The organism is Vibrio sp. K4, from assembly GCF_051122595.1.
Classification (GTDB): domain Bacteria; phylum Pseudomonadota; class Gammaproteobacteria; order Enterobacterales; family Vibrionaceae; genus Vibrio; species Vibrio owensii.
In genome coordinates this window covers 574996-690338 of the sequence record NZ_CP178578.1, presented here as the reverse complement: position 1 = coordinate 690338, position 115343 = coordinate 574996, and the positions used below count along the sequence as shown (strand labels likewise).

At 46.6% G+C, this 115343-nt stretch carries 94 protein-coding genes (1 of these 94 running past the window's edge); 46 read left to right on the top strand and 48 right to left on the bottom strand.

All coding sequences use genetic code 11. The features are described 5' to 3' along the window. Positions 1-318: 318 nt before the first annotated feature. Complete coding sequence (locus ACLIIY_RS20600; protein WP_409377883.1) at positions 319-1524, bottom strand: tetratricopeptide repeat protein; 1206 nt, start codon at positions 1522-1524, stop codon at positions 319-321. A gap of 516 nt (positions 1525-2040) precedes the next feature. On the opposite strand from ACLIIY_RS20600, the gene pulA reads away from it, so the two are divergent. Continuing rightward, positions 2041-6030, top strand: coding sequence for a pullulanase-type alpha-1,6-glucosidase (gene pulA, locus ACLIIY_RS20595; protein ID WP_434529278.1), 3990 nt, complete (start codon positions 2041-2043; stop codon positions 6028-6030). A 141-nt stretch (positions 6031-6171) separates the two neighbouring features. Here the strand turns inward: pulA and ACLIIY_RS20590 are convergent, their stop codons facing one another. The 5 genes from ACLIIY_RS20590 to ACLIIY_RS20570 all read right to left on the bottom strand — a co-directional run bounded on the left by ACLIIY_RS20590 (position 6172) and on the right by ACLIIY_RS20570 (position 12871). Continuing rightward, positions 6172-7791: an endonuclease gene (locus ACLIIY_RS20590; RefSeq protein WP_434529277.1), complete on the bottom strand. Its 1620-nt coding sequence runs from the start codon at positions 7789-7791 to the stop codon at positions 6172-6174. A gap of 343 nt (positions 7792-8134) precedes the next feature. Then, positions 8135-9757, bottom strand: coding sequence for an alpha-amylase family glycosyl hydrolase (locus ACLIIY_RS20585; protein ID WP_434529276.1), 1623 nt, complete (start codon positions 9755-9757; stop codon positions 8135-8137). Between the two features lie 89 nt (positions 9758-9846). Beyond that, positions 9847-10353: a hypothetical protein gene (locus tag ACLIIY_RS20580; RefSeq protein WP_020195601.1), complete on the bottom strand. Its 507-nt coding sequence runs from the start codon at positions 10351-10353 to the stop codon at positions 9847-9849. Between the two features lie 328 nt (positions 10354-10681). Further along, the gene (locus ACLIIY_RS20575; RefSeq protein ID WP_009706534.1) at positions 10682-11491 is read right to left on the bottom strand and encodes a MalM family protein; all 810 of its coding nucleotides are present in this window, start codon (positions 11489-11491) and stop codon (positions 10682-10684) included. Between the two features lie 102 nt (positions 11492-11593). Then, positions 11594-12871 carry a maltoporin gene (locus ACLIIY_RS20570; RefSeq protein WP_009706535.1) on the bottom strand — a complete coding sequence of 426 codons (1278 nt, stop codon included), beginning with the start codon at positions 12869-12871 and terminating at the stop codon, positions 11594-11596. A gap of 445 nt (positions 12872-13316) precedes the next feature. Here ACLIIY_RS20570 and glgX point away from each other — a divergent pair, with 445 nt between their 5' ends. The 8 genes from glgX to cfa all read left to right on the top strand — a co-directional run bounded on the left by glgX (position 13317) and on the right by cfa (position 22483). Then, positions 13317-15275 (top strand): glycogen debranching protein GlgX, encoded by a 1959-nt coding sequence (glgX, locus tag ACLIIY_RS20565; protein WP_009706536.1) that lies wholly within the window; start codon positions 13317-13319, stop codon positions 15273-15275. A gap of 264 nt (positions 15276-15539) precedes the next feature. Beyond that, positions 15540-17261: a sensor domain-containing diguanylate cyclase gene (locus ACLIIY_RS20560; RefSeq protein WP_434529508.1), complete on the top strand. Its 1722-nt coding sequence runs from the start codon at positions 15540-15542 to the stop codon at positions 17259-17261. Between the two features lie 254 nt (positions 17262-17515). Beyond that, positions 17516-17674, top strand: a complete 159-nt coding sequence (locus ACLIIY_RS20555; RefSeq protein WP_009706538.1) for a hypothetical protein — start codon at positions 17516-17518, stop codon at positions 17672-17674. Further along, a complete protein-coding gene (gene cobA, locus ACLIIY_RS20550) occupies positions 17671-18462 on the top strand; it encodes a uroporphyrinogen-III C-methyltransferase (protein ID WP_354385307.1) in 792 nt (263 codons plus the stop codon). Before ACLIIY_RS20555 ends, cobA begins: the two co-directional genes overlap by 4 nt. Positions 18463-18487: 25 nt before the next feature. Further along, complete coding sequence (gene asrA / locus ACLIIY_RS20545) at positions 18488-19516, top strand: anaerobic sulfite reductase subunit AsrA (RefSeq protein ID WP_434529275.1); 1029 nt, start codon at positions 18488-18490, stop codon at positions 19514-19516. After that, a complete protein-coding gene (gene asrB, locus ACLIIY_RS20540; protein ID WP_009706541.1) occupies positions 19516-20316 on the top strand; it encodes an anaerobic sulfite reductase subunit AsrB in 801 nt (266 codons plus the stop codon). The genes asrA and asrB overlap by 1 nt, the downstream gene beginning before the upstream one ends. A 12-nt stretch (positions 20317-20328) precedes the next feature. Then, positions 20329-21330 carry a sulfite reductase subunit C gene (gene asrC / locus ACLIIY_RS20535; protein ID WP_434529274.1) on the top strand — a complete coding sequence of 334 codons (1002 nt, stop codon included), beginning with the start codon at positions 20329-20331 and terminating at the stop codon, positions 21328-21330. Between the two features lie 7 nt (positions 21331-21337). Next, positions 21338-22483 (top strand): cyclopropane fatty acyl phospholipid synthase, encoded by a 1146-nt coding sequence (gene cfa, locus ACLIIY_RS20530; RefSeq protein ID WP_020195597.1) that lies wholly within the window; start codon positions 21338-21340, stop codon positions 22481-22483. 344 nt (positions 22484-22827) lie between these two features. On the opposite strand, the gene ACLIIY_RS20525 is transcribed toward cfa, so the two are convergent. Then, the gene (locus tag ACLIIY_RS20525) at positions 22828-23001 is read right to left on the bottom strand and encodes a hypothetical protein (RefSeq protein ID WP_009706544.1); all 174 of its coding nucleotides are present in this window, start codon (positions 22999-23001) and stop codon (positions 22828-22830) included. Positions 23002-23541: 540 nt separating this feature from the next. On the opposite strand from ACLIIY_RS20525, the gene ACLIIY_RS20520 reads away from it, so the two are divergent. Continuing rightward, positions 23542-23778, top strand: coding sequence for a hypothetical protein (locus tag ACLIIY_RS20520; RefSeq protein WP_005449600.1), 237 nt, complete (start codon positions 23542-23544; stop codon positions 23776-23778). A 125-nt stretch (positions 23779-23903) separates the two neighbouring features. On the opposite strand, the gene ACLIIY_RS20515 is transcribed toward ACLIIY_RS20520, so the two are convergent. After that, complete coding sequence (locus ACLIIY_RS20515) at positions 23904-24890, bottom strand: LacI family DNA-binding transcriptional regulator (protein ID WP_009706545.1); 987 nt, start codon at positions 24888-24890, stop codon at positions 23904-23906. 262 nt (positions 24891-25152) lie between these two features. Here ACLIIY_RS20515 and ACLIIY_RS20510 point away from each other — a divergent pair, with 262 nt between their 5' ends. After that, the gene (locus ACLIIY_RS20510) at positions 25153-26592 is read left to right on the top strand and encodes a sucrose-specific PTS transporter subunit IIBC (RefSeq protein WP_434529273.1); all 1440 of its coding nucleotides are present in this window, start codon (positions 25153-25155) and stop codon (positions 26590-26592) included. Between the two features lie 164 nt (positions 26593-26756). Here ACLIIY_RS20510 and ACLIIY_RS20505 read toward each other — a convergent pair whose 3' ends face one another. Further along, on the bottom strand, positions 26757-28127 hold the full coding sequence (locus ACLIIY_RS20505) for an L-serine ammonia-lyase (protein WP_005383410.1): 1371 nt from the start codon (positions 28125-28127) through the stop codon (positions 26757-26759). An 11-nt stretch (positions 28128-28138) separates the two neighbouring features. After that, on the bottom strand, positions 28139-29680 hold the full coding sequence (locus ACLIIY_RS20500) for a sodium:solute symporter (protein ID WP_434529272.1): 1542 nt from the start codon (positions 29678-29680) through the stop codon (positions 28139-28141). A 338-nt stretch (positions 29681-30018) separates the two neighbouring features. On the opposite strand from ACLIIY_RS20500, the gene ACLIIY_RS20495 reads away from it, so the two are divergent. From ACLIIY_RS20495 to ACLIIY_RS20460, 8 genes are all read left to right on the top strand, one after another. Beyond that, positions 30019-31314, top strand: coding sequence for an MFS transporter (locus ACLIIY_RS20495; RefSeq protein WP_020195592.1), 1296 nt, complete (start codon positions 30019-30021; stop codon positions 31312-31314). Between the two features lie 101 nt (positions 31315-31415). Continuing rightward, positions 31416-32432, top strand: coding sequence for a nuclear transport factor 2 family protein (locus ACLIIY_RS20490; RefSeq protein WP_005374772.1), 1017 nt, complete (start codon positions 31416-31418; stop codon positions 32430-32432). 177 nt (positions 32433-32609) lie between these two features. Next, positions 32610-33695 carry a porin gene (locus ACLIIY_RS20485; RefSeq protein WP_434529271.1) on the top strand — a complete coding sequence of 362 codons (1086 nt, stop codon included), beginning with the start codon at positions 32610-32612 and terminating at the stop codon, positions 33693-33695. A gap of 257 nt (positions 33696-33952) precedes the next feature. Then, entirely contained in the window at positions 33953-34960 is a 1008-nt protein-coding gene (locus ACLIIY_RS20480) for a LacI family DNA-binding transcriptional regulator (protein ID WP_009701770.1), read from the top strand. Between the two features lie 192 nt (positions 34961-35152). After that, positions 35153-35782 (top strand): recombinase family protein, encoded by a 630-nt coding sequence (locus tag ACLIIY_RS20475; protein WP_434529270.1) that lies wholly within the window; start codon positions 35153-35155, stop codon positions 35780-35782. Then, positions 35779-36963, top strand: a complete 1185-nt coding sequence (locus ACLIIY_RS20470) for a multidrug effflux MFS transporter (protein ID WP_434529269.1) — start codon at positions 35779-35781, stop codon at positions 36961-36963. Before ACLIIY_RS20475 ends, ACLIIY_RS20470 begins: the two co-directional genes overlap by 4 nt. A gap of 41 nt (positions 36964-37004) precedes the next feature. Then, on the top strand, positions 37005-38159 hold the full coding sequence (locus ACLIIY_RS20465; protein ID WP_434529268.1) for a winged helix-turn-helix domain-containing protein: 1155 nt from the start codon (positions 37005-37007) through the stop codon (positions 38157-38159). Further along, the gene (locus ACLIIY_RS20460) at positions 38159-38311 is read left to right on the top strand and encodes a hypothetical protein (protein WP_434529267.1); all 153 of its coding nucleotides are present in this window, start codon (positions 38159-38161) and stop codon (positions 38309-38311) included. The genes ACLIIY_RS20465 and ACLIIY_RS20460 overlap by 1 nt, the downstream gene beginning before the upstream one ends. Here ACLIIY_RS20460 and ACLIIY_RS20455 read toward each other — a convergent pair. The 3 genes from ACLIIY_RS20455 to ACLIIY_RS20445 all read right to left on the bottom strand — a co-directional run bounded on the left by ACLIIY_RS20455 (position 38308) and on the right by ACLIIY_RS20445 (position 41955). Beyond that, positions 38308-38742 carry an EamA family transporter gene (locus ACLIIY_RS20455; protein ID WP_434529266.1) on the bottom strand — a complete coding sequence of 145 codons (435 nt, stop codon included), beginning with the start codon at positions 38740-38742 and terminating at the stop codon, positions 38308-38310. The two genes, ACLIIY_RS20460 and ACLIIY_RS20455, sit on opposite strands and share 4 nt — an antisense overlap. Positions 38743-38859: 117 nt before the next feature. Next, positions 38860-40878 (bottom strand): TonB-dependent receptor domain-containing protein, encoded by a 2019-nt coding sequence (locus tag ACLIIY_RS20450; RefSeq protein ID WP_434529265.1) that lies wholly within the window; start codon positions 40876-40878, stop codon positions 38860-38862. 135 nt (positions 40879-41013) lie between these two features. Further along, the gene (locus ACLIIY_RS20445; RefSeq protein ID WP_005434330.1) at positions 41014-41955 is read right to left on the bottom strand and encodes a LysR family transcriptional regulator; all 942 of its coding nucleotides are present in this window, start codon (positions 41953-41955) and stop codon (positions 41014-41016) included. A gap of 203 nt (positions 41956-42158) precedes the next feature. Here ACLIIY_RS20445 and ACLIIY_RS20440 point away from each other — a divergent pair, with 203 nt between their 5' ends. The 5 genes from ACLIIY_RS20440 (at position 42159) to ACLIIY_RS20420 (ending at position 46589) form a co-directional block, all read left to right on the top strand. Further along, positions 42159-43079, top strand: coding sequence for a siderophore ABC transporter substrate-binding protein (locus ACLIIY_RS20440; RefSeq protein ID WP_434529264.1), 921 nt, complete (start codon positions 42159-42161; stop codon positions 43077-43079). Positions 43080-43170: 91 nt separating this feature from the next. Further along, positions 43171-44127 (top strand): ABC transporter permease, encoded by a 957-nt coding sequence (locus tag ACLIIY_RS20435; protein WP_434529263.1) that lies wholly within the window; start codon positions 43171-43173, stop codon positions 44125-44127. Next, positions 44120-45070 carry an iron chelate uptake ABC transporter family permease subunit gene (locus tag ACLIIY_RS20430; protein WP_434529262.1) on the top strand — a complete coding sequence of 317 codons (951 nt, stop codon included), beginning with the start codon at positions 44120-44122 and terminating at the stop codon, positions 45068-45070. Before ACLIIY_RS20435 ends, ACLIIY_RS20430 begins: the two co-directional genes overlap by 8 nt. 11 nt (positions 45071-45081) lie before the next feature. Continuing rightward, positions 45082-45843: an iron ABC transporter ATP-binding protein gene (locus ACLIIY_RS20425; protein WP_005434322.1), complete on the top strand. Its 762-nt coding sequence runs from the start codon at positions 45082-45084 to the stop codon at positions 45841-45843. 143 nt (positions 45844-45986) lie between these two features. Continuing rightward, a complete protein-coding gene (locus tag ACLIIY_RS20420; RefSeq protein ID WP_042605150.1) occupies positions 45987-46589 on the top strand; it encodes a TetR/AcrR family transcriptional regulator in 603 nt (200 codons plus the stop codon). Between the two features lie 105 nt (positions 46590-46694). Here the strand turns inward: ACLIIY_RS20420 and ACLIIY_RS20415 are convergent, their stop codons facing one another. The 3 genes from ACLIIY_RS20415 to ACLIIY_RS20405 all read right to left on the bottom strand — a co-directional run bounded on the left by ACLIIY_RS20415 (position 46695) and on the right by ACLIIY_RS20405 (position 51226). Further along, positions 46695-48227 (bottom strand): MFS transporter, encoded by a 1533-nt coding sequence (locus ACLIIY_RS20415; protein WP_434529261.1) that lies wholly within the window; start codon positions 48225-48227, stop codon positions 46695-46697. A 5-nt stretch (positions 48228-48232) separates the two neighbouring features. After that, complete coding sequence (locus ACLIIY_RS20410; RefSeq protein WP_434529260.1) at positions 48233-49246, bottom strand: HlyD family secretion protein; 1014 nt, start codon at positions 49244-49246, stop codon at positions 48233-48235. Positions 49247-49492: 246 nt separating this feature from the next. Further along, positions 49493-51226: a hypothetical protein gene (locus ACLIIY_RS20405; RefSeq protein ID WP_434529259.1), complete on the bottom strand. Its 1734-nt coding sequence runs from the start codon at positions 51224-51226 to the stop codon at positions 49493-49495. A 445-nt stretch (positions 51227-51671) separates the two neighbouring features. Between ACLIIY_RS20405 and ACLIIY_RS20400 the strand changes: the two genes are divergently transcribed. Together ACLIIY_RS20400 and ACLIIY_RS20395 are read left to right on the top strand one after the other, a co-directional pair. Beyond that, positions 51672-52619: a peptidoglycan DD-metalloendopeptidase family protein gene (locus ACLIIY_RS20400; RefSeq protein WP_434529258.1), complete on the top strand. Its 948-nt coding sequence runs from the start codon at positions 51672-51674 to the stop codon at positions 52617-52619. Next, entirely contained in the window at positions 52529-52960 is a 432-nt protein-coding gene (locus ACLIIY_RS20395; protein WP_080642206.1) for a bactofilin family protein, read from the top strand. Before ACLIIY_RS20400 ends, ACLIIY_RS20395 begins: the two co-directional genes overlap by 91 nt. A gap of 67 nt (positions 52961-53027) precedes the next feature. On the opposite strand, the gene ACLIIY_RS20390 is transcribed toward ACLIIY_RS20395, so the two are convergent. From ACLIIY_RS20390 to ACLIIY_RS20375, 4 genes are all read right to left on the bottom strand, one after another. Next, positions 53028-54152 (bottom strand): carbohydrate porin, encoded by a 1125-nt coding sequence (locus ACLIIY_RS20390; protein WP_434529257.1) that lies wholly within the window; start codon positions 54150-54152, stop codon positions 53028-53030. Between the two features lie 171 nt (positions 54153-54323). Further along, entirely contained in the window at positions 54324-54962 is a 639-nt protein-coding gene (locus tag ACLIIY_RS20385) for a bifunctional 4-hydroxy-2-oxoglutarate aldolase/2-dehydro-3-deoxy-phosphogluconate aldolase (protein ID WP_264407548.1), read from the bottom strand. 16 nt (positions 54963-54978) lie between these two features. Beyond that, on the bottom strand, positions 54979-55944 hold the full coding sequence (locus ACLIIY_RS20380; protein WP_434529256.1) for a sugar kinase: 966 nt from the start codon (positions 55942-55944) through the stop codon (positions 54979-54981). Between the two features lie 75 nt (positions 55945-56019). Beyond that, complete coding sequence (locus ACLIIY_RS20375; protein WP_227742621.1) at positions 56020-57426, bottom strand: PTS transporter subunit EIIC; 1407 nt, start codon at positions 57424-57426, stop codon at positions 56020-56022. Positions 57427-57712: 286 nt separating this feature from the next. Between ACLIIY_RS20375 and ACLIIY_RS20370 the strand changes: the two genes are divergently transcribed. Continuing rightward, on the top strand, positions 57713-58912 hold the full coding sequence (locus ACLIIY_RS20370; RefSeq protein ID WP_434529255.1) for an enolase C-terminal domain-like protein: 1200 nt from the start codon (positions 57713-57715) through the stop codon (positions 58910-58912). A 52-nt stretch (positions 58913-58964) separates the two neighbouring features. Here ACLIIY_RS20370 and ACLIIY_RS20365 read toward each other — a convergent pair whose 3' ends face one another. The 11 genes from ACLIIY_RS20365 to ACLIIY_RS20315 form a co-directional block, all read right to left on the bottom strand. Continuing rightward, positions 58965-59681 carry a GntR family transcriptional regulator gene (locus ACLIIY_RS20365; protein WP_033004830.1) on the bottom strand — a complete coding sequence of 239 codons (717 nt, stop codon included), beginning with the start codon at positions 59679-59681 and terminating at the stop codon, positions 58965-58967. Positions 59682-59907: 226 nt separating this feature from the next. Further along, on the bottom strand, positions 59908-61830 hold the full coding sequence (locus ACLIIY_RS20360) for an alpha-amylase family protein (RefSeq protein ID WP_434529254.1): 1923 nt from the start codon (positions 61828-61830) through the stop codon (positions 59908-59910). Next, positions 61824-63305, bottom strand: a complete 1482-nt coding sequence (locus ACLIIY_RS20355; RefSeq protein WP_434529253.1) for a glycoside hydrolase family 32 protein — start codon at positions 63303-63305, stop codon at positions 61824-61826. Before ACLIIY_RS20355 ends, ACLIIY_RS20360 begins: the two co-directional genes overlap by 7 nt. Positions 63306-63548: 243 nt before the next feature. Beyond that, positions 63549-64553: an OmpG porin family protein gene (locus ACLIIY_RS20350; protein WP_005434293.1), complete on the bottom strand. Its 1005-nt coding sequence runs from the start codon at positions 64551-64553 to the stop codon at positions 63549-63551. Positions 64554-64747: 194 nt separating this feature from the next. Then, complete coding sequence (locus ACLIIY_RS20345) at positions 64748-65881, bottom strand: ABC transporter ATP-binding protein (RefSeq protein ID WP_005434288.1); 1134 nt, start codon at positions 65879-65881, stop codon at positions 64748-64750. A gap of 95 nt (positions 65882-65976) precedes the next feature. Next, complete coding sequence (gene pgmB, locus ACLIIY_RS20340; RefSeq protein WP_005434287.1) at positions 65977-66612, bottom strand: beta-phosphoglucomutase; 636 nt, start codon at positions 66610-66612, stop codon at positions 65977-65979. Then, positions 66605-68947: a glycoside hydrolase family 65 protein gene (locus ACLIIY_RS20335; protein ID WP_199452739.1), complete on the bottom strand. Its 2343-nt coding sequence runs from the start codon at positions 68945-68947 to the stop codon at positions 66605-66607. Before ACLIIY_RS20335 ends, pgmB begins: the two co-directional genes overlap by 8 nt. Positions 68948-68965: 18 nt before the next feature. Further along, positions 68966-70384 carry a carbohydrate ABC transporter permease gene (locus ACLIIY_RS20330; protein ID WP_434529252.1) on the bottom strand — a complete coding sequence of 473 codons (1419 nt, stop codon included), beginning with the start codon at positions 70382-70384 and terminating at the stop codon, positions 68966-68968. Then, the gene (locus tag ACLIIY_RS20325) at positions 70377-71471 is read right to left on the bottom strand and encodes a carbohydrate ABC transporter permease (RefSeq protein ID WP_005434283.1); all 1095 of its coding nucleotides are present in this window, start codon (positions 71469-71471) and stop codon (positions 70377-70379) included. Before ACLIIY_RS20325 ends, ACLIIY_RS20330 begins: the two co-directional genes overlap by 8 nt. An 11-nt stretch (positions 71472-71482) precedes the next feature. After that, positions 71483-72721 (bottom strand): extracellular solute-binding protein, encoded by a 1239-nt coding sequence (locus ACLIIY_RS20320; protein WP_045484224.1) that lies wholly within the window; start codon positions 72719-72721, stop codon positions 71483-71485. Positions 72722-73113: 392 nt separating this feature from the next. Next, positions 73114-74091: a LacI family DNA-binding transcriptional regulator gene (locus ACLIIY_RS20315; protein WP_434529251.1), complete on the bottom strand. Its 978-nt coding sequence runs from the start codon at positions 74089-74091 to the stop codon at positions 73114-73116. Positions 74092-74596: 505 nt separating this feature from the next. Here ACLIIY_RS20315 and ACLIIY_RS20310 point away from each other — a divergent pair. Continuing rightward, positions 74597-74983 carry a DUF2541 family protein gene (locus ACLIIY_RS20310; RefSeq protein ID WP_005434277.1) on the top strand — a complete coding sequence of 129 codons (387 nt, stop codon included), beginning with the start codon at positions 74597-74599 and terminating at the stop codon, positions 74981-74983. Between the two features lie 117 nt (positions 74984-75100). Here ACLIIY_RS20310 and ACLIIY_RS20305 read toward each other — a convergent pair whose 3' ends face one another. The 8 genes from ACLIIY_RS20305 to ACLIIY_RS20270 form a co-directional block, all read right to left on the bottom strand. Continuing rightward, positions 75101-76096: an OmpA family protein gene (locus ACLIIY_RS20305; protein ID WP_434529250.1), complete on the bottom strand. Its 996-nt coding sequence runs from the start codon at positions 76094-76096 to the stop codon at positions 75101-75103. Positions 76097-76106: 10 nt separating this feature from the next. Then, the gene (locus ACLIIY_RS20300; protein WP_032802806.1) at positions 76107-77147 is read right to left on the bottom strand and encodes an adhesin; all 1041 of its coding nucleotides are present in this window, start codon (positions 77145-77147) and stop codon (positions 76107-76109) included. After that, positions 77147-77905, bottom strand: a complete 759-nt coding sequence (locus tag ACLIIY_RS20295) for a fimbrial biogenesis chaperone (RefSeq protein WP_434529249.1) — start codon at positions 77903-77905, stop codon at positions 77147-77149. The genes ACLIIY_RS20300 and ACLIIY_RS20295 overlap by 1 nt, the downstream gene beginning before the upstream one ends. 17 nt (positions 77906-77922) lie before the next feature. Next, complete coding sequence (locus ACLIIY_RS20290) at positions 77923-80388, bottom strand: fimbria/pilus outer membrane usher protein (protein ID WP_434529248.1); 2466 nt, start codon at positions 80386-80388, stop codon at positions 77923-77925. 69 nt (positions 80389-80457) lie between these two features. Continuing rightward, positions 80458-80991, bottom strand: coding sequence for a fimbrial protein (locus tag ACLIIY_RS20285; RefSeq protein ID WP_009706582.1), 534 nt, complete (start codon positions 80989-80991; stop codon positions 80458-80460). Between the two features lie 336 nt (positions 80992-81327). After that, complete coding sequence (locus tag ACLIIY_RS20280; protein ID WP_230599402.1) at positions 81328-81993, bottom strand: helix-turn-helix domain-containing protein; 666 nt, start codon at positions 81991-81993, stop codon at positions 81328-81330. A gap of 460 nt (positions 81994-82453) precedes the next feature. After that, positions 82454-83254, bottom strand: a complete 801-nt coding sequence (locus ACLIIY_RS20275; RefSeq protein WP_009706584.1) for a tyrosine-type recombinase/integrase — start codon at positions 83252-83254, stop codon at positions 82454-82456. A gap of 533 nt (positions 83255-83787) precedes the next feature. After that, the gene (locus ACLIIY_RS20270) at positions 83788-84219 is read right to left on the bottom strand and encodes a Spy/CpxP family protein refolding chaperone (RefSeq protein ID WP_009706585.1); all 432 of its coding nucleotides are present in this window, start codon (positions 84217-84219) and stop codon (positions 83788-83790) included. A gap of 206 nt (positions 84220-84425) precedes the next feature. Here ACLIIY_RS20270 and ACLIIY_RS20265 point away from each other — a divergent pair, with 206 nt between their 5' ends. Beyond that, a complete protein-coding gene (locus ACLIIY_RS20265) occupies positions 84426-84752 on the top strand; it encodes a 2Fe-2S iron-sulfur cluster-binding protein (RefSeq protein WP_005434274.1) in 327 nt (108 codons plus the stop codon). 68 nt (positions 84753-84820) lie between these two features. Here the strand turns inward: ACLIIY_RS20265 and ACLIIY_RS20260 are convergent, their stop codons facing one another. After that, entirely contained in the window at positions 84821-87571 is a 2751-nt protein-coding gene (locus ACLIIY_RS20260; protein WP_434529247.1) for a M16 family metallopeptidase, read from the bottom strand. A gap of 317 nt (positions 87572-87888) precedes the next feature. Here ACLIIY_RS20260 and ACLIIY_RS20255 point away from each other — a divergent pair, with 317 nt between their 5' ends. Together ACLIIY_RS20255 and ACLIIY_RS20250 are read left to right on the top strand one after the other, a co-directional pair. Then, entirely contained in the window at positions 87889-89775 is a 1887-nt protein-coding gene (locus ACLIIY_RS20255) for a methyl-accepting chemotaxis protein (RefSeq protein WP_038894652.1), read from the top strand. A gap of 233 nt (positions 89776-90008) precedes the next feature. Then, positions 90009-90941, top strand: a complete 933-nt coding sequence (locus tag ACLIIY_RS20250) for a hypothetical protein (protein WP_434529246.1) — start codon at positions 90009-90011, stop codon at positions 90939-90941. 6 nt (positions 90942-90947) lie between these two features. Here ACLIIY_RS20250 and ACLIIY_RS20245 read toward each other — a convergent pair whose 3' ends face one another. Then, the gene (locus ACLIIY_RS20245) at positions 90948-91397 is read right to left on the bottom strand and encodes a DUF302 domain-containing protein (RefSeq protein WP_039973996.1); all 450 of its coding nucleotides are present in this window, start codon (positions 91395-91397) and stop codon (positions 90948-90950) included. Between the two features lie 218 nt (positions 91398-91615). Here ACLIIY_RS20245 and ACLIIY_RS20240 point away from each other — a divergent pair, with 218 nt between their 5' ends. The 3 genes from ACLIIY_RS20240 to ACLIIY_RS20230 all read left to right on the top strand — a co-directional run bounded on the left by ACLIIY_RS20240 (position 91616) and on the right by ACLIIY_RS20230 (position 97675). Continuing rightward, on the top strand, positions 91616-93607 hold the full coding sequence (locus tag ACLIIY_RS20240; protein ID WP_434529245.1) for a U32 family peptidase: 1992 nt from the start codon (positions 91616-91618) through the stop codon (positions 93605-93607). Positions 93608-93649: 42 nt separating this feature from the next. After that, positions 93650-94036, top strand: a complete 387-nt coding sequence (locus ACLIIY_RS20235) for a hypothetical protein (protein WP_434529244.1) — start codon at positions 93650-93652, stop codon at positions 94034-94036. Positions 94037-94555: 519 nt separating this feature from the next. Then, complete coding sequence (locus ACLIIY_RS20230; RefSeq protein ID WP_434529243.1) at positions 94556-97675, top strand: PKD domain-containing protein; 3120 nt, start codon at positions 94556-94558, stop codon at positions 97673-97675. Between the two features lie 158 nt (positions 97676-97833). Here the strand turns inward: ACLIIY_RS20230 and ACLIIY_RS20225 are convergent, their stop codons facing one another. The 4 genes from ACLIIY_RS20225 to ACLIIY_RS20210 all read right to left on the bottom strand — a co-directional run bounded on the left by ACLIIY_RS20225 (position 97834) and on the right by ACLIIY_RS20210 (position 100946). Further along, on the bottom strand, positions 97834-98799 hold the full coding sequence (locus tag ACLIIY_RS20225; protein WP_009706603.1) for an aldo/keto reductase: 966 nt from the start codon (positions 98797-98799) through the stop codon (positions 97834-97836). 178 nt (positions 98800-98977) lie between these two features. Continuing rightward, positions 98978-99280 carry a hypothetical protein gene (locus ACLIIY_RS20220; protein WP_434529242.1) on the bottom strand — a complete coding sequence of 101 codons (303 nt, stop codon included), beginning with the start codon at positions 99278-99280 and terminating at the stop codon, positions 98978-98980. A gap of 50 nt (positions 99281-99330) precedes the next feature. Then, the gene (locus tag ACLIIY_RS20215) at positions 99331-99999 is read right to left on the bottom strand and encodes an NAD(P)H-dependent oxidoreductase (RefSeq protein WP_171369824.1); all 669 of its coding nucleotides are present in this window, start codon (positions 99997-99999) and stop codon (positions 99331-99333) included. Then, the gene (locus ACLIIY_RS20210; protein ID WP_078610084.1) at positions 99999-100946 is read right to left on the bottom strand and encodes an ankyrin repeat domain-containing protein; all 948 of its coding nucleotides are present in this window, start codon (positions 100944-100946) and stop codon (positions 99999-100001) included. The genes ACLIIY_RS20215 and ACLIIY_RS20210 overlap by 1 nt, the downstream gene beginning before the upstream one ends. 105 nt (positions 100947-101051) lie before the next feature. On the opposite strand from ACLIIY_RS20210, the gene ACLIIY_RS20205 reads away from it, so the two are divergent. The 8 genes from ACLIIY_RS20205 (at position 101052) to ACLIIY_RS20170 (ending at position 109571) form a co-directional block, all read left to right on the top strand. Continuing rightward, positions 101052-101954: a LysR family transcriptional regulator gene (locus ACLIIY_RS20205; RefSeq protein ID WP_434529241.1), complete on the top strand. Its 903-nt coding sequence runs from the start codon at positions 101052-101054 to the stop codon at positions 101952-101954. A gap of 95 nt (positions 101955-102049) precedes the next feature. Next, positions 102050-102295 carry a DUF3297 family protein gene (locus ACLIIY_RS20200; RefSeq protein WP_005374689.1) on the top strand — a complete coding sequence of 82 codons (246 nt, stop codon included), beginning with the start codon at positions 102050-102052 and terminating at the stop codon, positions 102293-102295. 226 nt (positions 102296-102521) lie between these two features. Next, positions 102522-103232 carry an ABC transporter ATP-binding protein gene (locus ACLIIY_RS20195; protein WP_434529240.1) on the top strand — a complete coding sequence of 237 codons (711 nt, stop codon included), beginning with the start codon at positions 102522-102524 and terminating at the stop codon, positions 103230-103232. Beyond that, the gene (locus ACLIIY_RS20190) at positions 103219-105744 is read left to right on the top strand and encodes an FtsX-like permease family protein (protein ID WP_434529239.1); all 2526 of its coding nucleotides are present in this window, start codon (positions 103219-103221) and stop codon (positions 105742-105744) included. The genes ACLIIY_RS20195 and ACLIIY_RS20190 overlap by 14 nt, the downstream gene beginning before the upstream one ends. Continuing rightward, positions 105744-106865 (top strand): lipocalin-like domain-containing protein, encoded by a 1122-nt coding sequence (locus tag ACLIIY_RS20185; RefSeq protein ID WP_434529238.1) that lies wholly within the window; start codon positions 105744-105746, stop codon positions 106863-106865. Before ACLIIY_RS20190 ends, ACLIIY_RS20185 begins: the two co-directional genes overlap by 1 nt. Positions 106866-106947: 82 nt before the next feature. Next, positions 106948-107799, top strand: a complete 852-nt coding sequence (locus tag ACLIIY_RS20180; protein ID WP_434529237.1) for an AraC family transcriptional regulator — start codon at positions 106948-106950, stop codon at positions 107797-107799. Between the two features lie 86 nt (positions 107800-107885). Then, on the top strand, positions 107886-109238 hold the full coding sequence (locus ACLIIY_RS20175; RefSeq protein WP_434529236.1) for an MATE family efflux transporter: 1353 nt from the start codon (positions 107886-107888) through the stop codon (positions 109236-109238). Positions 109239-109304: 66 nt separating this feature from the next. Further along, positions 109305-109571, top strand: coding sequence for a DUF2999 family protein (locus ACLIIY_RS20170; protein ID WP_004746427.1), 267 nt, complete (start codon positions 109305-109307; stop codon positions 109569-109571). A 110-nt stretch (positions 109572-109681) separates the two neighbouring features. Here the strand turns inward: ACLIIY_RS20170 and ACLIIY_RS20165 are convergent, their stop codons facing one another. Together ACLIIY_RS20165 and ACLIIY_RS20160 are read right to left on the bottom strand one after the other, a co-directional pair. Next, entirely contained in the window at positions 109682-110269 is a 588-nt protein-coding gene (locus ACLIIY_RS20165; protein ID WP_434529235.1) for a GNAT family N-acetyltransferase, read from the bottom strand. A gap of 91 nt (positions 110270-110360) precedes the next feature. Continuing rightward, positions 110361-111224, bottom strand: coding sequence for a helix-turn-helix domain-containing protein (locus tag ACLIIY_RS20160; RefSeq protein ID WP_434529234.1), 864 nt, complete (start codon positions 111222-111224; stop codon positions 110361-110363). A gap of 184 nt (positions 111225-111408) precedes the next feature. Between ACLIIY_RS20160 and ACLIIY_RS20155 the strand changes: the two genes are divergently transcribed. Together ACLIIY_RS20155 and ACLIIY_RS20150 are read left to right on the top strand one after the other, a co-directional pair. Next, a complete protein-coding gene (locus ACLIIY_RS20155) occupies positions 111409-112308 on the top strand; it encodes an AraC family transcriptional regulator (protein ID WP_434529233.1) in 900 nt (299 codons plus the stop codon). Between the two features lie 298 nt (positions 112309-112606). Continuing rightward, positions 112607-113704 carry a YdcF family protein gene (locus ACLIIY_RS20150; protein ID WP_053350151.1) on the top strand — a complete coding sequence of 366 codons (1098 nt, stop codon included), beginning with the start codon at positions 112607-112609 and terminating at the stop codon, positions 113702-113704. Positions 113705-113783: 79 nt separating this feature from the next. Here ACLIIY_RS20150 and ACLIIY_RS20145 read toward each other — a convergent pair whose 3' ends face one another. Then, a complete protein-coding gene (locus tag ACLIIY_RS20145) occupies positions 113784-114206 on the bottom strand; it encodes an organic hydroperoxide resistance protein (RefSeq protein WP_064369558.1) in 423 nt (140 codons plus the stop codon). Positions 114207-114343: 137 nt separating this feature from the next. On the opposite strand from ACLIIY_RS20145, the gene ACLIIY_RS20140 reads away from it, so the two are divergent. After that, positions 114344-114802, top strand: a complete 459-nt coding sequence (locus ACLIIY_RS20140) for a MarR family winged helix-turn-helix transcriptional regulator (protein ID WP_005383518.1) — start codon at positions 114344-114346, stop codon at positions 114800-114802. 305 nt (positions 114803-115107) lie between these two features. Then, positions 115108-115343, top strand: the start of a protein-coding gene (gene ahpC, locus ACLIIY_RS20135) for an alkyl hydroperoxide reductase subunit C (RefSeq protein ID WP_005374632.1). 322 nt of this gene lie beyond the right edge of the window; only the first 236 of its 558 coding nucleotides appear in the window; the start codon lies at positions 115108-115110; the stop codon falls past the right edge of the window.

Genomic DNA, 115343 nt, shown 5'->3' with positions numbered 1-115343 from the left:
ACTAATTGAAACCAAAAATAGAAATTAAGATTTAGTAATATAAAACTTAATACCAAATATTAGTTAAAGTAATGAGTGCCATTAGAAAAACACAATTTAAGCTAACAAATTATTTTCATAGCTTTAGTACGAGCTAATCAATAATAACGGATTGGAGCTTAATTCATGTATTTGCAGCAAGGGGGGATTTCCCTCTATTTATCGATTTATATAGGAATAGATTGGTGGCAAGTAAAATTCTGTTGAAGCTTTGCATAAAGATCACTCAACAATTATGCAAACGATGGAATAAAGAAAAATTTGAGTGATAAAAAAGCCTCACGAATGAGGCTTGTTGAGATTCTGTGGCTGTAAAAAGTTTTGCGTAAAATCGAGCACTTCTTTGGAAGGTTGTTTCGGTGGAGGAGCAAACTCTTGTTGAACAGGCATCTCCGTTTCAAAGTTCAACTCTGGTGTGTCACCGAGGAGGCTTGCTTCATCATGATGTTCCTCATTGAGCAGCTCGTTTAGCTCCTCTTCACCAGGGAAGTAAACTTCACGTTTGTAGACCTTGTTCAATGCACGAATGATGGAATGCTTCTTCACAACACCAGACGCTAACTTTCTTTGTAGCGGCTTAGCAATTGATTGTAAGCCAACCACCACATCTACACCGATGTTGCTGGCAACCTCATCACGTACAACTCGCGCAGGCTCATAACCCATGTTCGCAGACAAGAACAACCAAACGTAAGCAATCGCGTTACCTGTTTTGCCCGTGTCTTTCCAAGCTTCACCGGCATGATACATGGCCTCTGCACTGCCACATTCTGCTGCTCGTTCTAACCAGTAGCAGCCTTTTACCATGCTCTTCTCAGTACCAATGCCATTGAGGTAACAAAGGCCAACTTGGATTTTGCCATCCGCACTGTCTTGTTCTGCGGCTTTCATAAACCAAAATAAGGCGTCAGCTCTCTGACCTGATGGATTTTCTGGTGACAGTTGCCACTCACCCATATAGAGCATGGCTGGAATGCAGCCTTCATCAGCAGCTTCTTCGATTAATTGGTGACCTTTGGGAATGTTTTTCTCTGTACCACGCCCAAATACGAGCGCTTTACCAGTGGCAAACTTTGCCTCTACATCCCCTTCTAAGCCCGCAATCGCCGTGCGCCAAAAGTTGGCTTGCTCTCTTAAGATCACGTCTTCACGCATGCGCTCTGCCAAACGAACGACACCGTACATGCCGGTAACGTTATCCAGTTTGGCGGCTTTATCGTACCAATACAGAGCTTGCTTGATGTTTTCTCGCTCTGCTTCTTTTGCTAAATAAAGAATGGTCGGCACATGACCCGTTTCCGCCTTAAACGCACGTTCTTTACGTTCTTGCTCTCGCGCTTTTTGCATCGCCTTGCGATACGCCGCCTCGCGCGCTTTCCTCTCTGCCTCGAGACGTTGCTTTCGCATCGACAACGAGATCATCCAAACAAATATCAGGATGAGTGAAAGGCCAGTTGCTGCAATAGCAATGCCCATACTACTCATAAACCGCCTCTTTTAAATCGGGCCCATAAGGATTTCCCCTTCGACAGGAAAATCTTGTAAATTCGAATTTGGGTGTCAATACGCTCACGCAATGAAGCGCACACCGTCTCTATTATATAACGACCGTGTAAGTAAAATCTGAAGTTTACAAGTCATGAATGACGTCTTTTTATTCAATATCAACCAAACTTATTTTTAGTCGATAAATATCTCCCTTATTTTTATAGAAATAAGTCACAGTTTTGGGGCTTAGACATTCTCATCCCCTATCATCCCCCCTTTCTCCTCCTATAAAAATTTACATCATTAGGCTGTGCTCGATATCTCACTATGCGACCGATTTATTATTTAATTTGTGAACAAAATCTACTGTGATAGAAAATTTTCACTTGTAAAAAACTTAACGGCCTGCTCTCACATTTTGCTGATAGTTCAGTGTATTAGCATCTAGTTGAACATTTCCTTTTCGGCATTTTGCCAATCTATTATCAATTCAATAACAATGGATTTGTAAACGTGGACAATAAAACATTTAAATTATCAGCGATCGCCAAAACCGTTCTGCCTTTGATTTCCGTAGCGGTTATCAGCGGTTGTGGCAGTGATAGCTCTAGCGATGACACAACGAACCCGGGCTCTGGCCTACACCCTGCGGGAGAGAACGAAGTTGTCATCTATTACAAACGTGACGTAGCATCAGCTTCAACAGCAAGCGACTACGAAGGTTGGGGTCTGCACCTTTGGAATGGTGAAGGCTGTACCAGTACTGACCTAGAAGCAATGGGTATTGCTGACGGTGGTACAGACTGGGCATCACCACTTCCATTCGATGGCATCAGCGACACTTACGGTGCGTACTACGTGCTTAAAGTTGATCCAGATGCGTCTGACCCACACAACTGTATGAACTTCATTCTGCACAAAGGCGATGAAAAAGCCTTTGGCAGCGCAAACTCTAAAGTGGAACTGACCAAGCTAGGTGAATCACAAGGTCTATTCGGCTTCCACGGCAGCAGTGAACTTTACTACGAGCCAATCGAAGAACGCCCTGTAGACATCGATGGCCAAAAAGCCCATTGGTTAGACGCTGAAACCATCGCTTGGGAAGCGGCAGGTAGTGCTGACTCAATGAAGCTTTACTACAGCTTGACCAATGACATCAAGATGGATGAAGACAAGCAAATCACTGGCGGTACAGCGGTTGAGCTGACAAAAGCTGGCGACTTGTCTGATGAACTAAAAGAGCGTTTCCGTCACCTTGCTAGTCTTCAAGCGGCGGGCATCGACGTGAATGCCGAGACACTACGTACGATTTTGAAATCACAAATCGTAATGGTTGCTTACAATGCCGATGGCGATGTGACTTCAGCAACAGAAGTACAAAAACCAGGCGTGCTTGATGCCGTATTTGCAGATGAAGATGCAGGTAATGCAATCAGTGAAGAGTTGGGCGCAATTGTTGAAGGTAGCGCGGCTACATTCAAACTTTGGGCACCAACAGCGCAAGACGTTGATCTAATCATCTACGATGCGAACTTTGCGGAAGAAGCGGCAGTTGCAATGACTGAGAACCCAGAAACAGGTATCTGGGAATCAGAAGCGCAAGGCAACGTACTGAACAAGTTCTACCGTTACCAAGTGAAGGTTTACCACCCGACGACTGGTGTTGTTGAAACTCGCCTTGTGACTGACCCTTACTCGCTAAGCTTGTCTCAAAACTCAATGTACTCACAAGTTGTCGATCTAGACAGCGCTGCGTTGAAACCAGCAGAGTGGGATAACTACGACCGCCCAACGGTTGCAAAAGATGAAGACCACGTTCTTTACGAATCACATCTTCGTGACTTCAGCTTTAGTGATACTAAAGGTACGCAATCTCTAAACGGTAAGTACCTAGCACTGACAGAAGCAGAGCGTGAGTCGGTTACTCACCTTCAAGCTCTGAAAGACGCAGGTCTAACCACGCTTCACATTCTGCCAGCGTTCGATATTGCAACGGTTGACGAAAACGCAGCAAACCGCGTTGATATCACCGATACCGTAGGCAAGCTATGTGGCATCAAACCAGCGGCTTCAATCTGTGAAACTGAAGACGACGCTAAAATCATTGAAGATGTACTAAACAGCTACGATCCAGCAACGGGTGCAGCACAAGCACTGATGAACGATCTACGCATGCTAGACAGCTTCAACTGGGGTTACGACCCATTCCACTACACTGTGCCAGAAGGCAGCTACGCGACCGATCCAAACGGTTCTAAACGTATCCTTGAATTCCGTGAAATGGTTCAAGCGACACACAAAATGGATCTGAAGCTGGTTATGGACGTGGTGTACAACCACACTAACGCATCGGGCGTAAACGAAAAATCTGTCCTAGATAAGATCGTCCCAGGATACTACCACCGTCTAAATGTGAACACGGGTGGCGTTGAGAACTCAACTTGTTGTGACAACACAGCAACTGAGAACTTGATGATGGGTAAACTGATGGTTGACTCATTGCTTGTGTGGGCGGATGACTACAAAGTTGACGGCTTCCGTTTTGACTTGATGGCACACCAACCAAAAGACTTGATGGAATACGCTCTGAAGCGCGTTAAAGAAGTCGATGAAAACACGCTATTCTACGGTGAAGGTTGGGACTTCGGTGAAGTAGCAAACAACGCTCGCTTCGACCAAGCAACACAAATCAACATGGCTGGCACTGGCATCGGTACCTTCTCTGACCGTCTACGTGACGCGGTTCGTGGTGGTAGCCCATTCGATGGCGGTGTGGACTCTGAAGGTAAGCACCCACTTCGCTTTAACCAAGGTTTTGGTAACGCAGGTTACCCGAACGAAGAAACGAAGACAGATGCAGAAGCGGTAAACGGTCGTCTACACAACCAAGACTTAGTACGTCTGGGTATGGCAGGTAACCTAGCAGAATTCGTTCTTCTAGACTTCGAAGGTGAAACTAAACTTGGTAAGAACGTAGACTACAACGGTGCACCAGCGGGTTACACTAAGATCCCTTCTGAGAACATCTCTTACGTATCTAAGCACGATAACCAAACGCTATGGGACAACAACGCATACAAGATCGCGACTGGCACTTCATCTGCTGACCGCGCACGTATGCAAACTGTGTCTCTATCTACGGTAATGCTTGGTCAAGGTATCCCGTTCATCCACATGGGTTCTGAGCTACTGCGTTCGAAATCAATGCAGCGTGACTCTTACGATTCAGGTGACTGGTTCAACCGCGTTTACTTCGATGGTAGCGACAACAACTGGAACGTCGGTCTACCTCGTGAAGACAAAGACGGCGCAAACTGGGAGCTGATCAAAACTATCGTTGCTGACAGCACTGCGATGCCAAACACTGACGATATCGAGCTAACTAAGCAACAATTCCTAGAACTACTGACTATTCGTAGCTCAAGCGAACTGTTCCGTTTAGATACTGCTCAAGAAGTCATGAACCGCGTTGACTTCCGCAACGTAGGCAAGGACCAAGTGGAAGGCTTGATCGTCATGTCTATTGATGACGGTGTATCAGCAGGTAAAGATCTCGACGCGAACTACGATGCAATCGTGGCTGTAGTGAACTCAACATCAGAAACGAAATCGTTCAAAGTTGAAGGTGCAACTGGCTTCGAACTGCATGAAGTTCAAAAAGACTCTGCAGATAGCCGTGTGAAAGGCGCAAGCTTCTCAGGCGAAACCTTTACGGTTCCAGCACTAACAACAGCGGTATTTGTTCAACCACAAAACGGCGCTCAAGGTGCAGGTCTACCAGTAAACACTGACAACAAAGACGTATCGAGCATTCCTCCTTACGGTGAAACCAAAGTTTATGTTCGTGGTGACATGAACGGTTGGAATCCATCAGAAGAATGGGAAATGTCATTCCTTGGCAACGGTATGTACTCGGTAACGGGTGTACTTGAAGCTGGTGATTACGGCTTTAAGTTTGCTGATGATAGCTGGGGTACACCAAACTTTGGCTGTGATTACGTAGAACAAGCTTCTGGATCTCTAGACTTGGGTACTGAAGGTAACTGTGCATTGTCCGTTACTGAAACAGGCAAATACACTTTCGTTCTAAATGCAATTCATGAGCAAAGCGATTCAGCTGACAAACCAGTTGTTTCTGTAACGAAAGCAGCAGACGCTCCAACGTTCGGTGAAACTTCACTGTTCCTACGCGGCACAATCACGACTTGGGATACTCCAGCTGAGACCTCAAGTGCGAAATTCACTTACGTTGCAGCAGATGTTTACTCGCTAGATATCGACCTAGCAGCAGGCAGCTACGAAATGAAGATCGCAAGTGCAGATTGGGCTGATGCAACCAACTTTGGTGGCGAAGGCAGTGTTGAGCTAGACACAGCCGTTACTATGGATGCAGGCGGTTCAAGTGCGAACCTTAAGATCACGATTGCAGAAGCAGGAAACTACAACTTCCACTTCAACGCAGCAGATAAAGCAGCACCAATCGTGACAGTGACTAAGAACTAAAAACAGTAGGCGCAATCATGTGCTAGCTTGGGGAGGGTAAAACCTCCCCTTTTTTGTGCCTGTAAAACGGCATTAAAAAAGCCGCTCGAACAGTGACGATGGCGGCTTTGTTGTTTCTAACGATTCGCTTTAGCTATGGGGTTAGTTTCCCCAAATGATCTCTACAAACTCAGGGTGATCCACAAACGGGTTGCGGTTACCTTGGAATTCAAACACCGCTTGGTTACGGCTGATCTCTTTCGCGCTGACTGGATCGTTTTTGTGCCAACGTTTCAACATGTTCATCATCCATGGTTCAAAGACGGTCGTTTTCGTGCCGTTCAATACCGCGTCAGAGTTGCTAGAGTTGCTTTCCCAGTTGCCAATGACGTTTTCATAGCGCGTCGCCATGTAGAAATACGCACGAGCAAAATCGCCTTTGAACTCATCAATAGGCTCAAATACCGTTCCTGAATAGCCCAAAGTAGAGCTTGCTGAACCAACTTTTGAGCCATTGCTAGATACGTAAGTGCTGTTACCCACTTCACCAAATGGCCAGTTACTGCGCTTCGCATTCACATAGCCATCAGTTGCAAACAGGTGGTGACCATCGGAGTTCATCGGTTCAACCTTGCCACCAAACCAGCTCTTAGGGAATGAGTGTTCACGGTTGTAGCAATCGCCTTCCGTTTTGTATTGGCCACATTGGTCTGTAACTTTGGTAAAGCTCACCGTATCGCTGCCAGATGGTTTTTCAGAATACATATCGAGAATGGAGCCATCTTTCTCGTAGTAGGTGTCTATGTCCGCGTCTTTCACTAAGGTCCAAATCGCTGAGTAGCCGCGTCCTGTGTGATCCTTGATGATGTTAAACAGCGCTGTTTTCAACTCAAAACCTGTTTTGCCTTCTGCGGCTTTATAGTACTCACCGACAACAGGCGGAGGCGTCGTTGAACCGCCAAGAGTAAAGCTTGTGGTTTGAGATTTCGTGAATTCACCACCAGACGCTAATGTGGTTTGGCCAAACATTAAGGCGTATGAGCCACTGCCGTTGCCGCAACAAATGCCATCACCATAACTGTCACTGATCGTAAACTGGTAATCGCCGTTCGCTAGGCACATGGTTTTTTCGTAAGTTTTCGAAGAGTCAAAACCTTGGCCTGAAAACAGAACTTGCGATTGGCTATCTTTCAGTTCCCAACTCGTTTCTGAGCCATAACTATCGGTGTTCAATGTCAGTAACACTTCGTTGTCATTACAGCTTTCTACTGGTGGCTGAGTGCCACCATTTTGGTTTGGCTGAAAGTTATCGACATAAACGACTTCAGAACCGTCAAAACCTGACTCATCATAAAAGCGTAACCCGACATTGATCGTTTTGTTTGATGATGCAGTGTAACTGTGCGTGAGTTGTTGCCACTGATTGGTTTGCTGAGGATTAGAGTAACTGTGGTATCCATCAACCACCAAACGCGCTTTAACATTACCTTCTGTATGATAAACCGCGACAGAAAATGGGTAGGTTTTCCCTTGCTCCACATTAATGGTTTGCAAAAAGTCGGTGTTGCTTTGGGTACCTGTATTTACGATAACTTGAGCCGCAAGACCACCAGATTGGTGCAGGTCACTGGTCGGTGAAACAGCAATACCGGAATCAATCACAGACCACTGCGTTGGTGCATTACCATTCCACTGTTCAAAGTCTCCATTCAAGACCTCAGCATAGGCGATCGGAGAGCAAATGAGAGGTAAGAGACAGAGGGGTTTCGTTATGGATTTCATTATAATTTTCCATTAGTTATATAAATCCCCAAAAAGATAAACATAACAATTACACATGAGTAAGTCATAAATCACAGTTTGACGTTGCATGAATGTGAATATTCTCATTATCGTGCAGCACATCTCACAAACTGCGTACTGTTTCTTTCACCTGTTCAACGGCAGTTGTGCGATAAAAAACAAAGAGATGCAACGAAACAAGGTGGGGCTCAAAGTGGAATATCGCTACCGATGACTAAAAAGAGCGGCATCTTAGACAAAGCGATAAAAAAAGCCAAGTGCGTTTCTATTGGGGTAGAAAACAACACTTGGCTTGGTATGGGTTATCTTGATTGAGAATGACTTATTGAGTGTTTGCCGTCACTTTGAAGAAGCGACCTTGTAATGATGGCATCGGGATCTGGTATTGCCCGTTATTTGGTGTGATTTGTTGGTTAGTGATTAAATCCACCAGCGCTTGATTACTACCGACTTGCGCTTCTGTCAGCACAATATTGCGGGCACTCTCAAAGGTATTCAAAGCAAATAAGACTTGGTCATCGCCAGATACTTTCAAGTCCACATAACTGCCATTGCTTGCTACCAAGTTAGTGCGACTGCCTTGATACAAAGCAGGATGTTCAGCACGCATCGTCATCAATGACTTAACATAGTTTTTAAGGTCAACTTGGTTAGCATCTAGGGTTGCCGTTACGCCTTCGATCTTGGCGCTGCTGCGAGCGACATGGTCATCACACACGCCACGAACCGCACACGTATTGTTGTCTTCTTTTGCGTCAAAACCGTCAACTTGGTCACCAATTTCATCTCCATAATAGAGTGTGATTGGTCCGGTGTAAGCCGCTTGGAATGCAAATGCGGCTTTGTGGCGTTGCCAGTATTCAGCATCGTTCACATCCGCTAATCCGCCTCGTTGCAACAAGTCACCAAAGCGAACTAAATCGTGATTGCCAATCATCAAGTTTGGTTGAGCATGAGACGGATATTGATTGTGTGTTTGGTAGCCATTATCTAACCAATCCACACCACGACCGCCGACACCGCTCTCATTGACAGCCAGTGTTTCCACCACGCGATAGCGCATTGGGAAATCAAATGCCGAGCACAGCGCAGGATCGTCAGCTGCGCCATATGCATCACTCGCGATTTCTGACTCGCCCTTCCAGATTTCAGCGACCATGTAACCCAGAGGATTCACTTGATCACCTTCTGCGTTGGTGTAAGTCACACTCTGTGAGGCTTCATCCACCGCTTTGCGGATTTGTGTCCATGCGTCGGTTGGGACTTGGTACGCTTGGTCTAAACGCCAACCATCAATTTTTAGCTCTTTGACCCAGTACGTCGCGACTTCTTTGTAGAAGTCCAAACTCGCCGGGTAGTCCACCGGATTGCTCGAACCAGAAGGTAATAAACCCGATGGAGACGGCTTAATCAACCCTTCTTTGTGATGACCAAACACGCCATCAAAGAAAACATACAAGCCGCGTTTGTGTGCTTCATCAACTAAGGTTCTCGCCGTTTCTAAATCGCCAAAGCGAGGATCAATCTTAAAATAGTCCGTAGCAAAGTAGCCCGTTGCATCCAAACGATCAGCCCAATGATCTTGTCCATCAATGGCTTCCGATTCAAAAACTGGCGTCAACCAAATCGCATTCATGCCCAAGTCTTGGATGTAATCGAGCGAATCAATAATCCCTTGAAGATCACCGTTATGATGACTGGTGCCGTAACCTGTGCCATGGCCGATACTCGAATCGCCATCAACAAAGCTCTCAACCATGATTTGATAGGTGCGAAGTTGGTTGCTTTGCTCCATTACATTCGCTTGGCAAGCATAACTTGCATCAGGAAGTGGCGTGCTGCCATTATCGCTTCCACCAGAGGAATTACACGCGGATAAAACACCAACCACACTCAAGGCTAAAAGCGATTGGCCAAATAGTTTTTTATATCGTACGTTGCGCATTAAACTCTCCCAAATAAAATTAACCCCAACATGTTTCCCATGCAGGGGTTAATAAATAAAAAATAAATTTTAAATAACTAAATGGAATATTATTGGCACTTATTAACCATTACGTGAAGTGGCTTACCTTTTCCTTCAAATTGAAGGCTCCAAACGTATTTTCCATCTTCTTTAATATCAACCGCAGTATCTGTGCCGTAACCACCAAATGTTAATGGTGTTAATTCACCGACATTCATTCGATTACCTTTCGCGGTAAATTGTGGGAACCACAACTCAGTCGCGTACTGCATTTTGAAAGAGCCTGCTTTTTCTTGCGTCACAACTTGATAGAAGTTATTGCCTTTGTAAGTGTATTTACGTTGAGGTACATGTTTCCAATCTGAATCAGCAAACGTACCGACAACAAACAGAGGTTTAGAAATTGGGCCTTTCGCCGTGCTATCTGGGTTGTCACAAGCCGCCATGAAAGCAACGACTTCGTCTTGAGACAGATTAACAATAGGTTCAGCAGCACCTTCTGGTTCTGCTGTCGATTGACAACCAGCAAGAGCAACAAGTAAGGCAGCAGCAAGTGAAGTTTTCATCATGTTCATTTTCACGTTAATTCCTTTTTAATATTCCAAAGTAAATACAAACTCACCAATCTGGATAAAGTTAATATTTAAAAAGAACAAAATACCAAACTAGCGATAAAGAATATTATTCTCTATCTTGCTGAGCCAGATTACTTTGAGAGGTTTAATTATTTCCTAATCGATGACGAGTAAGGTTAGGAACACACTTTAATTATTGATCTGTTAAATATGAAAAACAAAGTAAAACAAATAAATTTGTGAATAAGCTAACTATATGTAGGGGTGAGTTTTATCGTTCTAAATGCAATTAAAAAAGGCCAGCAATTTGCTGGCCTTTTTTATTCGTTTATTTGGTATTTACCGCTTTAACAAAGACTTCTTGTGCACCTTCAATGCCCAATTCTTTTGCTTCATCAAGCAATGTTAGCGCTTTAGGAATATCGTCCGCGGCAACCGCTGCCTTGATAGAGCTGTGGTAGTAGCTGGTTAAATCCGTACCTTGAGGAATGTTGTCGTTTTTCGCAACAATCTTAGTATTCACGATGTCGTTCGCGGATACTGAAAAGCGGAACTGGCCAAGTGGGCTGTGTTTCGCTTGAGGGTCTGCAATATCTGGCGGCTGAGTATGATTTGCCAGTGCGAAGGCTTTTGCAGGGTGAAGAACTTCAGAACTTCCTTTTAGATCAGCGGAAGTTGTGTAAACCAGTACATGCAAGTCATTACCTGTCATGTCTGGAATCACGTTCATTTCAAGTACGAATTTATCGTTATCCAACAGTTTTGCTGGCTCGTACTTAAACTTTGAGAAATCTGCTTGGTAAATAGTTTCACCAGCCGTGTTCATAACAACGACGTTAGGTGCGTAAAACTCTAGATTTTTGTTTACGAAGGTCTCTAGTTTGATATCGAGACTGCCACGATTGCCTGGTAATGCGAACGCTGCAATTGCACCTGCGCTATTACCATCTAGCAGCATCTGGCTTTTATCAGTCAAAGCGAACTCAGTAACCACAGGTACATCAACTGGTACCCATTGAATATCACCCGATTGCGTGATCACTTGTTGTTGACCTTTCGGGCTCATATCGACTTGTTCTACAGAAGTACATCCTGTAGCCAACATTCCCAACAGCACGGGAGCAAGCCATTTTTTCATTACCGTCTACCTCGACTCATTATTGTTTTTTGAAATAAATACAGCCAGATAAGTTTCTGGCTGTATCATTCTAGGACAATTTAGGACTTAGTGGCTAGATGATTACCACCAAGCTTCAGCTTGTACACCGAATTGGAATGTATCGTCTGAACGACCGCCGTCAAATGCGTTTGAGTTGTCGTCTTTATCTGCAGTTAGGTACGACGCGTAAACGCGGATTTCAGGACGAGCCCAGAAGCTAGAGCCAGCAGACCATGCTTGAGCAACAGTTAGTTTACCGAACTTGTTCTCTGCACCGTCGTTATCATCGATAGCGTAACCAGCTTCGAAGATAGTTTTGTGGTTGTCATCCCATTTGTACATTGGACGTACAACTACAGACATTGCTTCCCACTTGTCTTGGCCAGCCCACATGTCTTCACCAACACCGTATACTAACTGGTGACCCATTTCCCAGTTTTCACCCATACCGATTACACCCCAGTTGATTAGGCGGTAACCAGATGCGCCACTGTCAGCTTCTGCACCGTACCAGCTACCGTCGCCGTAGAATGCCATTGTTTTAGAGTAGCCTTCTGTACCGTACTGGAATACTGTTTTGTTGAAGCCTGAATCTAGACCTTGAGTCAATTCAGCAGTGAACATTACACCGTCTTCTGCATCTTTAGTGCTGTTTGGTGCATCGTCAGTTTCGTTAACTAGAGCGTAGTTTAGACCTAGTTCTAGAGAGCCGTTTTCCCATACTGGAAGACCAGCGTAACGTACGTCTAGAGTGTTAACGTTTGCATCGCCGCCATCGTTACCTGGGTCAGCGATATCGCCACGGTCGTTACGAACCCATGCAAAAGATACTTTACCTGGACCAGCTTCGATGCCTTCAACACCAGCGCCCGCGCCAGAGATGTTCCAGTAGTAGAAGTCAGAGATATGGATGTCGTGACGTTGGTAGTAACGCTTACCTGCCCATAGAGTTGCTTCAGGAGCAAAACCTAGAACGCCTTTAGCTTGAACGTTGAACTGACGTAGAGCGAATTGAGCGTCGTCAGTACAGCTTACTGCATCACCTGCGTCGTTTAGGCCACAGTTAGTTGCAGTGCTTTCCCAGTCGTTAGAACCGTTAGAAGTCATTGCAATCATAGAGTCTACGTAGAACGTTTTACCGTTGTTGTTGTAAACTTCTTTACCTAATTGGATTTCCCCGTAGATGTCGCCTTCGTTACCTAGACGACCAATTTTGTTCTTTTCGAACGTTAGTTGTTGGCCACCGTCAGCGCTTACGCCAACACCAGCACGCATGTAACCATGAAAGTCCACTGCGAAAGCAGAACCAGCAGCTAAAGTTGCAGCAACAGCAGCAGCAATTACACTTACTTTTTTCATTCTTAACTCCATTAAGGGTATTTATAATTCTGTCTTCCCTGCTCACTCTTTTAGATACATATAGGCAGTAAAAATGCACCTAAAGAAAGAGAGGTAAGATGGGAACAAGTCCCCGTTTGTTTCAACAGTCTGCAGATTACCCAAGGAGTACAAGGATGACTTCCTCCGCCCCAAACTAATTTAGGGGGGATGAGAAGGGATGAGAAAATATACCGAATGGTGTTTTTTCGAGTTAGATCACCAATCTAGGGAGGAATTAGTAAGTTTCTTCAGTTTATGGCCGCTACAAAGTGATAGCCATTTCATATTTTTGTCAAAAATAGGTCGTAGAAAGTAATTTAATTACAGTGATAATTTTCGATATAAGGTGGTTGACCTTAGTAAGACAAAGTTTTTTACTTATAGTTTCTTAAAGGTAGCAATAAAATTAAAAAAAGATTCGCTGATGACACAACTTCACTCTCGCCCATACCCACTCGGCGCAACCGTAAATAAAGAAGGTTGTAACTTCTCTATTCATGCTCCGAGTAGTAAAGACATTCAACTTGCGCTATTTGCGGAAGACGGTAGCTACAAGCTGCACGACTTACCAGGCGAATATGCAGGCATTCGCCATACTTTTATCCCTGACATAAAACCGGGGCAAAAGTATGGCTACGTGGTGACGCACAAAGACGAACCTTTGCTGATCTCCGATCCCTATGCAAAGTCGATTGATAAAGCCCTTCACTACCAGCCTCCATTTTCTCCTGCAAAAAGCTTCGATATGCCAAAGTGTGTCGTCATAGAAGACAACTTTGATTGGCAAGACACAGATCATCCTCGCATACCACGAGAAGAGATGGTGTTGTTTGAAACTCATGTTAAAGGGCTCACTCAGCAGAACCCTGAAGTTCCAAGCGATACAAAAGGCCGTTATTTAGGTTTGTCTTCACCTGAAATGTTGGCGTTCTACAAACAGCAAAACATCAACACGTTGCAATTGCTACCTGTCGCAGCGTGTATGCATGAACCGCATTTGCTTAAGATGGATAAAGTGAACTACTGGGGTTACAACCCATACTTGTTCATGGTGCCGGATCCTCGCTATGCAGAAAAAGACGCGGTAACCGAGCTCAAAACCACCATCCGCGAGCTGCATAAACACGGCATCGAAGTGATTCTTGATGTGGTTTACAACCACACGGCGGAAGGCGGTGAAGGCTCAACGATCTTCAACCTAAAAGCACTCGACTCACGTTTCTACATCAAACATGGTCAGAACTTCGCGAACTTCACTGGCTGTGGCAACACAGTCGACTTAACTTACCAGCCAGCACTGAATCTCGTTATGGATACGCTGCGATACTGGGTGAGCGAATTTAAAGTCGACGGCTTCCGTTTTGACTTGGCAGCAACGCTAGGTCGCCAAGGCGACGATTACAATCCAGAAGCGGCCTTCTTTAAAGCCGTCGCGCAAGATCCTATTCTTCGCGAAACCAAATTGATCGCTGAACCTTGGGATATCGGTCCTAACGGTTACCAAGTGGGTAACTTCCCATTTGGTTGGAACGAGTGTAACGATAAACTGCGCGACATCTCCCGCAGCTTCTGGCGCGGTGATCAAGGCTACCTAAAAGAATTTGCGACTCGTTTGATGGGCTCTCGTGATATCTACAGCGCAGCAAACTGGCCTTACAAACTCACGGTTAACTACATCACGTATCACGATGGTTTCACCCTGCAAGATTTGGTGTCTTACAAACAGAAGCACAATGAAGCGAACGGTGAAGAAAACCGCGACGGCCATGGCGATAACCGCTCTGAAAACTATGGCGTGGAAGGTGAAACCGAAAACTTGATGATCATCGCCACGCGTGAAAAACAAAAGCGCAACTTAATGGCGAGCTTGCTGTTTGCCTTTGGTATTCCTCATATCCTAACTGCGGATGTGTTGTCGCACACGCAAGGCGGTAACAACAATGCTTACTGTCAGGATAACGAAACCAGCTGGCTAGATTGGTCGAGCACAGAACGCAAACAGCACTTCAAAGTGTGGATGTCACAAATGGTCGCCAATCGCAATCAGTATATGGTGCCATTCATTCGAGCGTTCAGTGGTGAGAATCGCAATAACAACCGTATCTTCTGGCGTCGTATTGATGGCAGCTTGATGGAGCACGACGATTGGAACCGTTTAAGCTCTGTAGCACTGCATTTAGGCATCGGCAAGGAAGGACAAGAGTTGGTTTACCTGATCAACCAAACCAACGCACCTGCGCGATTTAAGCTACCAAATGAGCGTGGTCAAGAGTGGGTGACAGTGTGTGATACCAATGTGCGTAATCTAAATCCTGGTCATGCGGAAGGCGAAGTGTTGCTGTCTCCTACGTCGATGGCGATTCTGCATTATCAACCAGAGTAAGAACCTTACCTGACACAAGCGAAGCTTATTCCTACAAGAACTGACAAGCCCAGCCATGCGCTGGGTTTGTTTTATCAACGTTTCGGATACATAAACAGCAATCAGCTCAAATAGCACACCATACGCATTGATGCACAAGTGAAACTAATCTAATATTGCTAGCCAAATCACATTTATAATATATACAACGTTATTTGGCATATGGCTTTACCTAAATTCTTAATCCGCATTCTGCGGCCTTACCTGCTATTACTCGCAGGTTTCATGGTCTATCTGGCTTATGCTCAGTTAGTCGATTCCGAGTCGATGGTCTATCGGCAATCACAGACCAATATCATCACTGCAGAACGGTTGATCCACTCCCAAATCGAAGCGGCTTTCAGCAAATTCTATCTTCTAGAGACCGCATTAAAAGCAAGCAAACAAGACCTCAATGATCCTGACTTCCGGGAACTAAGCCAAGGCATCATCGACTATTCCCCGCAATACTCCAATATCCTCTATACCACATCAAACAACAGCGTCGCTTATGGCCTATCTGGTCAAATCAAACAAGCAGACACCAGCGCAATTCAATGGCATAAATTGGATACTGTCAGCGATAAATTCTCTATCTCTTCGCTGTACCAAAACCCGCAACAACGCTGGGTATTCGCCATCAAGCACGTCAATCCAAATCTAAAATACCAACTTTGGCTTGAGTTCGATCTTCTTCATACCACTCAGCAATTGCGTGGTCTAAAAACATTGAATAAAGGTTATGTGTTTGTCGTAGACAGAGATACAGAACGCTTGGTATTCCATCCAGATCCAAGCCGCATCGGTGATTACTCAGTAAGTTATCATGGCGGTATCAGCGATAAAGTTGCATCGGGCTTACTGTTCGGTAAACACGAATACTATTACCAAGATAACTTTAAGATTTCAGTCTTCGATGCAGACAACGGCTTAAACTGGGTGTTTGTCGCAGGTACAGACCGTGCCGATATCCTTAACAGCAGTTATCCGTTCACGCTAACGGCCGGTGTCATCGCCTCCCTGCTCGCGCTCGCCATCGGAATCAACTACCTCACTTACCAACTGCATTTGTCGTTAGCCCGCCTAAATGGCACAGAGAGCGTTGGTGAGTTCAAAACCCAACTCAAGCATGTCTTGGATCGCTTTTGCTACCACAGAGGCATACAGTTCTGTTTATACGACAGCTTGAATTACAGCTTTTACACCCTCGATTATCACGGCAATAAAAAGCTGGTGTTAACCGACGCGGAACTCGCGGCGCGTTTTTCTCATAGCGCTTTAACGTACAGAACGAAGAAGTACGGCGACGAGCTGACGAAAAAGCTCAAGATCAACAGTAACCACTACTGTATCCCATTGTTTGATGGACGAGAGCTGCTTGGCGTGACTTACGTCAGTTGCCGATTCCCAACCTACAAATGCGTGCTCAGTTTGATTCAAAACTACGCCCAAGTGGCGTTGGCAAACCTGAAATTACATGACCGTTTGCGCCATCAAGATCCAATGACGCAACTCGAAAACAAAGCGTGCTTAGCAGCAAAAGTGTCGAGAGAGCTTGATTCAGAGAACCGTTTTATCGCGATGGTCGATATTGATAACTTCAAATACATCAACGATAAATTCGGCCACCCAGTCGGTGATTTAGTCATCCAAAAAACAGCTGAAGTGATGCGTGATTGCTTCCCTAAACCAAAAGGGATTTGTTTAGCACGTTATGGTGGTGAAGAGTTTGCCATCGTGTTCCAAGCCAATGACGAGTTTGATGCCAAACATCAGCTTGATAACTTCCTAACGGCGTTGCAAAGAAGCCATCTCACATTGGGTTGTGGCGATGTGCGATTTACGGCAAGTGTTGGGTTTACGCCATTAGAAACCAGCTATCACCATGTAGTGGAGCAAGCTGACAAAGCACTTTATCAAGCAAAAAGATTGGGCAAGAATCGCGTCTGCCACCTCAAAGCAGCATAGCGAATTTCTTACGAAAGAAGACAAAGCCAGAGCAGATATCGCTCTGGCTTTTTTATTTCTATTACAGTCAGTTAAGTCACAAGATCTTACACGACACTTCTCTCTTTTCCCGTCTTTTAACCGACGCAAATTCTGCCCCCAAATACCCAACTGTTAATCAGTTCTGAACAGGTGTTTATTTTTCTTTGATTTAACTTAACGGCTCTCATCAATAACCTTAAATGCATCAGGGGATTGCACGAAGCCAATTGAAAATGAAAGAACTGGACGATTACGTAGAGCAGATAAATTTAGACCTGACTAGCGAGATGTTAGAAGAACTAGGTTGGGTCAGCGATAACGTCCATCAGGTTCTTTATTGGGTTATTGCCGCCATCCTATTCGTTGTATTGATTTGGGGTATTTTCTCATGAAGGCATCCAATCCATCTTATGGTCAGGTTTATTTGGTTGGAGCAGGCACAGGCGATGCGTCACTGCTTACCATTAAAGCATTTCGTCTGCTTAATCGCGTTGATGTCGTGCTTTATGACCATCTGGTTTCGGAAGAAGTCTTGGACGTCATCCCACGAAAAACCCTAAAGATCTGCGTGGGAAAACACTACGGGAAGTGTTCGCAAACGCAGGCAGAAATCAACGAAATGATGAAGGGCTACGCAATCACAGGTCTAACGGTATGTCGCTTAAAAGCGGGCGACCCGTTTGTATTTGGTCGAGGCGGTGAGGAAGCGACCTATTTAACACAGCAAGGCATCAACTATGAGGTTGTACCGGGTGTAACTGCGGCACTTGGATGCTGCGCCTACGCGGGGATACCGGTCACTCATAGACAAGTTTCGAGGGGTGTAACCTTGGTAACGGGACGAAACTGTAATGATGCTAGCGAACCGAATTGGAGCGCACTTGCCGCCATCGACCACACCCTTATTTTCTACATGGGGCTACATAAAGCAGAAGCGATCGCAGACAACCTCATTGCACACGGTCTCGCGCCAGATACACCTTGTGCCATCGTCAGCAATGGGACACGAGAAAATCAAAGCAAGATCGTCACTACCTTAGCCGGACTGTATGAAACCTGCAAAACGCAAAAACCACCACTGCCAGCAATCATAGTGGTGGGAGACGTGGTTTCCCTTTCGCATTCACTGGAATGGTTTGAGTCCACCGCCGAGCCCTGTTTAGAACGCACGATTCATTAGTTTTTGAAAATAACGAGATAGAACAATGCCTAAGTTTTTAACTACTCAGCAAATGGGTTCGGCGATCGAGGCGTTACGTCAGAGCTATAAGGTGATGGCGCCCGTCTATGAGGAATACGCAGGTCGTTTTGCCCATACCCCAAATTTAGATTACCAAGAATTGGAACGTTACGACCAACTGGAGTGGAAAGAGAAAAGCCATTTTTCACCCAAAGAAATCGTCTTTCCGATCACGGAAACTCTGTTTTGGTTTAACGCCGACGAGTTGCGAGAATCCAGTATCGATGCGCGCCCTGTGTTTCTGTTTCTCAGAGCTTGTGACATCAATGCGCTCAAAAGTCTTGATTACATGTTTTTAGAAAACGGCGGCCACAAAGACTTCTACTACAAACGTCTGCGCCAGAAACTCAAACTTGTACTGATTGAGTGCAGCGAAAGTTTCGAAAACTGCTTTTGTGTCTCTATGGGGACCAACAAAACCGATAACTTCGCCGCTTCAGTACAATTTAGTGACCACGGCGCCATTGTCACTATTAAAGATCCAGAGCTAGCGCCCTACTTTTCACAAGGCAAAGACGTTGAGCACAGTGTCAGCTTCGTCAAGTCCAATCCGGTCAAAGTCCGCACGCCAGATTCGGTTTGCGATGACCCAACGAAAATACGTGAAGTGTTACTTAGCCATCCGGTGTGGTCAGAATACGATTCACGCTGCATTGGTTGCGGTCGCTGTACTTCCTCATGCCCGACTTGTGCCTGCTTCAACGTGTTTGATGTGGTTTACAACCAAGAAGCCAAAGTGGGTGAACGTCGCCGCCAACACGCCAGTTGTATGATTGATGGCTTCTCGGATATGGCAGGCGGTCACAGCTTCCGTCATAAAACTGGAGAGCGCTTACGTTATCGCGCCTTACACAAGGTCAACGACTTTAAATCTCGCCAAGGCGAACACCATATGTGTGTTGGATGCGGACGCTGCGACGACCGATGCCCTCACTACATCTCATTTAGCAACATCATCAACAAGATGACATCGATTGTAGAGGAGGCGCTCTAATGTGCGATTGTGAAAACAAAATGCTGCCGCAAAGCTACCCGATTATTCATATCGAAAAGCACACAGAACTGGAATGGAATTTTCGCGTTGCGTGTGACTTTCCAGTGCATTACGGACAATTTGTCGAAGTGGGTTTATCCCTTGTGGGCGAAGCACCTATTTCAGTCTCCGATTACGGCTTAGGTTACGTCGACTTGCTGATACGTAATGTCGGCAAGGTAACCAGCGAGCTGTTTCAATTAAACGCCAGTGATCGCGTGATGATGCGCGGCGCAATGGGCAACGGCTACCCGATGGAAGCATACCAAGATAAACACCTCATTGTGGTCGCGGGCGGCACTGGCGTTGCTCCGGTTAAAGGGCTGATTAACTACTTTCACAACAACCCAAGTGATGTGAAGAAGATGTCTTTGATCCTCGGATTCAAAAACCAAGATGCCGTGTTGTACAAAAACGACTTGCTGAATTGGTCTTACTCCAATCACGTCATCACCACCTTGGATGACGGTGGCGACGAACACTTCTATGAAAGCGGCTTAGTCACCGAACACATCAGCAAGCTTGACCTCTCTGACAAAGAAAACATCCGTGTCATCGTAGTGGGTCCACCGATCATGATTAAGTTCGTCGTGCAGGACTTCTTATCCAGAGGCATTCAAGAAGACCAGATTTGGGTCGACTACGAACGCAGAATGGCTTGCTCAGTTGGTAAATGCGGTCACTGCCGAATTGGCGACAAATACGTGTGCTTGGATGGTCCGGTTTTCCGTTATGACCACGCCAGAACCATGATCGATTAGGAGGGAATCACAATGACGATGGACGTAGATATCATCAAAATGCGCGCCAATGGCGATTACCGCCTATCGAAAGTGCGTGGCGAGTGCATGATCAGCGTGCGCATTCCGGGTGGCATTATGCCCGCATACTTACTCGGTGCTGCGCAAGAGATCGCCGAAAAATGGGGCAATGGTGTCATTCACCTCACCACGCGACAAAAACTGGCGATGCCCGGTATTCGTTATGAAGACATTCCAGAGGTCAACAAAGCGCTGGAGCCATTCATCAAAGACATCACCGTCGATACGTGCGGCATTGATGTCGAAGACACACAAGCAGGTTATCAGTCGATTGGTGGGCGTAATATCGTCGCGTGTCAGGGCAGTCGAATCTGCCAGAAAGCCAATACCGATACCACTGGCTTGGCGCAGCGAATGGAGCGTCACGTTTACCCTAGCAAATACCATTTAAAAATGGTCATGGCAGGCTGTCCGAACGACTGTGCCAAAGCCAATATGGCGGATTTTGGCATCTTAGGTATCGCCAAGATTAATTTCGAAAGTCATCGCTGTATTGGTTGCGGCGCCTGCGTCAAAGCTTGTGCGCACCACGCAGTAGATTGCTTGTCACTCAAAGACGGTAAAGCGGTGAAGGAAGAAAGCAAATGCATTGGCTGCGGCGAATGTGTGCTTGCTTGTCCAACACTGGCCTGGCGTCGAGCTCCAAAACAATTCTATATGGTCAAACTGGGCGGTCGAACTTCGAAGAAGACCCCTCGCGTTGGCAAGATGTTCCTCAATTGGGTAACGGAAGACGTCCTACACCCTCTCATCGACAATCTGTTCGAATTTGAAAAAGAGATGTTGGGCGGTAAGCCGATTTACCTCCACATGGGACATCTGATTGATAAAGGCGGCTACTTGCGTTTTAGAGAGCGCGTCTTAGATGGCGTTAGCCTAAATCCGGAAGCCAAAGTCGCCGAACGTATGTATTGGGCAGAAGATGAATACGTAGCGAACATGCACGTGAAATAGGCATAGTATGAACAAACTAGAAGAGATGTTTAAAGAGGCGTTAGCCCCAGCAGGTATCACTATCAATGGTTCTAAACCGTGGGATATCCAAGTGTTTAACCCAAAAGTGTATGAGCTTGTGATGCAGTCAGGCTCCTTGGGTTTAGGGGAAGCGTACATGTCCAAGATGTGGGATTGCAGCCGCTTGGATCAGTTTTTTGAGCGCGTACTTTTAAACGATATTGAAGGCAAACTAGGACTGGCTGAAAAGCTCAAGTTCGCCTCTTCCGCTGCGAAGTTAAAACTGAAAAGCTGGGTTAACCCACAAAGCATTGAGCGCTGTAAATTCGATGTACCGCATCATTACGACATCGGCAATAAGCTTTATCAAAAGATGCTCGATTCACGCATGACCTACACCTGCGGGTATTGGAATCGAGCTGCAACGTTGGACGAAGCGCAAGAGCACAAGATGGATTTGATTTGTCGCAAGCTCGATCTGCAACCAGGGATGCGTATTCTCGATATTGGCTGTGGTTGGGGAAGCTTTATGATTTACGCAGCGAAGAAGTACGGCGTTATCTGCGATGGTCTGACTCTATCCAAAGAGCAGAAGAAGCTCGGCAGCAAACTGGCAATAGAAAACGGCGTAGTCGCGAACTTCATTTTGAAGGACTACCGCGAGTTCAAGCCCACCGTGCAATACGATCGCCTAGTGTCGATTGGTATGATCGAACACGTGGGACCGAAGAACTACGCGGAATACTTCGAGTGCGCAGAGCGCTTCATGAAAGACGATGGCGTGTTCTTGCTGCACACCATTGGTTCACACCACAGCACTACTGCATCGGACCCGTGGATCTCGAAATACATCTTCCCAAATGGTGTCATTCCATCGATGAAGAACCTCGCAGAGGCGATGGAAGATCGATTCAACATCGAAGATGTGCACAACTTCGGTGAAGACTACGACAAAACCCTGATGTGCTGGTTCTCCAACTTCCAACACTCGTGGAATCAAATCAAAGGCGATTACAGTGAAGATTTCTACCGCATGTGGAAATACTACTTACTCAGCTGTGCTGGCGCCTTTCGCTCACGAGATTTGAGTTTGTGGCAGCTCGCCCTAACTAAAATTGGTCGCCGCCGACCATTGACCGTACGTTCCATGTAAGCAATCTGCCTCCAGATTGTGTTTTGAGCACCTTCGTTTAGCTCCAAGCCAGAATGGGCGGTTTCATTCTGGCTTTTTTTATACCCAAGTGACTTCAATGTGAAAGATTCAAAACATCGTCATTAGCGAGAGGTTACTTGGGTATATATTACAAGAATTTACGCTTTCATTCGTAAATACAATTCAATATTTACTTAACTACACTTAATTGAACGAAAATATATTATCTAGAAAGAAGCAAAGAAAATAATTTTAGTTAACTTTTCATTTCTATTTTATTTAGGTCTTAAATAGATAATAAAAAAGCCGCTTACGCGACTTTTCGTAAAACAGAGTTTTGCTGATTAACCGCCTCGGCGACCACCCATGGCATAACACATATTGGGTTGCATCATGACAACCTTGCCATCAATCAGGCACGCCTCATACCTTGAAGAATCAGGCATATTGCGTTCACTGCTCGCAATAGACAAAGGCGCGATGAGCATAATCAGTACAGCCAATACAAACTTCTTCATATTACTCTCCTTCTATAATTACTCTAAAAACGTACTACTTGATATGTAAAATCCGCACGCAGTTATGATTTATTAGATATTGAATCTGAGGCTATTAAAAAGTAATTTAATCCAACTCTCAATAGTTATTTTTATTTTAGATGCAATAAATCAAACTTGGTAATTTATTTTTGTCTTTATAATAAACCTCAATAATATGAGTATCTAAGCTAACTCGATTTATTTGTATAACATTCGATTTCTGATAACAATTCAAAGCAGCTCTGAATCACCACTTCGCTCTCCTACCCCATCGAGAGCTTCTAACTTATCGTTTTACTTATTTAAGTCTCAAAAGGCATGACTAAAGCATCAGGTTTAATGACTTTCATCGCAATTACTCATACTTAGTAACGCCTATCGTTACTTTTAGTCTTCTTAACTGTGACTTGTTCAGCATTGATGGTCGTACTGTGCACGCTCAGGCAATCTTCGTCTCAACCAAGGCTCATACAGAAAACCAAAACCAGAGCCACAATAAAAATATTGAGAGTAACCATTATGAAAGCCATCAAATCAATCATCATCGCACTGCTATTCACGTCAACACTTTCTGGTTGCGTGTCTACACCAGGTCATTATCGCCTCGCCCCCAATGTTCGCCCAACCTTGATGAACGCGAACATCAACGTTCAACCACTGGTCAACACGGCGGTTTCTGTTGGCAAGGTGGTATTGCCTTACGCGATTTCCGCAGGGCATGCTTACGTAAATACGCCTTATTTCTTGCTGCGATAAGCCTAAAAGCTCACCTGTCGCGCTTCGAAAGAAACCCAAAAATAAAGCCGATGCGTCTTTTCCACATCGGCTTTACGTTCAATTTTAGCACCCCCTTCGGGAACGTTCTCTAAAATATTCTCACCTTAGCAACTTTCACGCTCAATGTTTTGGAAAGTAAGCACAACTTTACTCATCTCTTTTCCTCGACCTTCGATTCGTTCAATCAACATTTTTGCTGCGTTTTCGCCTGCTTTATCAAATGCATAGTTGAAGGTAGATAGGCTTGGAATACTAATGCTTGCCAGTTCATCGTTACCCACACCGAGTACGCGAACTTGCTCTCCCACTTTTACACCCATCTCACGAAGTGCTTTAACCGCACCTACGGCAATACGGTCGGTGGCACAGAAAAGCCCGTCCAAATGAGGATACGCTTCCATCTGTTCTTTTGCTTGCTGATAGCCAGATTCAATCGAAAAATCACCGCGCGCGTGGAACAATAAAGCTTGCTGATGAAAGTCCAAAGATTGCTTTAACCCTTGCGAGCGCTGTACATCAACAGCGATGTCTTCACCTTGCACACCAATAAAACCAATCTGCTTGCAACCCGCGGCGACTAAGCGATTACCAGCTTCAAAGCCAACCCGAACGTCATCGTGCACCACGCTTGGTACGTTATGCAGTGACCCATCTTGCCCTACCAATACGACAGGAACATTGGATTGTTGAATGGCCTTGTTCAGCGCGGCATCAAAGTGCGTAGCATAAAGGATAATGCCCTCAACTCGCTTCTGGTTGAAGATCTGAATGTACTCAATTTCTTTTTCGTACACTTGGTGAGTATTCGCTAACAGGACGTGTTTGCCTGCTTGCTCAATGATCGCGGTTAAACCATCCACACCCTGAGAAATCGCATGGGATGAAACACGAGGCACAATCACACCAATCAAATTGGTCTTTTGCGATTTTAGGTCTTTGGCGACTTGGTTGACGACATAGCCACACTCTTCCACCGCTTTGCGCACCTTGATTTTCGTCGCTTCTTTTACCCCGTATTCATTATTGATCACACGGGATACTGTAGATTTGGATACGCCAGCCAAACGCGCCACATCGTGCAAACTCGCCATATTGTCCCTATTCCATCTTTGTCATTGTTGATTATTGGGATTGTTTGCAGAAATCTGCCACTTCCCATGAAGGATTAACGTGATTTTACCCTCGTTAAGCGGATCATTGTCACCCAATATAACGATCGTTCTCACATAATTTGGCCTTATCTTTTGACCCGTTGCCATTAATCATCAAAAATCCGCTTTGCAAACGTTCCCAAAAATAACCAAAACAATATTTATTTCAATTAAAGACAAGTAATACCAATCGGGGTGTGCAATGAACTATCCAGTCATAGCAAAACAACTACTTGAGCATTTAGGCGGTAAAGAAAACATTCAAGCCCTTGCTCACTGCGCAACACGTTTACGTTTAGCGCTAAAAGACGAAGAAAAGGTCAACGAAGAAGCGATCGGCAACCTTGATGGCGTAAAAGGCCAATTCAAAGTTGCGGGTCAATACCAAATCATTTTCGGCTCTGGCATCGTAAACCAAGTTTACGCGGAGATGGCAAAGCAAACTGGCTTGGCTGAGATGTCGACCAACGATGTTGCTTCTGCCGGAGCGGATAAACAAAACCTAATTCAACGTGCAGTAAAAGGATTGTCGGATATTTTCGTTCCGATCATTCCAGCGATCGTTGCAGGTGGTTTGTTGATGGGTCTGTTCAATGTCTTAACGGCGCAGGGCCTATTAATTGAGGGGAAATCGATCATTGATGCCTACCCTGGGCTGACCGATTTAGCCAATATGATCAACACCTTCGCGAATGCACCATTTGTTTACCTTCCTGTTTTATTGGCGTTCTCAGCTTCAAAGAAGTTTGGCGGTAACCCATTCTTGGGCGCAGCGCTGGGTATGTTAATGGTTCACCCCGATCTGCTTAACGGCTGGGGTTTTGGTAGCGCCTCTGTATCCGGCACGGTACCGACTTGGAACATCATGGGTTTGGAAATCCAAAAGGTTGGCTACCAAGGTTCGGTACTGCCTGTTTTGGTTTCTGCATTCATTTTGGCTAAGGTTGAACTTGGTTTACGTAAAGTCATTCCATCTGTATTGGATAACTTGCTCACACCAATGCTGGCGATCTTCATTACGGGTTTCGTAACGTTTACCCTAGTTGGTCCGTTTACGCGTGACCTTGGCTTTATGCTGGGTGATGGTCTGAACTGGCTTTACGATTCAGCCGGTTTTGTGGGTGGCGCGCTATTTGGCTTTATCTACGCACCGTTCGTTATCACTGGCATGCATCACAGCTTTATCGCGATTGAAACCCAACTCTTGGCTGATATCGCAACCACTGGCGGTACCTTCATTTTCCCTATCGCGGCAATGTCGAACGTTGCACAAGGTGCTGCAGCACTGGCGGTTGGCTTTACTACTAAAGATACCAAGATGAAAGGCATCGCGGTGCCATCGGGGGTGACTGGTCTACTTGGGATCACGGAACCAGCCATGTTTGGTGTGAACTTGAAGCTACGCTACCCATTTATCGCTGCGATCATCGGTTCAGCGGTCGCGAGTGCATTCATCACGCTATTTAACGTTAAAGCGCAAGCACTAGGAGCTGCAGGTCTGCCAGGCATTATTTCTATCGCACCAGATAAGATTGGTTACTACATTGTCGGCATGGTTATCGCGTTCGCAACTGCTTTTGTTCTGACCGTTGTATTGGGCATGCGTGATAAAGCAAAACAAGCAAAGACAGCGACAGCATAAGAAGTTTTAACTCCTTGCCCATTCAACACAGTCTCATCTTGCTTGTTCGATATCGGGGGCTCAGTAGTATCGAGCAGTAAGGTGGGGTTGTGGGGCATCATCCCCCTGCCACTCGCTTTGAGTAGCAAGCCAGCCAGAAGGTTTCTGACTGGCTTTTTTTGTGCTTATTCGCAAGGCGGCGCTAGGTGAATCAAAGCCAATCCACCCAGTGACGTTTCGCGGTATTTCTTGTTCATGTCCTTGCCCGTTTGGTACATGGTTTCAATCACCTTATCCAACGAGATCAAACATTTACTGTTACGCTTTAATGCCATGCGAGAAGCATTGATCGCTTTCATTGCACCCATCGCATTACGCTCAATACACGGTACTTGCACTAAGCCACCGATTGGATCACAAGTCATGCCTAGCGAGTGCTCCATGGCAATCTCGGCCGCAATACAAATTTGTTCATTGCTGCCACCACGCAGCGCGGTCAAGCCAGCTGCCGCCATGGAAGAAGACACGCCAACTTCGCCCTGACAACCCACTTCGGCACCCGAGATAGACGCATTGGTTTTGTATAAGATGCCAATCGCACCGGATACAGCAAGGAAGTCTTTAAGCTGTTTAGTATCGAGCTCTTTGATGAAGCGATGGTAGTACATCAATACCGCCGGAATCACACCCGCCGCACCATTGGTTGGCGACGTTACTACTTGTCCACCAGCCGCATTTTCTTCACTCACAGCAAAAGCAAACAGGTTAATCCAATCCATGATTTCCATTGGATCGTTTTCGATTGCTGCATTTGCTTCAAGCTTCTTCAACAAGTTTGGCGCACGGCGGGTCACATTCAAGCCGCCATCCAAGATACCTTCTGTCTCGAAACCGCGCTCCATGCAACGCGTCATCACACGCCAGATCTGTTCTGCGCGTTGATTAATGGCTTCCATATCCTGAAACGCTTGTTCGTTTTTTAGAATCATGCCGCCGAGGCTCATGCCGTTCTTCTCTGCCTGTGCCAACATTTCGTCCGCACTGGAGAATGGAAACTCAACTTCTACGGGAGCAGTCGCACTGCCATTTTGCAGTTCATCCGCCGTTGCGATGAAACCACCACCGATAGAGTAGTAAGTTTCAAACCCAACCTGATTGCCGTGCGCATCTAACGCAGTAATCGTCATTCCATTCTCATGCAGAGGAAGGTTCTCTTCATGGAACAACATGTCCGTTTTGTAGTTGAATTCGATTTCATGACGGCCATCGACAGACATCATGCCCTCTTCAATCGCCTTGCGCATCGCTTTGTTCGCTGAAGCGATTTTGATGGTATCTGGTTTGTTACCCAACAGACCCAAAATCGTTGCACGGTCTGTATGGTGACCAATCCCCGTTAACGAAAGTGAACCGTATAAATCGACTTGAATACGAACCACTTTTGCCAAGTTCGATTCAATCAAACGAGTGAAGTGGTAGCCCGCGATCATTGGACCATTGGTGTGAGAGCTAGAAGGGCCCACACCAATCTTGTAAATATCAAAGATGGACAGCATAAACTTACCTATTACGACAATGCAGCATAAAGCCAATCAGGGAGAACCATACAAGCAGCGATGGTCGCCACAGCGAACACCAACAGCCCGTAATGGCTTGCGGTTGGCTTTGCAAAAAGATGTTTTTGATTATTGATAAAGATTTGTTGCTCGGCAGTCACAGCGCCCCAACGACGGCTCACTAACACACCAAACAAAAGGAAGACGAATGTACCAATTGGCGCGAACCACGGCCAAGCCACGTCGAGATACATCGCAGTAAACACCGCAATCACACTCATGATACTGCCAACGATCACACCTTTCTCATTGGCTTTCGCCCAGAATAAACCAAGCACGAATGAACCCAAACGAATACCAACGAAGATAGAAGTCAGACTAGCGATGGTTTTGAGTACCGATTCATTCGATACTGCCAGTAGAGCTGGCACTACCACCATGGCCGCAGCAAGCAAACTCATCTTTCTTGCGACTTTTTCGTAGTGCTCATCATCGGCACTCTTGCGAACGAAACGCTTGTAGATATCGAACGTCGCGACGGTCGCCATCGAGTTGTAGGTCGAGTCCAGCGTCGACATTGCGGCCGCCGCCAATGCGGAAATGATCAAACCAACCACAATAGGGTTAGTGTGGTTGAATACAAAATCCAAAATCACTTCGTTACTGTTTTCAAACGATTGATCTTGATAGAAAACACTCAAAAGAACACCGAGTACCGCGAAGAACAAGTACACGAAAAACGCACCGTAACCACACAACAGCATCGACTTCTGCGCCGTCTTTTCACATCTCGTCGCTAACGTACGTTGGATGATCAATTGGTTGGTGCCGTACACACTCAAATGCAAAAAGCTCACGGCAACCACGCCAGCCCAGAGTGTGGTATCCACGCCCAAATCAAAGTCTAAGTTGATGATATTCAAGTGATCACGAGAAAGGTAATCTGCCGCATTAATCTCTGCCATTAGAATGGCAAAGATAGCGATGCTGCCCGCAACCAATACTGCAGATTGCAACATATCGGTCCAGATAACCGTGGAAATCCCGCCCGCATAGGTATAGCAAGCGGTGAAAATACTAATGTAGATAATGGCTTCAGAAATACTGATAGGCAGAACTTGCACTAAGATCAGCGCCACGGCATACAAAATCACACCCGCTGAGATACATTGAACCACAATGAACACAATCGAGTTGATGGTTCTTGCATACACCCCAAAGCGGTGCTCAAGGTATTCATAAATTGAAGTCAGACCCAGCTTATAAAAGACTGGTACGAAGAAAATGACAGTGAAAAAGATAACGATGGGATAGTTAAGGTGAATACTCATCGCTTCCATGCCAGAGCTATAAACCCAACCAGGCATCCCTACAAACGTCATCGCACTAATGTAAGTCGCAAGTATCGAAACACCCGCCGTAAACCAGCCAAATTGCTTTCCACCCGTGGAAAAGTCGCCACCATTGCTGTAGCGCTTATTCACTAAATAGCTGATTAGTATGGTAATTGCTACATATAACGCAATCACCACAAAACTTGAGTACGTAACCATTTTAAGGTTTTCCTAATTCTGGGTAGCTAATTATTATGCCCAGATATTACTGTAAAAAGGCATTTTTAAACGACAATCCCACTGTAAGTGTGATTATTATCACCAATATAGGCGAAAATGTATTCAAAATCGCCAAAAACGCCGATTAGTGAGATCCTTGTCACTAAAACCTACAAAATGGGTACGCATTCATTTTAAAATTGATTTTGATCACGGATCTAATAACCTTAAAAAAACTATGATTCACCCCGACACGAAATCGAAGATGATCCAAATAAGATCGTGTTCATTAAGTTTGAATAGCAACAAATCCTAAGTGAAATAGAGGTTTATCGGTCATGAATGCCAAAAGACACATGAGCGAAGTTCCTATGATTCAAAGGGTAGCTGCCTATCTAGCGATACTGGTTGGTTACTTTTTCTATTGTTATAACTTTGTAATTATTGACTACGTACGCCCATACATCGTTGAAGCGTATGATGGTATTAGCCTGTCAGACACTGCCCAATTCTATACATGGCAGTCGGTTGGTGCACTTATCGGTGCATTGAGCTGTGCTTGGTTCGCAACAAAATTTGGTAAGAAATCCACTCTTATTACCATCACAGCCCTAAACGGTGGCGCAACGATCATCAATATGATGTTCACCGACTACACAACGTGGGCAGCAATGCGTTTCATCATTGGTTTGTCACTGGGTGGTTACTTCACCGTGGCAGTAAGCCTAATGATCGGCCTATTTACGCCAACGGTACGTGGTAAGTTGACGGCATTCGCGTCTTCTATGTTCTCTGTAGCACTGATGGTAATGGGTGCGTATGCAGCATTTATTGCAAGCATTGATGCACCATGGGAAAGCCTAATGCTTGTAGGTGGTATCCCACCACTGGCAGCAGCTGTTGTCATGATCTTTGTACTACCTAGCGACAGCAAAGTGATCGCTTACGGTGAAGAAGAGCAAGCAAAAGCAGAAGAATCAAATGCACCAGAGAAAAAAGGCTCTTGGGGCGAAATGCTAAGCAAGCCTTACCGTAAGATCACACTAACGTGTCTATTACTGGCTGGCCTTAACTTCTACGGTTTCCAATTCTTTGGTGGCTTCGTAACCACTTACCTACGTGATGTACGTATGTTCGACGGTGCAACCATCGGTCTCATCTTCTCTATCTCAGCATTTGGTTCACTGTTTGGTGCGTGGTTCTGGGGTTGGGTAGCTGACAAATTCGGTCGTAAGGTGAACGCATTTGGCTTCATCCTAGCGGGCATCATGGTTTCAATCTTCTTTGTTGCACCTGGCGACATGGTGATTGGCGGCCTAAACATGCTGGCTCTACTTGGTCTGATTTACAACTTCGGCCTGTCTTCTTCAGCGGTATGGGGTGGTTACTTCTCAGAACTGTTCCCAGCACACCTACGTAGCTACGGCGCGGCGCTATTCCACGGCGGTCGTATCCTGGGTATGTGGGCACCAATGGTACTTATCTTCATCCAAGAGCGTACCGACCTACAAACCGCAATGTGGGGGTCACCAATCGTATGGATCCTTGCTGGTCTTCTATGGCTATCACTGCCAGAGACACTAAAAGGCGGCGTGTTCGATAAGAGCAAAAAAGCCGAAGCAGCAAAAGCGTAACTGAATTTCAAAAACTCCGGCTGGCTCCCCGGCCGGATGAAAAAACTTAATTTCGAGTCCTGTTCCCAAAGCCGACTCGACAGCAAATAAGAGAGTTTATTATGTCTAAATATCAAGAAGCGAAACGCGTTGTACGTGAATACTTCAGCGCAATGGAAAACGCAACTCACGAGAACGTGGCAGAAGTACTAAAAGCACACACTTCAGAAGATTACCTATGGCGTGGTGTTTACCCATTCCGTGAGCAACAAGGCGCTCAAGCAGCGGCTGACGTTTTCTGGGCTCCTTTGATGAAATCAATGACTCGCATGCAGCGTCGTCAAGACATCTTCATCGGTGGTGAGAACGAAGTAACATCAGGTGAAATCTGGGTAATGAGCATGGGTCACTTCATGGGTCTATTCGACGCTGAATACCTAGGCATGCGCCCAACTGGCAAAATCATGAACATCCGTTACGCAGAATTTAACTGTGTTGAAAACGGCAAGATCACTAAGACTGGCCTATTCCTAGACCTTCTAGGTGCAATGGACCAAGCGGGTTGTTACCCACTACCACCATCAACAGGTAAGCACTTCGTATACCCTGGTCCTCGTAACCACGACGGTCTACTGTTCGAAGACGCAGCACCAGAAGAAGGCGTAGCAACACTAGCACTAGTGAACAAGATGGTTGATGACCTATCTGCACTAAACGACAGCGGCGCTATGGGTTGCCCACCAGAAGTTCTTGAGAAGAGCTGGTCTAAAGACATGATCTGGTACGGTCCATGTGGTATCGGTGCGTCTTACACAATTCCTCGTTACCAACAGCAGCACCAATTGCCGTTCCGTAACAACCTGAAAGACAAGAAGTTTAACGGCCACGTATGTCGTTTCGCAGAAGGTAACTTCTCTTGTTTCTTCGGCTGGCCAAACCTATCTAACACACCAATCGGTGGTTTCCTAGGTATGACAGGTGGTGAAGTACGCGCAGACATGCAAGTGGTTGACGTTTACTACCGTGACGGCGACAAGCTATCTGAGAACTGGGTACTGATCGACCTACCTTACTGGCTAAAACAGCAAGGTCTAGACGTGTTCGAGCGTACTCAACAGATCCTAAACCCTTCTCTATAAGAAGTCCTAGGGGCGGACTGTCAACCCGCCTTTATGTTGCCTGAATCCCCTCTCGGTTCAGGCGACATGCTCCCAACTCGTGCCTCAAGGATGGGGCACAACCTCAAGATAGAACCCTTATTCAAAACGGGCATGAACGCACGGTGGCTTTCTGCGCCCTGAATAATGAGATTGATGATGAAAAAGTCGACCCTTTCTGCAGTGATTTTAGCAGCGCTTACTTCTAGCTCAGCCTTTGCTGCACACACTTTTGTTAATGACGCTGGCGACAGCCTAACCATCGATGGCCGTTTCGATCTTCGCTACCAAGACCGTGGCGGTGATGACAACGGCGAATGGAACAGCGGCAGCTCACGTTTCGGTTTGAAAGGCCAAATGGGTCTGGATAACGGCTGGACTGGTTTCGGTCACGCTGAATGGGGCTACAACTCTGGCGCGAACGGCGACAACATTTACGACCGCTTGCTATACGCAGGTGTTGATCACGAAAAATACGGCAAGATTGCTGCGGGTACTAAGCAGTGGTCTACCTTCTACGACGTAGCATGGTACACCGATTTAGGTCGTGTATTCGGTACTCGAGGCTCAGGTGTTTACAACCTAGCTGACTGGGGTATCGCATCCGGTGCTGGTCGTGCAGAAAACTCAATCACGTACCGTAATTCAGTCAATGAAAAAGTGAGCTACGGCTTTACTTACCAAACCACGCGTGAAGATGTTGCTCTAGCAAGCAATGCGACAGCCTCACTGAAAAACGGCATGGGTGCGTCGATCACTTACAAACCGGTTGATGGCGTAACACTTGGTGCGGCTTACCATCAAAATGAAGTGGCGGATCTAGACGCAAGCGTAGTTGGCGTAGAAAACGGCGACAACATGCGTATCATGCTATTGGGCGCAAACTACAGCAACGGTGGCTTCTACGCAGGTGCGACTTTCCACGTTGGCGAAAACTGGGAAGCAGTGAGCCAAGGCGGTACGGACGTAATGTTCGATACCCTAGGTGGCGAAATCTACACTTACTACCACTTCGACAACGGCCTACGCCCAACGTTGAACTACAACTACATGGAAGATCGTGGTGACGAGACGCAAGGTTACGAGCGTAACTTGCTGATTCCTGGTCTTGAATACCACTTCCAGAAGAACAAATTCCTAGTTTGGACTGAATACCAGTTCGACCTAGGTAAAGATCAGTACGATGGCAGCAAATTCGAAAACCGTGATGATCAATTCGCGGCAGGTATTCGCTACTACTTCTGATAACCACGAGATAAGTTATTCCGGTTACGTAACTTATTCGATTTAGTGGAAATGGGAAATAAGAGCAAGCCTTACCTTTTTTGGGTAAGGCTTTTTTCGTATGCAAAACATGAAATGTGACTTGGGTACTACCCAAATTGCGCCACCAAAGACAATCTAACCCTTTATTTACTTAAATCTTGCTTATTTCTCTTTATGACTACGTACCTATTTGTGTTAACCTAGTCACAGTTAAACTGACTTATGAATCAACTCACATGAATCCTGCAAAACAAACCGTAACATCGAAGGACGTTGCCAAACTGGCTGGCGTTTCTCAATCTACTGTATCGCGTGTGTTTGTTCCGGGCAGCTCAGTATCTGAAAAGACCAAGCAAAAGGTCTTCGAAGCCGCGAAAGCCCTAAACTACCGTCCAAATGCTTTTGCACGTAGCTTGACCACCAACGAATCTAAGTTGATCGGTTTGGTATTCCCAGATGCGGACTACCCTATCCACATGAAAACACTTCAATTGATTTCAAGTGAATTGCAGAAGCAAGGCTACTCAGCGGTGTTGATTCCATGGCAAGTGGATGATGAAGACAACCATTCGATCCCGAATATCTTCCAATACCGTGTAGATGGTGTCATTGCCGCTTCCGCTACCTTCAACAAATCACTGTATGAAGAGTGTGAAGAATTCAATATCCCTATCGTTCAGTATGCACGCGTCGTAGAAGGCACTAAGAGCAGTTACGTTATCAGTGACAACTACGAAGCTGGCCAACAAGCGGCACAACTGCTGCACGAAAGCGGGGTGAAAAACGCGGTTTACCTGACGGGTGAAGTACCAACCTTTACCAACGACGAGCGTCAAAGTGGCTTCAGCGCTGAGTTTGAAGACTTAACGGGTAAAACACCACGCATCATTGAAGCAAGCTACGACTACGCAAGTTCACTGGATAAAGTACGTGCGATGCTGGCCGATAAGAATCGTCCAGAAGCCGTGTTCTGTGCGACCGACAACCTCGCAATGGCGGTAATGGACATTGCACGTATTGAGTGTGGTATTCGTATCCCTCAAGATCTGAAAGTCATCGGCTTCGACAACATTCCACAAACAGAATGGTTGAGCTACCAACTGACCACTTTCCGCCAAGACTTCCGTCGTTTAGCGCGTGAGTGTGTGAAAATTATCGTTGATCAAATCAACAATAAAAACAGCAGCTTGGTGAAGATGATGGTGCCAGTCAAATTGATAGAGCGCAGCACAACCAAAGCCTAATCCCAGAGAAGCCAACCCAAGCGGTTGGCTTTTTTATTCCCTCATTTCTTCTTTCTCTTGCCTCTCATCTTTTACTTCTACTTCTAAGATTTCGAGCCAATGGTTCATTTGGTGTTGTGGTTACTAATGAACCTCTGTATATTTATGGACCATTACAGTATGTGAACCAATTTCAAGAGACGCATTGCACCCATGGCTACCTTTCTCTATACGCGGCACTCGCCAAAAAACCGAGCTTACCCTGAGCAGCTCAACGCTTTGAAAGCCTTTGCTCCTGAAGCAACTCACCTTGAAGACAAGGTACGCGGCTGCACGCCACCAGCCGAGCGACAAGCCTTTCAACAGCTCTTAACTACGGTGCAAACCGGCGACACCGTTGTACTTTGGTGGCTAACCGCCTTTGGCCGAGACTTCAGCCAAGCCTTAAGCACGATTCAAACCCTGCTTAACAAAGGTGTCATCCTAAAAACCGTTTGTGAACCACTGACCTTTGAACCCGGTTCCGTACAAACGCAAACCCTGCTTTCGCTGCTTTCTGGCTACGGGCAAGTGCAAACTCAACATCGCTTGTTCGCCGCAGAACAAGGCCGAAAAGCGCTAAAAGACGACCCACAGATGTGGAAGCAGAAATTCCGAGGTCGCCCAGCAGACAAAGCGAAACATCAACACATTGCAACTTTGCTTCTGGAAGGCAATACGCTACAAAGCGTCGCAGAACAATGCGAAGTCAGCCTATCGACGGTCAAACGTGTGAAAGCCAAATTGAATGAGTTTGATGACGAAGGAAGCCTGCGCCGCCGTGGCGATGGTGAAAAATCATGAGTCGACCGATTGAATTTAAAACCATCTTGCTGGCGTGTCTCATCATCAGTGTTGGTCAGCTCAGTATGGGCTTGGTGTTCCCATCCTTGCCTTGGATCGCCAAAGATTTCGATATTTCCCTCGACCAAGCTCAGCTGTTGGTCAGTGTTTACTTACTTGGTTTTGGCCCGTCTCAGTTTATCTATGGCCCGGTATCCGATGCGTTAGGCCGTAAGAAGGTGCTGTTAGCTGGCTTGTTGATTGCCATGCTCGGTCTATTGATGATCATCTTGCTAAGCCATACTTTCACTGGCATGGTAGCAGGTCGTTTTCTGCAAGGCTTAGGTACAGGCTGTTGCGCGGTGTTAGCCCGAGCGTCTACTCGTGATCGCTTCAATGGCCCTGAGCTCCCTGTCGCTTTGTCCTACATTGCGATGGCTGCTTCTATCACACCATTAGTTGCTCCGGTTATTGGTGGTTTCATTAACGCCCACTTCGGCTGGACTATGGTGTTTATCTCGCTGTTGGGTTACGTATTGTTGGCTTGGACTGTGATCGTATTTCGCTTCCAAGAAACCATCACACAAACCTCTGCGTTGCCATCACCGAAAAAGATGCTGCTGCAATATCGTGACCTACTGACTTCTCGTTACTTTATGAGTTTTGCCAGCATCGGTTGGCTTAACTTCAGCTTGATGATCACCACTGTTTCGGTAATGCCTTTTATCATGCAAAACCAAATCGGCATGACATCCGATCAATACGCGATGTGGGCACTGATTCCGGCGTTCGGCATGATTTGCGGCACCAGTATCTGTAACCGTGTACGCCCAATCATCGGCACGAAGAAGATGCTATTAGTCACGCCAATCCTGCACGTCAGTTCCGCAGCGTGGCTGTTCTTCTGTCCTGTTGAGCCGCTGTACTTAATGCTTGGCCAACTGCTGATGATTTTAGGCAATGCTATCGCTCTACCTTGTGCTCAAGCCATGGTAATGCAACCCTATAAGAAACAAGCAGGTGCAGCTGCGGCGATGTCGGGCGGTGGCCAAATGGTGGTGTCATCGATTGTGAGTATGGCATTGGTGCAGCTCGGATTAAGCCAAGCATGGCATCTGTCATTGGTGATTGTGGTCTTCGCGACCATTACACTAACCAACGTTCTGCGAGGCTTTGCCACTGAGCAACCTTCAGAGCAATAGAGTCCGGGCAATAGAAAGTAACAAGGAAGACAAATAACGATATGAAATCACTCAATCTTGCACAAGCACAGAAATTGGCTTTGCTCTCTCAAGGGTTGCCGTTAACAAGCAACAAAGGCAGCGCCAAAGCAAAGACCTTAGCCGTTTTTGAACAACTGGGCTATGTGCAGATTGATACGATTTCTGTCGTTCAGCGCGCCCACCATCATACTTTATGGAGCCGAAACCCAAGCTACCAACTTGAGCACCTAGACCAACTGGTGGCAGAAAAGAAAGTCTTCGAATATTGGTCTCATGCGGCGGCGTACTTACCTATGTCGCAATACCGTCATAGCTTACCTCGCAAAGCGGCGATCAAATCTGATCAGCAGAAGCATTGGTACAAAAAAGACCACGACTTGATGGCGTCTATCTTGAAGAGAATTGAGCAAGAAGGCCCGTTGATGGCAAAGGATTTCGAATCCGCCAATCATAAGACCGACGGTTGGAACACTAAGCCAACCAAACGCGCCCTAGAGAACTTATACATGCAGGGCGATCTGATGATAAGCGAACGTCGCGGCTTCCAGAAAGTGTATGACCTGACCTCACATGTTCTGCCTCAATACGTTGATACATCGATGCCAACCGAGCAAGAACACGCGCGATTCTTAGTCCTCAACTATCTTAAATCTCATGGGTTCGGCACTTTGCCTGAAATGGTTTACCTACTGAAAGGGGTTAGGAAGCCGGTACAACAAGCTCTGTCCGAATTGGTCGATTTGGGTGAGATTGAAGCCATTAGCATCAACAATTCAGCTTACTATGCCTGTAGCGATGCGCTGAACTTGCTCGACAAACGGCTCAACCGCAAACGCGCTAAAATCCTTTCCCCATTTGATAACCTGCTTATCCAACGAAAACGTGCCAGTGCAATTTTCAACTTTGATTACTTGCTAGAGTGTTATGTTCCAGAGCCAAAACGCCAGTTCGGTTATTTTTGTTTGCCAATATTGTGGGATGGAAAGTTGGTCGCTCGCGCCGACTGCAAAGTGGATAAAACCAGTTCAACGCTGAACGTTCTTAACCTAGTCACCGAGCCTTCGCTCAAAGACAGAGAAGCGTTTTTCGTCGCTTTAGAAGAGGAACTACATGCTTTCGCGCAGTTTAATCAGTGCCAAGCGTTTGTGATTCAGAAAGTAGGGCAAAGAACGTAATGAAAAGAACAGTGTACGAAGAATCGAAGAGCAAAGTACTGAGAAACCACACTGTTATCTTGCAAGCCCGTGCACTCTGCATATCGATTCTGAATGACATCCGTCTCTCGCTATTCCAAAAGACGAAATACTTAGGTGATAGTGACCTTTAAGAACTTTGTAGGCTCACCAAAATCACGCCAACGGTGATCAAGCCAATCCCCATCCAGTTGATCATGCTGAGCTTCTCTCCCAGTAAAACCACACTGAATATGGCCACTAGCACCACGCTTAATTTGTCAATCGGCGCAACTTGAGAAGCTTGCCCCAATGACATTGCGCGGAAGTAACACAACCACGATGCACCTGTCGCCAAACCCGATAGCACCAGGAATACCATGCCTTTGGTCGAGAGCTCTCCAATGGCACTGAACTGCTTGGTCGCGTAAGCAATCAAACCAACCAAAACAAGAATCACGCAGGTACGAATAAAGGTCGCCAAGTCTGAGTTGATGTTCGCCACACCAAGTTTGGTCAACACTGCGGTCATCGCCGCAAATACCGCCGACATAAGCGCCCAAAATAACCAAGAAGTTTGAAGCATTGTCTTTTCCTATTCATCCCTAAAAGCAAAAAAGGCGTTACAGAGTGTACTGCAACGCCATGTCTCGCTTCGATTAAATTCGACTTAAATCCAATCTAATCAGTCTGTAACTAGAGCTTAAAAGTCTGCTGTCATACCAACGTAGTAAGTACGTGGCGCTTCAACATAGCCGATGTTTTCTAGCTCTCTTGATACGCTTTCATCGGTTAGGTTAGTGATACCAGCACGAATACGTAGTGCGTCATTCACATGGTAAACCGTACCTAAATCCATCGTGGTGTAAGCGTCTTGCGTTAGCTGAGAATCAATCTTACGGTCACCACGGTAGCGTGCGCTCGCAAACAGGTTCAAATCTTGAGTTGGGTACCAGTTTAGGCGTGCAAATGCAGAGTGCTTGTAACGCTCGTTCAGCTCTTCACCTGTCGACTTATCTTCGGTGTCTAAGTAAGTGTAGTTACCAGACATCGCCCATTGCTCATTGAACTGAATGCTACCGGTTAGCTCCACACCTTGAATAACGGCTTTCGATACGTTTTGGTAAGACTTGTACGGATTAGACAGTTCACGATCGATAGGGTCGCCATTGTCATCAATACAGCTCATCACTGCACTCGACCACGTACCGACTTCACAGAAGATGTCTGTCTGTTCGATTAGGTTTTCGATTTCGTTACGGAATACCGCACCTTCTAAGTTCCAGTTACGACCGCTGTATAGCGCCGAGAACTCGTAGTTCACGCTGGTTTCTGCTTCCAGCTCCTCGTTACCTACGATGTTACAGTTACCTTTACAGCTGCTCATCGAGAAGTCTGGGTGGTTTTGCGTCATGGTTGGTGCCTTAAACGCTTTACCCACACCACCTTTCAGTACCAAGTCGTCCGTTGTTTGGTGTACTAGGTACACACGCGGGCTGAACTCTTCGCCGTAGTGCTCGTGCTTATCCAAACGACCACCAATTGTCGCCATTAGCGTATCGGTCATTTCCCATTGGTCTTGGATAAATACCGCACCTTGGTAAGCTTCTGCTTTGTTACCCACGATGTGCTCTGGGTTGGTTAGCTCACTAGTTTGGTAGTCCACACCAAACGTCACGGTGTGGCTTTCACCTAGGTAAGTCGTAGCTGATGCTTCAAAAATTTGTGTCAGTTCTTCAATTGAATCAGCACCATCGTTTGCCGCTTCAATGTTCTCTACGTTTTCACGTGAGTAACGAACTTGCGTATCACCCCAAGACCAAAAACCGGTATGCGATAGCGCTTGGCTGTTACGTTTGACGCGAGACTCCGAGAACAAAACCGTAGTGCCACTTTCTGCTGCTGTATCACGCTCGTCGTCGCTGTAACCAAGGTCAAGATCGATAAATTGATTGTCCGCTAAGTGCCATGAAAGTGTACCGAACATCGCTAAACTGTCGCGATCTTCAAGTGCAGTAACCTCTTCACGATCGATGCCGCCTTTCTCGCCAGAGTATGGCTGCCATGCGTTGCGACTCGTTTGAGAAACAGAGAAACGAGCAAATAGTGTGTCTTCAATCAGAGCGCCAGACGTGGTTAGACCCACTGTGTACTCTTGACCACCATTACCATCATTTGGCGTCGTGTTGTCTAGGCTGAGTTGCGAGCTCCAATCGTTGCTTGGTGACTTAGTGATGATGTTGATCGTACCGCCCATACCGTCAGAGCCGTAAAGCGCCGACATAGGACCACGGATGATCTCAACACGCTCAATTGAATCCATTGGGATCGCAGAAAGATCGAAGTCGTTACCACGTACGATCGCACTTGCCGAACTCATGCGACGGCCATTTACCATGATCAGAGTGTATTTCGAATCCATACCACGAATCGAGATTTGCTGACGACCTGCACGTGTGCTGTCGAAGTCTGACTCCACGCTGGTTGCGTTAGACACGATGTCCGCCAGCGTGATGCCTGGATCGTTCTCGATGTCTTCAGCGGTGATCACCGACATAGAAGCTGGAGCGTCTTTCAGCTCCATCTGGGTACGAGTTGCTGTTACAACAAGCTGCTCATCGGTTTCGATTGGCGTTGTATCAGCAAAGACGGAAAAAGAGGTACATAGCGCACCGATCACCACTGCTAATGGTTTTGGCGCAAACGGAGTCGTCTTCGACATGGTAAAAACCTATAAATTTTAATGGAACTTATAATGATAATGGTTCGCATTAAATAGCCTTTATTTGACGAAGACAAGCAACCGAGCATTTGTAGGATTAATTACCACTATGTCAAAAATGAATAATAATATTCTTTACCATTCAGCCTCAGTTGAGCCATATATTTCCTTGAACAATGACTTAACCCAATTACACATAGGGTCGTTATGATAGCGCTTATGCCAGTATAAATAGACCGATTCACTATCCATTCGAATCGCTTTTGGTACGGTTTTGGTGATCAATTTCCTACCCTGGCAAGCGTCTTGTGCAAACGGCGTTGGTAAGTGGAAAATCACATCCGTTTGTTCAGCAATCGCTGGCGCAGCGTTGAAGTTTGAAAGCTGAACAGGAATCGATAATTGGCGCTTTTTATCCACCACACCAAGCTCAACAAAACGGTGATAAATCGATAGTGTTTTGCCACCTTGAAGTGAGATTTGACCGAAGTTGCAATCGAGCAGCATCTCCACCGTCAGTTCCTCAACATGGGCAAGTGGATGGGTTTCGCTCATCAGGAATCGATAGTCGCGATTGGCAATTTTCATGCGGTACAAATTCTGCTCAGAGCTAGGCGGCTCGGCGGTTGAGAGCACAAAATGCACATCCCCTGCGATCAGCGCATCAAAATGGCGTTTCGGGATGGAATCGATATCGACAATCATGTTCGGCGCTTCTTCACGGATGCGAGAAACAATCGGTGGCAGTAAAAAAATCACCTGCGGAACCAATCCGTAAAAACGGATCGTACCGTTGCTCTTTTCTGGCACAAATGACTGGCCGTACATCAACTTTTCTAGCCCAGTTAACACCGTGTTCAAATCTTGTTTGATCACTTCGGCTTTTGGGGTCAATTCATAGCCGTGTGCAGTACGTACTAACAGCTCATCGTTGAACAAGTTTCTGAGTTTCTGTAAAGAGCGGCTCACCGATGGTTGGCTCATATTGAGCGATACCGCGGTGTTGGAAACATGCTTCTCTTCAAGTAGGTGTTTGAGAATAAACAATAAGTTCAAGTCGACTTGAGCTAAATTCATTTTTTGAATACTCACTATTCCGCTAATTCTGTTGCTGCATATAGACTATCTGCTAATGTGTCTGCAATCAATAATCATTCTTATTTGATTTTAATCAAATAAGTTATACCGCTTTACGACTAATCTCGCGCTCTATTTTTTTAAAGCACTATTTGTTTTTAAGGCACTCTTGCGAGATTGCACTGCACCTTTTGGAAATCATTATGTTTGGTAAAACTTCTCTTCGCGTAGTAACGGGAGCTTTGCTGCTTGCATTGGCTCCTATGGGAGCAATGGCTAAAACCTACCAACACAGCTTGGGCACAGTAGACATTGATGACGTTCCACAACGCGTCGTTGTGTTGGGTTACGGCAGTTTAGACTACATTGATGCTTTGGGCGTAACACCCGTCGGCATGCCAAAGACGCTGCTGCCAAAGTCGCTAGAAAAATTCCAAATCGACTCGTTCGCAAACACGGGCAGCGTGAAAGAAGTGAACTTCGAGACGCTGTTCATGCTTAAGCCAGACTTAATCATCGCAGAAGGTCGCATGGCAGATATCTACAAAGATCTGAGCGACATCGCACCAACTTACATGTTCCGTATCGACACCACCGACTACTGGAAAACAACCCAAGAACACTGGCGCACGCTGGGTGACATCTTCGACAAAGAAGAGCAAGCAGAGCAGTTGATTGAAGACGTTCAAGAACAAATTAATCACCTGAACGCAAAAGTAGAAGCTCAGCCACCACGTACACTGACCGTCTCAAACAGCGGTAACAGCTTGGCTATGTTTGGCACCAACAGCCGTTTCTCATTTGTGTATGAAGAAGCAGGTTTTGCAACGTCGACTTCTGAGAACGTGAAATCTGTACCACGCACTCACGGTAACCTGATTTCATTCGAATACATTGCAGATGCGCAACCTGAGGTACTGCTTATCCTTGACCGCGAACAAGCCATCGGTCAGAGCAGTGGTAAAGCAAAACAGCTGTTCGACAACGATCTCGTGAAGTCCACACCAGCAGCGAAAAACAACCGCGTGCTGTTTATGGACCCAGCAGCTTGGTACTTAACCGCAGGTGGCTACCAATCGACGCAAACCATGATTAAACAGCTGAACCAAGTCATTGCTAACTAACAGATTCGGTTCAATCTCACTCTAATCGATGACCTTTCCCGCTTCACGGTGCGAAAGGTCATTGTTGTTTTTATCACCCTATAAATACACCATGAAATTACATCATATCTTGGCTTTTTTATTGCTCGTCGTACTCGCCTGCGCCTCTTTGCTGGTTGGGGTGGCGAACATTTCTCTCTCACAGATTTTGGCCGGTGACAGCCACAGTTTGAACATCTTGCTGGTTAGCCGATTACCCCGCTTGTTGGCCATCGTCTTAGCTGGCGCAGGCTTGAGTATCGCTGGTTTGATCATGCAGCAGATCGTACAAAACCGCTTTGCAGCCCCATCCACCACGGGTACGGTCGATTGGGCAATGTTTGGCTACATCGTCGCGCTTATTCTGTTTGCAGACATGAGCAGTTGGGTCCACCTGATCACCATCTTCGCGTTCTCTGTGATTGGTACGGTGATCTTCGTGCGCTTCTTACAACGTTTGAAGTTTAAGAACACCGTGCTCGTCCCGCTGATAGGCATCATGTACGGCAACGTGGTTTCTTCCATGACCACCTTTATTGCCTACAAATACGACCTAGTACAGACCCTTGGTTCATGGACGGTGGCTAACTTCGCTTCGGTATTGCGCGGTAACTACGAGTTCTTGTATCTCGCTCTGCCAGTCTCGGTTCTAGCTTACGCTTACGCCAATCGCTTTAGCGCGGCGAGTGTGGGCGAGAGCTTCGCGAAAAACATTGGTTTGAACTACCAACGCATTGTTTTGGTCGGTGTTATTCTTGTGGCTGTACTGTCGTCATCGGTGGTGATGATCGTTGGTATGATTCCGTTTCTTGGGCTTATCGTGCCAAACCTTGTGTCGCTGTTCATTGGTGACAACATGCGTCGCAACTTACCTTGGACCGCATACGCAGGCGTGATTTTGGTGCTTACTTGCGACATCCTCGGTCGTCTCATCATCTTCCCTTACGAGATTCCAATTTCGATGATCATCAGCATCTTGGGTGGCTCAATCTTCATTTACCTAGTTCTGAGAGACAAATCGAATGCGTGATTCTATGAAAGTAACGCTGCTGGCAATCGCGGCGGTTTTGATTTGTGCGGTGTTCATCGGCAAGGGCTTAACGCTAGATAACTATCAGTTCTTCTTGTCACGTCGCATCCCGAAAGTACTGGCGATTGTCTTGGCAGCGATGGCGATTGCATCGTCGTCACTGATTTTCCAGACCATCACCAACAACCGAATCCTCACCCCTTCGATTCTGGGTTTTGATTCCATGTACGTGATGATTCAAGTGCTGCTCGTAGTGATGTTTGGCGGCTTGAGTGCTTTGGTCATCAACAGCAAACTCAACTTCGTGTTGTCGACAGGCATCATGATTGTGTGTGCAATGACCTTATTCAGCTTCTACTTCCGTGGTCGTCAGCGCAACATCTTCACCTTGTTGTTGATTGGTATCGTACTGAGCAGCTTGTTCAACAGTGTCACTGGTTTCTTCACCATGATTACCGACCCAGATGAGTTCACCTTCATCCAAAGCTCTATGTTCGCCAGCTTTAACAACATCAACAGTGAATTGGTGTACTGGTGTGTGGTTCCGATGCTACTTTGTGGCGCGTACCTAATGCGTATTGCCCACAAATTAGACGTAATGTGGCTTGGTGTCGATAACGCGAAAAGCCTAGGTGTGGATACCCACAAACTGACCATGCAAGTCATGTTCATCATTACTTTGATGGTGTCTATCTCGACCGCATTGATTGGTCCAATCCTGTTCTTTGGTCTGATTGTTGTGGCTCTGGCTCGCCAAATCTTCACTAGCTATCAGCATCGCTTATTGATTGTGGCGAGCTCAGTACTGTCGGTTGTGCTGCTGTCCGGCGGTCAATGGGTGGTTGAAAACCTATTTGATTTCGACACCACCATCAGCGTTATTATCAACTTTATCGGCGGCGGCTACTTCTTGCTTCTGCTTATGAAAAACAAATTCGATTAAGGGTTTATCACATGATCCGTATTCAAGGTCTTAGCAAAAAATACAACGAAAAATACGTGGTAAAAAACGCCGATGCCCTTTTTCCACTTGGTAAAGTAACCAGCATTATTGGTCCGAACGGCGCGGGTAAAAGTACCCTGCTATCTATGGCGAGCCGACTAACAGAAAGCGATGCTGGTAGCGTCGTGATTGGTGATAAGCCGCTTGACCAATGGAACACCGAAGACTTAGCAAAGCGCCTATCAGTGCTGCGCCAGTCAAACAACATCAACATGCGCTTTACGGTGCGTGACTTGGTAGCGTTTGGTCGCTTCCCATACTCACAAGGTCGTCTGACAGAAGAAGATCACCGCATCATTGATGAATCAATGCAGCATCTGGAAATCGACCATTTGAAAGATCGCTTTATCGACCAACTGTCTGGCGGTCAGCGTCAAATGGCGTTTATTGCTATGGTGGTAGCGCAAGATACCGATTACATCTTCTTGGATGAGCCGCTGAATAACCTCGACATCAAACACTCCGTCGACATCATGAGTACGCTACGCAAGCTTGCGGAAATGAAGAACAAAGCCGTAGTGATCGTGATTCACGACATCAACTTTGCGTCTTGTTACTCTGACCACATCGTGGCGATGAAACTTGGTGAAGTCATCAAAGCGGGCTTGGTTGAAGAGGTGATTGATGCCGACGTGCTGAGCGATATCTATGAGATTCCATTTATCGTGCAAGAGATTAACGGCAACCGCATTTCGTTATACTACCGACGTTAACGTAACCAATCTGATTCCAAAGGCGGCCTCGTGTCGCCTTTTTTAATTTTGGTCAATGAAGAAGCGGTAAACGCGGAAAAGCGGTGTGTCTCGGCGGCAATAATGATACTGTACTGAACAGTTTTATTTAGGCTGATTTAGTTATGCGCGCATCTACTGAAAAGAAAAGAACTCGAATCATCGAAGTAGCGACCGAACTGTTTATTGAGCAGGGTTACAAGGATACGTCACTCGATCAAATCGTTGCAATTTGTGGTGGTTCAAAACAGACCCTTTATCGTTACTTTTCCAACAAAGAAGGGCTGTTTGTTGAAGTGCTCGCGCATAACACCAAGATCAGCCTAGAGTCCGTTTTCCAACTTGCCGATAAACAGGATGAACCTCTGAGAGAAACCTTAGAAGACTTCGCGAAGAAGTATCTACGCGGCATTTGCTCTAACCCAATCCTATCGCTTTATCGCATCATCTCTGCCGACTTCAACAAACATGACTCGGTTCCAAATCAGTTTTGGCAAACCGGACCGCAGCGTATTCACCAGTACTTAATTGAGTTTCTAAAAACCGACACCATCAGCCAGCAGCTTAACATCGACGATGCCGATTTAGCCTGCGGGCAGTTGCTCGCACTGATCAAAATGGATTACCAGAACATGGCTCTGATGGGCTTTGATTTCTTAAGCGATGAAGAATTGGATTCGCACACACAAAAAGCGGTGACGGCGTTCCTTAAACTTTATCAGCGATAAGAACCTCAAAACTAAAAAAAACAAAGGGAGCACATTGGCTCCCTTTGTTTTTTACGGCTTAGTTACCGAGTTGCTTGGCTGGCTATTTGTTCTGTTTACCTAACCTCAGTGCGCTTCTTGTTTTGCGGCTAGCTTCTTACCAATCAACAAGATTGGCGCAAGCGCAAAAATAGAGACAATAAACATCACCAACGAATTACTCAGCGCTAATGTCGTAGCTTGCTCTTTCACAACCGCACTAATTTGGCTCATCCCAAGTGCCGGATTAGGTAAGCGGCCATGAGTCAGAATCGCACTGCTCAATGCCTGTTCATACGCCGCAAACACATGGTTTGAACCGTCCAGAGTGCGACCGATTTCGCCCGATGCTTGCGCGCTGTGGCTTTGAATCACGCGAGAGAAAAACGCCCCGCCAATCACTCCGCCCATGGTTCGGAACAGATAGAAGTTAGCAATGCCTTCTAAGCGCTGTCCTACTTGGAAGTACATCAACACCGCAATCGTCACCGACACATTCAATAAGCCAACACCAAAACCGCGCAGCAACATTGGGATGGGTAGTGACTCTGTGCCAACAAAGCTTGGTAATTGGCTGAACTCGTGCACCGACAACAAAATCATCAGCACACCAAAAGGCACCACAGCATCCGCCAACGGGCGGAGGAAGTAATACACCAATACACTAACCAGCATGCCGACCAACATAGCGTAAAACGATGGCAACTGCGCATAGCCCGCATTGAGGCTGTTATAGTGCATCGCCATTTTTAGGAAGTTGGCAAACAGCACCGTACTTGCCATCACGGCAAAGCCCGCAAGAAAGGCGTTGTACATAAACACGTTAGTCTTTAACTTGCCGTGCAATTGCATCGACGCAGTATCCAAATGGCGCGTTTTCACCAACTGATACACCGCCAACAAAGCTAGTGCCGCAGCCACTGAAGAAGCCTGTACAAACCAGTCTGAATCCAACCAGTTGTAGTAGCTGCCACGCATCAGTAGGAACACCACCAAACTCATCGTTAACGCGAGTACAAGGTACACCGAACCTGAAGACTTTGGCTTAGTTTCAATCTCAATCGCCTGAGGTTTATACACGCCGATCATCACTAGAGCTGAAAAATACAACCAAGCCGAGGCAACATTCAGAAACGACCAATCAAACTCTTCAACAATCTCAGCCACCAACCACGGATAAGCGCCCATTGGTAACAGTGTTGAGAAGATCAGTGTCAGCGCAATAATCGCAGGCAACCAACGCTGCTCAAAGGTATTGAGTAGATAAAGGTTCACCACCACCAATAACATGCTCATGAAAAAGCCGCTTACTAACCAAGTCAGCGTAAACAACAAAGCATGCTGACCTACCCAATAGAGCGTAAGGTTTGTTCCTAAACCCACCAGAAATGCAGAGTGTAATGGCAATGACGTACCAAGCTTACGCACCAAGATAGGGGTAAACATAAACCCCAACACTTGAGTGATCATAAAGCCGATTTTCACTAACTCGACTTCATCTGCGGACAAACCGGATGTGGCTGCCATCTCGTGGGACAACTCAGTAAACATCACCGAATTGATCCCAAAAGCCGCAATGGCGAACAGCGCAAAAATCAGCAATGGTGAACGTGTTTTCATGGCGATTAACCTTGCGTTGCGGTCTCAATCGACACTTCAGCCGACAAGCCAGGGTAGATGCGCTGTTTCAGCTCTTGTGGAATATCCAACTCAATACGCACTGGCACACGCTGAACTACTTTCACAAAATTACCGGTCGCGTTTTGCGGTGGCAATAAACTAAACTGCGCGCCTGTTGCAGGGGTGATAGAAGATACACGACCATGCAACGGATGATCAGGGAACATGTCTAACACCACTTCTACATCTTGCCCTTGTGCGACGTTCTCTAGTTGAGTCTCTTTGAAGTTTGCCTCAATCCAAACGTAATCCGGCACCATCACAATCAAACCCATGCCCGGTTCAACAAACTTACCGACTTGCACTTGTCTGTCTGCCACATAACCATCAAATGGCGCTCGAACGATGGTTCGCTCAAGGGCGATATTCACCAATCTCAGGTTCGCTTCGGCTTGCTTACGTTGCGCGGTTAGCTGCATCTTTTCTGTTACTAGCGCTTCGAGCTGCTTCTGTTCAGCGGCTAGTGCTAGCTTGGCAGTTTCAAGATTGCTGCTCGCTTCAATAGAACGCGTTCTTTGCGCTTCAAATTGGTTCTTGCTCACCGACTGCTTTTGTACCAAGCGTGAAAGACGTTTGAACTCCGCCGCTTGATGTTCTGCGTTGGCACTTGCACTGTGAATGCCCTGCTTCGCCTGCTCAATCTTTACCAACTGCATTTCGGTTTTGGTTTGGTTTGCGGTCAGTGCAGCCTTTGCGACATCTAACGCTGACTTCGCAATTTCTTGGTTGGCAATGAAATCTTCATCATCAATCGAAAACAATGGCGCACCTTTGCTGACCCACTGGTTATCTTCGACAAAAAGTTGGCCTACCTGCCCACCGACTTCCGGAGAAATCGCCGTCACATCCGAGTGAACATAAGCGTTATCAGTGGTCACTGTATTCGGTTGGTATAACGCACAACCTGCAGCGACTAACGAACCAATAACAAGCGACAACGCAATGACTTTCTTCTTCATTTTTGAAACCCAACTTAATGATTTTTACAAACTGTACTGTACCGTACAGTTTTAGTAAAGATACATTTGATCATTGATAAGAAGAAAAGATCCATCCTACTGATTTTTATCGATCTTATTTGGTGGTCACTTTCGATTGAAAGAGAAGGAATTGAAGGGCTGTCGCGAGAAAAACAAAAAAGGCGACACCGAGGTCGCCTTTTGATTATGAAGAAATGCTTCGAGATTGAAGCCGGTGAGTCACGCTTATTGCTGCGCTACCGTCACTTGTGGTTTGGTTGAGCTTGTGTAATCGAAGTCAAACACAATGCCATCTTTGGTTACGTCCAAAGCCATACCACCGATAAGTTCACCTTGTAGGCTCATCTTCACGTCTTCCGGTACTGGCTCGCCAGACACTTCTGACGCTGTTTCAATTACTTCCAGTACGCGGTCTGAGTCCATAGTGAAGCTCAATAGACCATTGGCCGTTAGCGGTTGAGCCATGACTTTCTCACTTGCTGCCGCTGCAGCCTCACCACTGTAAAGCGTTAGGTGGCTGCCGTTTAGACGAGCAAATACATCCATTGGCTTACCTGCGTATGGTTCAAGCAGACCACCGATGTTCACTGGTTGGTTATCCGGTTGGATTTGAATCTGAGCCAGTTCAGGCATGAACATTTGTGCCGTTTGCAGCAGCATGTTTGGATCGTCTGCTGAGATAGAGAAGATCGCATCTAGCTGACCTAGCTCAGGTCCGTATTGGCCATTCATGTTCACATCAAGACCGAACATTTCCATGCTCAAACCTTTCAGGCCATTTGCCATACCCGCGCCCATGCTGATCGCCGGAGCTGGGTTTTGGCCACGCATGTCATTTTGCGCTTGCGCCAGGATTGAACACTGGTACTCAGGGGTTGTTAAATCTGTCCAGATCTTACCTATCGCCGGAGCCAACGTTGCAACGTCTAGGCCTAATGCCAAGCTAAACATGCTCTGCTCACCATTTGATTCCGCCAAGACACCGCGCACTGATTGCAATGCTTCAAGAATCACTTGGTTTTTCGATTCAACAACAAAGCCGCCGTTGATGCGAGCTTTATCGTCACCCGCGCTGTACTCGGCAAATGCGACCATTTGCGGCCAGTTTTCAGCGATTTGAGTGAACTCAGTATGACACGCAGGAGAACGCAGTTGCTCTAGCGTTGGGTCAGAGTCGGCCATCTTCAGTTGGCGCGCCATTCTGTTGCCATCAAGTGTCGTTAGACCTTTAATGATTTCGCGGATGTCGAAAATACCGAATGAGTTGTTGCTCGCACCGTATTTAGTTTGTACCGCTTCAAGACGGCCAGAATCTACAATACTGCTCTTCGGAGATTCAAGACCAAAAGCCAGTTTAAGTGGATTCTCAACACCAAGTTCAGGAATGTCGAAAGTTACGGTCAGGACGTTGTTAACCACTGCCACCGCCAGACCAATACCCAATTGTGGGTCTTGCGAATCCGTTAGCTCGTAGCGACGGAACTCAACCGTATCTAACTTAACAAGTTCGTGTTGAATGCCAACAAGTTGCTCTTGCTCATCCAAGGTTTTCCATAGTGCCGCAGGGTTCTCTAGTTGTACCTTGTAAACAGGAACAAGGCCTAGGGTGTACATAATTGGGCTCACCATATCGCCCGTACCTAAGAAGGCTTTTAAGCTTTCAGGAGAAGACGCCGCTGCCATGTACGCATCCAAGAAGTTAACTGCAAACTCTAAACCAGGAGTCAGATCTTCTTCTGCGAACAGTTCTCCCATTGGTGGCTGCTGCGACGTGCCGAATGCATTCATGTATTCGTAGTGATTAAAAGGTTCCGTTTGGTAGGTAATCAACAAGGTATCCGCTGGAACTTGGGAAAGTAGCGAGGTTGAAGATTCACCTTGGGCAAGGTTATTTTGGTACACATACGCGGCACCGCCTGCTGCTGCGACCACTGCAGTAGCTAATAATAGTTTTTTCACGACCAACTCCGTTGTCTTAGTTTTATTTCCTCAAACCAACAGATTGGTTTGAGTGAGCATTAAGCCCCGAATAAATGCTTGGGAAGGATGACAATTTTCGGCATTTATTCATCTGCAATGCCATGATAAACGGCCTAACAGAGTTATCAATTTGCTGAATGCCAATTTCTTAAGATATCCAACATTTATAAGATGAACCGTGAAGTGGGTTAAATTGCGCGACCACACTATTAGCAAGTCACTCAATAAAATTTCATAAATGCTATACCCTATCGGCCAAAATCCACGCAATATTAAATCCAATTACCGATTTTTCTCTATTGTCTGAAAACAGCTCACGACCTGACATTTTCGTCGATTCCTCCTCTAGAAGACGGTCGTACTTTTACTTAAAGTCAGAGCTATCAATAACGAATGTTGAACGTCTATCGCGCCATTAATCACCATGAAAGATCAGCTGACTATCTCTATTTCCAATATCAATGGCTCTAAGCATTGGTACTTCAGCAAAGCCATGCAGCGCAACTTTAAAACGGGCTTGGTGGCATTTATTTTGGGATTAACCGCAACCGCTATCTTGATCAATCATCTTTATTCTCAGGTCGATGACGCCGTACTTGAGCAAGCAAAGTTAACCGAGCAATCGCGCAGTATGGGTCAGGAGTTAAGTGAGCTAAAGGCTTTGAAATCAGAGCTTGAGAATGATCTCTCGGAGCGAGAAGAACGCGTTCAATTGGTCTCCGAGCGTTTGGGTGAATTGGAGAAAGTGCTCGGTGTCGCCAACGAATCCAACACTGAGAGTTTGGATGCGCGTTTTGATACTGCAGCTATCACGTCTAATGTTCGAATGGTAATGCTCAACCAGATCCCTAACGGCTCTCCAGTCGGTAAAGCACGGCTTTCATCGGGGTTTGGCAAGCGCGTTCATCCGGTTACCAAAAAAACAAAAATGCACCGTGGGCTAGATTTTGCGGTTAACACTGGTACCAAAGTTTATGCCTCTGCTGATGGCGTAATAGAGACCACACGCCGAAGTAGTAAAGGGTATGGAAACTTACTGCGTATACAGCATTCCTTTGGCTTTTCGAGCGCTTATGCCCACTTGAAAGAGTTCAAAGTCAAAACCGGTGAGTTCGTCAAAAAAGGCCAGCTCATCGCCATTTCTGGTAACACCGGGCTCTCTTCTGGTCCTCACCTTCATTATGAAGTGAGATTTATTGGAAGAGCCGTAAACCCAAGGCCATTCGTGGATTGGAACCTCAATAATTTTGAAGACATCTTTACCAAGGAGCGAAGAATACGATGGGAATCTTTAATCAAAACCGTGGAACAACGAGTGGCTCATCAGCTTCAACTCTCATCGCCAAAGGCTGTTCTGTTAGCGGAGAACTGAAAGTAGAAAGCGATATTCAGGTTGATGGCATCATCGAAGGCCAATTGCACGTCGAAGGCACATTGGTCGTCGCAGAGAGTGGCCGTGTTAAAGGCGACATCTACGCGAAACAACTGATCGTCAATGGCCTGCTTGATGGTAACTGCCATGCTGAACACATCCAAGTGCTAGCAAAAGGCCGTGTCAGTGGCAAAATTTGGAGTAACAACCTGAGTATCGAAGCTGGCGGCAAGTTCTTTGGAGAGGCCGCAGAACTACCAGAAAAAGAAGTGGTGACGCTGAAAGACAAGTCCACTGAAACCAATAAAACGGACAAGTCACAAGCTCGCAAAAGCGCGTAATTGATGATCTCAAAAAGGGCACTGACTGTGCCCTTTTGAGTTGTTGCTATGCTTGCGTTAGACCAAATTAGAATTCGTAGAACAGGCGAACACGCGCGCCGAAATCGTCTTCTTCTTTAAACGCTTCGCTCGGTGAGTTCGCGCTAAGATCGTTGGTAACGGTTGTAAAGTAAGAACCCAATAGCACTGAGAAGTTCTCAACCTCTAGTACGTCCGTGAACTCGTAAGAAGCGTAAAGCGTCGATACCTTCACATCGCCTTCTGCCCAGCCTTGAATCTCTTTGTTTTCGTATTCGTTCAGCGCGTAAACATAACCAATACCTAGCCCTTTCCACAGTGCGTTAACCCCTGTCGAGAAGTTGTTTTCGTCAACCGCATCTAGGTAAGCCACGTTTGCATTCACCGACCAATCACCGCTGGTCCAGTTACCTGTTAAGCCGTAACCAGTACGGTCGGAAATATCAACACCTTGGTCGGTCACCACCGCATCAGAAACGAGGTTGGTTTCCATCGAGGCTGCTAGGCTGAAATCACCCATTTGGTAAGCAACAACAGGGCGTACTAAGAAGGAGTCTTTGCTGCTTGTAATGGCTTGACCGTGGTATGTTCCGCCATCGGTACCTTCATGGAAAAGATCCGAACGGTCACCAATCATGGTGCTCAGTTCCAGATAAAGATTGCCGAAGCTTTGGCTGTACATCAGCTGACCATCAGAACCGCGGCCGCGCGCTTCTTTCATTTGATAGGTGTAAGCCGAGCCATCTGTGTAAAGCTCGTTAGAGGTATCACCTGAATACTCTAAGAACACATCCAAACCAACAGGGAACATGTCATACGCTTCGAAACGACCCGCTTTGATTGCCCAGCTGTCTTTCTTACCAAACTCAAAGTATGCGTCATCAAGGTTTACGTCACCTGTGCTTTCAAACAAAGGCTGAGCTTTCACGCCGACGTAGTGACCGTTGCTTGTGAATTTCTCACCTGCAAACTCGATCAGTACGCGGCCATCTTGGTTGAATTCTTGATCACCAGAATCGTTCGACTCACGATCTTGGTAGTTGAAGTTCAATTCAACGTCGCCGCCGATAGAAAAGTTACCTTCTTCGTTGTCGATAATGCTGATGCCCGCATTTGCCGATAGTGCCGTGCATACGCCGATGGCGCTCAGAGATAGTTTCAGTGCTTTGTTCATGTTAAACCCTATATGTATTAGATTTTATTGTGTAAAAGTGCTGATTTTGGAGACAGCAAGTCCCGCCCCTTCTTCTGAAAAAAGAAAGGCTTAGTCAGATTTATTGTTGTTATTTGAGTATCCCCTAACCGCCGTAAATCTCGCGGTTAGGGAAATTTGGAATATCGAGAATTAAGCAGATTGCTTCGCGACTAGCTCCACCGCTTCACGCGTTAGCTGAGCTAATTCTTCCCACTTGCCCGCTTCGATAAGTGTTTTGTCGACCATCCAAGTACCACCACATGCCAGCACTCGCGGTACGGCTAGGTAGTCTTTAATGTTCGAAGGATTGATACCGCCAGTTGGCATGATTTCCACATCACCATAAGGGGCCAACAGTGCTTTCACCATGTTGACGCCACCAGATGCTTCTGCCGGGAAGAACTTCAATGTGGTCAGTCCCATTTCTAACGCCGCTTCAACTGCACTTGGGTTGTTAACACCAGGTACGATATCAATACCAATCTCTTGGCAGGCGTTAACGGTGTTAGGGTTAAATCCCGGAGAAACCACAAAGGTTGCCCCCGCTTCTTTGGCTGCAATAGCTTGTTCACGATTGAGCACTGTGCCTGCACCAATCAGCATGTCTGGCTGCGCTTCACGCAATAGACGAATGGCCTCGACAGCGGCATCGGAGCGAAACGTAATTTCGGCTGCTGGCAGACCATTTTCTGCCAACACTTTGCCCAGTGGGATGATGTCTTCTGCGCGGTCAATGGCGATCACAGGTATCACTTTTAACGCTTTCAATTGAGCTTTTAAATTCGACATGTTGTTTCCTGTAAATCTATTTCTTGAACTGGGCAATAGCCGCATCGGTTGCCGCTTGTGGGATGATGGCGCCTTTGTGTTGAATAACGGTACCGGCGAGTGTATTACCATTCATACACGCTTGTTTGATGTTGCCGCCCGATAAGTAAGTCGCGAGGAAGCCACCGTTAAATGAATCGCCTGCTGAAGTGGTATCGATGACATTGTCTATGGGCATTGTTGCCACCGAGTAAGGCTCAAATGTATTTGAATCCGCGACTAAACAGCCTTCTGCACCGAGCTTGACCACCACATTTTTCACCCCTTGCTTCTGCAAGCGCGTGATTGTGTCGTGCGCTGTTACATCACCCCAAATAAGCTGCTCATCATCGAAAGTGACCAAAGCCAAATCAGTGGTTTTATACATGGCTTGATAGCATGTTTGAACTGTCTTCATTTGGTCTTGCGGCCAAAGTGCCGGGCGGAAGTTACTATCAAAAGCAACCTCTACGCCTGTAGCTCGCAAGCAACTCAAAAGCTCAAGCAGTTGGATACGATCATGCTCAGGCAGAATCGCTAAGCTAATACCGCTGACAAACACCATATCAACTTGCTTGAGCGATTCCGCCACACGTCCGAACTCAGCGTGTTGCAGTAAGTAGCGCGCTGCCGATTGATTGCGCCAGTAAAGGAAAGTGCGCTCGCCTTGGTCATCTAACTGAATTAGATATAGGCCCGGCGTACGCGTTTCGTCTCTCAAGACCAACTCCGTAGCCACACCTTCTTGTTGCCAACGCGCCACCATGCCGTCACTCAGTGGGTCTGTCCCCATGGCAGTGACGTATTGCACCTGCACTTGCGGTGATGCATCTAAGGCTTGGCTGCAACGGCTGAGGTAAACCGCTGCGTTAAGGGTGTCGCCACCAAACGTCTGCTGCATGTCGCCAAACGGCTTGCCGTTCAACTCGATCATGCATTCGCCAAGTATTGCGATTGTCTTCATAACAGTTCTTTTAAGCATGCTGAAGAGACCTGTCGTAAATGGACACGACAGGTCTACATAGAGAGAAGAAAGGGATTATTTATTATCGATGCGTACAAACATCATGGTCATTGCGAATGACAGCGTGAACACGCCAATCACACCCAATACCGCTTGAACAAAGTTCTGAGTACCACTTGCCAAGTAAGCTGGCAGGCTGAATACCGAAGATAGGATGTAGCTTGTTAGGTGAGTATCGATAGTCACTGAAATTGCGCCTACGATACCTGTTGCCAAGCTCGCCATGAATAGTGCTTTGGTGTACTTAGTCAGTACGCCGAATAGTGCTGGCTCTGTGATGCCAAGGATTGCGGTCACACCCGAGCTTACGGTTACTGAAGATTGCTCTTTGCTGGCGTATTTACGTTGCTTGTACCAAATCGCCATCGTCGCGCCTGCAATACCTAGGTTACCCAGACACATAATTGGCATCAGCAAATCTTTTCCGTACAGCGCGAAGTTGTTCAAGCTGATTGGCGTCATGCTGTGGTGAATACCGAATACAATGGTAATTGGACGTGTTAGACCAAACACGAACCCGGTCAGCGTTGGTGAGATCTCTAATAATGAGCTCACTACCCAACCTGCGCCGTTACTTAGCCACATCCCCGCAGGGGCAACAACAGAGAGCACAAGAGTCGATGTCACAGTGAAAGCAAGTAGCGGCGTGAATACTGGTTTGGCAGAAGCAGGAACTAACTTATCTACCATAGGGGTGATTTTAGACAGAACCCAAACCGCTAGAATCGCAGGTACGATCGCGCCGCCGTAGTTAAGCAGCTCAATTGGAATCACACCAAATACGTTCAATTCCGGTGCATTGCCAGCTTCAGAAAGAATGGTCGCTTTTTCCAGTAGTTTTGGCGACATCATAGCTGCAGCCACCGCTAACGCAATGTATTCGTTCACTTTAAACACTTTCGCCGCAGAGAAAGAAACCAGCATAGGTAAGAAGAAGAACACCGCGAGAGAAATCGAACGGAAGAAGAAAACGGTATCTGAGCTTTCTGAAATTACGTTGGTCGCAATTAAGCCCGATAGCAGCCCCATCAACATACCCGAACCAGCAATCGCAGGCACGACAGGGCCAAAAATGCCCGCTACCACGCGCATTGCGTTTTGGAATAGCTTGCCTTTCTCTTGCTCGATTTCTGCATCTTCTGGTGCAGCACTTGCCCCAGACAAGGCTAAGTACCATTTTTCAACGTCAACACCGATGATCACCTGCGTCTGACCTTGTCCAAGCACCACGCCTTTTACGCCTTGAATTGCTTCAAGTTTTGCTTTGTCGGCTTTCGATTCGTCCACCAGCTTGAAGCGCAAGCGGGTCATGCAGTGGGTAATGTTAGCAATGTTCTCGTTGCCGCCAAGTGCCGCGACTAATTCTTGTAGTTTCATGCTAAAGCTGTCTGCCTTACCTGACGACGCATCGCCAGTTGCCATGTTTGTTTGTGTCAATTGCATCATACTTTCCTATGTGCTTTGTCTGCTCATTCACTGCGCTCATCTTAGCTACTGGAGGTATTTATCCAATCGACAAATTAGTGATTAAACTCACATTAAAACGGCTAAAAATTAAATTTTCGGCTTTTTTCGCCAATTGGTTCGTTTTTCTTGCCGAATTCAAAACAGGAACGAACCAGTTAAATTTAAGCATAATTTACCGCTTGTAATTTGTATTTTTTCACGCTTATATAAAATAAATCCTGTTAACTAGAGATAGTTTGAAGTGAACAAAAATACCATATCAAATATTGAGTGCGTGATTACCAAGCCAGACAGACATAACCTGATTACTGTTATTGTAGAAACAGAATCGGGTGTAACGGGCTACGGTTGTGCGACATTCCAACAACGACCATTGGCAGTAAAAACCATGGTTGATGAATATCTTAGGCCATTATTAATTGGTAAAGATGCAAATAATATTGAAGATCTGTGGCAAATGATGATGGTCAATGCATATTGGCGCAATGGCCCAGTGATCAACAATGCTATTTCTGGTGTTGATATGGCACTTTGGGATATTAAGGCAAAAATAGCCAACATGCCGCTTCATCAATTATTTGGTGGTAAGTCTCGTGATGCGATTCAAGTATATACGCATGCCACCAGCGATACGATGGAAGGCTTGTATGAGCAAGTCGATAAATACTTAGAACAGGGTTATCAACATATTCGTTGTCAGTTAGGCTTTTATGGTGGTGTGCCAGAAAATATTCAAACGGCACAAAACCCAACCCAAGGCTCTTACTACGACCAAGACCAATATATTGAAAACACGGTAGAAATGTTCAAAAACCTACGTGAGAAATATGGCAAACAATTCCATATTCTTCATGATGTACACGAGCGTTTGTTCCCGAACCAAGCGATTCAATTCGCGAAGCAAATCGAGCAGTATAACCCGTTCTTTATTGAAGATATTTTGCCGCCAAGTCAGACAGAATGGTTGGATAATATTCGCAACCAATCGAGCGTATCTTTGGCTTTGGGTGAGTTGTTTAACAACCCTGAAGAGTGGAAAGCGTTGATCATCAATCGCCGTGTCGACTTCATCCGTTGCCACGTGTCGCAAATCGGTGGTATCACACCAGCACTGAAACTCGGTCACTTCTGTGAGAGCTTTGGCGTTCGTATTGCTTGGCACTGCCCACCAGATATGACGCCGATTGGCGCCGCAGTGAATACTCACTTAAATGTGCATCTGCATAACGCTGCGATTCAAGAACATGTAGAGTACAAAACCAATACGCAGCGCGTCTTCCCGAACGCAGCAGAGCCAATCAACGGTTACCTATACGCATCTGAAATTGCAGGTATCGGTGTGGAGATGGATCGCGAAGCGGCACAAGACTTCCCTGTTGAATACCGCCCACACGAATGGACGCAAAGTCGTTTACCAGACGGCAGTATTCATACGCCTTAATGCCTCGTTTGTCCTAGCGACGGCGTTAAATGCAGACCTAAAAAAACGACCGCTACTCGCGGTCGTTTTGATCTCGGTAATTAAGGCTCTCGGGATTAAACTTAGTGTGATAAGTACACTGGTAATTAATATCAATAATATCGCTCACCACAAAGACTTCACCTGTTTTTAAGAATCCTCGATTAGTAATATTCATCGCGGAACTATTACGTTTACAACCCAATAAATCCGCATCTTCTTTAGAAACATTAATTGCTTGATAAGTGGTTAAATAACTGTCGATTTCTAAACCTAAAGACAACACGTGTTTCTGTAATGAACTCTCAATAATCTCTTCGGTTATTTTAGGAAACATACTTACAGGTAGTTTTGTTTCCTCAATCTGTGTCACTTTACCCTGAATTAATCGCAGACGTTTAATATTCCAAAGATATTCACCTTCCTCGATAGAAAACATCTGCATTTCATGCGTAGTGGGTAGACGTTTATTCAGTTTTATTTTCTTGTATGAAATCTCACCAAATTTATTTTCAGTGACCGAATTATAGATGAGTGGCGAACCAATAATTGAGGTATTAACGAAATAACCTGAACCTACTTTGGATTTCACAATACCAATCGCTTCAAGTTTGGACAGCGCCTTTCGTACCGAAAAACGAGAAATATCATACTTTTCCGCCAATTCACGCTCAGATGGCAACTTCACATCGATGACGTTTTGGCAAATTTTACTGATGATATCTTGAACTAATTCTTCGTATTTCTTCATAAGCATTCAATTATTATCGACAATGGGTGATTTATACCATCTTTTACTTATCAATATAATCCAAATACCGAAACTTAGGAGCAAAATAGAGAATGCGCGCACCTTATTTTATTTCCGAGTGATTATTTACTTAGCATTCACTATAAGAGTGAAGATTACTTTGGCTCAAAAACGACAAAAGGGCACATTCCGTGCCCTTGTTTTTTGAGGTGATGAACCGTCGAAGTTACTTGGCTTTCAGCCAGACGACGTCGTATGCGCCCATGACCAGTTCGTTGCCCGTTTTCTCGTCTCCCGTTAGGATGTCTGCGACTTGGCGTGAGTCTAGAACGTCACAAATCGACATTGGGATACGTTGTTCATGCTCGCTGAAGTTGCACACTGCCAGCAGTTTATCGCCATTGTCATGTTGTCGGCAGTAAGCAAACAGGTGTGGGCGATAAGTTTCTAGGATCTCGGTTTTCGCCGCGCCAAATACTGGGCTTTGACGGCGCAAACTGACCATTTGCAGCAAGTCACTGTGAATACGATGCTGATAACTGCCTTTGGTTTCTGCCAATGCGACGGCTTCTGCGCTAATTTGAGGGCGGTTCACCCAGCGCGCATCTTCGCGTTTAAACTCATCATTCAAGTAGCTGTGATCGTTCAAGATACCTAGCTCATCGCCCTGATAAATCAGCGGAATACCACCGATACTCAAGTTGATGCTATTAAGCAGACGAATACGCTTCAATGCGTGCTCAATCGCTTGTGAGTCATCTGCTTCTATCGCTTTTTCTAGCCCAGCAAGAGAGGCTAAAGAGCCACATACTCGGCAATCACCCGTAGTTGGGTTTTCTTGGAATGGAACACCTTGAGAGAATGAACCGTCGAATTTGCCAGTGTAGAACTGGTTTAGGAAGCGGCGATGCTCATAACCATTAATGCCAAGCTGCTCAGCGACTGCATCATCAAACGTCCAGCCAATATCGTCGTGACAACGAATGTAGTTCACCCATGAACACTGGTCTGAAATCTCAAAGCTTTTCTTTAAAGATGCCGTCAGAAGCTTGGTTTCACGTGTTGCCAAGCTTTCCCACATCAGCGCCATCATCAGTGGGTTGTAGGACAACTGACACTCTTCTTTGTCGATGTACTGTGCTACCTCGTCAGGGTGCACAATCGCTTCAGATTTGAATAACACGGCAGGTGCTGCAATCTGCAAACAGGTATTGAAACACTGAATCAGAGTATGCGCCTTCGGCAAGCTTTCACATTGGGTCCATTTCTCTTTCCAAATAAACGCCAAGGCGTCCAAACGCAAACCTTCACAACCGATGTTAGCTAGAAACAGCATCTCGTCAGTAATCGCGTTAAATACTGCAGGATTTGAGTAATTAAGATCCCATTGGAAGCTGTTGAAGGTTGTCCAGACGTACTTCTCTACATCTTCTAAGAAAGTGAAGCTGCCACGACGAACGGTTGGGAAGATCTCGCGACAGGTTTGGTTGTACTCATCCACTTCTTTCTTATCGGTGAAGAAGTAGTAAAAATCTTCAAACTCAGGGTTGCCTTTACGTGCTTGCTCTGCCCAATGGTGTTCATCTGACGTGTGGTTGAACACGAAATCTAGCACTAGACTGATGCCTTCATCACTCAATGCCTCTGCTAACTGCGCCAGATCTTTCTCTGTGCCTAGCTTTGGATCGACCTTACGGTAATCCGACACGGCATAGCCGCCATCGCTGTCCCCTTCTGGTGCTTTGTAAAGCGGCATCAGATGCAGATAGTTAATCCCCAGAGACTTAAGGTACGGGATCTTCATTTGTAGCTTTTTCAAATCACCCGCAAACAGGTCCACATACACAGCCATACCGAGCATTTTTTCACTGCGGTACCAACTTGGATTACCGAGACGCTTTTCATCCAAGTTCTTCCATTTGCGTTTACGACCAGCAAAGGCTTTGGCAAGCACAACCACCAGCTTTTGTAGGTGCAAGAAGAAGTCATAACGCTCACCATAAAGCGAGTGCAGTTGCCCAACTAAAGATGGAAAATGCTGCGCCAGACGTTCAAGAAACACCTTCTCATCTTTCTTGGTTAGCTTTGGCAATTCAACCGAATCAAGAACTTGCTGCAGTGCTTGCTGGGTTTGTCGTTCGTTTAACATGTTTTCTCTCCTGCCAAGCTAGATACTTGAACGTTGCGCAATGCCAGCGAGCCACTATCCACGTTCAGGGCGACACTTGCTTGCGTCTCTTTGGCGTAAACAAGGTTGGTAAAGCTGAATTGGCCAGCATTGATCAACAACTCGACTGAGCCTTTGTCGATCAACACTTCGACTTGGAATTCATTCTCAATCGGTAAGGTCACGCGATAGTCGTGTGGGAAGTGTTCATCAATGCGTTCCGAGCCAAACTGACCACGACGTACAGAGCGCACTTCTATGCCTTGTTCGACACCAACAAACTCAAAGTAAGCTGGATTGTCTTGGTACACATTCAGGTGCAACGTTTGGCTATCTTGTAGCGTCACATCAGCGCTAAACTTCATGACTTCTTGCAAGCTGTAAAGGCTAATTGCTTGTTCGTCACTTGGCTCTGGCGTTTGCACATCAAGACTTAACGCCTGATTAAGCTCTCTCACAAAGCGTTGTCCAACACGTAACCCTGCTTTCCCTTCAAACAGGAACAGCTCACGAGGCATGGCCATCGAACTGCGAAACTCTTGGGTTGGTAACTCAAGCGAGTACTGATGATTACTCATCCATGTACTGACGATACGGCGGCCGTCTTCAGCAGGGATGTCAGAAAATGACTGAGTCGCGTAGTAATCACGACCGAAATCGAGCCACAATACAGTCTCTGGATGATTGTGATTGATGAAGGTTTCGCCATCAAAGTCACCAATGAAATACTGCGTACCTGCTCCGCCACAGTGAGCGCCTTCACCGATGCCAACCACCAAGACCCAACGCGTTTCTTGCGAGCCTTCGATAGGCTGTTCAAACAAGTCTGGACATTCCCACGGGCCTTCACTGTGCGCACCATGACGGTAGCCAAACTCGCTCACTAAACGCCAATCCAATAGGTTGGTCGAACGGTAGAACTCGATATGTTGACCGCAAGACACCACCATCACCCACGCTTGGCTTTGCTCATGCCAAATCACCTTGGGATCACGGAAATCCGGATTACCCCGTGCAGTAATGATCGGTGCACCGTTGGCGAACTTCTTCCACGTCATGCCATCTTGGCTATAAGCGAGAGACTGCTGTTGGATTGGATCTTCAACTTCAGTGCCATCAGCTAATGTCACTTTAGGTTGAATGAAAGACGTGTAGAACGCCAATAAGCCCGGTTTGCCAGCCTCAAATAAACCTGAGGTGTTATGCCAATCGACAATCGCACTGCCCGAGAAGCACATGCCAGATTCATCTGGATACAGTGCAGGCTCTAGCTCTTGCCAATCTATCAAGTTGGTACTGATTTTGTGTCCCCAGTGCATTGGTCCCCAAACCGTATCGCTTGGGTAATACTGGTAGAACTGGTGATAATGACCATTGAAGAACACCAATCCGTTTGGATCGTTCATCCAACCCGAATCCGGTGTCATGTGAAGGTATGGGCGGTATTTTTCTGTCATAGCAAATCTGATCGTTGTAAGTAAAACTTGGTTTGAGCGAACCAGCAGGAAGAAAAAAGGAGTCCCATAGAACTCCCGGACAAAGTCGTTGCTGCCAAAGCGCGTCCAAAACAAGGCTTACTCTAATTACCCAAGAAATCACTTACCCCTGTAGGACAAGTTATCGTCCAAAAGACAAGCTGAATGGGCACTTCATAAGCAAATAGCTTTCTCCTCTCCCCCAGAGGAGAAAGCTATTGGGGTTTAGAAGCTGTAGTTCACACCTAGGATGAACAGCGGGATGTAACCATCGAATGCATCACGCTCTGGGCCGCTTTCTAGGTCAAGTTTCTTGTAGCTTGCCTCACCGAACATGCGCCAGCTCTTTGACAGTGGGTAGTTCGCTGAGATACCGATTTTTGAGTAATCTTCAGTCCATAGGTGTGCGCTGTCTGAATTACGCTCTTTCTCGAATGAACCAAATTCACCCCATAGAGACGCCGACAGTTTGCCCCAGCTGTACCAGATACCTGGTTTGATGATCCACTCGGTTTCCGTTTCTGCGTAACCGTCTTTTGCGTTCCACTCACCGACTTGGTAACGGAAGTTTAGCCATGCGCCTGAGTTGTCAGAGATTTTGTAGCCAAAGCCCGGCTCCACTTCCCAGTATGGGAACTCACCTGTACCGCGTTTGTATTCCACGTGGTAAAGCGCGTAGCCGTGCATTTCTAAATTGTTGGTCAGTTGGTAAGAACCGAATACTTTTGCTTCTGGCGTGGTACGTTTATCAATACTTTCACCCGCCAGTTTTACACCCCAACCGATGTGACCTTTGTCGTGACCGTAGCTGCGGTTCACAAAGATCTCTTGAATTGCGTTCACGCCTTTATCGTATTTCGCGTGTTTTAGGTTGCCGTTGAACAGTTCTTCACGGCCAGAGTAGAAACCGAAGTCCCAACCCGGTAAATCATCATGGCGGAAGTTACCTTGCAGCAAAGTGTATTTCACTTTACCTTCGTTCACGCCGTCATCGCGGATCACACGTTCCACTTCCACGTTGGTGCCCAGTGTGCCGTGGAACTTCGCTTCTTCCTGCTTTGGCACGTCCAATGCGGTGAGCAGTTCAGCGGTTGAGTAATCCGCTTTCAGTTGTTCCACTTTTACAGCAAGCTCAGCGTCCTGCGTTTCTTTCTTCTCTTCTTCGGCAAAAGCGTATCCTGAAAGGGTCAAGCTAAAGAGGATGGAAGAAGCCACTACTGTTTTTTTCATGATGTTTACCTTATTATTTCGTCGTTACTGTCTGTCCCGCGCCAACGGGATAGTTTTTTTGATGCCTGCGCCAACAGGCATTAAGGTCACATTCAAAATTCATCCAGAACCCGAATTTTGAATGCAGTAATCCTAAGCCCGCCGCTGTAGCGGGCTTTTTTATTATTTTTAGAATGGTGTCGGCGTACGCCGAATTAGATAGCTTGTTTGACTTGCGGCGGAGGCGTAATCAAGTCGTTCAACGTCATGCCACGTTGGAACGCGTGCCCCTTGCTATCAAATAAGTGACATTTCTCAGCCGGAATGCGGATATTCAAACGCTGGCCGATTTCGACATGCACAGTACCTGGCACGCGAACCAATACTTCCTGACCACCGCGTACTAGCGTGGTGTAAAGCAGCGATTCTGTCCCTAGGCGTTCGAAGCCCTCAACAATCACACCCACACCTTCTTCATCAAGGTGGATGTCTTCAGGGCGGATACCGAGCGTCATCAATGCGCCTTGTGTTGCGCCTTTTGCGTTTACGTCCGCTTGGAAGGTGTAATCACCCACCTCTACCGTTGCTTTTTCATCACAAGCAGAAACCAGAGTCGCTGGCAGCAGGTTCATTTTTGGAGAGCCGATAAAGCCTGCTACGAACAGTGTTTGAGGGAAGTAGTACAGCTCCAGAGGCGAGCCAACTTGCTCTACAACACCTGCGCGAAGTACCACGATTTTGTCGGCTAGCGTCATGGCTTCAACCTGATCGTGGGTTACGTAAATCACGGTAGATTTGAGTTTTTTGTGGTATTCCGCTAACTGCAAACGCATACGAACACGTAGTGATGCATCTAGGTTAGATAGCGGCTCATCAAGTAGGAACAACTTCGGATTGCGAACAATCGCACGACCAATCGCCACACGCTGACGCTGACCACCCGATAGTTGACTTGGTTTTTGTTTCAGAAGGTTTGTCAGCTCTAGCATTTCCGCTACCTGACGTACTGCTGAATCAATATCGTCTTTGCTTTTCTTCGCCAGTTTTAGGCCAAAAGCGATGTTTTCGTAGACCGTCATATGCGGGTAAAGCGCATAAGATTGGAACACCATGCCAATCCCACGATCGGTTGGTGAAAGGTTATTAACCACCTCACCGTCTAAGCACATGTCCCCTGATGAAATCTCTTCCAAACCTGCGACCATACGCAGCATGGTTGACTTACCACAGCCTGATGGCCCAACGAATACCGTGAATTCACCGTCTTCAATGGTCAGGTTGGCATCCTTGATGATGTGTGCACCATCAGGATAAATTTTGTTGATGTTCTTCAGTTCTAAACGTGCCATTGTTCTACCTATAATTCTTTAAGAGTCTGGGCTTTAGGTGATTCGGGGGCAGCACGCCGATATCACGACTGCCCCACCACACTTCTTATTTTGGATTAACCTAGGATCTCGCCCAAGTTGATGCCTTTGGTGTCATCGAAGCGCCATGTCGCGTGACCAACACGGTCGTTAGGACCAATGCCTACTACGCGCATGCCTGCTTCTTTTGCTGCGTCTACCCCCGCTTCTGCATCTTCAACTACGATGCACTCGTCAGCGTTTACACCCACTTGGCCTGCTGCGTGGATGAACACGTCTGGCGCTGGCTTAGAGCGGTTGACAGACCAACCATCACCGATAGCATCAAACAGTGGCGTTAAGCCAAGACGGTGCAGGATAGGACGAGCATTCTTACTTGCTGACGCCAGTGCCACCTTGATGCCACGTGCGTTTAGCTCAAGCAGGAATTGCTCAATACCCGGTAGAACGTCTTTCGCAGAAATCGTGTTCAGCAGATCCACGTAGTAATCGTTCTTACGCTTCATTAGCTCAGCAAACTTCTCTTCGCTGATCTCTTTGCCGTTCAAGATGATGTTCAGCGACGCTTGACGAGATACGCCACGTAACTGCTCATTGATTTCACGGTCGAAGTAGTAACCTTCTTCGTTCGCCATACGTTGCCACGCTTGGTAGTGCAACTCAGCCGTATCCGTGATAACGCCATCTAGGTCGAAAATAAATGCCTTACACATTGAACGTCACCTCTGTTGAATCGATAACACGTGGCTCACCTGCAACTTCGATGTTTAGCACTTGGCCGTTGAACTCAGGGCGCTCGATGCGAACTTGCTCTTGGTCAACGGTCACTTCTAAACGCTCACCTTTCCAGTAGATTGGGAAGTTCAGGCTTTCCCATTGCTTAGGAAGGTTAGGGTTGATACGCAGGTTGCCACCTAGCATACGAACACCACCGAAGCCGTAAACCACACACTGCCACATGCCGCCGATAGACGCCGCGTGAATGCCGTGATCTGAGCTCTTCATGTTCTGACCGATGTCGATAGACGCGGCTTGTTGGAACAGGTCGTAAGACAGCTCTGGGTTGCCAACATCTGACGCTAATACCGAGTGTGTAGACAGACTTAGCGACGAATCGTGTAGCGTCTTCGGCTCGTAGTAGTTCCAGTTAGCCAGTTTGGTTTCTAGGTCGAACTTATCTTCTTGCTGTAGGAACAGCACCATGATATCCGCCTGCTTAGAAACCTGCATGTCGTTAACCTGTTCTAGGTTGTAGTCTTGGAACAGACCACCAACGAATGGCTGCTCTTTGTACTTAGTCAGGTCGATGATTTCTTTCTGTAGGTAAGTGTCATCCTGTGGGATTACCTTATCTTCAGCACGTGGCTTAGGTAGGTAGATATTGTCTACGCGGTCTAGCCACATTTGACGAGCTTCCACTAGGTTTAGCTTGTCAGACAATTTAGCCAGTAGCTCTGGGTTCGACGCTTCTAGATCCTCGTAGTAACGAATCGCTAGTTTGATGTTCTCTACCGCCATGTAGTTAGTGAACGCGTTGTTGTCGATGTGCTCTTTGTACTCATCAGGACCGATTACGTCACAGATACCCCACATGTTGCGGTCTTCTAGCCAATCTAGGCGGCTTGTCCAGAACGTTGCCGTGTCGAACATGATCTCGTAGCCCATGTCGTCCATAAACTTCTGATCGCCTGTGATTTGGTAGTACTGCCACAATGCGTAAGTGATGTCACACGTGATGTGCTGCTCGATAAAGCCAGACCAGATCTTCGTCGACTTACCAGTGATGATGTCTACTGCACCCCATACTGGCGTTACTTCTTCACCCGTTAGTGCCGATTCCCATGGGAACTGTGCACCAATGTAGCCGTTGTCTTTCGCTTTCTTACGAGCGCCATCTAGCGTCTTAAAGCGGTACTCAAGTAGGCTACGTGCCACTTCAGGCATGGTGTAGATGAAGAACGGAAGCATGAATACTTCTGTATCCCAGAACGAGTGACCTTTGTAGCCTTCGCCAGATAGACCTTTCGCACCGATACCGAAGCGAGAGTCGTGCATTGGCGTGAAGATATTCAACTGGTATTGAGCAAAACGGATCGCAAGTTGGTCGAAATCGCTACCACCGATAGTGATGTTCATGCCTGCCCAACGCTTGTCCCACTCTGCTGCGCTCTCTTCTAGAAGCTCATCAAAGCTGCGGTCAGCGTTATTTTTTAGGTTCGTCAGAGCGTGGTCACGAAGTGCTTGAAGCTCGTAACCTTCCACATCGAACTGCTTGTCGCGAGACGTATGAACCACACCGACTTTTTCTGTGCCGAACGTTTCGCCCGCTTTCAGATCGTAGTTGATGTTTACCCATACTTTACGACGGTCCATCGCAAGTGATGGGGCGATTTCTGTCTCTTGGCCGTCAACTAGGTAGCGGTGAGACGTTAGGAAAACAAAGTCTACTTTGCTCTCTGTTGTGTGTTGTAGAAGCTCGATAAAACGCTTGTCGTAGATACGCTTTTCGCCTTCGTGGAAGTGCTGAGCACCTGAGTTAGAAAGCTGCGCATCCACACCAGAGCGGATTTCGATTTTCGCATCGCTGTTCAGTGCTTTTACTTGAACGTCGAATGCCATTAGGTGAAGGTTTGCTTGCGAGAAGAAGCGACGGAAACGCATCTCAAAGCTCTTGCCTTCGTTGTTTGTCCATGTGAATTCACGGATTAGCTCACCGTTTTTCACGTTTAGGCGACGAGAGTAGTTGCTCACTTCACCTGTTTCTAGGTGGAAACGGCGACCATCGATGAAAATTTCAATCGAGCTCATGTCTGCAGAGTTTGGCAGCTCAGTTACTTCGTCTGCATCAAACTTGTTGTAAGTACCAGCAACGAAAAGGTTGCGAACTTGGCCCACGTATTTTTCTTCCGTTGCACTACGCGCACCCATGTAGCCATTACCTTGGCTCATTACCACTTCACATTTGCCTTGGAAAGCTGAGTCAAACGCCGTCTCTTCAACGATCCAGTTTTTTAGTTCGCCTTGACCAGCGTTGTAGTTCATAAACATCTTAAATATCCCCGAAATTTAACCTTTAACAGCGGAAGAAATGTCGTTACCCACGAAGTAACGTTGGAAAACCATAAATACAATCAGTACTGGGATTGTTGACAGGAAAGCCCCCGCCAAGATCAGGTTCCAGTCACCTGCTACGCCATAGGCGTTACGTAAACTCAATAGACCAACAGGAAGCGTGAACGCGTCAGCTGGGCTGTTAATCACCACAAGCGGCCAGAAGAAGTCGTTCCAAGCACCTTGGAAACCAAGGATGGTGACTGACAAGATGGCTGGCTTCGCCAGTGGCATGAATACCTTCCAAAGAATCACAGCAGGACTTGCGCCATCTACGATTGCTGCTTCTTCCAGTTCTTTCGGAATGTTCTCGAAGAACTGTTTCATGATCAGAACCTGACCCGAAGCAACGACCGCGGTGATGACCGCCCATGGTGTGTTCAATAAGCCGATATCTTTATAAATTAAGTAGTTAGAGATGAACGTTACTTGGCCCGGAATCATCATGCTGAACAACATGAAAGCAAACACAGCACGCGCACCAGTGAACTTCAATCGAGCTAAGGCATAACCCGCAGTACATGCAAAGAACAGGGTTAGAATCACCTTACCAATCGCAATGAAGAACGAGTTGATGGTCCAGCTCATAAATAAGCTCTTACCTGTATCTAGGCTTACCGACTCGGTGTACACGCGGACGTAAGACTTAAATACATAACCAATCAAACCCGGCGCTGCGTTATCCCATGCCGCAACACGGCCACGACGTTCCATCTTGCTTGGCGCTAGTGTGCTATCAATGAGCACTTGGCCGCGCGGCGCTTCTACCGTTAGTGGTAGCGTTGCAATCTCAGGACCTTGCCCTTGATACTTGATGGAAAATGCCCACGTTTGGCTGTGACCTTGCTTAGTAAGTTCACGACGACCACGCTTCTCTACAAACGTCACGTTGTCGTTGGTGTCTACTAGCACTGGCTCGCTGACTTGCGCGTAATCGGCAGCAAAGTCGGTCACGATAGCCGCAGCCATACCTGTACCTGGACGACGGCGTGGCACTTCAATCTCTGGCATTGCCAGCTCTTTGCCGTCTTCCACCGCGTAAGTTACGGTGAAGTTCACTTCTGCGCCCGGAGCAAAACCACCGAACATTGGCGCATCATTACCTTCTTTACCGAGTTGGTAAGCAGCACCCCAGTTGCTTGGCTGAACCTGTGCAAAGTTGAACTTAAATGGCTGCTCTAGTGGGTCATCTTTCAAACTCGCTAAGAAAGCCACCACGAACGTACCTAGCATGACAGTCGCAACCAGTAGCAAAGCACTGTAAACCCACGCCACTTTTGCCCAGCGACGGCGCGCTTGGAACTTGGAAATCTCTTCCATTGATGCCATAGGTTTCGCATCATCGTGATTCATGGTTGAAACGGGATTAGTCATCTGCTTTCTCCTTCACACCAAAGATTTTCTGCAGATAAACCACTGCCAACGTGATGAATGCCAATACCAATGCTGCTGCGCTTGCCATGCCGATTTGTGGCGTGCCACCCGGTGGGAAGGCGTTGTGGTAAACGTAGTAAGCCAGCGTAATACGTGATTCCAACGGAGCTGCCGAGCCAAGTAGTGCTACTTGGTCAAACATTTGTAGCGTACCGATAATCGAGAAGGTCACGACAACGAACGTCACCGGTGCTAACTGAGGAATCGTAATGTTCCAGTGTTGCTGCCACTTGTTCGCACCATCAATGTGCGCCGCTTCGTAAAGCTCCCCCGGAATGCCTTGCAAGCCCGCTAGGAACAACAGCATGAAGGTCGGGATAGTGGTGTAAATGTTCTGAATCACGATAGCCCAAAGTGTTAAAGGCATCGGCCCCACATTGTCTCGCGTGTTCAACCAGTTCACTTCCACGATTTGGTCTGTCACTTCGACCCAGCCCATTGCGCTGGCTACGAAAGTTGCCACACCCGCAACGATGAAAGAGAGAATGCCCCATGCTGGATCCAACCAACCTACCGGTAAGCCTTTCAAACGGTCTTTGGTTACCAACACAAACTGAGTAGCGATAGCGACAAGCACAAAGCAACTCAAGTGTGGGTAATGGTTCACCACATCGGTGACAAAGCCGTTGAGATAACCGTTCTTTTGGTAGAACCAAATGAAGATCAGTGTCACCGCGGCACTCGACAAAATACTTGGTAAGTAGAATGCGGTTCTAAAGAAACTTTTTGCGCGAATTTTAGAGTTCACCAAAATCGCTAAGCCAAGTGCTAGCACGGTTTGCACACAGGTCACGATCAACGAGAACCAAATGGTGTTTGCCAATGAAAGCAGGAATAAATCGTCAGTAAGCAGAGCTTTAAAGTTCGCTAAACCAACCCAGATTGCATCGCTGAACAAGTCGTACTCGGTAAAGCTGAAGTAAACCGTTCTGATCAATGCGTATAGAAAGAACACCACCAAAGTCAGTACAAATGGCCCAGCTAGGAGCCATCCGTAAACTTGTTGGCGTAAACGTAAAGAGTTCATCCCTCGCCCCGTTATTTCGCCATCAGTGCATCGTATTTAGCTTGCGCCATCTTGATCGCTTCTTTCTGCGTCATCTGACCAAGCAACACTGAATTCAATGCTTCATTAATCGGAGTCATCCATGCTGTGCCGTAGTTACCAAATGCGAATGGCTCTACATTTCCTTCAAGAGCACCTTCAAACACTTGTTTTGCCAATTCGTTTTCTGCTTTTTGCTGAGCAAAGAACTCTGACTTACCAAGCGCTTCACGGCTTGGCAGAGCAAGACCTGAATCCAACACCCATTCTTGTGCTTTTTGGCTAGTTAAGATCTCTACCGCTTTTTGCGTCGCTTCGATGTTCTTACCATCTGCATTTACGCCCCAAGCAACAGTAAACAGTAGGTTGCCACGTTCACCGCTTACTGGATCTTTTGGCATCAACGTTGTGCCATAAGGCAGGTTTGGCGCTTTATCGCGTAAGTAACCACTGATCCAGTTACCTTCTAGAGCGATTGCTGTTTCTTCCGTACCGAAACAGCCGCCGCCCCAACCTTGGCCAAGGTCAGTCGCCAAGATGCCGACTTTGTCTTCGGTAACTAAGCCAGTGTAGAAGTTAAATGCACGCTCGAAGTTCTCATCCAGAACGGTTTTGCCTTCAGCGTTGAATGGCGTCCAACCTGTTGCGAGCGCAAAGGGTGCAAAACGCGCGTAATCAGGCATAACGCAGATACCAGACACTTCATCTGCTAGCGCATCTTTCACATCCAGTAGTTTTTTACGTAAATCTTCCCAAGAATCTTGATTCGTTGGGTAAGCGACTTCAGCATCATCAAAAATGTCTTTGTTGTACTGCAGTGCAATTGTGTTGAAATCCTTAGCCACGCCGTACTGTTTACCTTCTAACGTAAACGCCGAGTTCAAGCTTGGGATCATGTTGGTCGCGACTTTTTCTAAGCTGCTGTTATTTGGAGAAACTTTGCCAGAGTTAACTAACGTGTTAGCGAATACAACGTCGATGTAGAAGGCGTCTGGTGCAGTGCCAGCTGAAAGAGAGTTGGTAATAAATTGAGAAAAATCGCCTTCAACTGCTTGATATTTAACAGTAAGACCTGCTTTATCAAAATCGTCAGTAAGTACCTCGTTCACCAATTTGTTCAGAACCACAACATCATTACCGCCCCAGCCGGCAATCGTGACTTCTGTATTTGCAACTGCGTTTGCAGATAGGCCAGCAGCTAGTAGGGATACTGCCAATATTGTTTTTTTCATCTCGCCCTCAAATCCCATTTCTTTCAAAATCTGAGGGTATTATGCGAAATTAACGTAAGCGCTTACGTTAAGATGATCACAAAAAACTCAGTTACGTATCAGAACGCACAAGAATGGTGATCTCGCTTACAAAAATGGTGCGTTTTTCGCTCGTAAATTCAGAAAAACGCCATAAAAGGCCGTTATGTAACGAAATGTGATTCGTAAGACCATCTCATTCTTACGAAAAATTTACGTAAAACAGATACAGAGATAACGATTAATAAAACTCGACTGGAGATAGGAAACGGAGAAACAAAGAAATGGGTAAGAAGAGGGTGAAAGCCGTAAACAAAAAGAGCATGGACTCAGCCATGCTCTTTGCTTTTGATTACCAATATGAGGAATGAGAGTTAGCTGGTTTTACCTAACTTCAGAGACACAGGAACAACGGAGCCAACAGGCTGTTCACGTAGCATGGCTTGCTCTAGCATGCTCGCAACACGCGCTGCGATCTTGTCCGTGTCTTGCTCAATAGTCGTGAGTTCACGTGAAATACCAGGTAAACCATCGTAACCCACCACAGAGAAGTCATCAGGTAGCGTGTAACCGCGGTCTTTTAGTGCCGCGATAACACCAAGTGCCGTTTCGTCACACTCACAAACAAAGCCTTGATAGCCCTCAAGCTGCTTTTTATCAATGTTCATGAAGTAGCGATAAGCCGCGATTTCACCCAGTGGTTCAGCACCCGTTCTAAGCTCTCGAACAGGAAGCGCATTGCTTGCCATCACTGACATGTAACCTTGATGACGGAACTGATAACCGTCGCCATAAGTCGTTGGCGTCACGAAGCAAATGTCTGTTAGCCCTTTATCTACAAGGTGTTGCGTGGCTTCACGGCCGCCATTGAAATCATCTGGAGCCACCCAAAAAGAGCCTTCACTCATGCCGATACAAACGTAAGGCAAGTCCATCTCTTTACAGGTTTCAATGCGTGGGTCGTTGTGTGTAATACCAAGTAAAATAGCGCCGCCAACCTGCTCTAAATCCACTTCACCAAAGCTTACTGGCAACAAGTTGCGTCCAGAATTACGGATGGAAGCAGACAAAGAAGGCCATAGCATACCGAGGTAACGAGAAGCGTAAAAATCGTGCGGACCAAGCGAAATTGCGATGGTATTTTTGTGACTACCAGTCAATTCACGTGCAGACGTGCTTGGTACATAACCCAACTCTTTGCATATATCGAGAATCTTTTTACGCGTTTTTTCGCTGATCCCCGGTTTATTATTTAGAGCTCGACTAACAGAAGCGATTGATACACCTGCAATTTTTGCAGCTTCGTGTATGGTCGCTTTCTTCAGTTCCGCATCAGTTTTTGGTGCACTCACGGCGCTCTCCTACGGCAAAACGTAAAATTTACGTTCATTATGTGAGTAAACAGAGAAAAAGCAAGCGAGAAATACGTAAAACGATAGCAAAGCGTAAACTTATGACTCATATGTCACACTTTGTATAAAACCAATAAGCACAAACACAGACAAGGCCCATTCTTTTATAAAAACATCGAATAATCTGACAGTTAGAATAGAAACAAGATGAATATCAGCACAACAGACTGATAACGAACGTCGACAAAGCACTCAGAAACTGGATGTTTTTCTCGCACTGTCAGCTCAGAAATTACGTAAATCGATTTACGTAAACCTTATTGGGCTATCTGCGGGCGATGAAAACCGTTAAATACCAGTCTCAGCCCCTTCCCTAATACAACTGATGCTTTCTTCGCCTAAAGTCAGCGAATTGTGAAACTTCATCCACATCAGAAAATATTGCTAGCTGTTTTTCATTTCTCTCGACTATGATTCGCGCTCCTGTGTTTTGGTGATTTTTTAAATGAGAATTTATACCGCTATTATCACGGCAGCATTGGCTGCAACAACACTTATCGCTCCTGCACACGCAGACGATAAATTCACTTTAGGTCGTACTATCTTGCTTGAGCACGGTAACCTAGCTGCAAAAATCCCAATGGTGATTTGCCGCAACACCAACGCGATCAAAGTGAAAGCAGAGAAAGACCTAGAACTAAGAAAGGTCGTTGTGCGATTCCAAAACGGTGACGAGAAAACCATTCGCTTCCACCGTGATCTAAAGAAAGACAAGATGACCGACTGGCGTTACTTCGGTTACCGTCGCTGTGTGAAAAACATCGAAGTATACGGTAACTCAGAAGGCTCTAAAGCGGGCGTACGCGTTTACGGTAAAGAGAAGAACGATTAATCGTTACTGATCTCGACATTCAAAAGGGATGAGAATTAACCTCCTTCCTAACGAATACAAAAATCCCTCGTCGATTGGCGAGGGATTTTTATTTTAATTCAGAAACAAAGAAGGCTCTTATTCTGGCGAAACCAATTCGGTTCCGTTGACCGTAATTTCGACTTTACGCGCGGCTTGCTCGCGATGCTCTTGTTCAATGACTGACGTCTCAAGACGAATGTTGTCCGCTTTCACGCCATGCAAAACTAAGAAATCTGCCACGACTTTTGCTCGCTCTTTCGCTAAGTGAGTATTGTACTCCAGATAAGCAGGCTTACTATCTGCCCCTCCTGTTACCACCACTTCATAGCTTTCCAACTCAGTTATTCGACTGGCTAACTTCATCAACTGAGCTTCCATCTGTGGGTTGAGCGCGGCATCGTCGTAGCTATAAACCGGACTGTTCTCCGCTAGAATTACGGTTTGCTCTTCCGGCGCATCTTCTATGTGCTCAATAGGTTGTGGCTCGTAACTGCTGCTCGACCACGGATGAAGCACCAGAGACAAGTTCACCTGACGCAGCTGTTTGGTGTCTTTTTTGTCGTAGTACTGATCGAGCACACTGACGTTAAACAGATTGTCGAATTGCAACGAGACGTCGATGTACTCACTTAAGGCATAGTAGCCACCCAACGACAGATACGGTGCCACGCCGCTTGTTTCCGTCGGTGAATCCAACTGTGGCTTGTCCATGTCGGCGTTGTAGATGTAGCCACCCACGCCAGCAAACAAACCACCATCGCGCCACAGTGACCATTTGTGTTTGGCGAGAATGTCCAAACCTTTCATGTCAAAACCATTGCCGTCCGATAAGCTGCGATAGCCTAACTCATAATCAAAAGGCTGCGTCGTGATACCTAAGCTGTACTTCAAGCTGGTGATGTCGTTGTCGTGCTTGTAAGGATCGTCTTTAAACTGAGCGAGTCCCCCTCCCACTTGAAAATACAACCCATTGGATACCAAAGTATCGATAACGCCTTTCTCGGGTTCGTCGACTTGCTGAGCCTCTTGTGCCAAAACTGGGGAGAGTGCAAAAACAGAAATCGCGAACAAAATCATTTGTTTGTAAATCACAAGCCTTCTCCTATAAGTAAGAAACGGTGTACACCACCATTCCCTCGAACTTCCCTTTCTTAATGTTGGCAGGGTCGAAAGGCACCAGTTTGGCGAAGTAACGGTCATAGCCGACTTGCTCTACTTCGTAACCATCACCGACAGGCTCATTAAGTTGCACTTCTTCACCACTCGGAGTGTAAAGCTTGATGCCGTAAGATTTGATTTCCGTGCCACTTTCGTCAAACACCGGGACGTAAGATCGGTTGTTCAGGTCTCGAACATTATCAAAATAACCACGCAGCTTAACGGATGGACAATCGGCTCCGTACTTTAAGTTGCGAACGATAATAGTGAGAGGGCGAGGCTCGGTTTGCACAATATCGTCCACACCAATGCGCCCGTAGTCGATGTTGTTGTTCTTGATCTCCAGCTCAACCAAACATTTAGAAGGCTTAAGAATGTCCATATTCTGAATCACGCTGCGGTAGTTCGCATACGCACCGTTGTAGCCCAACTCCCCATCTAACTGGAAAATATTAACCGGCGCGCTATATCCAGAGAAGTCCCCCGGCCCCGTAACAATGATGGGCTGGTATGTAATGGTTTTGGATGTTTTAGTGCGTGACTCACAAGCGTTGTTATCTTCACTAGCACTACATTGAGGGACTCTGAAGCCATCAACTGCGGTTTTTACGCCATAAATATCTCGGCCTTCATATCGAAACCCCACCTTAATACCGGGAATATTCGGGACGACGGTATCACCCGTTTTACCGGGCCAAAAGAACACTTGTTCGGGGAAATCCTTCAGGTGAGGGAAATTCGTCGCATCTTTATAGCAAGTAACATTCACCGTTTGAGACGGGCCACGCCATACCACTTGTCCATCAGGCGCATCAATGGGTACAGATGCAGAAGGGTCAATGTAGAAACTGCTTACACCGCCAGGACCACTACCACCAAAACTACCACCGGCTTCTGTGCTGTAGCAGGCTAACGCCCACGCATTGGGAGCAACTGAAAGCCCCGTAACGAGCAAACAAAGTGTTAGAAATAACGCTCTCATCATTACCCCTCACTTTCGTCTTTGGCAGTGCAAATGTTTTTTGAATTGCAGAAATAGGTGTTGCTCACCGTAGCACCATAATCATTGATGTGGCTTAACGTGTATCGGTCGCTTTTTTCTACTTTCAAGGTTCTGCTGGTGAACGGCGCCAGCATCACAGGGGTGAAACCTGTCGCGTCTTTCTTCGCTTTCCCCACCATCAACTCAGAGTAAGTCACGTAAAATGGCGAACCGTTTTCTACCAAGATCTTATTGCTGCCCGTGCGCTTAATTTTGGTTGCGCTCGCCACCGCTTTATCGACGCGCTTAATCTTGTTCAGACTGGAAGGTCGATAGAAAAATTTGATCACCGATTCAATCGCGATTTGGATAGAACCACTGGCAGTTTCTGCGACAGCATCATCGTGCTTGTCATGCTCCGAAGGCGGCACTTCGCGAACATGTAAGAAGTAAGCCGTTTCCCTGTCTTGCGGAAGCTGGGAAGCGGTTGGCAAAGATTTGATGCGCAACATGGCGTAATCTTTACTCTCGATTCTCAACACGGGTGGGACAACGATGAATTTGTCTTCTACATCCTTTCCATCCATGTCCGTCAACCAAGATTGCGCTAAGAATGGAATGTCAGCGGGGTTCTTTATTTTGACGGTCTCTACCTTTGAGTTACCTTCATAAACCACACGAGTTCGGTCTAAAGCCAATGCCGCATTCGCCGATGCCGAGACCATCAAACAACACATGACGGCTAGAATTGATTTTTTCATAACTTCTCAACTACTGATTAATTATCACAATGAACGGAACGGATGACTTCTTTACTGTTTAGAATTGAGTCATCAATGATTAAGTGGCAGCTTTGGTTATCCCCCCAGCTCACACTGATTTTTGAATCGAGATTGACGCCGACCAAATAAGCCGTCGAGTCTTGCCCAACAATGCCAATCTCTTGATTGAGTTCGTCGTCAAACACCAATGCACCAAACGGAATGTCTTGTTCGCTTTGCAAGCGCGCCATAAAGTTGCTGCCTTGGCGGGCCTTAATTTTTTGATAGCCGATCGCACCTTCGGTCAGCACCATGCTCTTAACGCTGCCGAGCACCTCAACATCATCAGGTAGTGATTTGTAATCGATGGTGTTGTAGCTCTTTTGGTAAGGCGTCACGCCATTGATCAGCGCCAAGCCAAATGCATTGGTCTCTTCGTTGTTGCTGCCGTTTATGGTGACGTCCGGTACATTCGAGTCGATAAGAATGCGCGACGTACCAGAGTTAAGTGCGCTGTAAGCCAAGCCATGTTTTGAAAGCAGCACCGTGCCCATCGCATTGGCGTTTACTTGGCTGTACGAGTTGGTTTTGTAGCTGCCACCCACAGACGTCGACATGAATGAGAAATCGCGATTGTAGTTGCCACTTACGCCGTTGGATTCACCCTCGTAAACATCGTAAGCAACGCGATAGTTAGAACCGTCATCGTTGTTGTATCCCGAGTAGGCGAGGTTTTGGGAGTAATCGCCACTGCGTGAGTTGGTTTGAACCGAGACAGTGTTGCTGCCACCGATAGGAATAGAGATCCCCAATGACCAGCCTTTTTCGTCAATGCTTGGCGAGTACTCATTAATGCCCGACTCGTAGTCGTAACTGATGTATGAATCGTTCGACTTGTACAGGTTCATCGTTAAGTAGAGGTCGATCCCGTTGATCTTCAACGGATGCGAAATATTGACGTCGTAACGAGAACTGTCGCGGCGATTGTCCCAATAGTTGTTTGAGGTGTAAGACACATACGCACTGGTCGAGCCAAAGCTCTGGGTTAGCGCAATGTACTTTTCATCTTTGCGGTTGTTGTTCGCGGCATAGACGATGGAAGAAGTACGGTCATCATAAGACTTCAAATACTCATCAAATTCGTAGTATTGCTCTTCCGAAAAACGGTAGCCTGCCACACGTAAACCCAAGCCAAAGTCGGTCAGCGTGTTGTTGTAAGTAAAGCCATAAGACAAACCAGAGGCATCCGTGTCGTCGCCTAATTTCGCCTGCGCAGAAGAAATATCGAATGAAGCCGCCCCGAAGTAATTCAGGTTGATGCCACTACCGAAAGTGTAAGATTGGTAATCTTCAGAGAGCAGCGTTGCAGAGAACAACGACAGGTAGTTGTTGACACCATAGGACGCTTCGGCGGAGAAAAACTCTGGCGTGTGCTCATAAGCATCACTGTCCGGTACGCCCGCAGAAACGCTATAACGCACATGATTAGGTCGAGTTAGGTACAGCACATCTGCACCGTTCACTTGGTAACGTTGAATCGTCCCGTCGGCTTGTTTGACCTCAACATCCAACGTACCTTGAGACGCTTGTGATAGGTCATCAATCAGATACGGCCCCGCATTCACATTCACTACTTTAAGTACGTTGCCTTGCTGGCGAATGGTGATCACCGCATTGGTATTGACCGTGCCAGAGACCACTGGCGAGTAACCACGCAAGTTAGATGGTAGCATTTGGTCATCGCTTTGCAGGCGAACACCCGTCATTTGGAACGAGTCGTACACGTCCGAGCCAAACTGGGTATTACCGAACGTCAGTTTCGATTTAATGCTGCGGATCGGCGCATAGCCATACAATGAAGTAAAGTCACCCGAGTAGTTGTTAGATGCTTGGTAATTTGCTCGAAAACGAAACGCTCCGGCATTTAACCCAACAATGCCGTAGGTGGATAGATCGTCATTCCAACCGTTTTCATCGTCTTGTTGGCTGGAAAAGTAGTTAACGTTGTAATCCAGATAGAGCGCGGCGATGCCATCGTCCCATAGACGATCAGGTACAAAACCATATTTGTACTCATTGGCGATGTATTCTTGAGGCGTCGTGATGTCTAAACGTGCTTTACCGAGATCGGACGTAACTTTGGTGTAGCCGACATCTTCAAACTGATAACACACACCACCATCAACTGAGATCGCGTTTTCTTTGTAGACTTTATAACCACGCTCGCTAAGAGGAAGGCTGTCCATTAATGCATCAGAAATGCAGGGTTTATTGTTATTAAATACAATATTTTCTTTGGTTAAGAACTCCCCATTAATATAAACCTCTAGCTCATATTTACCGTCTTCTACAAAGTTCGCATTCGAGAATTTGCTTAAATCGACACTATTTTTACTTCTTATAAAATAATCATTGAAGCTGGTCGCGTAAGAAAAAGAAGGAAAGGAAAGTACAATTATTAAACCGAGTAAATGACGACGCATTTTATCAACCAGTGTTTTTTATTAGAACGAGAGCTTTGGCTAAACAGCCAAAGCTCTCTCGGCAACTGCTTATGGGTACGTTACGCGTAGTAGCGCCCAAGATTCTGCAACACCCGCTGTAACAGGCGTTGCTGTTACGTCTACGTTTGCTTCATACGCGGCAGAGAAAGACGCGATGTTTGTGCCGTCTACGATTACGTTGCTTGCCGCTACGTCACCGTTGTCGATTGGGTTACCATCGTGAAGGATACGTACGCCAACGCCCGTTGCACCGCCTTCAACGCTGAATAGGTCACCAGTAGTGTCTGGGTTAGAATCGAATGTGAATTCTGCTTTTGTTGCTACAGTCGTATCACAATCCGTCAGCTTCACTTGGAAAGGCACTGGTGTAGAGCGGTCACCTTTTGCTTTAAAGATGTGCGTTGGCTGTTGACCAAGTTGGATTGTCTGATCGATGCTGTCTGGTGATAGGCCACATGCTGATTCTACGATTTCACCTTTGAAGTAAACGTTGGTCGTGTTTTCTGCCAAAGCAGGCGTTGCAGACATCAGACCAAAAAGAAAAGTAGCTGCGATTGATGAGCGAATGAATTTAGCTTTCATTTTTAAATCCCGTGTATTTTTAGCGAATAAATGCAGAAAAGAAGTGATGACTTCTTATCATTGCAATTTAGTTTTTAATAAATGTGTGGATGGAATAGTTTTATTTCCAACTCGATGTGTTTGTATCGTTTAACAAACGTTATGATTTTTGGTTAGCGTGAATGTTATTAAGTTCTAAACCATTAATTCTCCCTAAATTATTCGCTCCTTTTCATCAAGAAATAATGCATTCTTGTTATGAGCCTATATTTTTAATTACCTGTTCCTAATAAGATTTATCCAATTAAACGTTGACCCGAACTATAAAGTTATTATTGGGTGTACGATCCGTGAACATTACGCGCGATTTGAGTGGCTCCACGAACGAATCGTAAGCAGCTCACCCAATACATAATCGGCCCCCGCGGAATAAACACCGGTACTCGCTCCGACTTCTTCAAGTTGGAACACTCGTACTTGCTTAACGGTTTTCTTTTCTGGCGCAACCATTAAGAAAAGCCTTGCCCGACTGGCGTACAACAACTCAATCAATCGCTCAATGCTAGACAGCAAAGCCGAATAACTGAGACTCTCGGTATGCATGAGAATGAACGCATCACCTTCGACTCGGTAAGTCAAAGAAGCCAAGGCACTCCCACCAACGGACCATTGCTCCGTCGACTCTTTGCCATTGAGAAAGCGTTCATACTCTGTCAGTGAACAAAGCTGTCTTAAAAACTGACGACCACTGCCCTTTTCGTTCAAACGTCGCCACTTCCCTTTTCCTTCAGGAAGAGGGACAAGGCCAAAGTTGCCATGACGATAACGCTCGAACCTTTTGATCAATTGAGGCTTGGTCGGAAAGCAGCATGTCTTGAGTTCATCTACACTGTTTTCAAGCACTCTGAGAATCTGAACCATCCGCTCTGCTGTGGGTTGGACTTTCTCACTTTCCCACCGAGAGAGCGCATTAACATCGAGCCCAACAAACAAAGAGAAAGGGAAATGGCGTAACCGATCCACCAGCTCTCTTTGCGACCAACCTCTTCTCTTTCGTGCCTTTCGAAGGTGTTGAGAAAAGTTCGACTCCACCTTTACCTCCACATGCCTTAATTGACTTATGAATCAAACAGTTAAATAGGCATAACAAAGTTAAGCAATATGGGCATGCTCTGTCGGTTTGAATTTGAACAAGGGTAGAATATGCCCCGAATTGAGCGAGGTTATATTCCTGAAAAATAAAGGGAAACGCTTAAAATCGGCATTTTGATTCAATGGTAAAGAACAATTGCTCAATTTCAGAAAAAGGTGTGTAGCACGTAGTACCATTCCTACAGAAATGAGGGCAAAAGCGTGCAATCGACCCACTAACAGACGTCAAAAACTGCCTCTCATTGCGAGAGTTTGGGGCTTGAGATACAGAGATGCCTGAGGTCGCACTGGCTTCCTCAACCTATAAACGAAAAGGTCGTTGTGTTATTCGCTACGCGAAGAAATAGTCAAACAGCCGCAATTGCGCCCGCTTAGTATCTTCATCTGAAATACCGATATACCTTAGCGTTGTCGAAACAGACTGATGGCCGATAATGGTCGCTACTAGGCCAATGTCCATATCACTTGAATGGTAAAGGTGACGTGCGAATATTTTCCTTAGACTGTGACAGCCGATTTTGTACTGACGCAGCTCATCAATACATCGAGATAAGCACGAGAAGACACTCCAACAAGCCTGACGCGAGATAACGCCTCGCTGTCTTTTAGCTCGATTACTGGCTAGGGTAGAGCGCGAAAAAATCAGACCGTTATCTTTGTCTTGCCACATTCTTCGGCGCTTCTTCAATGCAGTTAAAGTTCGCGGACTAAGATAAGCGATACGCTTTTTCACCGGAGCGTTTTTCGTTGCTTCTTCCAAGCGTGCTTGGACGCTTTTCTTCCAACTACGAGGCACTAACCCCGCTACGTTTCGGTAATCACACACGTACACTGAGAGCAACTTGGTATGATCTCGTTTGTAGTAGTTGAGCAGTTCATTTTTGATGCTTTTTAATACTTTATGTCGCGCTCTTGCTTGTCGCGCCAGTGTTCCTTTACTCTCAATCACCACCACTTCACCCGATTCAAAATTAATGTTGTCGTAGCCCAGTTTGGTGATGTCGGTAATTCGTAATCCCGTTTCAATGCCTATTCGCCAAATTAGCCAATAGACTTCATCGTGGTGTCGCTTCAGGTATTTTTCTGCTTTCTTTAAAATACGCTTGTCGCTAATTGCCTGCACGGTACTCATGAACATACCTTCCATTACGTTATAATTATTAATATTAAATATAGCTCAAGCGGTAATAAGCATTTGAGTTAATATTACTTACTGTTATTAATCTCAATAGCCACGTTTATATTTGTTTCTATACCATTAATTTAATTGATGTATTAATTGAATAATTCCAATCAAGTGATTTATCAATCGCTTTAACTATATCAATTTGATTCAAGCCCCTCACAGTGATGATTTGATAAGTAAATTCATGTATTAATTCGATAATTTATCTAGATTCATAACTATATTGATTTTTTACTCAGAAAGATGGCGGTTTATTTGGTGATATGAACGGTATGAAATTGTTTTGTAGCGCATTTTTTGTGATCTACTTCTCATGACAGTTTTATTGAACCGACATCACACACGCTCTCGAAGTGTCTCTGAGTAAGTAATCACCAACGGAAAGCCAAACCTTTATGCGCAAACCAATGCAAACCAAACAAAAAAGGCTCCCAATTGGGAGCCTTGAACATTCTATAGGGAGTAAAAAGTGGTTTCGATTACTGCGCTTGTTGCTGCTTCATCGCTTCTAACTTTTTAAGTTGCTCCTGTTGACGCTTCTCTAGCGTCGACTTTTGCTCTGCGGTTAGAACATTGTAGATATCGTGCTGCGCTTTAAGTTGAGCCAGCTGTGTGTCTAGCTGTTTTGCATGCGCTTGTTGGATAAGCTGCTTGGCTTTTGCTTCATCAAAAGAAGACGCTTTCACTAACTTCTCGAACTGCTTCGCGCTTTCTTGTACCGCTTTAGGATCCTGCTGACCCGCTAGTTTGCTGCTTAAATTGATTTGAATCTCTTCAATCTTCGCTTGTTGATCAGCCGTAATGCTCTCTAAACCGAATGGTTTTGGCGCTGCAGGTTGAGTTGGTGCTGCTTCTGCAAATACATTTGCGCTGCTTAGTAGTAGAATCGTCGACAATAGGTAGCGTTTCATTGGGGGAACCTTCATTAACTTCAGTTTTGAGTTAGGTGAGACTCAATCGATACCACATGGTTTCCTGTACCTGACAAATATGAGACTTTCCGTCACAAAAATAAGCAAAGACTGATATGACAAAAACGACAAATAATTTCCAATTTCCTTCGTCTTTTTCTTTTGTCCGTCGTCTTAGTCATTATTTAACCCAAATTTAAGAGCCTATGTTTACCTTTAAACCTGCAATCATCGAGATTGATCACCACCAAATCACCCTTTCACCTGACGACCAAAACCTGGTTGAGGTGGCACGCAAGGTCAAAGTGAATATCGCCGCACCTTGTTTGAAGAACAAACGTAAACACGGTTGCTGTCATGTATGCAAAGTGGAAGTGGACGGTGAGCCTCGTTACGCTTGCAAGGTAAAACCTAAATCGGGGATGAAAGTCGTGGTGCGTCGCCCTGATCTTGATGCGGCAAGAAAAGAAGCCGTTAAAGCGTACAAGCAACAAATAAAGACAGGCGAAACCACACCTTGCCAGTGCGGTTAAAACGGGTAATCGAGTTTACCTTACCGCGCAAAAACAAAGGGCGACACGAATGTCGCCCTTTTTGATGATTATTGTTGCGGATTTAAAATGATGGTGGTGCGTTTGGCTTTGCTACCAAAGGCCTGTTTCGCTTTCGCCCTCACCTCTTCTAATGTGACGCTTTGCGCTGCTTTATCAACGTCCAGCAAGACATCAAGCCCGTAATCATGCACTAAGTAGCGAGTGTATGACCAACTGCGCTGTCCCGGATTGTCATCCATGTCTTTCATAGAAACCGCAAGTTGCTTGGCAGCCGTATCGACTTCTTTTTGCGTGATGTTTTTCGCTAGACCATCAAAGATTTTATCCAGCTGAGCGTCCATCTTGTCGACGTCTTTTGGATCGATTTGTGATTCAAAGAACCAATCAGAAACCTGTTCTCTATCTTGTGTAATTGGGTAGATGCCAGGGCTGTAGTCCAAGCTTGCTTCTTCACGTAATTGTGCGGTAACACGCGCAGCAGCGATGCGTTGCAGCATGTCTTCAACCACCGTGTCACGCGCCATTCTCGGTGACTCACGCTCATTGGTTAAACGCAGCAAATACAGCGAAGATGGCTCGTTACCTGCGGCCATGACCAAACGACTTTTCGCATTTGGATCAAACTCAATATGGTAATCCACGGGCGTGGCCGCTTTTAGATCAATCGATGCAACATACTTACGCAGCAATGGTGTGATCTGCTCAGGTTCGACATCGGCTACGATGATCATTTTGTAACCGTAGTTATGCTTGAACAAGGCTTCGTGCATCGCAAACACTTGATCCGGAGTGACGTTCTCTGCGCCATTGATGGACAAAAGGCGATGGCGACTGTTAGGCAAGTATGCGTTTTCATTTGCGGCCTTAATCCACTGACCCATTGGTGATTCAAAGAAAGCGCGTCGCTGCTGAACGTATTCACGTTTTACCGCTTCGAGTTGACGCTCATCGACTTTGATTTCCGTCGCCACGTTATACAGACCATTCATGGCACTGGCTAAATGTGCTTTGGGTGTGATGACCTCAATGCCGTGATTCGTCGGGCCAAGGATCGGGAAGAGTGAAATGTCGTTTTTGCGTAAGTAGCTGTCGAGTTCAGAACCTGAGAAATCCCCCAACCCACTGCGTGCCGCTGCCATGGTCGCCACTTCAAACGCAGGATAGAGTGATTTATCAAGTGCAGCCTTACCACCTTGGCTAGCCAAGTAAATGTAGGCTCGGTTCGCCGCTTTCTCATCTTTCTGGAACCAAACTTCGATGCCATTTGAGAGTGAGTAAACTTGGAAACCGCCTTTCTCTTCTCGAACGGCGGTGATGTCACCTTCTTTAGTTGGCTGAATAAAACCATCGGTTTTCGCGTACATCTCAAGCGGCTTTTCACCGGCTTGTGCGTAAGCTGCGCTTAACAACGCAAACTCACCTGCAAACTGTTCTTTGCTTTCCGTTCTACCTAACCCCACCACAAAATTCGCCGGTTCCGATAACAGGGCTTCCAGCTCATTGTTCGCGTGGTTAAGATCATTGGCAGCGACAAAGGTGACCAAGCTTTGTTCATACCCTTGTTTGGATTGCGATACTGAATCTCGCTCCAATTGATACACTCGCGCTTCTGCATAACCAGCAGGCTTTCGCTTCGCCCAATCGGCATCTAGGTTAGACAGTTCGCCATACCAACCCGACATCACACCATTCAGTTCCTCTTGAGTCACACCGTAATCACGCAGCGACGTCAGTGTATTCAAGAAGATTTGTTGGATGTTGTCACGGCGCTCAGGAGCAAAAGACACCCCTGCCGACATCATGCGATGATAGTTGGAGGAATAAGGTTGCGCATAAGCGTATTGGAACGATTCCGCCGCATCATTCAACACCGTGAGTAAGCGTTGTTGGATCAACTGGGCGCTCAGCTCATCTTGCCAAGCTTTGTGTTGTTGCTGCATGGTTTGTCGAGTAACAGAGTCCCGATCAATGACCAGGTGCAGGCTCGGTGATTCCATCTTACTGCTTGGTAAAATGCGATTAGCGTTATTCACTCGAATATCACGACGCTTTTCTACTACCGCATTAGAAACGCTTTCCCAATTAGAAAATTTGTTCTCAATGATCTTTGAGATAGATTCGACATCAACATTACCTGTGACAATTAGCTCAGCGTACTGCGGCTGATACCACTTGTCATAGAATGCTTTTAGCGCTGGCGATGTCGTGTTTTCTATTGAGCTGCGCGTGCCAATCGGATCGTGCTCCGCATAAGGCGTGCCTTCAATAGAAGCTTGGTACGCGTTAAAAGATAGGGATTTATCATCAGGTCTCGCACGACGCCACTCCCCTAGAATCACCCCTTTCTCTTTTTCTACCTGCGTTGGGTCGAACTCGATGCCATCACTGATATCACGCATCCAAGTTAACGCATCATCCAATTTACTCGGATTAGCAAGATCAAGCTTGTAGGTCGTCTGTTGATAAGTCGTCGTGGCATTAATATCTGCACCAAAACTGCCGCCTGATGCTTCAAACAGCTTTACAACATCATTGCCAGAAAAGTGAGTGCTGCCGTTGAACGCCATGTGCTCAATAAAGTGCGCGTAGCCTTTTTGAGTCGCATCTTCTTGGAAGGAGCCAACGTTCATCATCAAACGTACTGAAACTTCTTCATCTTGGGTTGGATAAATGTGGTATTTCATCCCATTAGGCAGTTGATCAACGTACCAATTCGGATCGGTTTGAAGCGGTGTCGATTGGGGAGTCAGAGCACACCCTGACAGCAACAATGCGGTGAGTAACAACGTGCTACGCATAACTATCGTCCCTAATAATAATCAATTGAGGCAATATATCGAGCACGCCATATGCTTGATATTTAATATGAAAACTGCGCCTGAATAGTAAGATCTAGCTCACATTTTATAAAATGAGAAGGTTTTACAACGTCTTAGATAACACTTCGCTATTAATCAAGTTAGCGCAAAAAGGCAATACGCATTGTTTAATATTTGCTCATCGAGGTTGATACGACTCAAATACGCGACATAGATCGGAATTTATTTTGACCACTAAAATATAATGTTCGCGCGAAACACCCATTTTTATAAATATAAGAGCCAACGATACCTTTATGCTTAAGAATTTATCTTTGAAGAACAAACTGGCGATCTCTGCCAGTGCTGCCATCATCCTCGGGGGAGTGTTGGTGGAGGGGCTGTCTTTCCGTGATGCTTTAGAGCGACTTGATGTTGAAGTCGCGCAACGTCTCGAAAGTACCAGCGCATCTTACAACCAATATGTGAGCGATTGGCTGCTGTCGAAAGAGCGCGCACTCACATCACTGTCACAAGATGCTGAGAAATCCGCCATTGTGACCCACCTAAAACAAGTTCGTGATTCTGCCGCGTTTGATAACGTCTTCCTTGCGTATCCAGATGGCTCTCAAGACAACGCGAACGGTGTTGTCCTGCCACCGGGTAACGACGACCCTCGTCAATGGGGTTGGTACACCAACGCAATCGCAAACCCTTCGAAAGTCTTTATGGACAACCCTACTGTCGCCGCAGCAACTGGCGCGAACGTGGTGTCTTTGGGTAAAGCATTGCAACTTCACGGTCAAACCAGCGTGCTAGGTGCAGACGTGGAAATCGGTGACATCTTAAATAGCCTGAACCAAGTGATTCTGCCTGGTGAAGGTTATATGTTTATCGCCAACGACCAAGGCAATATCTTCACCCACAATGACAGCAAACTGCTTAACCAGCCTGTCAGCAAATTGGGGCTGAACAACAGCGATATCACAGCGGCAGCAAATTCTGGCCAAGATCGTACCGTGTCCATCAACGGCAAAGACTTCGTGGTTTACGCGAAAGCCATTGACGGTACTAAGCTAACAACGGTCACGGTTCTGGATAATGACTCTTTGGTTGCCCCACTTTACGACGCAGTTTGGGGCCAAATCATCGCGACAACGATCGTAGTGATCATCTGTGTGGCCTTGTTTAACCTGCTGTGCAACATTCTATTCCGTCCGCTTTACAACGTTTCAAATGCTCTATCGCAAATCGCCAATGGTAGCGGTGATTTAACTCAGCGCATCAAAGTCGAGAACCGCGATGAAGTGGGTGAATTGGCAGAGAACTTCAACCAGTTTGTTGCCAGCCTTCAGCAACTTATCGGCCACATTCGTCACCAAGCTGAAGACTTGAATCATCAGTCAGAGCTGAGCACCAAACGTGCAAACCAATCTGTTGACGAGCTCAACCACCAGCAACAAGAAATCACACTTGTGGCAACGGCAGTAACGGAAATGGCTTCTGCGACGCAAGAGATCGCTTCTCACGCTGAGCAAACGGCGAAAGTGGCACAAGACTCTTCCGTGAGCACACAAAATGGTCATGCGTTGGTTGTTAACACCAAAGACTCGATCAACAACCTGTCTTCGGAAGTGAACCAAGCTAGCGGCGTGATCAGTGAACTGAACCAACATGCTCAAGACATCAATACCGTGCTATCGACCATTCGTGATATTGCAGAGCAGACTAACCTACTTGCATTGAACGCCGCGATCGAAGCCGCACGTGCAGGCGAACAAGGCCGTGGTTTTGCTGTGGTTGCGGATGAAGTTCGTGTTCTATCTCAACGCACTCATACATCAACAGAAGAGATCAAATCCACCATCGAAACGCTACAACGCACGACTCAGCGTGCTGTTACTTTGATGGAACGCAGCTCTGAACTGGCAGTAGGCTCGGTAGAAGATGCTGACCGTGCTTCTCAAGCGCTGGATGAAATCAACTCGGCAGTGGCGATGATCAGCGATATGGCAACCCAAATCGCCACCGCCGCAGAAGAGCAAACCCACGTGACCAATGAAATCACCCAAAACGTCACTTCAATCAAAGACGTGACGGATCATCTGGTTATCGGTGCAGAAGAGTCGATGAATCAGTCATCTGAGTTGAAATCTCAAGCAGAAGATCTCAACTCGAAAGTGGCAACCTTCAAACTGGCGTAATACCCACTTCAACCATTAATTTCAAACCCCGTCATGTTGCGGGGTTTGTTGTTTTTCCCGCCTGTAAATTCGGCTTAATTTGACCCGAAAGCCCCGAATAACCGTACATAAAAGCAACACAATCAACATTATCGCCTATCAACATCAGTAAGTTCCTCAGAGAACGAGATAGGCAAAACTTTTAGGGAAACGGCTTTTCAACCTTATTCAGAAACTTTTGAAGGGGTGCGCTTATGAATCTTATGGACCTACCCAAAAAACGGGGCAAATGGAACCTAGAACTGTGCAAACAAAGTGCAGCAAAATTCAAGACTCGCACGGAGTGGTGTGAAGGATGCAAAGCGGCTTATAGCGCGGCGTATCGCAACGGCTGGCTCGACCAATGTTGCGCTCATATGCAGCGCGTTGGCTTGAAATGGACGTACGAAAAATGCAAACAAAGCGCCTCTAAATACAAGACACGCTCTGCATGGAATCATGGCTGTAAGAGCGCCTACCATGCCGCCAGAAAAAACGGCTGGGTAGAAGATTGCTGCGCCCACATGCTCCCTTCTCGGACAGGGAAAAAGTGGACGTTTGAAACCTGTGCAGAAAACGCCAAACGATACAAAACTCGCTCCGACTGGCAGCGAGGATGCAGCGGTGCTTACAACGCAGCTAACCGTAATGATTGGTTAGAAGACTGCTGTGCCCACATGAAACCAATCGAACTTAAGTGGAACTTATCGGCCTGTATCCAAAGTGCACGACCGTTTAAAACTCGTACGGAATGGATTAGCCATTGTAAAAGCGCCTATCAAGCGGCAAGAAACCGCGGATGGCTAGAGCAATGCTGCGCTCATATGGGCGAACCAAGAACACAAAAGAAATGGACACTCGATGCCTGCATGAGAAGCGCGGCAGAGTACAAAACACGAACAGCGTGGCAAGAAGGATGCAGTGGAGCCTACTTCGCCGCCCATCGAAATAATTGGATGAAAAGGTGCTGCGCCCACATGCGTTCTGCACGTTCAAAATGGACGCTTAAGATCTGTAAAGGCAGCGCATCCTATTTCTCAAGCAAACGAGATTGGCTACGTTGTTGCCGAGGTGCTTACAATGCCGCTCACCGTAACGGTTGGCTTGCAGAATGCTGCTCACACATGGAGAGACCGCGAGCAGCATAAGGCAAACTACTTCGCTGCCGCGCCTGTGAGCTTACTCAGCACACCACTGACTTTGGTCAACACCTCGTCACACCCTTCAATCTTGTGGCGCTCTTTTAAATACATCGGGTTGTTGTAAGCGAGCCAAGTTTTGCCTTCTGCATCTTCATAAACCAGCACTTTTTGCGGCAAATCTATCGCGACTTCTTGAGCGCATTGCATCAGCGGCGTGCCCACTTTGGGATTACCAAACACAATCACTTCGGTTGGTCGTAGCGCCATATCGACCTTAGCTGCATTCTCTTGGTGATTCACACGCGCAAACACGTTTAAGCCCTTACTTTGCGCGATTTCGACAAACTTATTCGCCGTATCTTGCACCGAATGTTGACTCGCGACTCGTACCACACTTTCTTCTGCTAAAGAGGAAAACGACGCCAACACTGCGACCAATCCTACTGTTATTGCTTTTACCATCTGCTGATTCCTTATGCTTCGATCTCACTACCCAAAAACTATAGAAGCCAAGCCCCAGACTCGCGACTTGTACGTGTTTGATTTTCGGCTTTCCTTATCAACAATAGACCGACTCAGAGTGAAAATTGATTCAGATTAATAAAGCGTTAATCAGTCCAACATTAAAACCGTGAAGCACATAAAATACGTGACCTATTTTACTGAGTAAGAGATAACTAGTGACACGCGATCAATTTGAGTTATTAGCCCCGGGCGGCGATCTGGATTCCATCAAAGCAGCCATTGCTGCAGGTGCCGATGCTATCTACTGCGGACTAGACCGTTTTAATGCCCGCAACCGAGCGACCAACCTCACTTTAGATAACTTGAATGGCGTGCTGACGCTAGCTCATCAGCACAACTGTAAGATCTTCCTGACTCTGAATGTGTTGATTCTAGAAAGCGAAATTCCAGCCATCGTGCGTTTGCTCAGCCAGTTAAACACCACTGCGATTGATGGTGTGATCGTGCAAGATCTTGGTTTGGCTTACATTCTCAAGAATCATTTCCCAGATCTAGACGTACACGCTTCAACTCAGCTCAACACGCACAACGAAGGACAGATCTTGTTCCTTAATCAGTTGACGGCGAGCCGCGTGAACCTCTCTCGTGAACTGAACATCAATGAGATCAAGCATCTGGCTCAGTTTGGTCGTGAGCATGACGTGATGATGGAAGTGTTTGTGCACGGCTCTTACTGCATTGGTTTCTCTGGCATTTGCTACATCAGCTCTGCGCGCAACGGGGCTTCGGGCAACCGTGGTCGTTGTAGCCAGCCTTGTCGTGAGCAATACGAAACCACCAAAACAGGCAACAGCTACCCTCTCAACATGAAGGACAACTCAGCATTTGGCGATTTAGAAGCGCTTGCCGATGCGGGCGTGTATTCGTTGAAAGTGGAAGGCCGCATTAAGAAATCTCACTACGTTTACACCGTGGTCGATAACTGGCGTAAACAGATTGACCGCTTGTGTGATGGCATAGAACTGTCGAACGACACCACAGAGTTGTACACCGTATTTAACCGCGATTTCTCTAACGCGTTTTTGCAAGGTGATTTCGGTAAAGCGATGTATATCGACAACCCTCGCGATCACGCAGTGAAACACTTCTCAAAGATCTACAAATGTGAATCCGCCGATGATGTGCAAGGCGTGAAGAAGAAGCTCTACGACGACAAAACCGCAATCATTGAGAAGGTTGCAGAGAAGACTCAAGATTTTGATGTGACTTCAACGCAAGCCTCTGGCAGCAGCCTAAAAGGCGCGATTGATGTACCGACTTTGCCGGCGCTGCCTCAACCAGATATGCGCGAAGGCGCTCCGAAGCTATCTGTCTTGATTTCATCACTAGAAGACACCGCACTATGCGAAGACAGCAATGTCGATGTGTACTTCCAACTACCAATGGGGTTGGCGGGTGAACTGAATGCGATGATTGAGTTGTTCCAAGCAAACCCAAGATTGAAACCTTGGTTCCCTGCGATTTTGATTGGTGACGATTACCAAGCCGCACGTGCATTCTTAGAAGCAGTGAAGCCAGAATTGTCGATTACCAATAACTCTGGCGTGGGCATGTTGGCTCAAGAGCAGGGATTAGATTGGGTTGCTGGCCCGCAGATGAACACGGTGAACTCCTACTCGTTCAAATGTTTGCAAGAAGAGTTCGCCGCAAGCGGTGCGTTTATCTCTAACGAGCTGAACATGAAGCAGATGCGCCACATTAAGCGCCCGCACAACATGCGCAGCTACTACAGTATTTACCACCCGAACACTCTGCTGACTAGTCGCCAATGTTTGTTCCAACAAACCGAAGGTTGCCGCAAGATTAAGGTAAATAAAGGCTGTTTGAAGCGTTGTGACAAGCGCACATCGATCATCAACTTAAAAGACAACCCGTATGTAGTGCAAAAACAAAAAGGCAGTCACAACTCAATCTACAGCGAGCACAACGTATTGAACCTGCAAGTTCTGCAAGATTTGCCGCAACTGTTAACTGACGTATTGATCGACCTGCGCGACATCCAGACAGAAACTAAAGTCACGATGACCAAACCTGAATTGATCGATGCCTTTACCGCTCTGCTGAATGAATACAATGAGCAGCATGTTGAAGCACTTAATACCGCGATTCACCCGACGGCAAACGCTCAATACTTGAAAGGCTTGTAACGGAATCTCATCAGATTCAACTGCACAATTTATGGAAGACTTATGCACCCAATGAAGCAAGAAACACTGAGCTACTTTGATGATTTGAACTACAACGTGATGGCGCAAACCGAAGCGGTTTATGAACTCAAACAAAACCGTACAGGTTTAACTGTTGAGCTTAACTTTTCAGCGCTTGGTAAAGGCGAATTACCCGCAGAAAGCGAACAAAGAACCGATAAAAAGCTGTATTTCATTGATATTGAAGACATCGAACGCATTGGGTTTGAAGCACTCGAACCCTTCGTGACTGGGCTTGGTGAACATTGCTCTATGGTGGTGTTTGAAGAAGAGTTCTTTGAACAAAGCATGAAAGAGATGTGGATGTTCCTATCGAACGATCCGCGTGATCGTGACGTTTTCATCGACAGTAAGTTTTATCGCGCTTAACCCTTTCAACACGATTTTGCTCTTGATTTTTACCTCTTGGATGGCCGCTTTGAACACCAAAATCGCCATCCAATTTATCACTTTATCCCGCTTATTCTGACTCTGTACCAGCTTATTTTTGGGCTCAAGATCCACTTTTCTCATCGTATTAGCAATTCATTTTATTCGCCCCAACAATGCTCTCCCACCCAACCAAAAGTATTAATCAAGTAAATACTCTAGCCACCAATAATTGACATCAATATTCATCCCAATCAATAAATTAACTCAATTTATAAACCTGAGTGCATATAGTGATTTTTTTCTGAATCGGCCTTCAAATTTTGAGTTGTTTCTTTTCATTTGTAACTGGATGTAAGCAAAAAATATGAGTGATTTCGGCAGTGGTTAGATCAAGGGGCTTCCCTCTCTTTGTGACGTTTGCTTAGTGTTTGAAGTCCTCGCCTGAAATCCCCCACGAATAGAAAATCGACAAGGACAGTCACTTAGCTTTTTAAAGCAAGTGATGAGGATTCAACAATGAAGAAAACAACAATCAGTTTGATGGTAACAGCGGTGCTCATGGGTTCCCCAATCATGGCCACCTCTGCATTCGGCGCAACACAAGAAAACATCATAACGGCCGCTCAAAGCGAGTCAGTCTCTGCCACGATAACCGTGCCACAGGTTGACCAGTGGTACTCACAAGCGCAGGTCGATTTGAAGAATATCTCAGGTCAGCAATTAGACTTAGCGGACGCAGAGATTTGGGTAACATCAGACAAAGATGCGACGGTGAATAGCTCATGGGGCGCACCTTTTAATGTCAGCAGCCCTGCTCCCAATACGTTTGTCTTTACTCATGACAGCACGTCACAAATCCTAAACGATGGGCAAACGGCTCAAATCTTCTTTGGTCTCAATGCTACCAATGGTGATTACATCGATGGAAACGACGTGCATGTCGAGAAGGTGATCATCAAGAATGATCCTGCGCTTCAAGGCAAGATCACCTTACAGGCACCAAGTGCACCACACGCCAGCCTAGCCGCGGCATCGATTTTGGTCGAGGGTGAGAACTACAGTGAGGCCGTGTCTGTGCCGTGGGGAAGCAGCTTCGTTCTAGAGCACCTCCAAGATGGCGAATATCAAGTCACCGCTCAAGATGTAACGAGCGAAATGGGGATTGCCCACGCCTCCTCGCCAACCTCAACCGTGACTGTGGATAGCGATGCAACACAGCCTAGTGTCTCCGTGCAGTACGATGCGTTTATCTACTACGCGACCATCTCGCTCACCATGCCTGCACTGGATGGCATTACGACAAGCCTAACCACAGATGCCACCGTGAAAGCGGCAGGCACGCAAGACGTTGAACGCAGCCTCGTGGTGCCATTTGGCGGCGAGATCGACATCAGCAAGCTGCTTGATAACCACAAATACGATCTCTCCTACTCACCTATTACGGTGAACAACGTGCTTTACCAACCGAGCGACAACCTCGATGTATTGGTCAACAAAGACACGGCGACGGAAATCAGCACCAACATCGTTGAAACGCCTATCGCGAGTAACGACTTCACTACCGTTCAAGCAAGCATTGTCGACTTACCTCAAGAAGCGATGCCAATTGTGCTCAACCTTGTCGCGAAAGATGGATCTAGCCGCTACAGCTACGAGATTACTAGCTCGCCATTCACTTTACCTGACGACGTTAAGCCGGGTGAGTACGATATCCAAATCGATTCGGTGTTTGCTGGAGACACGCGTTACGCCTATGACGGGGATGACTCCGTCTCTGTCACGCAAAGCGATGCTCCGTTGTTGCTGACGCTGCCATTCCGCGAAGCGATGAGCCTTGCAGTCAAAGGCTTCCCAGACTACGTAGCCAACGGCACAGTGACGAACGACAGCGAACAAACCACCAATGAAATCGGCGCAACTAAGGTCAATGCCATCTTCAAATACGCTGGCTTGAGTGGCTCGGGTGATCCGGGTGTGATCTTGGCGAAAGATGAGCTTCCGCTGCATAGAACTTACGCGAACGCACAAAGCGCTTCAGATCTTTCAGGCCATCACGTACTGCCAGTCATGGTGGTTTACACTGCAAACGCAAGTGGTGGTGCAAGCTGGACAGACTTAGTCGATGATGAATTGCTCTACAAACATTACGCGACCTTCATAACTCAAGCCATTGCAGCGCAAGAGTACGCGGCTGGTGATGGCAGCTCGCCAATGTCGTTTGTGCTTAACCCTGACTTCTTAGGTGAACTACAGAAAAACCCAAGCCATGTAGACGACCTAAACCAAGCGGGCGCGGTCAATGTGAATGACCAACTGGCACGTGCGTTGGATTACATGAAGACGACTTACGGTTATCAACCACCAGTGGCCGTGCCTCAATTCGAGAACACACTAAAAGGCTACATTGCGTCACTCAACTTCATCATGAATGGGTTGGCAGAAGACGTAACTTACGGCTGGCAAATCAATTTGTGGGCGGTAGGCTCAGCCAACTGGATTCACCAGACAGACGACCAATCTGCTGACAAAGGCCAAGAAGTGGCGAACTTCGTCAACTCGCTGGATGTTTACACTGGCGCTTACCAACCAGATTACATTGTGTTCGATAAATATGAGCGCGACGGTTTCGGCTCAGAAGCGATCGCGAACTACGCGTACAACGCCACCAGCTGGACACGTTACCTATCGTATGTGAAAACCATCAGTGATGGCGTTGAGTCTCCGGCCATGATTTGGCAAATCCCAGGTGGCCACATGCCGACTCAAGATGAGGGCAATACACTGATCAACGTAGAGCATGAAGCGTCTGGCGGCTCTTACTTTATGGGTGATGCGCGCATCGGAACGGACATCAACAACGTACGTACTGGCCTACTCGACAAGCAACTCAATCCAACCACTTACAACGGTGCGAGTAACGTTCGCGAATTGCTAGAAAAAGACGCGGGCTACGACTGGTCTCATGTGGCGATGCAAGACCTACCAAAAAGCAACGTGTTTGCCTTGTTATGGGGTGGTGGCTCAACTACGGCGGTCGTTACCATTGGCTCGAACGGCACGGACAACGGCTGGCTAGACAACAAAGTCGACGCTTACGCGCAAAATCCAACGTGTTTGGTTGGCAACGATTGTGACGGCTCAATTTGGGGCGGTGACGGCGGCGATAAGCCACCAGTCGACAATAATCCACCAAGCGTTTCACTGTCTCCGAACTATCAGGTAAATAGCGGCGAAAGCGTAACCATTACCGCTAACGCTTCTGATCCGGACGGCGATGTGATTAGCTATCAATGGGGTGTCCCTTCTGACCTAACGGTTGTCGGCGACGCCAATAGCGACACACTGGTGGTAACGGCTCCGGTCACAGACCCAGACCTCACTTTCTCGATTTCAGTGCAGGTTTCTGATGGCGAGCTAAATGCCTCAGATTCAACGTCATTGAAAGTCGTTGGTGATAACAGCGGTGGCGGTGATGGCATTTGTGCCGACATCCCAGAGTTCGAGCAAAGACAGTACCAACCGGGCGAACAAGTGACCTACCAAGGCAGCTTGTATGAAGCCGACCGTTGGACAGACTCGACTCTCACTCCTGCTGACCCATATTCAGGCTGGACGTTGATTGATAGCTGCTCGTAACAGGCTGATTAATCAGCGTTAACCATCCAAATTCATAACATTCGATACCGTCTTGATAGGCGGTATCTTTTTATCTCAACGAAACCATTCTTTAGGAAACAAAAAGCCCATCACTCGTTCAACAAGTGATGGGATAAATGCGGGACACAGTAAAAGACTTAAACCAGTGTCGCGCCTTTGAAAGCGCCAATCGGAGCAATTTCATCAAGCTTCGCAAGGGTTTCTTGGCTCAAAGTGACGTTTAGAGCACCCAAGTTTTCATCAATGCGAGAGGTTTTACGACTACCCGGAATTGGGATGATGTTATCGCCTTGCGCGACCAACCATGCCAAAGCAAGTTGTGCTGGAGTGATGTCATACTCAGCAGCAATATTCTTGATCTCTTCTAAACGCGCTAAATTGCTTGTGAAGTTATCGCCCTGCATTTTTGGGTTGTTGTTGCGAAAATCATTTTCGTCCAACTCTTTAACCTGACCAGTCAGAAAACCAGCACCAAGTGGCGACCAACAAACCAGCGCAGCACCGATTTGGTTTACCGCAGGTAGGATGTCCGTTTCCGCTTCACGACGGAACAGTGAATATTCGTATTGCACCGCCGAGATTGGGTGGATTTCATTAGCGCGCAACACTTGCTCTGCTGTGACGTTAGACAGACCAATCGCTTTTACTTTCCCCGCTTTCACAGCGTCTGCCATTGCAGCGACCGTTTCTTCGAGCGGAATTTGTGGATCTAGGTAGTGTGCGTAAAGTAGGTCAATTTGTTCCACACCCAAACGCTCTAGACTGTTATCAATCGCACGAGCAACATACTCTTTAGTACCATTGATGGTTAAAGGGAATCCCCAACCAGTGTCTAGCGTGCTACCTGTTTGGCCTTCTTCAAACACGATGCCAAATTTAGTCGCAATAAACGCTTTTTGATTGGTTTGCGCGATGGCTTTTTTGATCAAATCTTCGTTGTGCCCTGCACCGTAAGCGTCAGCTGTGTCGATCATCATGCCTTGTTCAATAGCATGAACCAGAGTTTGCACCGCCACTGCGTCATCACTCTCACCGTAATAGCCCTCAAGACCCATTGCGCCGTAACCGATTTGTTTGATTGCTGCAAAGTTGCTATTTGACATGATTCTTCTCCAATTCTCTTGCTGCTGACCTCAGCAACAAAACGCGATTTGTGTGTGTTTCGAGTCGCCCCGATTGCTTGGTAATAAGATTAGCAACGCTTGGAAAAGGAAGATTGAAGATTGTTGCCTGAAGATTTGTACTTTATTGCACAGCGATAATACAAACCTTCAGGTCAGATTAGATACACAACATACTGCGAATGATTCTGTGTGCTTCTGCTAAGTCGTCAAGACTGCCAGATGCGATCACTTCTAGTGGCTTTCTACCTTCAAAGAACACGCTTTTACTTGCGCTGTTCATAAAGGTTTTGCGTTCTTTTGGTTGACGAAAAAGTAGCTGCAAACACTCTTCAATTGCCAAGATATGCTGCTCACGTTGCAGCGCTTCTTGTTCATCCATATCGCTTGGTAAAATCTTGGCGATTTGGTTCTTATTCGCGCCCCACGCGATCAGGCTTTGATGTGTTTTTTCTGAGTTCATAGTGGACTCCCAACTAAGTTGAAAAAGCCGACTTCCGTGTGCAGAAGGATTTAGTACTGACCAATCTTGATCGAAGGTTCCTCAAAGATAGACGTGAGTCGCTGCGCATAATTGTCTAGTTCAGCTTTGCGTTCGTCTTCCGTTTTTCTTGCTGGGCCAAACACCTTATGCGGCTCAAGCACCGAGAAACCATTGAACTCAAACACACCGCGATGAATTGGGCGAAGAATCGCATCTAAATCACCATTCCAACCATCTTTAACATACAGCTCTTCTGGGCCACCCATGGTGACACTGACCATGGCTTTTTTGCCTTTGTAAACGCCATTTTCATAGAAGCGACCGCCACCGTATGTGCGCCCCATTGCAAACACGCGATCCACCCAACCTTTGAGCATGGCTGGCATCCCAAACCACCAAAGTGGGAACTGGAAGATCACCAGATCACACCATTCGAGCTTTTGAATTTCAGCCTCGATCTCGGGTGCGAAGCCATCATTATCGGTCGCGTACATCTCTTCTAACTGTTGCTTGAAGAACTCCGGATCGTTGGTCGTCGTGAAGTTATGGCGACCCGAAACAGGATCAAAGTTCATCGCGTGTAAGTCCGATGTTTTGACCTTATGCCCTGCACCTTCTAACGCTTCAATTGCCGTTTGGAACATTGCGCCGTTAAAGCTCTTCGGTTCTGGGTGCCAATAAACAACAAGTACATTCATTATTTGTTCTCCAATAATTCAACAATCTCGGCGTAGTGGTATTCTTTCGCGAGCTCGAGTGGTGTTTTGCCGTCAAAGCCTTTTAATGCCAACTCTGCTCCCGCCTCAATAAGGGCTTTCGCCGCATCAGTGTGTCCGTGCCAAACCGCGTCATGCAAAGGGGTGTAGCCGTTATTTGGCCCCTGTGCGTTTAACGTTTCGTGAAATCCAGCGTAGTTAGCCAACACTCGAACCACATCAGCACGACCGTTGTAGGCGGCTTTATGCAGTGGGATCGCCTTCATGTAATGATCGGGAATGGTTTGGTCACCCCCTTTTTCCATCAATATACGTAAGCTCTGGGTATGGCCATCACGTGCGGCAACCATTACTGCTGTGTGCTCGTCATTCCCCGATGCATTGACTGGTGATGCTACATTGAGTGTCGACCAATCCTGTAAAGCGTCAAGCGCCGCTGCCATTTGCTCGTCGCTAGATTGCACGTCTGTCACGACTTGATAAGCAGCCAATTGTGCTTGTTTAGCTGCGAATTTTTGTTGGTAGTCGGCGAATATGTCCTCCATGTCTTTGGCTTGGTGCTGACCAAAAACATCACCTCGGCTCGCGCCAAAGTCGACGAGTTGCGCGGCTTTTGCTCCGAAGGTAGAGACAATCTCGGTGTTCACATCTGGTTGAGCGAGCAGCACTTTCACTATGTCAGGTTTACGATGCCAAACCGCCACCATCAAAGGTGTCACGCCATGCTTTGGTGTTTGAAGATTGATAAACGCGCCCGATTCCAACAACTTGCTTACCCACTGTGTTGAGCTTTGTTGCGCGGCAATATGCAGTGGTGCATTTCCCATCACAGGATCGAGTTGGTTTACGTCTGCCCCCTGCTCAATCAATCCAACAAACTGCTCATAGTGATTATCGACAATGCTTTGGTGTAATGCTGGTAAGTTCATGATGACCCCGTTTCTGCTGCGCTTTGCTTCAATGGGGATAGTATTGAACAAAATTTCATTAACCTGTAGATTGCAAATGGTTACTTTTAAGATGAGTAAAAGTTAATGAAATCACTTCCATCCCAACTTCCTATCTTCATTCAAGTTGCGAAAAACGGCAGCTTTGCCAAAGCCGCTCGAGCGCTGGGGATCTCCGCACCGGCGGTCAGTAAAGCGATCACCAAGCTCGAAGAAGAGTGGCAAGTGAAACTGTTTTTTCGCTCATCTCACTCATTGAGTTTGACGCAAACAGGCCAACAACTTTTCGATGAGTTAACCCCTTCTTTGGAAGCGATTCAAAGCACGATTACACAGCTTTCCGATACTGAGCAAAGTTCCGGCGGAACGGTAAAAGTGAATCTACCCGCAAGCTCAATAGGGCGAGAGCATATCTTGCCGCTGGTACTCGAATTCATGGAAATCTACCCAGACGTGACCTGTGAGCTGCATTTTGATGATAGGAATGTTGATTTGGTTGAGCATGGTTTTGACCTCGGTATCGGCACAGCCATAAACCAAGATTCACGCTTGATTGCTCGTCCTTTACTTACTCAAGATGTCGGTATCTATGCCTCTCCAGATTATTTGCAAAAGTACGGAGAGCCAAAGAGCATAGAGGCGTTAAGCCACCACAAGTGTTTACCTATTCGCTCACTCACAACTGGACGTTTCCATTACTGGCGAATCAATGAGGGGGGCAACGCAAAGCTCTATGAGCCAAGTGGCAAGCTGATCATGAATAACTTCGCTGCAGCGAAACAAGCCGCGCTGGCGGGAGCAGGGATCACCATGCTAGGCAGCTGGTTGTTTAAAGAGGAATTGCGCCAGCAGACCATCGTCCCTATCTTACAGCCTTATTGGGGAGAACCTGCCACCATTTGGGTCTATTATTCTTCAAGGCAGTACTTACCCAATCGAGTTCGTTTGCTTATTGACTACTTGATCGAAAACATACACCGTGTTGCCTAAGGAAGGATGTCATTAAACGCGATGAGAATCCTTGAACACTCGCCTTGCACTGACTACAATGGCGCACTTTTTTTAATGACTTCAAGGTCACAAACATGACAGATACAGCTAAACCAGCTCTACCAGATCGCCTAGCGGGTAACCCACGTAGCCCATTCTTCATCAAAGAATGCTTCGAGCACCAAATCGGTATTCGTATCAACGGTCAAGAGCGTACTGACGTAGAAGAATACTGCATCAGCGAAGGTTGGGTAAAAATTGCTTCTCCTAAAGCAAAAGACCGTTTCGGTAACCCAATGCTAATCAAGCTTAAAGGCGAAGTTGAAGCGTACTACGTGTAAGCTGACCACGCTGAATGTATTTGAAAGCTCGAGTTTGACTCGGGCTTTTTTAATGCCTGTCATATCCCCTTCTCGTTTAATCTATTCCCTCTTCTTTTCAGTACAAGTTATTAAGAAATCGATGTAAATCGCTGTTTTTGTCTGATTGTTGTCTAAAGTTTCTAAAGAACGAACTGCAATAGCGATTGCCAAAAGAAACGACACCTTTTGAATACAGGGAGAGGAAATGGAAAGCCCACTTGTCACACTCAAACACGCCAGCAAAAGCTTTGTTGATGGTAAAGAGACACATCGCGTGTTGGAAGGCGTCGACTTTACGTTGAACACTGGAGCGAGTGTTGCGCTGACGGGCGCAAGTGGCAGCGGCAAAAGTACCCTACTCAATGTCATCGCTGGCTTTGAGCCGCTTTCCGAAGGTGAGTTGTGGTTAGATGGTGATAACACGGCGGCTTGGAAAGACCCACAATGGAGCCGATTTCGACACCAAAAACTCGGTGTTATCTTCCAGCAATTCAACCTATTAACGCCACTCAACGTGCAGCAAAACATCGCCTTCCCTCTGCATTTGAATCAACAGAAATGGAACGACTGGTGCGATTATTTGGTCGAGACTCTGGGCATCAGCCAACTGCTCGATAGACATGTTTCTGCCCTTTCCGGTGGCCAACAACAACGAGTCGCTATTGCGCGCGCCTTAGCACACAAACCTAAACTGCTACTTGCTGATGAACCCACAGGAAACCTTGACCAAAAAGCCGGCTTGGAAGTGATGAAGCTACTCAGTGAAATCACCACCCAAGGCAATACGGCAGTGCTGTTAGTCACCCACAGCCCTGAATGCGCTGAGTTTATGAAAACACGGCTGCGATTAGATAATAGTCAGCTACAGAACAGTCATCACCAAAACAAACATGAGCTTCGCCATGAAGCAAGCTAAGCAACCAAATACCAGATTCACTCATACTCGACTCGCCCTGGATCTGTTTGTAGCGCACTATCGGCAGGCGCCACTGCAAGCCGCCGCAATTCTGATCGGTATCGTGCTGGCTGTGACCTTGTTTGTTGCGGTACAAGCCATCAACCTCAATGCCAAGCGCAGTTATGCGGAGTCTACCGAGCAGCTCAGCGCACAAGCTCAGAACGTAATTATTCCACCAGCAGGGCAAAACTATCTGCCCGAATCGCTCTACTTCACCCTTAGACAAAATGGGCTCAGTGCAGCACTACCTGTAATCGAAGGACGAGTGAGAGACGAACAAGGGCGTCGCTGGTCAGTGCAAGGTAGCGAGTTGATTGCCGCCATCTCTTCACGTTCTCGGTATTCTGCAAACGGAAAGTCTTCAGAAAACCAACAAAACGTGTCTTTGTTCGACAGTGCTTTACCTTTACCTGAGCTTTTGGCTGGCAAGCCCATCGTGATGATGAGCCAATCTCAACATCAAAACTTAGGAGAGGTAGAAACCCTAACTTTGGACGACATTCCAACCCAAGTGGTGGTGTTGCCTGACGAATGGCAGTTAGGTAGCCGAATGTTGATGGACATTGGCTTTGCCCAGCAACTGCTCAATAAACAAGGGCAGCTCAGTTACATTGCGGTTTTCCATTCGGGTGATAAAGGGAATAAAGACACGCAAGCAAAATGGCAGAACCTGATTGGTGAGCAAGGACAATGGATTTCCAATAACCAAAGTACAGACCTTGGTTCGCTGACCGACAGCTTTCACCTCAATCTCACCGCAATGAGCTTACTTGCCTTTTTAGTCGGGTTGTTCATTGCTTACAACGGCGTAAAGTACAGCTTGCTTAAACGCAATCGGCTGTTAGTGCAAATTCAACAGGCGGGTGTTACGCCGAGCATTGTGTTCTCTGCGCTGTTAGTTGAACTCACGATTCTCGTTTCCATCGGTGCTTCCCTTGGTTTTGTATTGGGCATGCAGCTCAGCCATTGGTTGCACCCGACCGTGGCACTGACTTTAGAACAACTTTATGGTGCGACACTACTGCCTGGCACTTGGCAATGGCAATGGTGGGCGCAAGCCCTGCTGCTCACATTAGCCGCAACCATATTGGCATGTTGGCAGCATTTTAAACAGCGCGTGCGCCAGCCGCTTTCCTCTCATGGCGGATTTTATCAAGCACCTGAAGCCTCTAACGAAAACCAATTGTTCTTGATAGGTGCTGCGTTGACGGCTCTCGCACTTGCAGGGTTATGGCTGAGTGAGCATCATCGCTTTACCATGGCGTGGCTCGGCGTGCTTGTGGTGTCGATTCCTTTGTATCTACCTAAAACACTCAGCGTCTTAGCCAATTGGTGTGAAAAGCGCACCACTTCCGGTTTGATGCAGTATCTGTTTGCTGAGCTGCGCGAGCTGATTTCTCCGCTTTCTCTCGCCATGATGGCACTGCTACTCGCTGTTACAGCCAATATGGGGATGAACACCTTAGTGGGAAGCTTTGAATCCACCCTAAAACAGTGGTTAGAACAAAGACTGCACGCCGATATTTACGTCAGCCCTGCCCAAGGGGAAATCGCAGATGTAGAGCGCGCATTAGGACAGTTCGACAATGTTGAGACCGTCTACAAGCAATACTACGTCGACGATAATCTGCAAGGCTTACCGATTTTGCTTGGCACCAAAGACAAAGACACCTTAGAGCAAACCATGGTGTTCAAATCGTATTTGGAGAACTTCTGGCCACGCTTTTACCAAGGTGAGTTAGTCGCTATCAGTGAGCCAACCGCGGTCAAACTGGGTTTATCACTGGGTAGCGAGCTCACGCTTGATGCCGTTCCAAATAAGAACCTACTTGTGGGTGCGGTATTCCATGATTACGGCTCACCTAACGGTGAAGTCTTATTAGCACCAAAGCTATGGCAAGAGAGCGGATTTACCGACTTGCCAACAAGCCTTGGCATTAAAGTCTCGGGGGATCCACAAATCGTCTACGAGCAACTGCGCGAGCAACTGAATCTGCATCCAAGTCAGCTCTACGATCAGGCGCAAATCAAATCCATCGCATTGGATATTTTCTCGCAGACCTTCGCCATTACGCGTGCACTCAACGGCGTGACGTTGATGGTCGCGGTGATTGGTTTGTTCAGTGCTTGCTTCATGTTGCTCGACGCACGCAAAGCCGCCATTGCAAGGCTGTATGCACTTGGTGTTAGTCGTCGCAAATTAATGACCATGGTGGTCGGACAGATCGTCGCTCTGGTCAGTTTTACTCTGATTATCGCCCTGCCCCTCGGTGCCATGGTGGGTTATGTTCTGACAGACATCGTCACCTTGCGCGCTTTTGGTTGGAGCTTAAATTATCTGTGGAATTGGAGTGATGCCCTCAGTATTGCGGCGATCACCATCTTGGTGGCGGTGATTGCAACCTTGATTCCGCTGTGGCGATTGGTCAGCAAGCCTGTCGTATCCAGTTTGCAAAGCGAGGTGTTGTGATGGTTCGATTAGCAAGCACACTTACTCTATTCATGAGCAGTCTGTTCCTGTTCGGTTGTGAAGATCCCCAACAACAAAATATGGGCACTTTGCTGGGCAGTGGAGATACGCAAAGCGAGAGCAACCTATTCACACCCGTAGAAAAAGGGAATGAACTCACCTTCCCGGCAGACCATCAAGCGCACCCAAACTTTCGTCATGAATGGTGGTACTTAACCGCTAACTTAATTGATGAAGACGGCAACCCACTTGGCGTCCAATGGACACAATTTCGCTTTGCTGCTGCGCCGCCGCCACCACCGTCAAGGGGCGAAGATGACGTGAAGAAAACCGAGTGGCAAGCTCAACAAATCTACATGGCGCACAGCGCGGTCACGACCGCGGACAAACACTACGCTGATGAAAAATGGTCACGCGCTCAAGCCTCTCTAGCCGGCGTCGACACTTCACCGTTTCGTGTTTACCTCGATGATTGGCAGTGGACTTCTTCAACCAACGACCTATTCCCTGCCACGTTGAAGGCGAGCTCCGAACAGTTTGGCTATTCGCTGACGCTTACCAGCACTGCACCGTATCAAAAGCAAGGCGAGCAAGGGTACAGCACCAAAAGCGCCGATGGTCAGGTGGCTTCGTATTACTACAGCCAACCGTTTATTGAAGTCTCCGGTGAAGTCACTATCGATGGTGAGGCCCATCAAGTGTCGGGCAAAGGTTGGATAGATCGAGAGTGGAGCTCGCAATTCTTACTCGACTCACAACAAGGCTGGGACTGGTTTGCCCTAAGGTTGAGTGACGGAACCAGCATGGTGGTGTTCCAATTGCGGGATTCCAAAACCGGAGCAGCCAGTTACTCCAGTGCAAGGCTGATGCAGCAAGATGGTTCTGGCATTGCTATCCCACCAAAAGACATTCAGTTAGAGGCAACCAAGCAAACAGAAATCCAAGGGCGAAAGTATCCAACCCAGTGGCAAGTGTCGATTCCTAACCAACAAATCGAGCTTACCGTCTCTGCACTCAATCCGAACGCAAAGATGCCCCTTTCTGTGCCTTATTGGGAAGGCCCTGTACGTATTGATGGCTCTCATTCTGGGACTGGTTATATGGAACTCACCGGCTACTGAGCACAAAAATTTCCGTGCACAATCTTGATTATTCGATTCATAATGATGAAATAATAATCCCCAAGAGCTGTTGAATGCCCTCATGAGCAATATGATTTCGCCAATCCGACAAGTGCGACTCATTTTAGGTGAGCCGTGTCGAGCGCTTGAATTTTCAGACATCCAAGAAGACCCATACATCGAACCGCATCGTCACGAGTACTGGGAGATTGTCTGGTGCTTGGATAATAGCGGAACGCAGAGCGTCGACTTCGTCGAATACCAAAACCGCGTTGGTCGCTTGTTTACCATTTCACCAGGACAGGTTCACCATTCCGAGTTCATGGGTAGTAACATTCGCATGTTGATATTCCGCCCCGGCTTTGCTGAAACCAATCCACGTAGCACACAGTTGGTGAATAGCGTATTTTCTACGATTGAGCGACCGCCGTACCTCGATTGCAGCGACGAGGGTTTTCCCTACCTAGAATCGATTTACACCCTAATCAAAGAAGAGTGTGAAAGAGAGGATTGTGATTGGGACCTTGTCGAATCACTCATCAACAGCTTTCTACGCTATGCATTACGCTTTGCTAAAACACCGTCTCAAAAAGGTGAGCAGAAAGACGCTCGCATCGTGCAGTTGACCGAATTAATCGAACTGCACTATCGCGAACAAAAGAAATGCCAGTTTTACTCCGATGCATTAGCTCTCACCAGCAAGCGTCTAAATGAGTTAGTGAAAGCTGCCAGAGGCAAAACGGTCACGCAACTGATTCATGACCGAATCATATTAGAAGCCAATCGAGAGCTGGTGTTTTCGACAAAAACCGTCAAGACCATAGCGTTTGAATTGGGCTTTGATGACCCTGCGTATTTCAGCCGCTTTTATCGGAAGCAAAAGGGAGAAACGCCAGCGGAATTTCGTCACCGATGTTTAGATAGTGCAATATAATGGGCGGATAATCCCTTTTCGCTACGCTTGAATGTACTGATAATACCCGAACACAAATCCACCACATTCGGGTATTTTTCTAATCCATGGCTATCAATCTAAAAACTGATCCCATTTCAAAATCCTTTTATCAGTATCTATGGCCAGCGCTAACGGGAATGGTGATTAAATCACTGTTCATCATGGGTGATGCGTTATTTATCGGTTTAGGCGTCGGGCCCGATGGGCTTGGTGCTATTGCCTTGGTGATTCCACCTTTTTCTATTTTTACTGCCATCGCCATGATGGTTGGTATTGGTGGCGCCGCCAAAATGTCGATAGAAATAGGCAAAGGCAACACGGAATCCAGCCAGATGTGGTTCAGCCAATCCATGTTGATTACCACTCTGTTATCCACTATCACGGTGACGCTCGCTCTCATTTGGTTGGATGAATTGATAGCCTTGATGGGCGCTTCAGGCAACTTGGCTCAGCTTGCTCATGATTACCTAATCGTGCTGCTGCCCTTCTTTGTTCTTTACTCGCTGGCTTGGGTGTTGTCTTGCTTTGTGCGTAACGACGCCAACCCGAAATTAGCCACCTATGCGATGTCGATTGGTGCCATTACTAACCTTGCTTTTGATTACCTGTTTATCATTGAGATGAACATGGGAATGAAAGGCGCAGCGTATGGTACGGCCATTGCTCAAGCAGTCATCGCACTGATTTTGCTGACTCATTTCGTGCGTAAGAAAGGCTCATTAGAATTCAGCTTAAAAGGCATTGGCTTAAGCAAAACCAAAGAGATCTTAAGCATCGGTACTCCGACATTCTTTATCGAAGTCACATCTGCGATGACCATCGTGTTGTTCAACTATGTTTTGCTGAGCCAATTCGGTGAAAGCCACATCATCGCCTATGGCTTAACCACCAATGTCGGTGTATTCGCTCTGTTTGTGATGGTCGGTATCGCGCAAGCTTGTCAGCCAATCATCAGCTTTAACCACGGCGCAGGACGACCAGAACGCATTGACGAGATTCTAAAACTGGGGATGAAAGCAGCCATGGGCAGCGGCACAGTCTTTCTTTTAGGAATCTGGCTGTCAGCGCCACTGATTGCCTCGATTTACTTAGGCAACGCGAATGACTTAATCCCAATCGCCGCGAGCGCACTGACGTTCTACTTCTTCGGCGTACCTTTGATGGGGTTAAACATGGTGATTGCCAACCTGTTCCAAGCCATTGCCAAGCCAAAACAAGCGACGCTTATTTCCTTATGCCGAGGGTTTGTGTTTGTCGCGCTAGGTGTATTGCTATTGCCTAAGTTCTTCCCGCAAGACGGCATTTGGGCGAGCATTGTCTTTGCAGAAACACTCACTGCGGTGATCAGTTTGAGCATGTTATTCAACTACCGAAAACGCGCAGTGGAGCTATCAGCTTCCTTGGCGAGAAGTTCCTAGTTCAACCAAGCTCAGCCAAATGATAAACTCGGGTTCTATTTCATTCTGTGATTAAAAGGAAATGCGATGAACCCGATTATTGCGCTGCTAAAAGAGAACAACATCAGCGATGAGCAAATCAACGAGATTTTTCAGACTCTGACGCAAAACCCTCTAGCGGCAATGGCAACAATCAGCCAACTAGGTTTGCCACAAGACAAGCTACAAATGCTGATGGCGCAAGTGATGCAAAACCCTGCGCTAATTAAAGAAGCCGTAGACGAGTTGGGATTGGATTTCTCAAAGGTTGAAGAAGCAAAAGAGAAGCTTCAAAGCCAAAACCAAGGCAACTAAGTCTTAGCCATTTAGCGCTGAATATAGAAAAGGCCGTTAACCCGAGCATGTGGGTTAACGGCCTTTTTTGTTCCTACTTTGTTGTTGACTACTTTTTTGTCGGCTAATAATCAGCGATTTAAAGACGCGAATTGCTCTGCTGTCATGCCGTAGTAAAGCTTGTCGTCAAAGCCTTGCTCTAGTTTGTAGTAGTCTTTCTGACGGCCTTCTTGAGTAAAACCATTTTTCTCTAACGTCTTGTAAGAACCCGCATTAGAAGCGTAGCAATCGGCACTGACTTTATGGGCGTTTAGCTCAGTAAAGCCAATCGTGGTCATCATTTGGCAAGCACGAGTCGCAACACCTTTGCCCCATGCGCAAGTAGGTAACTGATAACCCACTTCGTAGTTGCCAGTTAAGAACATCACCGCGGTCACTGCACACATTCCCATGTACAGGCCTTGTTGGTCGCGAATCACGAACGTTGGACTGTCTGGCCAAACACCTTCTTTGATCGCTTGTGCCGTATTTTCAATAATAGGGCCAAAGAAACCTTCATACAGGCTGTTGTCAGCAGGTGCGAAGAACAGATACTGATTGACCTTATCGTCGTTCAACATCTCGATAATATCTTGTAGATCAGAGCCTTGAATCAGTTGGATAGTCAACGATTCGTTAAATGGGATGGCTTCGCCTTGTTTTAGTTTTTGATATGACATGTGTTACCTCGTTATCTGCTGAAAATAGTAGCTCAGCGGATAAGAGAAAAATTGGATTTTTGCGACAACTTTCGGGCTGATTAGCAATGTATTACGACTCAAAATCGCCATAGATATCGATGGTTAAGTCGCGCTTTTTCAAGTATTTGCTTGGCGTTTTTCTTAGCTGCTGTTTGAGGGTACGAATCAAATGCGATTGGTCACTGAAACCAAATTGTTGTGAGAAACTCGCCCAATCAATCACTTCTTGTTGCTTGTAGAGGGTCAAAATCATCTGCTCTAGGCGTGCCATTTGTTGATACTGCTTAACGCTCAACCCCACCACTTGCTTGAAACTGCGCTCAAGCGTTCTGCGAGAACAGGCGCACTGTTTGGCCACCTCATCAATATCCATCGCTAGCTCAGGTGAGCGTAATGCTTGAGCGTCCATCACGGACACCGCTTTTTGTGACGCCAAAAACGGTTTGGTATGGCAAGGGTCGATATCTAACGCATCTAAATGTTGTTTGATGTAGTTCAGCAAACATTGCGGTGAATCTTGCAACTCTAGCTGCCATAACCCTTGTTGAAATCGCACATCAAACGCCGTGTTGAGCCAATCAAACCATTCGCATTGGTTAATTGCAGCTACTTGGGGTGCATCACTAAACCGTGATTCAATGGCATACAAACCCTCTGGACGAAAGGTGATACCAATACGCTTGATGGGAGCCGCATCTTCCAACAACAGCAAATGTTCGTTAGCCGTTAATAAGTGGCAGCCTTTGCCAGCAAGCTTTGTGTCTCCCGTATCGTAACTGTAGCCTTGCTCTGGTGGCGTAAAGAGTAAATGAGCACGCGGGTTTGGAATAAGGTGCGGCTTGGGGTCAATGACTTCACCCTCTGGCACTTCCAAGTACCAAATTTGATGAATGAGCCATTCGTACTCTGGCAGAGTGTGTTTCCAAGCTATCATGATCGTCCTAGCGGTTAGTAAAGATAATGAGCGCAACGTTTTCGCTTCAACATCGGCTCGTTGAGTGTGACTGATTGGCGCTCATCTCGCCACGCATTTCTCACCCTGCTCCCTTGCAAGCTTGTTGGATTGCGGTAGGCTTTGAGCAGAGAAAACAAGCTAAACAGAACAAGGAAATACCCCGATGCGCGTCGACTACCACCAACGACTGGTTCCTGTGATTCGTTATTTAGAACAACACTTTAATGAGCCACTCAACCTGCCAGAAGTGGCCGCGCTGGCGAACCTTTCCCCTTATCACTTTCATCGCACCTTCAAAGCCGTGCAAGGCGAAACACTGGCCGACTTCATTCGACGTTTGCGTCTAGAAGCCGCCGCCGATGACTTATTCAAATCCAAGCAACCGGTATTAAACATTGCCCTAGAGTACGGATTTTCTAGCTCACAGAGCTTAGCCAAAGCCTTTAAACAACATTATGGCGTCACACCTACAGCCTTTCGTGACTGCGAAAACTACCAGCAATTTTCTGAATTAGCACGAAACAGCAAGATTGGACACACGTTGCGCAAGAATGGAAACGAAGTAACACCAAGCGATTCATATACTGGCTCTGAACTCACCAAATGGAGCATGACAATGGAAACGCAAAACTTTGAAAAAGCAAAACTGGCTTACATTCGCGTAAACGGCCCTTACGGTCAAGGCTATGAGGAGCCATCAGGTCGCTTGTATCAATGGGCAGGAATGAAAGGTTTGGCGGGTAATACCTGCATCTTCATCTACCATGACAATCCAGAAATCACGCCAGACGAGAAGTGTCGCACTGATATCTGCTTGATGGTGCCAGAAGATACCGAAGTTCCCAAAGGCATTGAGCTGCAAAACTTCCCCGGCGGTCAATATGCGGTGATGCGCCAGCACATTACTGACCCGAGCCAATATTCCAAAGCGTGGGATGATGTCATGAGCAAGGTAATTGAATCCGGTATTGAGAACGACGACCGCCCCTGCTTTGAGCTTTACCACAGCTTTGACCCACAAACGCATCATGCAGACGTTAGCTTCTGCACTGCCATCAAATAAACCAAAAGCCTGCATCGTTGCAGGCTTTTTCATTTCTTACTCTGGTTGCTTAAATTCGTTCTTCCAAACGCTGTTTATCTTTTAATCCAATTACTTAGAACACGAACGAATACCTCAATATTTTCGTGATCCTACTTCGCGTTTTGACCACGCGCGTTCATTCGCTCGGCTGAGTTGGGATTCATTTCACAGATTATTCATGAAGCGAACCTAGACTGAAAAAATTCTATCGACCCCGTTCGACCTACAACGCTAGGCACAATAAAAACTAGGTACTACAGCACCTCTAGGACATTCCATGAAGAAGAACTTACTTGCCATTGCTCTTGGTAGCGTGATTGCGCTGACTGCTGCCCCATACTCTATCGCGGCTAACGATGCTGCCGTCCAATCTTCCGCCGATTACTCACAGATCGTCACCAAACGTCAGGTTGTCGACCAACTTCTCAACGACGCGGTACAGGCATTCAAATCCCCTGCGCGTATCTCGCATGCGGGTTTTACCGCCAAAATGCCGAGCAACATGGAGATTGTTACCGACCGCTTACTAGAGGCCTACAAACTTGAGCCGTACCGCACTGACCTGCTGATTTCTGCGGCAAACGCACAGATCTACAACAAGAATGCAGACCGCGCGATTGAACTATTTGAACAAGCTCTTTCTGTCGCACCAGACGATGTGGATTTGCACGCTTACTTAGCGGTATGGCAACGCTTTGAGGGCAACCAAGCAGAATCAGCGAAACACATGGCGACGCTCATGAAGCTCAATGCAGGCAAAGCGGCAGACATCCAACGCATCTTCGACACCGTAGACCGCGTACTTGCAACGCCACTAAAAGAGAAAGCCGACAAAGGCAAATTGGATGACAGAGGCGCAATCGTCACATTGGGATACGCGCTGAACCCAGATGGTTCTATGCACCAGATCTTAGTTGAGCGTTTGGAAACCACGCTAGCAATGGCGAAAGCAAACCCAGACGCGTTGATCGTATTGACGGGAGGCGTACCGAAGAACCACAAAACGGAAGGCAAGTTAATGGCGGATTGGCTGATCGAAAAAGGCATCAGCAAAGATCGCATCATTGAAGAAAACTACGCCACCAGCACGGTAGGTAACGCCCTATTCAGCAGCTACGCATTGGCGCGTCATAACATCAAGCACGCAACCATCATAAGCTCAGCGAGCCACGTGCGCCGTGGTCAAACCTTGTTTGAAATCGCAAGTTGGCAAACTGGCCCGCAAGGCATCACTTTCGACACAGTGAGCTACCCAGACAAACCACTTAAAGACTTAGCCAAAGCCAGCGATAGCGAACTGCTTGGTATCTACCGCGATGCTCTGCGTACTTACGGCATGTGGAGCTACCGCTCTTACCCGCTAGAGTCGCGTTAAGTATTCTCGACTCATACCAATCAAAAAAAAGCCTGCGTACTTGCAGGCTTTCTTGTCTTTGTGCCGTGGTTAAAACCGCTTAAATTGCTTCGCCGTTTACCGTTACTACCACATCAATGTTGCCACGAACTGCGTTTGAGTATGGGCAAACTTGGTGTGCAATGCGCGTTAGCTCTAGCGCTTGTTCTTGTGGCATGTCTAGCTCTACCGCTAGGCTCACTGTTAGTGCAAAGCCGCCGTTATCGTTAGGACCGATGCCCACTTCCGCTGTTACGGGTGCACTTTTCAGGTTTACTTTACCTTCACGCGCTACGTGCAGAATCGCGTTAGAAAAACACGCTGAATAGCCCGCCGCAAAAAGCTGTTCTGGGTTAGTTGCTGCGCCTGTGCCGCCCATTTCCTTCGGGTATGACAGCTCTAGATCGAGAAGACCGTCATCAGTTTTTACTTGACCATTACGACCAGCCAAAGCGGTAGCTTGAGTTTTGTATAGAGTAGTCATGCGAGTGTCCTTTTTAATTTAAGTTGCGCACAATTTAATTGCTTGCAATCTTATATCGAAGTGAAGATAGTTTGCAACTATATTGTGCACAATTTATTTTATAACTCTCTTTCTCTGTAAGCAGGTAGGCAACACCAATGAGCCAGTGTTACACCGACAACACCATGACCGACGACGATAAACTCTTACTCGAAAACCAAGTTTGCTTCCCGCTCTACAGCGCAGCAAATGCAGTGATCCGAGCTTACCGCCCGTTGCTGGACGAGCTTGATCTGACTTATTCGCAGTACTTAGTGATGATGGTGCTATGGGAAAAAGACGGTGCCAGCGTAAAAGAATTGGGGTCTCAACTGCATTTGGACTCAGGCACACTCACGCCGCTGCTTAAACGCTTAGAAGCAAAAGGCTATGTGGAGCGCGGCCGAAGTGAAACCGATGAACGCGTTCGCGTACTCAACCTAACAGAGCAAGGTCGTGATCTTAAAGAACAAGCCAAGTCAGTGCCAAACGCCATGATGTGTAAAATCACCTTAGAGCTGGATGAAATGATCATGCTGAAGAAGCTGTGTGGCAAAGTGCTCGATAATCTGAGCTAACAAGATAGAAGCATCCGCTTCCCCACTTCCTATTAGAAAGAGCCTGCCGAGATGCAGGCTCTTTCGATCTTAGCTAGAAGATCTACTCAAAGTAATCATCGGTATTCTCTATTGCTACTCTGCCTTAATCTTCAATAAAACCTATCAAAGCAAACTCACTTACATCGGATTTCCCTATCAAGTGAAATAGGAAATGGCTATCAATAGGATAGTTACAAGCGATTTTCCTTAAACACACTCCGATGAGAATATACTTTCCGAAAGCAACAACAGCTCAGCTTAAAACATTCAAAGGAAAGTAAATTATGATTAATACTCAAATCAAACCATTTGCAGCTACAGCGTACAAAAACGGCGAATTCGTTGAAGTAACAGAACAAGACGTTCTAGGTAAATGGGCAGTATTCTTCTTCTACCCTGCAGACTTTACGTTTGTATGTCCAACAGAACTGGGCGACCTAGCAGACCACTACGAAGAGCTACAAAAACGTGGCGTAGAAGTTTACTCAGTATCAACTGACACACACTTCACTCACAAAGC

Bases quoted from the DNA above. Each gene is read 5' to 3' on its own strand.
- ACLIIY_RS20600 (WP_409377883.1), bottom strand. From the start codon at position 1,524: ATGAGTAGTATGGGCATTGCTATTGCAGCAACTGGCCTTTCACTCATC.
- ACLIIY_RS20590 (WP_434529277.1), bottom strand. From the start codon at position 7,791: ATGAAATCCATAACGAAACCCCTCTGTCTCTTACCTCTCATTTGCTCT.
- ACLIIY_RS20585 (WP_434529276.1), bottom strand. From the start codon at position 9,757: ATGCGCAACGTACGATATAAAAAACTATTTGGCCAATCGCTTTTAGCC.
- ACLIIY_RS20580 (WP_020195601.1), bottom strand. From the start codon at position 10,353: ATGAACATGATGAAAACTTCACTTGCTGCTGCCTTACTTGTTGCTCTT.
- ACLIIY_RS20575 (WP_009706534.1), bottom strand. From the start codon at position 11,491: ATGAAAAAATGGCTTGCTCCCGTGCTGTTGGGAATGTTGGCTACAGGA.
- ACLIIY_RS20570 (WP_009706535.1), bottom strand. From the start codon at position 12,871: ATGAAAAAAGTAAGTGTAATTGCTGCTGCTGTTGCTGCAACTTTAGCT.
- glgX (WP_009706536.1), top strand. From the start codon at position 13,317: ATGACACAACTTCACTCTCGCCCATACCCACTCGGCGCAACCGTAAAT.
- ACLIIY_RS20560 (WP_434529508.1), top strand. From the start codon at position 15,540: ATGGTCTATCTGGCTTATGCTCAGTTAGTCGATTCCGAGTCGATGGTC.
- ACLIIY_RS20555 (WP_009706538.1), top strand. From the start codon at position 17,516: ATGAAAGAACTGGACGATTACGTAGAGCAGATAAATTTAGACCTGACT.
- cobA (WP_354385307.1), top strand. From the start codon at position 17,671: ATGAAGGCATCCAATCCATCTTATGGTCAGGTTTATTTGGTTGGAGCA.
- asrA (WP_434529275.1), top strand. From the start codon at position 18,488: ATGCCTAAGTTTTTAACTACTCAGCAAATGGGTTCGGCGATCGAGGCG.
- asrB (WP_009706541.1), top strand. From the start codon at position 19,516: ATGTGCGATTGTGAAAACAAAATGCTGCCGCAAAGCTACCCGATTATT.
- asrC (WP_434529274.1), top strand. From the start codon at position 20,329: ATGACGATGGACGTAGATATCATCAAAATGCGCGCCAATGGCGATTAC.
- cfa (WP_020195597.1), top strand. From the start codon at position 21,338: ATGAACAAACTAGAAGAGATGTTTAAAGAGGCGTTAGCCCCAGCAGGT.
- ACLIIY_RS20525 (WP_009706544.1), bottom strand. From the start codon at position 23,001: ATGAAGAAGTTTGTATTGGCTGTACTGATTATGCTCATCGCGCCTTTG.
- ACLIIY_RS20520 (WP_005449600.1), top strand. From the start codon at position 23,542: ATGAAAGCCATCAAATCAATCATCATCGCACTGCTATTCACGTCAACA.
- ACLIIY_RS20515 (WP_009706545.1), bottom strand. From the start codon at position 24,890: ATGGCGAGTTTGCACGATGTGGCGCGTTTGGCTGGCGTATCCAAATCT.
- ACLIIY_RS20510 (WP_434529273.1), top strand. From the start codon at position 25,153: ATGAACTATCCAGTCATAGCAAAACAACTACTTGAGCATTTAGGCGGT.
- ACLIIY_RS20505 (WP_005383410.1), bottom strand. From the start codon at position 28,127: ATGCTGTCCATCTTTGATATTTACAAGATTGGTGTGGGCCCTTCTAGC.
- ACLIIY_RS20500 (WP_434529272.1), bottom strand. From the start codon at position 29,680: ATGGTTACGTACTCAAGTTTTGTGGTGATTGCGTTATATGTAGCAATT.
- ACLIIY_RS20495 (WP_020195592.1), top strand. From the start codon at position 30,019: ATGAATGCCAAAAGACACATGAGCGAAGTTCCTATGATTCAAAGGGTA.
- ACLIIY_RS20490 (WP_005374772.1), top strand. From the start codon at position 31,416: ATGTCTAAATATCAAGAAGCGAAACGCGTTGTACGTGAATACTTCAGC.
- ACLIIY_RS20485 (WP_434529271.1), top strand. From the start codon at position 32,610: ATGAAAAAGTCGACCCTTTCTGCAGTGATTTTAGCAGCGCTTACTTCT.
- ACLIIY_RS20480 (WP_009701770.1), top strand. From the start codon at position 33,953: ATGAATCCTGCAAAACAAACCGTAACATCGAAGGACGTTGCCAAACTG.
- ACLIIY_RS20475 (WP_434529270.1), top strand. From the start codon at position 35,153: ATGGCTACCTTTCTCTATACGCGGCACTCGCCAAAAAACCGAGCTTAC.
- ACLIIY_RS20470 (WP_434529269.1), top strand. From the start codon at position 35,779: ATGAGTCGACCGATTGAATTTAAAACCATCTTGCTGGCGTGTCTCATC.
- ACLIIY_RS20465 (WP_434529268.1), top strand. From the start codon at position 37,005: ATGAAATCACTCAATCTTGCACAAGCACAGAAATTGGCTTTGCTCTCT.
- ACLIIY_RS20460 (WP_434529267.1), top strand. From the start codon at position 38,159: ATGAAAAGAACAGTGTACGAAGAATCGAAGAGCAAAGTACTGAGAAAC.
- ACLIIY_RS20455 (WP_434529266.1), bottom strand. From the start codon at position 38,742: ATGCTTCAAACTTCTTGGTTATTTTGGGCGCTTATGTCGGCGGTATTT.
- ACLIIY_RS20450 (WP_434529265.1), bottom strand. From the start codon at position 40,878: ATGTCGAAGACGACTCCGTTTGCGCCAAAACCATTAGCAGTGGTGATC.
- ACLIIY_RS20445 (WP_005434330.1), bottom strand. From the start codon at position 41,955: ATGAATTTAGCTCAAGTCGACTTGAACTTATTGTTTATTCTCAAACAC.
- ACLIIY_RS20440 (WP_434529264.1), top strand. From the start codon at position 42,159: ATGTTTGGTAAAACTTCTCTTCGCGTAGTAACGGGAGCTTTGCTGCTT.
- ACLIIY_RS20435 (WP_434529263.1), top strand. From the start codon at position 43,171: ATGAAATTACATCATATCTTGGCTTTTTTATTGCTCGTCGTACTCGCC.
- ACLIIY_RS20430 (WP_434529262.1), top strand. From the start codon at position 44,120: ATGCGTGATTCTATGAAAGTAACGCTGCTGGCAATCGCGGCGGTTTTG.
- ACLIIY_RS20425 (WP_005434322.1), top strand. From the start codon at position 45,082: ATGATCCGTATTCAAGGTCTTAGCAAAAAATACAACGAAAAATACGTG.
- ACLIIY_RS20420 (WP_042605150.1), top strand. From the start codon at position 45,987: ATGCGCGCATCTACTGAAAAGAAAAGAACTCGAATCATCGAAGTAGCG.
- ACLIIY_RS20415 (WP_434529261.1), bottom strand. From the start codon at position 48,227: ATGAAAACACGTTCACCATTGCTGATTTTTGCGCTGTTCGCCATTGCG.
- ACLIIY_RS20410 (WP_434529260.1), bottom strand. From the start codon at position 49,246: ATGAAGAAGAAAGTCATTGCGTTGTCGCTTGTTATTGGTTCGTTAGTC.
- ACLIIY_RS20400 (WP_434529258.1), top strand. From the start codon at position 51,672: ATGAAAGATCAGCTGACTATCTCTATTTCCAATATCAATGGCTCTAAG.
- ACLIIY_RS20395 (WP_080642206.1), top strand. From the start codon at position 52,529: ATGGGAATCTTTAATCAAAACCGTGGAACAACGAGTGGCTCATCAGCT.
- ACLIIY_RS20390 (WP_434529257.1), bottom strand. From the start codon at position 54,152: ATGAACAAAGCACTGAAACTATCTCTGAGCGCCATCGGCGTATGCACG.
- ACLIIY_RS20385 (WP_264407548.1), bottom strand. From the start codon at position 54,962: ATGTCGAATTTAAAAGCTCAATTGAAAGCGTTAAAAGTGATACCTGTG.
- ACLIIY_RS20380 (WP_434529256.1), bottom strand. From the start codon at position 55,944: ATGAAGACAATCGCAATACTTGGCGAATGCATGATCGAGTTGAACGGC.
- ACLIIY_RS20375 (WP_227742621.1), bottom strand. From the start codon at position 57,426: ATGGCAACTGGCGATGCGTCGTCAGGTAAGGCAGACAGCTTTAGCATG.
- ACLIIY_RS20365 (WP_033004830.1), bottom strand. From the start codon at position 59,681: ATGAAGAAATACGAAGAATTAGTTCAAGATATCATCAGTAAAATTTGC.
- ACLIIY_RS20360 (WP_434529254.1), bottom strand. From the start codon at position 61,830: ATGTTAAACGAACGACAAACCCAGCAAGCACTGCAGCAAGTTCTTGAT.
- ACLIIY_RS20355 (WP_434529253.1), bottom strand. From the start codon at position 63,305: ATGACAGAAAAATACCGCCCATACCTTCACATGACACCGGATTCGGGT.
- ACLIIY_RS20350 (WP_005434293.1), bottom strand. From the start codon at position 64,553: ATGAAAAAAACAGTAGTGGCTTCTTCCATCCTCTTTAGCTTGACCCTT.
- ACLIIY_RS20345 (WP_005434288.1), bottom strand. From the start codon at position 65,881: ATGGCACGTTTAGAACTGAAGAACATCAACAAAATTTATCCTGATGGT.
- pgmB (WP_005434287.1), bottom strand. From the start codon at position 66,612: ATGTGTAAGGCATTTATTTTCGACCTAGATGGCGTTATCACGGATACG.
- ACLIIY_RS20335 (WP_199452739.1), bottom strand. From the start codon at position 68,947: ATGTTTATGAACTACAACGCTGGTCAAGGCGAACTAAAAAACTGGATC.
- ACLIIY_RS20330 (WP_434529252.1), bottom strand. From the start codon at position 70,384: ATGACTAATCCCGTTTCAACCATGAATCACGATGATGCGAAACCTATG.
- ACLIIY_RS20325 (WP_005434283.1), bottom strand. From the start codon at position 71,471: ATGAACTCTTTACGTTTACGCCAACAAGTTTACGGATGGCTCCTAGCT.
- ACLIIY_RS20320 (WP_045484224.1), bottom strand. From the start codon at position 72,721: ATGAAAAAAACAATATTGGCAGTATCCCTACTAGCTGCTGGCCTATCT.
- ACLIIY_RS20310 (WP_005434277.1), top strand. From the start codon at position 74,597: ATGAGAATTTATACCGCTATTATCACGGCAGCATTGGCTGCAACAACA.
- ACLIIY_RS20300 (WP_032802806.1), bottom strand. From the start codon at position 77,147: ATGATGAGAGCGTTATTTCTAACACTTTGTTTGCTCGTTACGGGGCTT.
- ACLIIY_RS20295 (WP_434529249.1), bottom strand. From the start codon at position 77,905: ATGAAAAAATCAATTCTAGCCGTCATGTGTTGTTTGATGGTCTCGGCA.
- ACLIIY_RS20290 (WP_434529248.1), bottom strand. From the start codon at position 80,388: ATGCGTCGTCATTTACTCGGTTTAATAATTGTACTTTCCTTTCCTTCT.
- ACLIIY_RS20285 (WP_009706582.1), bottom strand. From the start codon at position 80,991: ATGAAAGCTAAATTCATTCGCTCATCAATCGCAGCTACTTTTCTTTTT.
- ACLIIY_RS20275 (WP_009706584.1), bottom strand. From the start codon at position 83,254: ATGAGTACCGTGCAGGCAATTAGCGACAAGCGTATTTTAAAGAAAGCA.
- ACLIIY_RS20270 (WP_009706585.1), bottom strand. From the start codon at position 84,219: ATGAAACGCTACCTATTGTCGACGATTCTACTACTAAGCAGCGCAAAT.
- ACLIIY_RS20265 (WP_005434274.1), top strand. From the start codon at position 84,426: ATGTTTACCTTTAAACCTGCAATCATCGAGATTGATCACCACCAAATC.
- ACLIIY_RS20260 (WP_434529247.1), bottom strand. From the start codon at position 87,571: ATGCGTAGCACGTTGTTACTCACCGCATTGTTGCTGTCAGGGTGTGCT.
- ACLIIY_RS20255 (WP_038894652.1), top strand. From the start codon at position 87,889: ATGCTTAAGAATTTATCTTTGAAGAACAAACTGGCGATCTCTGCCAGT.
- ACLIIY_RS20250 (WP_434529246.1), top strand. From the start codon at position 90,009: ATGAATCTTATGGACCTACCCAAAAAACGGGGCAAATGGAACCTAGAA.
- ACLIIY_RS20245 (WP_039973996.1), bottom strand. From the start codon at position 91,397: ATGGTAAAAGCAATAACAGTAGGATTGGTCGCAGTGTTGGCGTCGTTT.
- ACLIIY_RS20235 (WP_434529244.1), top strand. From the start codon at position 93,650: ATGCACCCAATGAAGCAAGAAACACTGAGCTACTTTGATGATTTGAAC.
- ACLIIY_RS20230 (WP_434529243.1), top strand. From the start codon at position 94,556: ATGAAGAAAACAACAATCAGTTTGATGGTAACAGCGGTGCTCATGGGT.
- ACLIIY_RS20225 (WP_009706603.1), bottom strand. From the start codon at position 98,799: ATGTCAAATAGCAACTTTGCAGCAATCAAACAAATCGGTTACGGCGCA.
- ACLIIY_RS20220 (WP_434529242.1), bottom strand. From the start codon at position 99,280: ATGAACTCAGAAAAAACACATCAAAGCCTGATCGCGTGGGGCGCGAAT.
- ACLIIY_RS20215 (WP_171369824.1), bottom strand. From the start codon at position 99,999: ATGAATGTACTTGTTGTTTATTGGCACCCAGAACCGAAGAGCTTTAAC.
- ACLIIY_RS20210 (WP_078610084.1), bottom strand. From the start codon at position 100,946: ATGAACTTACCAGCATTACACCAAAGCATTGTCGATAATCACTATGAG.
- ACLIIY_RS20205 (WP_434529241.1), top strand. From the start codon at position 101,052: ATGAAATCACTTCCATCCCAACTTCCTATCTTCATTCAAGTTGCGAAA.
- ACLIIY_RS20200 (WP_005374689.1), top strand. From the start codon at position 102,050: ATGACAGATACAGCTAAACCAGCTCTACCAGATCGCCTAGCGGGTAAC.
- ACLIIY_RS20195 (WP_434529240.1), top strand. From the start codon at position 102,522: ATGGAAAGCCCACTTGTCACACTCAAACACGCCAGCAAAAGCTTTGTT.
- ACLIIY_RS20190 (WP_434529239.1), top strand. From the start codon at position 103,219: ATGAAGCAAGCTAAGCAACCAAATACCAGATTCACTCATACTCGACTC.
- ACLIIY_RS20185 (WP_434529238.1), top strand. From the start codon at position 105,744: ATGGTTCGATTAGCAAGCACACTTACTCTATTCATGAGCAGTCTGTTC.
- ACLIIY_RS20180 (WP_434529237.1), top strand. From the start codon at position 106,948: ATGAGCAATATGATTTCGCCAATCCGACAAGTGCGACTCATTTTAGGT.
- ACLIIY_RS20175 (WP_434529236.1), top strand. From the start codon at position 107,886: ATGGCTATCAATCTAAAAACTGATCCCATTTCAAAATCCTTTTATCAG.
- ACLIIY_RS20170 (WP_004746427.1), top strand. From the start codon at position 109,305: ATGAACCCGATTATTGCGCTGCTAAAAGAGAACAACATCAGCGATGAG.
- ACLIIY_RS20165 (WP_434529235.1), bottom strand. From the start codon at position 110,269: ATGTCATATCAAAAACTAAAACAAGGCGAAGCCATCCCATTTAACGAA.
- ACLIIY_RS20160 (WP_434529234.1), bottom strand. From the start codon at position 111,224: ATGATAGCTTGGAAACACACTCTGCCAGAGTACGAATGGCTCATTCAT.
- ACLIIY_RS20155 (WP_434529233.1), top strand. From the start codon at position 111,409: ATGCGCGTCGACTACCACCAACGACTGGTTCCTGTGATTCGTTATTTA.
- ACLIIY_RS20150 (WP_053350151.1), top strand. From the start codon at position 112,607: ATGAAGAAGAACTTACTTGCCATTGCTCTTGGTAGCGTGATTGCGCTG.
- ACLIIY_RS20145 (WP_064369558.1), bottom strand. From the start codon at position 114,206: ATGACTACTCTATACAAAACTCAAGCTACCGCTTTGGCTGGTCGTAAT.
- ACLIIY_RS20140 (WP_005383518.1), top strand. From the start codon at position 114,344: ATGAGCCAGTGTTACACCGACAACACCATGACCGACGACGATAAACTC.